The sequence below is a fragment of the Burkholderia sp. 572 genome, assembly GCF_040545135.1.
Classification (GTDB): domain Bacteria; phylum Pseudomonadota; class Gammaproteobacteria; order Burkholderiales; family Burkholderiaceae; genus Burkholderia; species Burkholderia cepacia.
The window spans coordinates 1-89,309 of record NZ_JBEPLH010000028.1 but is presented as its reverse complement, the minus strand read 5'-3'; the positions used below and the strand labels follow the sequence as shown (position 1 = coordinate 89,309).

The window sequence follows — 89,309 nt, the reverse complement described above, 5'->3', positions numbered from 1 at the left end:
CCGAGATCGATTCCTAACGTGACCGAGTTCATGGCAGCCTCCATGGGTGGTAGCGCCACTACGATAGAAGAAGCGGGTGGACCATACCATTAGTTGCAGATGCCCTGTTTGATGGGCGACGTCTTCGGACACTGACCGTCGTCGACAATTACACACAGGAATGCCTGGCCATCGAGGTCGGCCAGAGTCTGAAGGGGGGAACACGTGGTCGAAGCGCTGACGCGTATCACCGCCATGCGCGGGTACCTTGCCACGGTCAAGGTCGACAACGGCAGCGAGTTCATCTCGAAGGCAATGGATCGCTGGGCCTATGAACACGGCGTTGAACGGGGGTTCGGCCGACCGGGCACACCAACTGACAACGCCAATGTCGAAAGCTTTAACGAACACTTCCGCGCAGAAATGCCTGAACGTGCATTGGTTCTTTTCATTGGCCGACACGCGGAGCAAAATCGACGACTGGCGAACCTACTATTACGAGGTTCGTCCCCACTCCGCATTACAGTGGATGACGCCTGCCGAATTCTCCCGTCAGGCAAGGAAATCCGTCTCGCCCGATCACTCAATCAAGCCGGAAATCTCTACTTCCGAACGAGAATAATTCTGATTCTGGATTAGAGGGGGAAAATACGGAAGTAGCTTTCCATTCCTTCTTCATTGTCTGGCGTCGCGATAGCGACGCAAATAGATACTGGTTCATCAATGAAATGAACCGCTGCTGGCTCGAATCGGTCATATTCGAAAACTGAAGAATGAGATGAAGTACTTCTTGTTGAAAATTGGCTGACATAATTCTCCGCTATTCAAGATATAGAGATGGTAAGGTTGCCACAGAGCACCGTTTAGATCTATTTGACTGGTCAAAAATATAACGAATTGTCGTTTCCGTTGAAGTAATTTTCCAGATTTTCGCGCATTCGATACGAAGCGAGGCATCAGCCATAGATCGGTAGTGCCAGAAAAAACTTGATCACTATCGCATTCGCGATGTCGATGAAGAACGCGCTGACCATCGGCACAACGACGAAAGTCATGTGTGATGGCCCGAAGCGCGCGGTCACCGCCTGCATATTCGCAATCGCGCTGGGTGTCGCGCCGAGCCCGAAGCCGCAATGACCGGCCGCGAGCACGGCGGCATCGTAGTTTCTCCCCATCAAGCGGAACGTCACGAAGATTGAATAGACCACCATCAACACGACTTGCCCACCGAGCAGCGTGAGCATCGGCAGCACGAGCGACGCGAGCTCCCATAACCGCAGAGTCATCAGCGCCATCACAAGGAACAACGACAGGCTGACGTTGCCTAGCAGCGCGACGTGTTCAGAGACGCACCAGCGGATCAGCGCGAGACCGTTGCGCAACGGCACGCCGACAAACAGTACACACACGAAGGTCGGTAGCTCGAAAACCGTGCCGCGGATCAGCGATTCGAGCGCCGTGCCCCGACAGCGCGATCGCGAGCAGCGCGAGGGTGTTGATGAACGCCGACGGCGTCATCGACTGCAGTTCCTTCGGATGCTCGAAGCTACCGATGTCGCCGGCGGTGACTTGCAGCGCATGCGGTGCCGTGACGCCGGGTGTTGCCAGGTTGCGCGCCAGCAGATTCGCGATCGGGCCACCGAGCAGGCAAGCCAACACGAGTCCGAAGGTTGCGCACGCGATCGCGACTTCGGTTGCCGACTGCAGGCCATGATGTTCGCTGAATACCTTGCTACACGCGGCGCCTGTGCCATGCCCGCCCGACAGCGTGACCGACCCGGCCAGCAGCCTGAGTAGCGAGTCGAGGCCGATCGCTTTCGCGAGCTCAATGCCGATCGCATCCTGCAGGATCAGCAGGCCCGACACAACAAGCAGGAAGCGCACCAGAATCGGGCCGCTAGACTTGAGGCTCGACAGTTTCGCGTTGAGGCCGATCGATGCAAAGAACGCGAGCAACAGTGGCGTTTGCATCGCCGTGCCGAAACGAACTTCGACGCCGCTGACACCACGCAGCGCGGTGAGCACCAACGCGACGATCAGCCCGCCCGCGACAGCCTCTGGGATCGTGTAGGCACGGAGCAGGCCGATGCGTGTGACTAGCCATTGACCAAGCAGCAAATCGAGAGACGCCGCGACGAGTGTGCCGTAGGTGTCGATTTGCATGAGCGTATCCAGATCATTCAGTGATGCGATATTATCCGCGAACATTACCACCACGAAATGGCGGCATGCAATTATTCACAAGTGCTTTCTCGCTCGCTTCATGGTGCGGTGCAAAATTAGAAGCGCTGTTGTCGTACTGGAACGATGTGCTTTCGTACACGGATGGCAGTCGCAAGACGCTTTCCTGTTTACAATCGTCCGCAGATTATCCGAGAAATTTTCTTTCCTTTTCCATCGCTCTTCCGGAAGAGATAGGCGCATGCCGACACGATTCCTTGGGTGGCGGCCAGAAAGTCTAGTCCTTACCGTGTAACGGTCGGTCGTACGAGCTTTTTTCTTTAACCGGACCAACGCGCAGGTCCATTCGTGGGAATCCGCCATGCCTCACATCGTCGAAATAGTTGGCGCGGTCATCTTCGGTCTTGCGCTGCTGCATACGTTCCTCGCAAAGCGCTTCGAAGTGCTCGCGCATCGCCACCCGCGCCACGCGGGGCTGTTCCACTTCCTCGGCGAGGTCGAGGTAGTATTCGGCTTCTGGGCGCTCGTGCTGCTGATCGCGATAACTGTGTTCGCTGGCCCGAAGCTCGCGCTTGATTATGCGGAGTCGCGCGAATTCGCCGAGCCGCTGTTCGTGTTCACGATCATGGTAATCGCCGCGAGCAAGCCGATCCTCGACGCCGTCACGGATCTCGTGCTGCGGATTGCCCGCGTGATTCCTGTTGATACGACCGTGGCCGTGGTCTGGCTGTCGCTGACATTGATTCCGCTGCTCGGGTCGCTCATCACCGAGCCGGCTGCAATGACGCTCGCCGCACTGATCCTGCGCGGCCGGTTGTTCCGAACGCCGATCGCGGAACGCTGGAAGTACCTCGCGCTTGGCGTGCTGTTCGTCAATGTGTCGATCGGCGGTACGCTGACGGCTTACGCGGCGCCGCCCGTGTTGATGGTTGCATCCGCGTGGGGTTGGGACAGCACGTTCATGGCGGCGCAGTTCGGCTGGAAGGCCGTGGTGGCGGTAGTGGTCAACGCGACGGTACTGACGGCGCTGATGCGCGGCGCGCTCGCCAAGGCCCCGGCAGCCGCCGGGGACGCGGGCGGCGTGCAGGTGCCGGCCGGGGTGACGCTGATCCATCTTGGCTTCCTGGTCGGTGTCGTGCTCGGCGCACATCATCCTGTCGTGTTCATCGGCTTGCTGCTGTTCTTCCTCGGCTTCACGGCCGCGTACGAGCGTTACCAGTCGCCGCTGATGCTGCGCGAGAGTCTGCTCGTCGCGTTCTTCCTCGGCGGGCTCGTTGTGCTCGGCGGGCTACAGCAGTGGTGGCTGCAACCGATCGTCAGTTCGATGGATGCCTATGCGCTGTATGCGGGCGCGCTCGGCCTGACCGCCGTCATGGACAACGCGGCGATCACCTATCTCGGCTCGTTGATCACGGGCATGCCGGACGAGGCGAAGTACATGCTCGTAGCCGGAGCGGTGGCTGGCGGCGGGCTGACGGTGATCGCCAATGCACCGAACCCGGCCGGCCTCGCCATCGTTCGTAGCGGCTTCGAGGACGAATCGGTGAGTGTGATCGGGTTGCTTGCGGCGACCATTGTGCCGACCTGCGTCGCGTCTGCCGCGTTGTTGCTCCTCTGAAGCGCATCATCCTGATCCGAAGGCGAGCGCGGGACGGTGGCTTGAGAATCGCTTTCATCAGCGTTCAGTTTTCGTTGACTGGTGGGCGGTCACGCTTTCGCACGCGGCTCCGATCTTCTGAATGTGCGCGACAACCTGCGGCACTTGTTGATTGCGACGACGTCAATGTAGCTTCGTGGCGGCGACCTCAAGAAAGCCCGCCAGTTTTACCGAGGCCTTCGGTTTTATCAATTACTGGGTATCCGGCACAAATTTACACGGGCGTATCGTCCGCAGACCAACGGTAAGGCTGAGCGTTTCATCCAATCGGCCTTGCGCGAGTGGGCATACGCCTGGACATACCAAAGCTCCGCCCACCGCAGCGATGCCTTGGCAAGCTGGCAGCATCACTACAACTGGCATCGTGCCCACAGCGCCATCGGAGGAATTGCGCCGATGGCCAGACTTCCCGCGTCGAGAAACAACCTCTTGACGCTTCACAGCTAGTCCCGGCAGATAGGCGACGAGTATGCCTTCAGCGCGGGCGACGGCCACTGGGAGCGCGCCGATGGTGGAGGGTTGGTTGGCGATGAACAGGAGTCGGCCGTGAGTCTTGAGTTCAGCGATGAGGGCACGCGGCTTGGCTGCGTCGTTGGGTAGTGCCTTTTTGTACAGACGTTCGCCGTTTCGATCGAGTGCGACGGCGTGATGCTGGCCTATACCGATATCGACGCCGACGAAGACAGCGACTGCATCACATTGTTGTGTGTCTTGCATCGCAGTTTGCGCAGAGTGAACGGATTGGCCTGCAACAACGGTGGCAAGTCACGGCATCCACGTTCCGGACGGTGTCGGGATATCCCGGCCGGACCCCTATCAGCGATCACCAGGCACCCACCAGGCCCGGCCCCCTCCCGGGATCACGACTGCGACTGGGGGCGGGAATCATGCCGGGCTTGGCTGGCCAAAACCCCGATTATCGAGACGGGAAAATAGTAATGGGCTCTTGCCCGCAGCCTCCGCGTTACCAGCCGACAGCATCCAGCCGGCGTCATCGACATACGTTGGTTCGGCCGGCTCTCGGTCTCGGGTGTTCATCGCGCACGGTCATGACGAAGCTGACCCTACCCGAATCTCACGTACATCAGGGAGTGACGTTTCGCCAGTCGGATCGAGCCAAGCACCTCCATCAGATGTGCTTGAACGACTTGTCGTCGAAGCTCCTCGCGGCACTTCGCCATGACAAATGCCCCAAAACGTCAGACCGGAGAAATCCGACTTTGAAGGTGCAGTTCATCATGAGATTTTTGAGTTGATATTCTAAACGATATAAATTGAAATTGACATGTAAGCAAAATGTAATATATCGTCGAGTTTCCCAAATAACTGGAGACAAGTCAAATGCCAATAGCCAAGAATTCTCGCAAAACCTTTCGTTGGTCCGCTGTTGTCACAATGTCAGTATTCGCGGCTCTGATTGGATCGGCGTGGGCCAATACGCTGCCGACGCAGCAAAAGCAGGCGCTCATGCCGCGCGTGCCGCAGAATCTGCCAGTCTCGCCGGAACAGGCCGCGTACAACCTGCCGCTCAGCGAGCAGGACCGCACTGCATTGACTAAGCCGTTGCAACAATTGCAGCCGGCCAAGCGCAGCAAACGCAGCGCACCAGGTGCAGATTGTCGCGACATGTCAGTGATGACTCAGTATCGCGGCACAGCACTGGCCGACTACATCGCGAATCTTCCCGATTACGAATGCCACTACGGTCTGTTCTCAGTCGACCAAACGTTGGCCGCGCGGGTTTTTAATGCCGAAAATGTAAATGCCGTCGCGAATCGTTTCGTGCGAGAGGTATATCGATATGATGCGAGCAATTTGATATTGGCAAATTTGTTGATTTATCTGCGTTCCGCTTATTACCAATATGATGTATCAGGCATCGCCAACCCGATTCCGAATCTTGCGGTGTCGCTGCGTCCGTATATCAAGCGAAGCCTCGACGGTGATGCACTATATCGTGAGAATTCGCGTGCACCGAGCACCGCGAACGAATTGATGAAGCTCATCACGAACATGAAGGACGAGGCATACTATCTGCCGACGCTGATGAACCGCGTTGCGCTCTATACGTCGAGCGCGACGAATCCGCAGGCAGCGGCGCCGCTGCTGCAGCGGAGTGCGGCAGATGGCTTCACCGGTTTGCTGACGGTGTTCTTCTACGCGCATCAGCGCAGCGACGCGCAGCAGATGCTCGACAGCGATGCGACACTGCCGGAGACGCTCAATCGCTTCGCCGCGGCGAACCGCGCGAGCCTTTCGAACACGAGCGCCGCCTACCAGCTAGCCGACGCGACGCGCGAAGCATTTCGCTTTCTCCGCTATCCGACACAGAAGCCGCGGGTGAAGAGGATGGTCCAGGACATGCTCGCTTCGACGAGTATGACGGGCGCGGACAGCGATCAGTGGCTCACGGCGGCTGAAGCGGCCGACTATGACGATCCTGGCAACTGCGCGGACTACGGCACTTGCGACTACAAGAGGCGGCTGACCGACGCGGTACTCACGCATCGTTACGCGTGTAGCACGAGCGTGCGTATTCTCGCACAGGACATGACGGTGCCGCAGCTGCAGTCAGTATGCGCGGCGGTCGCGCAGCAGGGCGATTACTTCCATCGGATGATGAAGACCGGACGCAAGCCGGTTGTGGGCGATCGCAACGACACGATCGAGCTTGTCGTCTTCGATGACTACGCGAACTATCGCAAGTATGCTTCGGCAATTTACGGAGTCAGCACGGACAACGGCGGCATCTATCTCGAAGGTGATCCGACTGTGCCCGGCAATCAGGCGCGATTCGTCGCTCACGAGGCATCGTGGCTGCGACCAGATTTCAAGGTGTGGAATCTCGAGCACGAGTTTACACATTACCTTGACGGTCGCTACAATTTGGCGGGCGACTTCGTATCGAGCACCGCGAAGCCGACTGTCTGGTGGATCGAGGGAGCTGCCGAATATCTGTCTAGAAAGAACGGCAACCAGGAATCGATCGACGCCGCGCAGACGGGTGCATACCGGTTCTCGGATGTGCTCGAGACGCGTTACTCCTCGAGCGACTACGTCGCGCGTGCATATCGATGGAGTTACATGGCGACGCGCTTCATGTTCGAGCGCCATCGCGCCGATGTCGACACAATCGTGTCACGCTTCCGTGCTGGCGATTACGACGGTTACGAGAACTATGTCGCGTACATCGGTCGCCGCTACGACAGAGAATTCGCCGATTGGGCACGCAACGCAACGACGGCAGGTGAGCCCCCGCTGCCGACGGTGAGATAAGCAAGCGCGGTCGCGTGAATGCAAGTGTGGAGCGACATAGGCGCGTCTCACGCGGCCGGCACCGCACGCCATCGGCCTGGCGTATCAATCAATCACTTAGAAGGGCTTGGTCGGCAAGTACTTCCCGTCGAACGTGACCACAGCGCGTAAGCCGCCTTCCGGATCTTCGACCTTCTTTACGTCGAGCTTGAAGTTGATCGCGCTGATGATGCCGTCGCCGAATTTCTCGTGAACGAGCGCCTTCAGCGTCGTGCCGTAAACCTGGATCATCTCGTAGAAGCGACAGATGGTCGGGTCTGTCGGCACTCGCTCTTCAATGCAGCCACGCAGCGGGATGGCTTGCAACAGCAGCATCGCGTCCTCCTCGAGACCGAGCTTGTCGGCGACAACGCGGGCGGCGTTGGCCGGCAGCGCATGCTGGCCGAGCAGCGCGGCAGTGACGAATGCTTCGCTCAGGTTTGTGCCTTCGGCGAGTTGAGCGAACGACAGGTTCTTGCGCACCTTTGCTTCGATGAGGGTTTCGGAAAGGACTTGACGGGTGGTTTGGCTAAGTTGGGACTGAATCATTGAGATACCTCGTTAGGTTGAGAAGAAAAGATCAGGCAGTGATATGGCGCTGGCCAAGGGGCGCGCAGACTCCGGGATGGTCCGCGAGAGAAGCGAACTGTCTGGTCGCACCGTCGTACGCGTCGATACGGCCGGACTCTATGTCATAGACCCATCCGTGCAGTGCGAGGCGCCCTTCTTCGAGCGCGAGACGAACGGACGGATGAGTGCTGATGTTCGCCAGCTGCGCGATCACGTTCTCGCGGCCCATCGAGTCGAGTCGATCGTGCTCGCTCTGGTGCGTGCGTGCCCCGTTCGCGACACGCGCGGAATCGGCGTAGCGCAGCCAGTGGCCAACGGCCGGCAGGTGCTCCATGCACTGGCAGGTCGCAATCGCGGTCATCGCACCGAGATCGGAGTGTCCGCAGATCACGACGTCTGACACGCGCAAAGCGGCGACCGCATATTCGACGGATGCCGATACACCGCCCGGCTCCGGGCCATACGACGGAACGATGTTGCCGCATTCCGGACTACGAACAGATCGCCCGGTTCGCGCTGCGTGACGAGTTCGGGCACGAGCCGGCTGTCCGAACAGGAGATGAACAACGCGCGCGGATTCTGCTGGTTGGCGAGACCCTTGAACAGACCGGCGCGTTCGGGAAAGGCTTCACGCTGGAATTTGAGAAAGCCTTCGATGATGTCCTGCATGGTATGTCCTCCGTGTTGATTGGCGACTCAATGGAGCGAAGATTACGCCTCGCTTTCAATTGGATAAAGGACTGATTTTTATCGAGTCCATAAGACAGACTTATAGGAATGGACATGCTGCTGCGACACATCCGCTACTTTTTGGCCGTGGCCGAACACCGCAGCTTCACGCGCGCCGCGAATGCCCTATACGTTTCGCAGCCCGCACTGTCGCAACAGATTCGGCAACTGGAAGAGACACTCGGTGCGCAGTTATTCGACCGGACGGGACGCGTGACGCGACTGACGGATGCAGGCGCAGTGTATTCCCGCTATGCGCGGCAGGCGTTGCACGATCTGGAGGAGGGGCATCGTGCCATCCACGACGTTCACGATCTGAGCCGCGGCTCGCTGCGGATCGCGGTCACGCCGACGTTTGCAACCTATCTCGTCGGGCCGCTCGTCGAGGACTACCACAGTCGCTATCCGGAGATCGCACTCTCATTGAAGGAGATGTCGCAGGAGCGCATGGAGACGTTGCTTGTCGACGACGAACTGGACGTCGGTATCGCGTTTGAGGACGTGAGCGCCGCGGATATCGACGTGCAAAAATTGCTGGTGGAGACGCTCGCGCTGGTCGTGAACCGGGAGCACGCGTTCGCGAAAATGCACTCGGTAGGCCTGCTCACGCTGAACGATGTGTCGCTGGTACTGCTCACTGCCGAGTTTGTGACACGCGGGCAGATCGATCGCTATTGCCGGCAGCACGACGTTCGGCCACGCGTGCTAATGGAGTCGAACTCCCTGAGCACCGTGATCGAGATCGTGCGGCGCACGAACCTAGCGACGCTGCTACCGGCGAAGATTGCCGGTGACGAAGGTGATCTGGTCTCGATTGCGTTAGAACCATCGCCGCTGCGCAGAACGGCGGTTCTGCTGCAGCGCAAGGGCGCGTACCGGACAGCGGCGGCATTGGCATTTGTCGAATTGGCGCTTGTGCACGGAGCGGCGAAGGTTGTGCGTGGGGGGTGACGGGGATGCGGTTTTGTTGCATCCTCGCTCGCCTTTAGGCCTGAGCCCTACCCACAAGTTACGAACCTGAATTAGAGATGCGGAACATCTCAGTGATTTCGTGCAAGACGCGGAAGCCATCGCCAGATGGTAGTGGCGCCGGGCGGTGGATCATGGCGACAATTCAGGTAGCCGCCAAGGGTGGCAATCGGTCGTATCGTCTGGTGCAGCGACGGCACCGAGTCCGGTGGCCTGAGCCAACGAGATACGCAAGCTGGCGAGCACGTTTTTCGCCCAGGCAGAGGCCGACCACCGTTTCAAGTCCTGAAGGCTTTCATTGATCAGCATCGCGACATCTTCGGGGCGAGCTGATCAGCAAGATCTTGCGGATTGCCCCGTCGGGCTGCCGACGCTTTGCGATCCATCGAAGCGCTGTGCTCACGCAAAATGCAATGAGCTTTTGCAACCGGGGATCAGGCGTATTTCGCCGGCCAACATGCAAGGCTACGGAGTGCCGAAGGTCTGTAAACGGATGAACCGGGAAGGCATTGCAGTGGCACGCTGCTCGATCGGACGGTTGATGAACCTGCAGGGTTTGCGCGGCGCAGTTCGCGGTAGGCGAGGTCGCACAAGGATTTCCGATGCGATCGCATCATGCCTACTCGACCGAGTCAACGGCAGTTCAAGGCCGACTGGTCGAACCAGTTCTGGGTGTTGGATTTTGCGTATGTCTCGACATGGCAAGGCTGACTGTATGTGGCATTCGTGATCCACGTGTTCACGTGTCGTATCGCTGGCTGGCGCGTCAGATCGTCGATGACCGCGGACTTTGTTCTGGACGCACTCGACTGGGCGCTGTACGCGCACCAACCGGTTGAATCCGCCGAATACGTCCGCATTCGCTACAACGAGCAGCCGGCCGAGGCTGGCATCGAGCCGTTGGTCAGCAGTCGAGGCGACAGCTACGCCAGCGCGCTGGCTGAAACGATCAACAGCCTGTATAAGACGGAACTGATTCATCCGCGCGCCCCGTGGAAAACGAGGGAATCCGTCGAACTGGCGACGCTGGAATGGGTGGCCTGGTACAGCCATCATCGGCTGATGGAACCGCTCGGCTATATCCCGCCCGCTGAGGCTGAGGCAAACTCCTACAGGCAACTCAGAAATGCCGCTGACGTGCCTGCATTAACTTAAACCAACCAGCCTCCACGATTCCCGGTGCGGTTCAATCAGGTGTCGCACGAGACTATCTATCGGAGCCTCTACATCCAGGCCCGTGGTGCGCTGAAAAGAGAGCTGTTGGAACACCTGCGCCGTTCTCGGGCCATGCGTCGATCGCGTCAACACACACTGAAGACCGAGGACCGCACGAACATCCGCGATGCCATATCAATCAGTGAACGCCCGGGCACAGCCGAGGATCGAGCCATACCCGGGCACTGGGAAGGCGATCTGCTGTTCGGCAACGCCAACAGTCAGATTGCAACACTCGTCGAACGCCAGACCCGGTTCGTGATGTTGGTAAAGATTGCCAGCAAGGACTCTGAGGCTGTCGTCAATGCTCTGATAAGACACGCCGGCAAGCTTCCACAGGAATTGGATAAATCGCTGACGTGGGATCGGGGCACGGAGATGGCTGGCCACAAGCGCTTCACTGTCGCGACGGACATCAAGGTCTACTTCTGCGATCCCCTGCATCCCTGGCAACGCGGCACGAACAATAACACGAATGGGCTTCTGAGACAGTACCTCCCAAAAGGAACGGACCTCTCTGCCTACTCGCAAGCCAAGCTTAACGCCATTGCCCGGTGGCTCAACGAACGTCCACGCAAAACACTAAACTTCGATACACCGGCTGAACGATTCCATCAAGCTGTTGCATCGACCGGTTGAATCCGCCGAGCGCTTCGTACTTCCGCTGAGCGATCCCGCAGCAGGATCTGGCGGCTCCGGTCACACGTTCGAGCATCCAAGCGCTGCTCGAAGCCATCGCGTGTCAGCTTGACGATGTCGACGTCAAGATGCTCGGTCGCGTCGAGCAGCACCGCGCCGTCATCTCCAGACGTGTCAGGCGTCGGCCGCGTCGCCGCGACGACCTTGATTGCGGAATTGCCTGAACTGGGCCATCTCAATCGGCGCCAAATCTGCGCCCTTGTTGGCGTGGCACTCTATGCCAAGGATTCTGGTTCCATCAGAGGTCGTAGGCGCATCGCCGGCGGGCGCTTCGAGCCATTTAGATTCTCGCGATCAGAGGTCTTCCGTACAATTTATGATCATTCGATTCCTACCAGATCCAGGAATCGTTTCGTTGGCGCCGGCAGATACCCCTTCCGTACGGCCACGCCAAGTTCCCATTTTCGTCTGCTCGCAGGAACGAATCGCAGGCGTAATCCCTCAATTGACAGGTTGACTGCAGATGCAGGCATCAACGAAACGCCCAGCCCAGCCATAACCAACGCTTGAACCGAATAAAACTCGTTAGCCTCCTGAATCAGATGCGGGTGAATCTCGTAGCGCTCGAACAGCATCATGGCTGTCCTATGAAAGTCCGGTGCTCTGTCACGGGCGATCAAGACAAACGGTTGATCGAAAAGTGTTTTCATGGAAACCATACTGTCAGCCATCGGGAAGTCATGTGGCAAGACAAATACGGGATAATCTGTAGTCAAACAAGATTGTTGCAACGTCCTGTCCTTCGTCAGTCGCATAAACGCGATATCGAGCGATCCGTCCGTCAGCCCCTTGGCCTGATCGGCAGATGACAGATCGCTAAGTTGAACCCGGACGTCCGGATACAAGTGTCGAAAACGCAGTACTGACTTGGTGACAATGTTGATCGCCCAGAATCCAAATCCGATACGAAGCTCGCCCACTTCTCCGGTGGCTATGCGACGTCCACGCTTGAGAAGCGTATCGTGCTGGTCTACGAGTTGTCTCGATTCGACTACGAAAATCTGGCCAAGCTCGGTCAACTGAGCTCCTCTTCGCCCCCTGGTAAACAGACGCCCCCCGAGCTCCTCTTCGAGTTTGCTGATCTGCCGGCTGAGCGCCGGTTGGGAAAGGTTCAAGATAACCGCTGCCTTGCCGAAATTCGGCGTCGACGCAAGTACGAGAAATGAACGAAGTAGAGAGATTTCCATGTGTGAAACGTATCACTGCACCCACTAAATGTCATTGGACACATGATCGTCGACGGCGTTTAATTTGCTCCATTCCATTTTTCTGACGAGAGGATCTGGCAAATCGAATGAAGAACATCCTGACATCGACAGGCTGGGCGTTCGGAACGCTTGAATCCGGCGCCGACGGCACCATCACCGGAATCCACGCAGAGTCATGCGATTCCCCCGTCCCGGGACAAGGATATATCTTGCCAGGGTTCATCGACCTGCACGTTCACGGTGCTGGCGGCTTCGATTTCATGGAAGGTGAGCACGCCGCAGATGTGATCGCCACAACGCATGCAAGGACTGGTACAACCGCCTTTCTTGCAACAACAATGACTGCGCCAGAAGACAAGCTTCGCGGTGCGATGGCGGCACTCGGGGCGGTGGAAAACAAGGTCCGCCCACCCCAATGCGCAAGGTTGCTCGGGATACACCTGGAGGGACCCTTTCTCAATCCGGACAAGTTGGGCGCCCAGCCACGACACGCACGACCGGCAGTTCTGGTGGAAATCGAAGAGCTTCTCAAGCTCGCCACAGTGCGGGTGGTTACGCTCGCGCCCGAAATCGAAGGGCATCTCGAAACCATCCACACTCTCGTAAAGCGCGGAATCCGGGTCCAGCTGGGACATTCGAAGGGGACCTACGAACAAGGAGTTGCGGCCATTCAATGCGGCGCCAGCGGGTTTGCGCATCTGTTCAATGCCATGAGCTCCCTGCATCATCGCTCTCCAGGACTTGTCGGGACGGCATTGGCTCACGCCGAGTACGCTGAGCTTATTCCCGACCTGCTCCACGTCCATCCCGCAGCTGTCAGGGCAGCTTTCCGCGCTATTCCGAAGCTGTATTGCGTCACTGATTCATGCTCAGCCGTTGGCATGCCCGAAGGCGAATACTCGCTGGGAGCGCAGCGCGTATTCTTACAGCGCTGCCTCCAGGGGGTTCGGCTAGCGGATGGGACTCTGGCCGCAAGCACACTGACGATGGATGTGGCACTGAGAAATCTCGTGTCTCTTGGCATGCCTATTAATGATGCATCCAACCGCGTTTCCAGATATCCGGCGGACTTTCTGGGGCTGCAGGATCGTGGGCGGCTTACTCCTGGCGCATGGGCCGACTACGTCGTGCTCGACCAGAAACTGAATATCGAGGAAGTCTGGATCGAAGGGCGTTCGATAGATACTGGACCCCGCAATTGACGGATTGAGATTGGTTCTTGATATTCCGGACATCTGTTTGAAGCCGACGACGGGCCGCAAGCAATACCGAACGATAGCACCTCACCAAAAAACTTGGTTCATTGCAAAATTCCGGGAAACTCGGCGCGAATCTTGAGGAAGAAGTATTCCCCGTCGCAGTACCCAAAGGCCCTGCGCTTGATGACCTTGATGGTGTTATTGATGCCTTCGACGACGCTAGTATTGAGCGGATGGCGGCAGCGGTCCAGCTGACGCCGCACGCCAGCCATCGGGCATGCCAATCAAACTCTTAGAAGGGCTTGGTCGGTAAGTACTTTCCATCGAGCGTGATCACCGCCCGTGCCCCCCCTTCCCGATCGTCGACCTTCTTCACGTCCAGCTTGAAATTGATAGCGCTGATGATGCCGTCGCCGAATTTCTCGTGAACGAGCGCCTTCAGCGTCGTACCGTACACTTGGATCATCTCGTAGAAGCGATAGATGGTCGGGTCGGTCGGCACTCGGTCTTCAATGCAGCCGCGCAGCGGGATAGTCTGCAGCAGCAGCACCGCAGCGGCGTCGAGATCGAGCTTGTCGGCGACGACGCGGGCGGCGTCGGCCGGCAGCGCATGCTGGCCGAGCAGCGCGGCGGTGACGAATGCTTCGCTCAGGCTCGTGCCTTCGGCGAGCTCAGCGAACGACAGGTTCTTGCGCATCTTTGCAGCGATGACGGTTTCGGAAAGAGCTTGACGGGCAGTCTGACTGTGTTGGAACTGGATCATGGGGATACCTCGTTAGGTTGAGAGGAAAAGATCAGGCAGCGATAGGGCGCTGGCCAGGGGTCGCGCAGGCTCCAGGATGGTCCGCGAGAGAAATGAACCGTCTGGTCGCACCGTCGTACGCGTCGATACGGCCGGACTCTATGTCATAGACCCATCCGTGCAGTGCGAGGCGCCCTTCTTCGAGCGCGAGGCGCACGGACGGGTGTGTCTTGATATTCGCGAGCTGTGCGATCACGTTCTCGCGCACCATCGCGTCGATTCGGTCGACTTCGCTCTGATGCATGCGCACCTCGTTCACGACGCGCGCGGAGTCTGCGTAGCGCAGCCAGTTGCCGACGGCCGGCATTTGCTCCATGCACTTGCAGGTCGCGATCGCGGTCATCGCGCCGCAATCGGAGTGACCGCAGATCACGACGTCCGACACGCGCAGCGCGGCGACCGCGTATTCGATGGATGCCGATACACCGCCCGGCTCCGGGCCATAAGGCGGCACGATATTGCCGGCATTGCGGATCACGAAAAGGTCGCCCGGCTCGCGCTGCGTCACGAGTTCCGGTACGAGGCGGCTGTCTGAACAAGAGATAAACAACGCACGCGGGTTCTGTTGGTTGGCTAGATCCTTAAACAGTCCGGCGCGCTCAGGAAAGGCTTCACGCTGGAATTTGAGAAAGCCTTCAATGATGTCCTGCATTGCAAATCCTCCGTGCTGGTTGGTGAATCGATGGAGTGAAGGTTACGCAGGACTTTCGATAAGGTAAAAGTCTGATTTGTGATCGCATTAATAAGAGAAATTTATAGGAGAAGACATGCAACTGCGTCGCATCCGCTACTTTCTGGCCGTGGCCGAACACCGCAGCTTCACGCGTGCCGGGAACATACTGTACGTTTCGCAGCCCGCGCTATCACAACAGATGCGGCAACTGGAGGAGACGCTCGGCACACAGTTGTTCGACCGGACAGGGCGTGTGACGCGACTGACAGATGCGGGGGAGGTGTATTACCACTATGCGCGACAGGCATTACACGATTTGGATCAATCGCTACTTCCGGCAGCACAACGTGCGACCGCGTGTTCTGATGGAGTCCAACTCGCTCAGCACGGTGATCGAGATCGTGCAGCGCACGAACCTTGTGACTCTGCTACCGACGAAGATTGCCGGCGATCGGGACGCTCTGGTCTCGATTGAGCTCGAACCATCGCGGCTGCGACGAACGGCGGTTCTGCTGCAGCGCAAGGGCGCGTACCGGACGGCGGCGGCTCTGGCGTTTGTCAAATTGGCGCTCGCGTACGGGGCGGCTCATTGAATTCCGACCGACCGCAGCAGCTCTCAGCATGCATAGTGTGTCGTCCTTTCGCACCCGATCGCCGTCAACGGTGATCCATTCGATCCGGGCACCGTCGTCGGGACGCGGTCACCACGCCCAGCGCACGCCCGCATTGCCGGTAATCGTGCGCTGATGCTCGCCGCCGAGGTTCGTCAGGTAGCTGACCGTCGCATACACGCTGCCGCGCTTCGTCAACTGCGCGACCAGCCCCGCACCGATCTGCCCGGCCGTCTGCCCGACCTGCGTGCCGATCGTCGTCGAGCCGCCGAACGTGGTCTTGTCGTCGGCACCGAACGAGCGCAGCACGTTCACGCGCAGGTAAGGCTTCCAGCTCACGCCGTTCGCGTCGAACGCCCATTGCAGCCGTGCGCCGATCCGGCCGACGAACGTGTTGCCGTTGTTCCACGTCACGTCCGACACCCCGTCGTTGAACCTGCCGAGCGACAGGTACTGCCATACGAGTTGCGCCTGCGGCTCCAGCGTCAGCCCGTAGCCGAGCGCGACCGGAAAGCCGGCCTCCACCGAACCCGTGAACGCGTTGCCGTCCGTCGAGCCGTTCACGTTGTCGTTCGAGTGCGTGCGCACCGTCAGCGCACTGCCCATCACGACGGCGTCCGTGTACCAGCCGCCCGGGCCGATATGCGTCCAGTAGCCGCCGAGGTTGTACGAATTGATCTGCAGCGTGCCGACGCCCAGATCGGGCTGCGCGAGCGCGAAGCCGTTCACGTCGCCGACCGCGCGCGCGAAACCGACGAAAAAGCCGTAGTGATTGCGATGACCGCTCGGGCTGTTGTCCGCATACAGATCCTGGCCGACCTGCATCCCCCACACCGTGCCGTCGAACGACGGCGTCGCGTCGCCCTTCTGCTTGATGTTGCTGTTGCCGCCCCACACGCGCGCCCACGACGCAGGCATCGGGCCACTCTCGCTCAGCAGCCCCTGTTCGCCCTGCCGGTCATGGAACGTGTCGATCTGCAGCAGGCCGAGTTGCCGCGCGACGGCCGGTGCCTCTGCATACAGCGGCACTTCGGGGCGGAAGATCGGCTCCGGGCTGCCGCCGGTGCCGGCATCGGCGACGGCTTCGACGATCGATTCGGGCGTGCCTTCCGCCGGCGTGACCGGCGTCGCGGGCGGCGGCGCCGGCTGCCCAGGTTCAACGACCCGCGGCTGCGGCTTCGGCGGCACCGTGTTGCGCAGGTACCAGCTGTCGCCGGTGCCGGCCGCCGCGCCGCCTTTCGCGAGGAAGTATGAATACGCACCGGCGCTCACCGTGCCGCCCGACAACGTGAACGCACCCGCGCTCGACGTCGCGCCGTTGGTCGCCTGCACGACCTGGATGCCGTCGCCGGTCGTCAGTGCGCCCGCGCCGCCGACGTTCGTCACCTTCAGCATGCTCGCGCCGCTCGCCGTGCCGCCGCTGACGACCAGCTTGTCCGACGGCGCGCCGTCGCCGGCGAGCGTCGTGTTCAATGCGATCGTCGCGTTCTGGCCGACATAGTTGCCGGCCACCGTCAGCGCGTTGCCCACGCCGCTGCCGCCGAGCTGCACGAGCCCCGCGTTGGTCAGGTTGCCGTTGATCCGGAAATTGCCGGTCGCGCCGCTCGCGAGGCTTGCCAGCGCATTCGCGGCCGAGATCGTGCCGTCGCTGGTCACGTTGCCCGTCACGCTGCCGTAGCCGCCGAGCGTCGCGCCCGATGCAACCGTCACCGGCCCGCCGCCGCCCAGCGCCGCCGACGCGCTCGTACCGTCGCCGACGATCACCGTGCCGGCGTTCACGTTCGTGCCGCCCGAGTAGCTGCTCGCTCCGTTCAGCGTCAGCGTGCCGCTGCCGAGCTTCGTCAGCGAACCCGCACCGGCGATGCCCTGCGTCAACGTCGAATTGAAGCCCTGCGTATCGATCGTGCCGTTGTTCGACGTGATCGACACCGCGCGGCCCGATGCCAGATTGAACGAACTGCCGAGCTGCAGCGTGCCGCCGTTGAACGTCAGGCTTCCTGACGATGCACCAAGCGCATTGTCGGCCGCGACCGTCAACGTGCCCTGCGTGATCGTCGTGCCGCCCGAATACGTGTTGCCGCCGGCCGACGAAGGCGCGACCGTCAGCGTGCCCGCGCCGGTTTTCTCCACCGCGCCCGAGCCGCCGATCGTGCCCGTGTACGTGCCGGCGCTGTCCTGCTGGAAGCGCACGAGGCCGTTGTCGGTCACGGACAGCGGAAGGTTCGACGCATTCGCCTGCAGCGTCGCGCCCGCGTTCACGGTCGCGACGACCGACGCCGTCGTCGTGCCGAGCGTGCCGGTTAGATTCAGCGTGCCGCTCTGCACGAGCGCGGTCGAGAACGTGCCGGTGCCGGCCCATGTCCAGTCCGTGCCGGCCATCGTCAGGCTCTGGAAATTCGTGAACGCGTTCGACGCGGTGCCCGTGCCCTGCAGCGTCACGGTGTTGGCGCCGCCGCCGCCGTTCGCCGCGCCGACGATCTGCGAGCCCGTCTGCAGGATCAGCGTCACGTTGCCGCTGCCGCCCTGGATCGCGGTGCCGCCGCCGCCCTGGATCAGCCCCGCGTTGGTGATCGTCGTCGCGCCGTTGGTCGAGCGCACGCCGATGCCGTTGTTGCTGATGATCCTGCCGCCGGCCTGGTTCGTGATCGTTGCGGTGAACGAGCTGCCGAGCGTGTTCGACACGACCGCGTCGACGCTGCCGCCGCTCGTTGCGGTGCCCGTCGTCTGGATCGTGCCGCTGTTGACCAGCGTGTCGTTGTTGCCCTGCATGTAGACGGCCGGCGCATCGCGGCCGTTCGACGTCAGCGTGCCGCTGTTGGTGATCGTGCCGTTGCCGCCGAGCAGCGACGCCGCGCGCGCGTTGTTGCCGGACGTCGTCACGGTGCCGGTGTTGACGATCTGGTTGCCCGACGCGCCGGGATTACTCTGCCCCCACGCGGCCGTCATCCCGTACGCATTGTTGCCGCTGGTCGTGATCGTGCCGTTGTTGACGAGCGTGTTGTTGTTGCCGTTCGCGGCCATCCCGTCGTTGTACTGACCAGTCGTCGAAATCACGCCGGTCGCGGCATTGGTGAGCGTATTGCCGTTGTTCACGCCGAGCAGCACCGCGCCGCGGTTCGCGACGCCCGTGCCGTTGCCGGACATCGACAGGTTGCCGTTGTTGGTGATTGCACTCGACGTGTCGACGGAAAACGGCGTCGGCGTGGACGTCAGCACATAGCTGCCCGTCACGGTCGAATCGAGGTTGACCGTCACGTTGGTGCTGCCGGCCGTGGCCACGACCGACGGCGCATTGGCGCCGGAACACGTGACCGTCGTGCCGCTGCCCGGCGCGGTGGCCGAGCATGCCGCATGGGCGCCCACCGGCATCGCGCCGGTCAGGATCGCCATCCCACCCAAACCCAGGTTCCGCGCTTTTCTTTTCATCGTTCCGCTCGCATTTATTGGTGACGTTATTGCTGCAAATCGGTGCGTGGAACGGGTTATATCATTTATCTCGAAATAATCGCAAGTCTATTTACGGTTACGGCATCCATCAGCGGGCGTAGGATGAGGTCCTTTTCAGGCGGCGGCACAAGGCCTTCCGGGCGATGGTGCAGCGCGTTCAACCCAATTCGTAAACTCTCCTTGCAAACGTGCGAACATAGCGTCGTCACTACGAATCGGTCTTTCCCATCACGCTGATATGCAGGCCGCGCGACTGCGCCGACAATCGAATGCATTCCGAATTGCTGCAATGCGCAATGACTCAATGGCACAGTAGATCGCCATCGCCGGATACATGTGTGGTGCGCGACCGCACAACCACGATGACCTGAGACGGAATTTTGTGACCAATCAGGCAGTGAGTCTCGTGTCGATATTATCGGAATCCAGCCAGGCTCGACGGACCGTAGCGGGAGGTTGATGTAGCAGTTCACAATCAATGCTAGCCGTGCCCAAAGTAGTGCTAGCAATGTTCACTAATACTGCTAGCGTAGTGTTTTGCTCAGCCTAAGCGGTGGGCATCGATAACGTGATATCGCCCGCAGCGCGGCGTCGAAATTCGGAGCTCTGGCGAAAATCGATTGCGGAACAGTCTCGAGCAGGCTGTGGTGCACCCGGCAGTAGTCGGCTGACGGATCGAGCCACTCCCTCTTCCACCGTGATGCAGTGACATCGGCGTCGTTCAGAACAAGACATCTGAAGCAATACACCAAGTACTTCTGGTCGAAGACCCACTCATGCGGCGTCTGGATCATGCTCAGAATGCCATCGTTGAGCCGCGCTACGCGAGATAGACGGCTCAGAGTTGCGGATGGAACTGGGGGAAAGAGGATCCAGCCGGCCTTGGTCAGGCTAGGCATCGCTACGCCTGTGCCCGATTCCCAGATCAGGTCTACGCTCGTCTGATACCGCGCCGCGATTCGACCCAACCAGCTACCAAACGCCTCTTCCAGGAAGGGGCGAGGTGCGATGGGCCACGGCCGGTGGGTGTCAGACATACGCGCGGGCAACTCGTTCTAGGTGAGCGATATCGATGCACTCGTCACCGTTCCTGATCGCCAACTCTGCTGCTTCGTTGAGGATCGTAGATATGGCGCCAGTCAGCCCTCCGCTTATCTCGAGAACGAGCTGGACAATCTCACGTCGCGACAGATTCGATGGTTTTCGTAGCGGCAAGACTTTCTCGAACGCAGCCATGAGCCTGCGAAGACTTTCACTTTCCCTCCACCTTGGGATCTCGAATGGTCTGTAGCGGCTGATCATCTGTGAATCGGTCTGAAGCCCTAGAACGGCATCGCGCGTACCGACAAGGACCATGCTAATCTGCAGGTCGTTGGCTAGGTATTTTAGAAGGTTCAAAGAGGCGCGTTGCTCACGGTAGGTTCCGGCGAGCAGGTGATGGACCTCGTCTACGATTAGCATCTGCGGCGACATCCGCCGCAAGATGTCGCGAGCGAGCCGCTCGAGTGTGGCAAGCCCTGCAGCGGGGTTATGTGGCGCACCGAGCTCAAAGAGCAAGGCGGCGTAAAAGCGGTGCTGATCGGGGGTGGGAGGCATCTGTACGCTCACGACCGGACACCGCTCTACCCCGGTTCTCTCGTCGAACTCGCTGGGGTGCGCTCGCCTGAACTTGGCCGTTATCTTGGTTTTCCCGATGTTCGAGTCGCCGTGCAGCAGAAGACACGGCATGCGCTCACGTCTCGGCGTGTCATAGAGCCGCTGCAGTAGCTGTAAGGCTTCAGTCGCTCGGGGATAGTCGATCCACCGGTCACGTAGCAGACTCTTTATGCGATCCTCTTTTCCGAGTAGGACCTGATCTCTTGCTGCGGGTAGCAGATGCGCGAAATCATCTTGCTTCATGCTGGCCCCCTACCACTGTTCAACGTCATACGCGGTAACTGGTGCGTCGTAGTTTACCTGCTCGACCTGCCGCTGTTCAGTGAGTGAGAGATCTTCGATGCTGCTCTTCGGAACCAAACCGCCAGCTTGACGTGCCATGCGGCGTCGCGCTCGAGTAGCCCGCTGGGAAGTGACGACCAGTTGTCGCTGCTGCTCAACAGTCTCGAATATCTCCCTCTCCGATACTGCCCGTTGTCCCCTAGCCCGGATAGCTCGCAAAGCTGCTCGCTGTTCGAACAGCGAGATGGGAGGCCGACGCAAGTCCGCGTATCGCACTTCAACGAAACTGCCTCTGCCAGCGCTTACGAAGATGCGCGAGAGGTCTTCTGGGTGATAGCGGACCGTCACGGACCGGCGTGTTTCCCGCCATGCCGCGAACAAGGGATGCCAATAGCGGATCAGGAAGAGCTTGAGGCCGTCCCGCTGAATGGTCCGGGATGCGACTGGCAGGAACCGGATCAGAAACTTCAGTTCGGCATCCGGTTGAGCTGGCAAGCATCGTGAATCCGCTGCTCGCCATGTTTCCTGCCACTTTTGCGCGGGCTGAAGTCCCAACAAACCGCGGTGGGGGCCGCAGTGATAACGCCTACCGATCTCGACAGCCAGCCACTGCTCGAACTGCTTCAACGTAAGCGAAGCTGTCTTTTCGGCCTGGCGCGCCTTGCGCCCTTTGACTGACGATCCAGTCGAACCAGGGAGGCCACGTACGCGCTCCATCAAGGTCCTGTTCAGCCGCTCGATGTGGCCACCAAAGTGCGGCTTGCCCACCGGTCGGTACATCAGTTCAATGCCGTACTCGCGGCATCCACTGCGAAGGGCACGGCTTTTGAATTCGGCCGCGTTATCAAGATGCAGCGTTCGAGGGATACCGCGCATCGGCCAGTCAGCCTCAACGCCTAGTCTTTCGAGCCACGGCTCTTTGCGCAGAACTACGCGCGAGAGGAGCAAGCTTACCGTCGCAGCCCCCGGCCTCTCCATTGCGACATAAAAGCCAAGCACACATCTCGTAGCAACGTCGAGAGCCACAGACAGCCACGGTCGACCGATAATCTGTCCGTCCAGTTCGCTAACGAGCAGGATGTCCGCTTGCGTGTGATCAACCTGCACGATATCTAACGGATGTCGGACCTGGAATGTGCCAGGGGCAACTGCAGCGTTCGGGAGCGCAGCTCGTGCCAAAGCATCCTGCTCGCGATAGGAGAGCCACCGTCGAGCAATTGTTGACCTGCTTGGAGGCGATAGACCTGCAACGCTGCAGCGACGTTTCACCTCAAGTACAAGATCAGTTGCAGGATGCGCAAGGTGTCGCTGATCAGGGAGCCATTCGTGCACGGCCTCGTCGATGACGCATTCGACGGCGGCGTCCAGTCTGCCCCCGGTCGCCCTACCCGGCTGCCTTGGCTCTAATGTGCTGGCGACCGGATCTGCGAGGAAACGTCGACGCAGGCGATATACGGTGGTGCAGTGAACGCCTAATAGCTGTGCTGCTCGTTCAGCCTGCTGTCGGGAAAGCACGCCGTTGCCAAGCGGTCGAAGCACGGACGCAATCTTCGCTGCTCGAGCGGCCCGCTCTTCGATCGAAGCCATATGGATCCCTATCAATCCACGCGACACGTGCGCTAGCAGTATTAAAGAACACGTGCAACGTGCTAGCAACGTTAGTGAACATTGGCCAAGTTTCCGTTGCAGAAACGCAACGGCTAAGCAGCCGCCAGAAAGCTTCAAAAAGTCCCTGTTCGCCGAGGCTTCTTTGAGAATTTCCGCTAGCAACGTTTCTGAACACGGCTAGCGCTAATAATGAACGCCTACACCAGGTCATCGCTCTACATCGGAAGACCGGCTATTTGTATAACGCCGGGGCAGCCCACCATCGACTTCCATCGTCCCGGTGTAGCTCTCGTCCTTTGCTGACTACGCCACCGCAAACGCACCCATCAGCAGTATCGGCGGACACTGTCAGCAGAAACTTCGAACGGCAACAATCGGCCTGGCCTTGTGGTCGCTGGGGAACGGCCGCGCCGTGTCACGCATGCTGCTGCGGCAGCCGATGATAAGCGCGCCCGTGATAGACGAGGCCCGTACACGCGGAGCCGAGATGTAGCGCCTGCACGGCGCAGAAAAAGACCGTATGTGTGCCGATGTCGATGCTCCGGTCCACCGTGCAGTCGAGACTCGCGGCCGCTGTGGCCAGCACCGGCGCACCCGTGACGAGACGGATCCACTCGCCGTACGTGAAGCGCTCGGTCATCTGGACATCGCCCTTGCCCGCGAAGATCGGTGCAAGCATCTCGTGCTCATGGGAAAGAACGTTGACGCAGATGATGCCCGCCTTGCTGAAGTGTCCATATTGACGGCTGGACCGGTCTATGCAAACGAGCACCGTAGCAGGATCGTCGGTGACGGAGCACACCGCGGACACCGTCATGCCGACATCGCCGGAAGGTGTCGTGGTGGTGATGATATTCACCGCTGCGCCGATACGGGACATGGCTTCGCGGAAGGTCGTGCGGTCGGGGGAAAGTGCTATCACGGCGGTACCTCTCTCGGTGGACGGAACGGCGGTGCGGCTTCGTGGCGGCGCGCCACGGGTCCTTGCATGAAGCATGCGTGGTGAAGTACCCGTGGCGTTGCACCGTTCATCACCCACGCCGCACCGTCGACGGGTTCTCGTGGCCAATTGCGCTGCCGGCGATTCCTATTGCCGGTGAACGGACGCTGCTGTCCCTGAACCGACGAGCTGCTCCTTGATCAACTGCTCTTCGGCATCGTCGTAAAGGCCGGCAATAATGTGCGCGTAGCGTGCCATCAATGCCTTGCGGCGTTTCTTGCGCGTGGCGGTCATCACGCCGTTTTCCGGTGTGAGTTCCTCGGGGAATATCCTGAACGCCTTGATCTGCTCCGCGCGCGCCAACCTCGCATTTGCCTTTTCCACTTCTTCACGGATCAGGTCGATAACGGGCTGCGAACTGGCCAGATCGGCGTACTGCGTGACCGACGGGTCGTGCGTCCTGGCCCAGTCCATGGCGAGCGTGCCGTCGACTTCGATCAACGCCGTCAGATACTTGCGCCCTTCGCCGATCACGAGTGCCTCGGTAATGTACGGACTCTGGCGCAGTTCGTTTTCGACCTGCACCGGGCTGATCGATTTGCCGGCGGCCGTATTGATGAGCTCCTTCTTTCGATCGATCAGCTTGTACGACCCGTCCGCGCCGACGTCGACGATATCGCCGGTGTACAGCCAGCCGTCCCGCAGCGCGGCCTTCGTTTCGGCTTCCTTGTTCCAGTAGCCGATGAACAGCCCCGGCCCCCGAACGATCATTTCGCCGTCCGGCAACACGCGGGTTTCCCAGGCGGGGTCGTCGAGCGGGACGCCGGAGTTGCCGGGCCTCGACCAGTCGGTCACCTGCGCGAGGTTGCCGCCGACCATCTCCGTTTGCCCGTAATTCTCTTTCAGGTTGACGCCCCACAACTGAAACAGCGTGACGACCTCGGGCGGCACCGGAGCGGAGGCCGTGTACGGATAGCGCAAATCGTCGAAGCCGATTCTGGCCAGCAACGGCTTGAACACGTGCTCACGGCAGATGGCGTAGAGCTGTTCCTTGAACGGGTCGCCCGTGCCTGCATCCTGGCGATCGGCCAGCACTTCCCGCGCGATGCCGAGCGCGAGCGTGTAGTTTCTCCGCTCGGCTTCGCTGCTGCCGTTCACGTGGTTGATGATCTGGGTCGCGAACTTCTGATAGAAGCGCGGCGGCGCCATATAGGACGTCGGTCTGACTTCCTGAATGCACTTCGCGAAATCGGCCGACACGTCGACGAAGTAAGGTACCGTCTTCGCGATCAACGGCAGCGTCGTCGCCTGAATGCGCGCGACCGTGTGCGAAAGCGGCAGATGGATCACCATGCGCTGCGGTTCGGACAATATCGCCGGACAGAAGGTCGGCCACGTGAACGCGCCCGCGAGCATCGACACGTGCGTCAGCATCGCGCCTTTCGGCGCCCCCGTGGTTCCCGAGGTGTAACCCAGGCTCACCAGGTCCGTCGGCCGCGCAAGCTCTGACTGCTCACGCAGATAAGCGACTTCGTCGCCGTCAAAATGCGACGCGAACTCGGCGAGTGAAACGACATTCATGCCGGTTTCGTCAGGCGAGCGCTTCCAGTCCGGATCGAGCACCACGATCTTGAGGAGCCGGCTGGACGTATCGGCCGCTTTCATGACCCGAAGCTGTTCGGCACTTCCGGCAAAAGCGAGTGTCGCCCCTGAATCCTCCAGGTAGTAGCGCACCTCTTCGACCGACGCGGTGAAATAGACGCCTACCGTCACCGCGCCCGAGCAGATCGTCGCCATGTCGGCAATCAGCCACTCCTGCGATACGTCGCCCATGATGGCAATCCGATCGCCTCGTGCGACACCGGCCGCGCCGAGGGCTGCGGATACGGAACAGACTGCGTTCGCATAGCCCTTCCAGGTGGTGGGCACCCACGCTCCGGCACGCCTCTGAAAGAACGCGTTTGCGTCGGCGTCGTTCTTCACGCGCTCGATCAGCAAGGCCGGAATGGTGGTGGTCGCGAATTGATTGCCGGAAGTCCACGGTGCCGCGCTCATTTCCAGTTGTCTCCAAAGCGCTTGCGCCTTTCGGTAAACGAAGCCACCGCTTCGCGGCGCTCGGGGGAATTGAACGTGATCGTCTCCAGAGCGATCGACGTGTCGAGAAGCAGATGGGCATTCTGCTTGACGAGCTTGTTGACGCAGTACTTCGTCCAGACGATCGCGTCGCGCGGGCCGCTCGCGAGCAGTTCCGCGTAATCGATCGCCGCCTCCAGCAGCTTGTCGCTTTCGACGATCTTGTTGATCATCCCCATCGTCAGCGCTTCCTCCGCGCTGACGAAGTCGCCCGTCATCAGATAGTGCCGCGCGCGGACCGGCCCGAGCAGAAGCGGCCAGATCACCGCACCGCCGTCGCCCGCGACGACACCGGCATTGACGTGCGTATCGGCGAACCGTGCGGTCGGGCTCGCATAAATCATGTCGCAGAACAGCGCGAGCGTCGCGCCCAGGCCCACGGCCACGCCATTGACCGCCGCCACGATCGGCACCTCGACCTCCAGCATGTTTCTTATGAGGTGACGGCCACCACGCGTCGCCGACGGGATATTGCCGTTGTCGATCGACTTCTGGTCGCCGCCCGAGCAGAACCCGCGACCGGCGCCGGTCAACACGATCGCCTTGACCGCTTTGTCGTGATCCAGCTCGACGAATACCCGTTCGAGTTCGTCGTGCATGTCCCAATTGATGGCGTTCAGGATTTCCGGGCGATTCATCGTAACGATCGCGACACCGGAGGACCGTTGTTCGACATTCAGATACTGATAGCGCGAAGACGTATTCATAGGTTCATCCTTGACTTTGCTTCGGGTTGGCGGCCTGCGGACGCATGGCGCGAATCTTCTCGAGCAACTCGTCGGTCGGGCGGACGATATTGTTGCGATCGTTGAAATGCGGAATCACGTAACGGCCCACCATGTCGATCGTCGACATGATCTGCTCGTGCGGCACCGAGTCGATATGCAGCAGCACCTCGTCGATTCCGAGCTTCTCGTATTGCTCCAACTGACGGATGACGGTATCGGGGCTTCCGCACACCGTGGTGGCGGATTCGTTCAGCAGGTAGTCCCAATCTTCGGCGGCGCGCTGCATCGCGGGCACGCTTTCGGCCATGTATGCGTAGTTGTCGGCGAGTTTGGCGAGCCGCGGATACGCATCGGTCGAGATGCGCGCATAGTTCATGATCGCGCCGGCGTAAATGTCCTTCGCTTCCTGGTCGGTCTTGCCGATACCGATGAAGATCGGCATGCCGGCGCGCGGCTTGTGCAACGGCCCGGTCTCATCGCGCTTCCAGCTGTTCCAGTAGGTGTCCAGCAGCCCCTTCTGTTTCTCCCATCCCTGATAAATCGCATGGCTCATCACCGCGAGACCTTCCGAGCCGGCCCAGGCATGGCTGTTCGCACTGGTGGCTGCAACGCCGAGGACGGGATACGGTTTTTGCAACGGCTTCGGCACGAGCGACCGGGGCGGCACCTGGTAATACTTTCCCTCGAAGGTGAACACGTCCTCACGCATCGCTTTGCGCAACAGCGCCATGCCCTCTTCCATTTGCGGCAGGGTTTCCTCCGGCGATACGTTGAACGCGCGCATTGCGATCGTCGTGTTCGCGCGCCCGCAATACATCTCCATCCGGCCTTCGGAGAGGATGTCGGTGGCCGCCAGCCGTTCCGCGGTACGCAGCGCGTGATTGATGGCCTTCGGCATCAGCGCCACGGCAGGACGCAGCTTGATTCGCGAAGTGACGGCCGCGAGATAACCGAACACCACTTCAGGCGCCGAACTCGACACGCCGCCAAGCGCAAAGTGCTGCTCCGACAACGCAACAAAGTCGAAACCCATTTGCTCGGCGAAGCGCGCTTCGCGAACCAGCTCGCGAAGCCTGTTCGAGTAGCTATGCCCGACCTGCGTCTCCTGCTCGGACCAAAAACCGAATTTCAATGGCATTTTCTTTTCCTTGACAGTCGTAATTCGAAAATTCACGGCGCGCGCGAACGGCTGCCGAGGTTCGGGCAGTGTCACGCCGCCAACCAATTAACATCGTCGTTTAACTTGATTTAGAAACAGCCCATCCAGATTGGATAGCGATACTCATCCATCCGGATGCCTTTTCTGCCTTGATGTCTCTTTTGTTTCCGTGAATAAATATTGCCGCACATCCCGCAGCATTTTTTATTCTTTTCATGCCGCAACCTTGCCGATACCGGCAGATCATGCTGCCGGCTCTCCGTCTTTTTCTAGGTCGACGATTCGGCCGCAAATGCCGACGCGAGAAGCCTCGCGGTCGCACGCAAACAGGCCTCGCCGATCTCGCGTGACGATCCTCGCGCATCGCCCAGCACGCCGTTTCGGGAGATCGACGCCACGCCTTCCTTCCACATCCGGTTCAATTGCTCGGTCGTCATGGCGCCCACGTGGCCGGCCGTGAGTCGAGCGAGTCGCACACTGTCCGGATCAAGGTGGATCATCAGGGAGGTTTCGGCGATGTCTGCGTGTCCGCCCACGGATTCCGGATCGCCGCCGGCTTCCTCGACGGCCAGTCGCCATTCGCGCAGCCACGCCTGATGATCCGTATAGGCAAGCACCTGGACGTCTGGCCCGACGGCCTGTCGCAATTCCGGCAACATCGCATGAAGGGCATTGAAGTTACCGACATGCGCCGAGAACAGATAGATGCACTTGAATCCATGTGCCGCGAGGCTCACGCAGTAATCGTGGCAGAGCGCGGCATACGTGTGCTCCTGCAACGAGATCGTGCCCGGGAAGGCCATGTGGTGCTTCGAGCATCCCACTCGTATCGTCGGCGCGATCAGGGTTCGCCCCAGCAACGTGGCGATTTCCACGGCCAGCGCGTCAGCATGATCGGCATCCATGCTCAGCGGCAGATGGGGGCCGTGCTGCTCGATTGCGCCGCAAGGAATGATGACGCGATCGAACTGCGTGGCCAATGCGGCCGCCACGCCCTCATACGTCATGCGCGCAAGATGCAGCGTTTCCGGCAGTTTGAGATTGCTCACGATCAGGCCTTCTTATTGCGGTTCAGAAATCTGGATCTTGCGTCCGCGGTCCGCGCGTTGCCGAGATATCCACGCAGGTCATCGAGCGTCATCTGCAGCAGAGCTTCGTCGTTCATCCGTGGACTCTCGCGCAGCGTTCGCTTGATGGCGGCGAACAGCTGGCGATCTTTGGCGCAAAGCGCGCGGCATTTGGCCAGCGCGTCTCTCAGCGTTTCATCGTGCGCGGAGATCGCGTCCACCGCGCCTATCGCCAACGCTTCTCCGGCCGTGATCAGTTCACCGGAGAAAAGCAGCGAACGCGCGGCACGCCGACCCAGCAGGGCCGCTGCGTGGCGCATGCCTTTTGCCGCGGGCAACAGGCCGTGATTGATCTCGGGAAATCCTAGCCGGGATTCAGCGGACGCGACGACGTAGTCCGCATGCAGCGCCATTTCGAATCCGGCACCCACTGCATAGCCGTTGACCGCGCACACGAGCGGGCTCGGATACTGCTCGAGTTGCGCCAGGAACGCGTGGAACGCTTCCATGCGCGACAGGGCGAGCTCATGGTCCGCCACTTCATTGATATCGCCGCCGGCACAAAAGAACTTCTCTCCCGCCCCGGTGAACACGATGCCGGGTGGCACGTCGTGTCGAGCGAAGTCGCGGAAGACGGACATCAATGCGGTGATGAGCGGTTCGTTCAGTGCGTTCGCCGGCGGCCGGTCGATCGTCAGTTGCACGACGTCCGCGTCGATCCGTGTGCAAATCAATTCGTCGGTTTTCATACCTGATGTCTCGTGAATTTACATCGAGTCAGTGTAGGTCCGACGGGGCCAAATTTAATTTTGATTTGCCGGCGCCATCGTTGATTCGGCGGATTAAAATCGCGTCAGTCGGATGGCCCACCGTATGTTGCACCGAGGGCGGCGATACATGAATTCACCGAGGCCAGGCAGGCGCAGAAAGCGAGTGAACCGTGGAACCCAACAATCCTGAAATCGGCATGTCCGCTTCGCGAGCCATGACAGACCCGGTGAAGATCAACTATCAGCCGTTCGATCCGGACTCCGTCGATTTGCCGGTCATTTCCGTTCTCCTGGAGACGAGCGGAAAAGAGGATGAGCTGCCGATGCACGTTCATCGCAAGGGGCAATTGGTCGTCGCATTGAGCGGGTCGGTCATGTGCCGATCGCCGAGCGGATGGTGGATCGTCCCGCCCAACGGCGCGGTGTGGATTCCGGGCGGCATTCCGCACAGCAATCATGCTTCCGATTTCGCCAAGCTGTACGTCATCTTCATTCCGCCCGACGAGGCCGGCCTGCCCACCGACTGCCGCAGCTTTACGATCACGCCGCTCATCCGCGAGTTGATCCGTTCACTGGCCAGGTTTCCGCCCGACTATCCGAAGGACGGCCCGGTGGGCCGGCTCGCCAGAGTGCTGCTGGATCAGCTCGCGCTGCTGGCGCCCGACGACGTCTTTCTCCCGATCTCCGACAATCCCCGGCTTCAACAGATCGCTTCGGCGTTGCTCGACAACCCCGCCGACCGCAGCACGATCGCGGAATGGGGGCGCCGATATGCGATGAGCGAACGTACGCTCGCGCGGCTGGTACGCAGCGAAACCGGCATGACCTTCGGGCGCTGGCGCGAGCGTCTGCATATCATCATTGCGCTTCAGCGATTGTCGGCAGGCGCGTCGGTTCACGCAGTGGCGCTCGAGCTCGGCTATGAAGGTCCGAACTCGTTCATCACCATGTTCAAGAAGACCATGGGACAAAGTCCCGGCAAGTTTCGCGTGGACCAGAAGGAGGCGTCCTCGCGCTGATCGAAACGCGGCGGCTGGCGCTACGCCGCCGCCCCTTTCACAGCTGGCGCGCCCGCTCCCTCAAGTGGAACTTCTGGATCTTGCCGGTCGCTGTCTTCGGCAGCGGCGAGAACACGATGGTCTTGGGCACCTTGAAATGTGCCAGCCGCTCGCGGCAAAACGCGATGATGTCCGCTTCGGTCACCGCCGAATCGTCTTTGAGCGCGATGAAAGCACAAGGTGTCTCGCCCCACTTGTCGTCGGGACGCGCGACGATTGCCGCCTCCAGAACGGCGGGATGGGAATACAGTATGTCCTCGATCTCGATCGACGAAATGTTTTCGCCTCCCGAGATGATGATGTCCTTCGAGCGATCCTTGATTTCCAGGTAGCCATCGGGATGCCATACCGCGAGATCGCCCGTGTGAAACCACCCGCCGGAAAATGCCTCCACGGTGGCGTCCGAATTCTTCAGGTAGCCCTTCATCACGTTGTTGCCGCGCAGAAATACCTCGCCGAGCGTTTGCCCGTCTTTTGGAACAGGCTCCAGCGTATCGGGGCTGGCTACCATCACTGCCTCGAGAGCGGGGCCGCGCACTCCCTGGCGGGCCTTGAGCCGCGCTTTCGCATCGAGATCGAGTGCATTCCACGAGTCGCGCCACACGCATTGCACGACCGGCCCATAGGACTCGGTCAACCCGTAGGCGTGCGTCACGTCCCAGCCCATGCGCTCCATGCCGGCGATCACCGAAGCGGGCGGCGGCGCACCGCCGGTCATGACCTTGACTCCATGACGGATGCCGGCTTTCAGCTCCGGCGCGGCGTTATTGATCATGTTCAACACTACGGACGCCGCACAAAAATGCGTGACCGCCTCGGTGCGGATGGCGGCGAGAATCCGCTCGGCCCGCGTATGGCGCAGAAAAACACTGGTGCCGGCCACCAACGCCATGGTCCACGGAAAGCACCAGCCATTGCAGTGAAACATCGGCAAGGTCCATAGATAGGTCGTGTCCTCGTCCAGATGCCACGATAGTGCGTTCGATACTGCGTTCAGATATGCGCCGCGATGGTGATACACGACGCCCTTGGGATTGCCCGTCGTGCCGGATGTGTAGTTCAGCGATATGGCCTGCCATTCGTCTTCCGGCATCGCGACAGAAAATTCTGTGTGCGCGGCCTCCTGCAGCAACGCCTCGTAGTCTTTTTCGCCGAGCAGATCGCCTTCTCCGAACTGTGGGTCGTCGATGTCGATGACCTGAATGGCGCGGCCGAGCCGTGCCAGGGCCTTCTTCACCGTCGAGGAGAATTCGCGGTCGGTGATCAGCAGCTTCGCGTCGCCGTGGCCGAGAATGAACGCGATCGTGTCGGCATCGAGCCGTGTGTTGATGGTGTTCAGGACAGCGCCGCAAAGCGGTACACCGAAATGTGCCTCGAACAGTTCGGGCGTATTGGCCGCGATCATCGCCACCGTATCGCCGTTGCCGATGCCGCGCCCGCGCAGCGCGCCGGCGAGCATCCGGCACCGCCGGTAGGTTTCGGCCCAGTCGCGGCGTATCGTGCCGTGCACGATGGCCGTGCGCTCCGGCCAGACGGACGCGGCGCGTTCGAGAAACGTCAGCGGCGACAAGGCAATGAAGTTCGCCGGGTCGCGCTCGAGTCCGATCGTATAGGGATTTTCCGCCGTCGTTTTCATGCGGGCCGCCCCGCGGCCACGGCGCTCGCGCGCGCGCCGACGATGTCGGGGTTTTCTGCGTGTCTCATCTCTCCTCCAGTTGCTTTTATGGTCACGAAACGCCCTGCGATGAGCGTCACGACTTCATCCGGAACAACGCTCCCGCGATCGGAACGGGACGACCCGATTTCTGCATCGGCACGGCGGCGCGACCGGATGGCGTCAAACTTCCTGATCGTCGTGAATTCGCTCTATTTTTCTCTGCTCGACCATGTTCAAACCGTAGCCCTCCAGGCCCACGATCGTTCTTTCATGATTGGAGAGCAGGATCATGTTCTTCACGCCGAGTTCGGTGAGAATTTGCGCGCCTATTCCGTAATCGCGCAGTTCCGGCTCGGCAGGCTTGGGATGCATCATGGCACGCACCCGCTCGGACACGGCCGTCGGGCGGGATTCGCGGATCACCACGATGACGCCGCGATTCTCGTTCTCCAGCAAACGCGCCGCGCCGCGCAGGGACGCGAGGTGGTGACCGCCGATGACGTCGTTCATGGTATCCATCGCATGCATGCGCACGAGAACGGGGTCGGCGCCCCGTAGATCGCCCATGACGAAGGCGATATGCTCGACCTGATCGATCCGGTTCCGGTAGACCACGATCCGCCAATGCCGTCCATTCGGCTCGGTGAAGCTCCCGTGTTCAACGGCCTCGACGAGCCGTTCCGTTCGTCGGCGATACGCGATGAGATCGGCGATCGTGCCCAGCTTCAGCTGATGCCGCCGTGAAAAGGCGATGAGGTCCGGCAGCCTCGCCATGGTGCCGTCGTCGTTCATGATTTCGCAGATCGCACCGGCCGGTGCGAGCCCGGCCAGCCGGGCGATATCTACCGCCGCCTCGGTGTGGCCCGCGCGCACGAGCGTGCCGCCGTCGCGCGCCATGAGCGGAAAGACGTGTCCGGGAGAAACGAGCTCGTCTCGCCCCGTTTCCGGATTGATCGCCAGCGAAATCGTGCGGGAGCGGTCGGCCGCCGAGATGCCGGTGCTCACACCGTCACGCGCCTCGATCGACACCGTGAAGGCCGTCTCGTGCCGCGAACCGTTGATTCGGCTCATCAAATGCAAACCCAGCGATTCGCAGCGCGAGCGAGTCATCGCGAGACAGATCAAGCCGCGCGCATGCGTCGCCATGAAGTTGACGGCGTCGGGCGTGGCGAATTGCGCGGGAATGACGAGGTCGCCTTCGTTCTCACGGTCCTCGTCGTCGACCAGAATGAACATCCGCCCGGCGCGCGCTTCTTCGATAATCTCCAACGCCGTTGCGATGTCGGCGCGCGAATCTGCCGGCCGGCCGGCGGACATTGCGTTACTCATGAGAGCACCTTACGCGATGTGATCACGACGCCTGCGCCAGTCCATGAATCTGGATAGGCCGCGTCTTGTCGATGGGAAGCGTCGTCTTGTTGGCAAGCCGTTTCAGGACGACGTTCGAGCGAACGCTGGCCACACCGGGAAGCGACGTCAGCTTGTGCGTGATGATGTGTTCGAGTTCGACGAGATCTCTCGCCACCACCCGCAGCAGATAGTCGGTTTGCCCGGTCATCATGAAGCAGTCCATGACTTCGGTGATGCCTCTGACCGTGTCGGCAAAACTCTCCCGCGCCTGCATGCCCTGCCGCTCCAGACTGATCTCGACGATGGCCATGATGCCCAGGCCGAGCAGGGACGCATTGAGCACGGCGACGCGTCGGCTGATTACACCGAGACGCTCCAGATTTCTGACCCTGACGAGACAGGGAGAGGGCGACAGGTTGACTCGAGCCGCCAGTTCGAGATTCGTCAAACTTGAGTCCTCCTGAAGTTCACTCAGGATGCTAAGGTCTATCCTGTCCAGCGCAACGTTCATAGCCCGCGTCTCCTCTTTGCACAAGGCTCCGGTGCCCTGAAGTTCGAACGCTCGCTTGCGCGGCAGAACATCGATTTCCGCTCCAGCAGGCATTCGAACAACATCACCTGATGAACAAGTTTATGCCTGGCAGCTCCGCGGAAAATTCTGATAAAAAGTCGAGTTATCACCAAAAACGGTCATTGTCGCCGCACGCTCGGGAAAACCCGCAACTCGTCATACTTGCGACACGCAAGCCGAGATGGCGATCAGGCCTTTCTGGGCGGCGGCAAGTCCGTGCAGACGCCTTCATACAATTCGGCGGCCATGCCGACCGATTCGCCGAGCGTCGGGTGCGGGTGAATCGTCTTGCCGATGTCTTCGGCGTCCGCGCCCATTTCGACTGCGAGACACACTTCGCTGATCAGGTCGCCCGCGTTCAGGCCCACGATGCCGCCGCCGATCACGCGATGAGTTTCCTCGTCGAAGATCAGCTTCGTGAAGCCTTCGTCGCGGCCGTTCGCGATCGCGCGGCCCGATGCGGCCCACGGGAACACCGCCTCGCCGTACTTGATGCCTTCGGCCTTGCACTGATCTTCCGTCTTGCCGGCCCATGCCACTTCCGGATCGGTGTATGCCACCGACGGAATCTGCAGCGCGTCGAAGTACGCCTTTTCGCCGTGCGCGGCTTCGGCTGCGACGTGGCCTTCATGCACGGCCTTGTGCGCGAGCATCGGCTGGCCGACGATATCGCCGATCGCGAAGATGTGCGGCACGTTCGTGCGCATCTGCTTGTCGACGTCGATGAAGCCGCGCTCGGTGACCGCGACGCCCGCCTTGTCCGCGCCGATCTTCTTGCCGTTCGGGCTGCGGCCTACCGCGACGAGCACAAGGTCGTAGCGCTGCGCTTCCGCGGGTGCCTTCTCGCCTTCGAACTTCACGTAGATACCGTCTTCCTTCGCTTCCGCGCCGACCGTCTTGGTCTTCAGCATCACGTTGCCGAAGCGCTTCGCGTTGAACTTTTCCCAGACCTTCACGAGATCGCGGTCGGCGCCCATCATCAGGCCGTCCATCATTTCGACGACGTCGATCTCGGCGCCGAGCGTCGAGTACACCGTCGCCATTTCGAGGCCGATGATGCCGCCGCCGATCACGAGCATCCGCTTGGGCAGCTGGCGCAGCTCGAGTGCACCGGTCGAATCGACGACGCGCGGGTCTTCCGGCATGAACGGCAGCTTCACTGCTTGAGAGCCGGCGGCGATGATGGCCTGCTTGAACTTGACGATCTTCTTGCCGTTGTCGCCCTGCACTTCCATGTGGAACGGGTCGACGAATGCGCCGATGCCGGTCACGACTTCGACCTTGCGCGCCCTCGCCATGCCGGCGAGGCCGCTGGTCAGCTTCTTGACGACGCCGCCCTTGAAGTCGCGCAGCTTGTCGAGGTCGACTTGGGGCTTGCCGAACGTGATGCCGTGCGACGCGAGCGCTGCGGCTTCCTCGACGACCAGCGCCGTGTGCAGCAGCGCTTTCGACGGGATGCAGCCGACGTTCAGGCATACGCCGCCGAGTGTCGAATAGCGTTCGATGAGCACCGTCTTCATGCCGAGGTCGGCGGCGCGGAACGCGGCCGAGTAGCCGCCGGGGCCGGCGCCGAGCACGAGCATGTCGCACTCGATGTCGGCTGAGCCGCCGTAGCTGCCGGCTTGCGGCGCCGGAGCGGCAGCGGCTGCGGCTGCGGCCTGTGCCGGAGCCGCAGCCGGTGCCGCGGCCGCGACGGGCTTGGCGGGCTCTGGTGCTTTCGCCGGTGCGGTGGCGTTTGCGGACGCTTCGACGAGTGCGATCACGGTGCCTTGGGAGACTTTGTCGCCGGCTTTGACTTTGATTTCCTTGATGGTGCCTGCGATGTGGCTGGGCACTTCCATGGATGCCTTATCGGATTCGAGCGTGAGGAGCGTTTGCTCTTTTTCGATCACGTCGCCGGGTTTGATGTTGACTTCGATGACATCGATGCCGTTGAAATCGCTGATATCTGGAACTTTGACTTCGATGAGACTCATGTACGTCCCCTTCTTGTTGGCTACGGAGAGAGGGAATGGAAACTCGCGCGATGAACCGGCCACGGCCTGACAAGAGAACGCGAACCTGGGCAGAACCACCTTTGCTGTCCGCCCAAGGACGCGCCTTTCTTTTGGTTACTTTTCTTTGGAAGACAAAGAAAAGTAACCGCCGCCCCGCGCAGGGGCGACGCTAGCAGACCGTATGCAAAACAGGTTCAACGACAGTACGGGGCGCACCGACAAAAACGCACGCCCCCGCGAGCCCCTCTTCTCATCAAAGAATGATGCGACGGAAATCCGCGAGCAACGCGCCAAGATAAGCATTGAACCGCGCGGCTTCGGCGCCATCGATCACGCGATGATCGAACGCCAGGGAAAGCGGCATCGTCAACCGCGGCACGAACTGCTTGCCGTCCCACACCGGCTTCATCTGCCCGCGCGACAACCCGAGGATCGCCACTTCCGGCGCGTTGATGATCGGCGTGAAGTGCGTGCCGCCGATCCCGCCGAGCGACGAGATCGAGAAGCAGCCACCCAGCATCTGATCGGGCTTGAGCTTGCCGTCGCGCGCGGCCTTCGACAGCTCGGCCATTTCCTTCGCGATGTCGACGAGGCCCTTCTTGTCCGCATCGCGGATCACCGGCACGACCAGACCGTTCGGCGTGTCGGCCGCGAACCCGATGTGGTAGTACTGCTTGAACACCAGGTTGTCGCCGTCGAGGCTCGCGTTGAAGGTCGGGAATTTCTTCAGCGCGGCCACCACCGCCTTGATCACGAACGCGAGCATCGTGAACTTCACGCCCGCCTTTTCGTGCTCCTTGTTCAGCTGCACGCGCAGCGCTTCGAGCTCGGTGATGTCCGCTTCGTCGTTGTTCGTGACGTGCGGGATCATCACCCAGTTGCGATGCAGGTTCGCGCCCGAGATCTTCTTGATGCGCGACAGCGGCTTCGGCTCGAACGGGCCGAACTTCGCGAAGTCGACCTTCGGCCACGGCAGCAGGTTCAGCTCGCCGCCGCCTGCCGGCGCGGCTGCCGCGCCCGGCGCCGCGCGCTGGCCCGACATCACGCCCTTCACGAAGCCCGTGATGTCGTCCTTGGTGATGCGGCCCTTCGGGCCGCTGCCCGACACGCGCGCGACGTCGACGCCGAGCTCGCGCGCGAACTTGCGCACCGACGGCGATGCGTGGCTGGCGCGAGACGGCTCGCCTTCGCGCGCCGGCGCGTGATGCAATGGCGCGGATGCGGAGTTCAGTTCGGGCGCCGGCGCAAGCGCCGGCACCAGCCCTGTCGCGACATTCGCCGACGGACACGCGAGATCGCGCGCAGCCGAGGCGGCCGCAGGCACAGGCGCCGCGTCGTCCTGCCGCTCGCCGTCGCTGTCGAGCAGCGCGATCAACGTGCCTTGCGACACCGTCTCGCCGACGGCGACCTTCATCTCCTTGATCACGCCAGCGGTGGGACTGGGCACATCCATCGTCGCCTTGTCCGACTCGAGCACGACGAGCGACTGCTCCCGTTCGACGCGTTGTCCGACTCCCACCAGAACTTCGATCACGGGGATGTTCTTGTAATCGCCGATATCCGGCACTTCTATTCGTGTCACCCGCACATTCGTCTCCAACAGCAAGCATTTCAACAGTCAACGCCCCCTCTTCATCAGGTCGGACGCACTTGATTCGATCGGATTTCCCGCGATGGACCGATGGACGCGCAAGGCCTTCGAGCAGCCACTTCGCGCGCCGCTCGCACGACGCTCACCGGTCAACGGGTGCTAGACCAGCCAGGGTTCGGTCAGCCCGGTTCCGCTTCGCCCGTATCGGTCGATCGCCTGACGCACGACGTCAGGGTCCTGCCGGCCCTCGTCGACGAGTGCTTTCAGCGCGGCGATCACGATCGACGCACGGTCCACTTCGAAGAACGCACGCAACGCCGCACGTGTATCGCTGCGCCCGAAGCCGTCGGTGCCGAGCACGACGTAGCGGGACGGTACATACGCGCGGATCAGCTCGGGCACGGCGCGCACATAGTCGGTCGCGGCGATCACCGGTCCACGTGCGGCGCCCAGGGCGGCCGTCACGTAGGGCACCGCAGGCTCGCCGTGATCCAGTAGCCGCTGCGCACGCTCCGCGGACACGCCGTCGCGATGCAATTCGGTAAAGCTCGTCACGCTCCAGACGGCCGCGTCGATATTCCAGTCGTCTTTCAACATCCGTGCCGCGGCCTGGACCTCACCGAGAATCGCGCCCGAGCCGAGCAACTGCACCTGCGCGATCTCGATCTGCGCGGGCTCCAGCACGTACATCCCCTTGAGCACGCCGCTACGGACGCGATCGAGATCCGCTTCAGTCAACGAACGTTGTGCGTAGTTTTCGTTGGTGACCGTCATGTAGTAAAAGACGTCGCGCTGACGCGCGATCATCTCCTGCATGCCCTCGTCGACGATCATCGCCACTTCGTACGCGAAGGCCGGATCGTACGCGCGGCAGTTCGGTATCGTCGAGGCCGCGAGGTGGCTCGTGCCGTCTTGATGCTGCAGACCTTCACCGCCGAGCGTCGTCTTGCCGGCCGTCGCGCCGATCAGGAAACCGCGCGCGCGCTGATCGGCAGCCGCCCAGATCAGGTCGCCGATGCGCTGGAAACCGAACATCGAGTAGTAGATATAGAACGGCAGCATCGTCAGATCGTGCACGCTGTATGACGTCGCCGCGGCAATCCACGACGACACCGCGCCCGCCTCGGAGATGCCCTCTTCCAGAATCTGGCCGCCGGTATCCTCACGGTAATAAAGCATCGAACCCATGTCTTCCGGCTCGTACAGTTGACCGAGCGGAGAATAGATGCCGATTTGCCGGAACAGATTCGCCATGCCGAAGGTGCGCGCCTCGTCGGCGACGACGGGCACCACACGCGGCCCCAGCTCGGCGTCCTTCAACAGGTTGCCGAGCATGCGCACGAACGCCATCGTGGTCGACATTTCCTTGTCGTTGGTATCGAGCGCGAATCGTCCCCACGACGACATCGCGGGCACGGCCGGCGCGTGCGACGCCGCTGTGCGCCTGCGCGGAAGGTAGCCGCCCAGCGCCGCACGGCGCGCGTGCAGATACTGCATGACGGCACTGCTTTCGTCCGGCTTGTAGAACTTGAGTTGTTCGACATCGTCGTCGGAGAGCGGCAGGCGAAAGCGGTCGCGAAACGCCTTCAACTGTTCGATGTCGAGCTTCTTCTGCTGATGTGTGGTCATGCGCCCCTGGCCGATCGAGCCCATGCCGAAGCCCTTCATCGTCTTCGCGAGAATCACCGTAGGTTGCCCGCTGTGTTTCGACGCCTTGTCGTAGGCAGCGTGCAATTTGCGCACATCGTGGCCGCCGCGCCGCAGGCGGTCGATATCGTCGTTGCTCAGATGCGCGGCGAGTGCGGCCAGTTCGGCGTTCTGACCGAAAAAGCGGTCACGATTGTAGGCACCGTCGTTGGCGGAAAAAGTCTGGAACTGGCCGTCCACGGTGTGCGCGAACGCGCGCAACAGCGCCCCACTGCGATCGCGTGCGAACAGGGGATCCCAGTCCGAACCCCACAACACCTTGATGACGTTCCAGCCCGCCCCCGTAAACTGCGCCTCGAGTTCGTCGATGATGCGGCCATTGCTGCGCACCGGTCCGTCGAGCCGCTGCAAATTGCAGTTGATCACGAACACGAGATTGTCGAGCCGCTCGCGCGCGGCCAGCGACAGCGCGCCGATCGCCTCGGGTTCGTCCATTTCGCCATCGCCGAAATAGCCCCACACCTTGCGGCCTTCCGTGCGTTGCAGTCCGCGGTTCTGCAGATAGCGCATGAAGCGCGCCTGGTAGATCGAGTTGATCGGCCCAATGCCCATCGAGCCGGTCGGGAACTGCCAGAAGTCCGGCATCAGCCACGGATGCGGGTAGGAACACAGGCCCGCACCGGTGATTTCCTGTCGGTAATGCTCGAGATGCGCTTCGTCGAGAAAACCTTCGAGGTAAGCCCGCGCGTAAACGCCCGGCGCGGAATGGGGTTGAAAATAGACGAGATCGCCACCGTTGGCATCGTTCGCGCCGCGAAAGAAATGATTGAAGCCCACTTCGAACAGGTCGGCCGCCGACGCATAGCTGGCAATATGCCCGCCGAGTTCACCGTAGGCGCGATTGGCCCGCACGACCATGGCCAGCGCATTCCAGCGCAGCGCGGCGGCAAGCTTTTCTTCGATATCGAAGTCTCCCGGATACGGCGGCTGCTGAGCGACGGCGATCGTATTCACGTAGGGCGTGACATTGAGGCGCGCCGTTGCGATACCGTTGGACGACGCGTGGGCCGCGAGCCGATCGAACAGGTACTGAGCCCGTTCGGCACCGGCATGCCGAACCACGCCATCGAGCGCATCGAGCCATTCGGCGGTTTCGAGTGGGTCGTCGTCGACTTTCGTCTGGCCCAGGGAAAGGATCGAGGGTGTCCCCGTCGATAAGTCGGTCATCTTGCAACTCCGTAAAAGCAATGCGAGTTCAGTGGCGAGTGCGCAAAGATTACGGGGGATGCCGCAGAATGTGTGGTCGTATTGAAGGCCGCCAAAGCGGTATCGGCTGCAGTGTCTTCTGCGGAATGCGCGATCTACAGCATTTCTATTCGATGCGCGCGGTCTCGCATGGAGAACCCGGCGTCACGGGCGGGAAAATGGGCGAAGGCGCGGCTTCATGCATCGCCCACAACGTCCGCTGCGCCATCCGCTCGGTCGTCCATCTCGGTCGCAGCCGCCGGCGCGAGCCCGGCCTCCGATTGCGTGCGAGCCAGCGCGGCGAAATAGCGGCCTGGCGAATGCCCGAGCGCTTTCTTGAACATGGTGATGAAGGCGGTTACCGACTCATAGCCGAGCTCGTCCGACACGCGTTGCACGGAAGCGCCGCCGGCAAGCTCGCGCACCGCAACGAGCAGTTGCAACTGCTGCCGCCAGCGGCCGAAGGTCAGTCCCGTTTCACTGACGACGAGTCTTGCCAGCGAACGCTCGCTCATGGCGAGACGCTTCGCCCATTGCGCGACGGTGCTGCGATCGCCGGGATTGGCGTTCAATGCGTCCGCCATCTGCCGGATGCGCGGATGATCCGTAACCGGCAGATAGAGGCGCTCGACCGGCATCAACGTCAGCTCATGCAACAGCACGCGCGCAAGCCGGTCGGTATGGCCGCCCTGCTCGTAGTCGAGCGGCGCACCGGCCAGATGCAGAATCATTTCGCGCAGCATCGGCGAAATGGACAGCGTGCAGCACTCCGTCGGCAAGTCGACGACACCGGGCTCGGCGAACAGATAGCAAAGCCGGGCATTGGGTGTCGCATGGTTACTGTGCGGCATCTCGCCGGGAATCCAGACGCCGCATTGCGGCGGGACGATCCAGAACGCGCCCGCGACCCGGCAGGTCACGGCGCCGTGCAACGCCAGCACCAGCTGCCCCTTCTGATGCTTGTGAACCGGAATTTCGGCAGCATGCTCGTCGACGTGCATGCACATCGCTACCGCCGGCCGATCGATCGCGTCCGGATCCGCAAAATCAGGAAGGCTAACGTAACGGTTCATATCGGGCATTCTAGCGACATGTTGAAATTGTGGCGAACGATGCGAAGCATAAGCAGGCACAGCCGCATCACGTGCCACGCTGGAATGGCGCCACGACTTCATTGCGCGAGACCGCCCCTTCCCGGACGCCCGACGTCCGGGCTCGCGCGTGAGCGGTTCGACGGTGTCGATGCCCATGCAGTCCGGTTCGGCCCCGATTGTGCTTCGTACATGGGCTGTGGCGCGTCACGTGCACGCTCGACGAGCCGGGCGAACCCCACGATGGCGTCGAGCAGATCGGCGTGGACGGCACCGCGAAGTTCAGCGGGCCACCGACCGCGAATTACGCTTCGATCGACCGCTCTCACCGCACAATCTGCCGAACGGAGCACCGCCGCGGCAACACAAGAATAATAAATACTGCCTGGACTGCGGCAATATTTCTCCGTGCAATCAAGATGACTTCACGATCCCGGCGCCCCGGATTTCTTCAAACGCAATGAAATACGGAGCGACGGAATAATAAATCAAGCGAGACAGTTTTTTCACACCAATACCGAACGGACGATGGCGCCGCACCATTGTGCATGGCGCTCGCCCCGTTCGGGACGGGACGGCACGGTCGTCGATCGAATCCGCCGGGCCGCCGCATTTGCATCAACAATCAGCTTCGTAAATTTATCAAGTATTCGTCGCATTAATCGTCGATTCTTCAATCCCATTTTAATGGCACCGAATGCTCGCCCATTCGCGCCACCACCTTTAACCCGGCAAGAAAATGCAATACCCGAAGTAAAACCTTTTCTTTTAACGCGAGGAGAACGATGTGGAAATACGGAAAATCAACGTCTACGACATCATCGACAGTCGCAGAATCGGCAGGAGGCAGTATTTCATCGTCGCCTTCTGCGCGCTGCTGATGCTTTTCGACGGCTTCGACACCCAGGTCATCAGCTTCATCGTGCCCGTTCTCGCGAAAGAATGGCAACTGCCCAAGGCGGTATTCGGCGCGATTTTTTCAGCGGTGTTCTTCGGGTTGCTGATCGGCAATTTCGGCATTCCGTTCGCGACCCGACGCTTCAGCACGAAGAAGATCGCTTTCGTGGCAACCGCTGCTTTCGGCCTGTTCACCGTCCTGACCGTCTTTGCCACCAGCGTGCCGCAGCTGATCGCCTTGAGGTTCCTCACCGGCATCGGGCTCGGAGCGGCCACGCCTTGCGCGGTGGGCCTCGTTTCGGAATTCAGCCCGAAGAGAACCCGCGCGACTTTCGTCATTCTCGTCTACATGGGATATGCGCTGGGGTTCATCTTCGCGGGCATCTGCAGCAGCGCGTTGATCCCGCGGTTCGGCTGGGAAGGCCCACTGTGGCTGGGCGGGCTCGCGGCAGTCGGCTTGACGGTGTTGCTCGTCCCGCTGCTGCCGGAATCCGTGGCCTACCTGTCGGCGAACGCGCAGCCCGGTGAATTGCTTCGTGCAACCAAGCGCCTCTTTCCCGATTTCACGCTGCAAGCGGACAGCGAACTGGTCACTCACGAAGAGAAGCCGGCAGACGCAAGTGTGCTCGGGTTGTTCTCCGCACAATTCCGCGTGGGGACATTCCTGCTGTGGGCCGTATTCGCCATCAACCTGGCCGCGTTCTATTTTCTGCAGAGCTGGCTGCCGACCGTTCTCGCGTCCATCTCGTTCCCACCCGCGCTCGTGGTCTGGGCGACCATCACCGTGATCATCGGCGGCATGGTGGCCAGTCTGCTGATGGGACCCATCATGGATCGCACGAGCCCTTACAGAATTCTGTCCGCGGTCTACGTCGGCGGCGCCGTGTCGATGTACGCAATCTCCATCGCGATCGGCTCATCGCATCTCGCTTTACTCACGACGATCTTCTTTTGCGGCTTTTGCATCAGCGGCGGACAAACCTGCGCGATCGCGTTGTGCACGCTGTTCTATAGCCCGGAATTGCGCGCCCCGGGCGTCGCGTGGGCCTACGGATTCGGTCGGCTCGGCGCCGCGGGCGGCACTTACCTCGCGGGCGTCCTGTACGCGAACAACTGGAGCGTCGACGCGATGTTTCGCGTGGCAGCCGCGCCAATCCTCATTGCAGCGGCTTGCGTGGCGCTGATGGGCGCTTGCTATGGCCTGACGAAGAACGGCCTGAAGAAATCCTTTTCGGCCTGACCGGTACCGCTCGCTGAATCGATGAACGTCAAGTGAACCGTTCTTTTGTATGGCCTTTTGATTGCGGAGATCTCATGAAAACCAAAAAAATCGAAATCATTGTCGGCTCGCTCGTGGGGCTGGCCAGTTCCGTCGCGCATAGCCAGAGCAGCGTCACACTCTATGGCGAGATCGACAACGGCATTCATTACCAGACCAACGTAGGCGGCGGCAAAGCCGTCTACATGGACTCGCTGGACGGCATCGACGGCAGCCGCTGGGGGCTGACCGGCAAGGAAGACCTGGGTGGCGGTCTCAAGGCGATTTTTACGCTCGAGTCCGGCATCAACGTGAACAACGGACAGTTTGCCCAGGGCGGCACGGCGTTCGGCCGGCAGGCTTTCGTCGGACTGAGCAGCGACACTTACGGCTCTCTCACCGCCGGCCGTCAATACGACATGGTGTGGTATTTCCCCGAGTTTCTTGCCGGATCCGCGGCGGTTGGCGACCTGCCGAGCGCGCATCCGGGAGATTTCGACAACACCAGCAACAGCGTGCGATTCAACAACTCCGTGCGCTACATGAGCCCGGACTTCCGCGGCTTCTCCTTTGGCGTCGAATATAGCCTTGGCGGCGTACCCGGCGACTTCACGTCGATGTCGGGCTATTCGCTTGGAGTCGGTTACACACACGGTCCGCTTCAGATCGGCGCGGCGTTCGATTACTTCAAACACCCGACCTCGACGCCAGGCAACGGATGGTTCACCAACTATGCAAGCGGCTTCAATCTGCTGGCCTCCTCTCTGAACTCGGCCTATCAGGTCGCGCAGGCCTATCAGGACGCCGTCATCGCGGCGGCCTACACGATCGGAAACGCGACGATCAGCGCATCGTATTCGAACGTTCAATACGCCAATCTCGGTGCGGGGTTCATGAACGGTACCGCCGTCTTCAACAACTACGACATCGGGTTGAACTACCGTGTCACGCCGGTCTTTTTCGTCGGCGTCGCGTACGACTACATGAACGCGCGGAGCGTCACGACGGCACAAGGCAATGCCGTCGGCAACCAGCACTACAATCAGGTGGCGTTCACGCTGGATTATCTGCTGTCGAAGCGTACCGACGTGTACTTCTCCGGCGGCTGGCAGCGCGCTTCGGGCACATCGTCGACGGGCGCGCCAGCCGTCGCCAACATCGGCGGCTCCGGAGATTCGTCGAATAACCACCAGATGGTTTATCGGCTCGCTATACGACATAAGTTCTGAGCGTGGCTCGCCCTGGAGCCTACATGACGATGCAGCGATATTGCAGCGCCAGCATGCGGACGCCAGGGTCATTGTTCAAGGCTGCTGGTTCGACGCCTGCAAGGATGGCGTCGCCACCGCGCCTGCATCGCGGACATCCCGATTCCGGCGAGCCTGCGCCATATCGGGCGGATAGGTCCGCTGCCTGGGCGAGTGAGTCGAAATCCAGCCGTCGCGTTCTGCCTGAACGAGTTCGGCCCGCACTTCGGCGCGCGTCTTTCCGCTCGTGACCACGGCCGCGGCGCAGCCCGCATCGACTACACCGGCGCTCGCGGCAAACGGGATGCACGTGACGAACCAGAGTATCGCTGCAATTGTCGTGCGCATGAGAATCTCCTTCCTTGTGAGGCCGTGGCGCCGCGCTCAGACGAAGCCATACATGGTGAACAACATGACGTACGGGATCTGCTGTCCCGCCGAATTGCAGACCATGACGTCGGCCCTCTGAATGGCGCACGCGGACACGATTGCCTTTGCGACTTTCGAAATGACAAGTTTCATGATGATTAACTCCCCAATCTGACCCGACCTTACGGTCGATCTCTCGGCAATCCGTCGATGGTGCTGAGCAGCGCTCGAAGCGCTGCATCATGGGTTCATGACGCATCGCGGCCATCGACATCGCACAACGCTTGTTCACTACCGGGTCGAAGCACGGGAACCCGGCACGTCGGTGCTTTGAAGCGTCTGCGTGATGCGTACTTTATCGACATCCAGCCAGCATGAATTTGTGGAAGATGACAACGCATCTGCAAAAACTGCCAGAGTTTTGCTGATGCACGATGTCCTGTCGGCGGTCCATTGCCGAACCGCGCGCCGATTCGAGGCGGTCGTTCGGAGACAGCGCCAAATGCCGGACGATCGGATCGGGATCGACTTTCATCTGCTTCGCCTGATCGTCGTCGAGCCGTCGGCCAAAGCAAAGTCGTCAACGTTCGCGAAGTAAAAATGTCACTTCAGACGTCGATACGGGGCATGCAGATTGCATGGACGAGCCTGACCGAGGCCCCACACGATGCACCTCGCACGCGCGAAAGCGCGGCGACGTGCATACTGGCGTGGCTCGCTCCACCCGCCGCTTGCGGCCGTATCGCAAGAGCATCACCACGAGGAGGCTCACGCATGACGACGCCGTTCGAACCGGGCGACCATGTCCGCTGGAATTCCGAAGCCGGTTACGTGACCGGCACGATCATCGCGGTGCACACGCAGGATTTCGACTACAAGGGCCATCGTCATCGCGCGTCGCCCGACGATCCCCAATACGAAATCAAAAGCGATCGCACCGACCACATCGCCGCGCATCGCGGCCGCGTGCTCGAACGCGTCGCCGGCAAGGAGCGCACGTGACGCTCCCGTTCTACACGATCGGCCATTCGAACCGCACGCTCGACGAACTCGTCGCGATGCTGCGGGCCGTCGACATCACGCTGCTCGTCGATATCCGCAAGATGACGCGCTCGCGCACCAACCCGCAGTTCAACGAGGCAACGCTGCCCGACGCGCTGGCCGCTGCCGACATCGGCTACGAGCACATCGCCGAGCTCGGCGGGCTGCGCGGCAAGTCGCGCGACGTGCCCGACGCACTCAACGGCTTCTGGACGAACCGCAGCTTCCATCGGTACGCCGACTACGCGCTGTCGCCGGAATTCCGCGCCGGCCTCGCGCGGCTGATCGCGCTCGGGGAGCAGCAGCGCTGCGCGCTCATGTGTTCGGAGGCCGTCTGGTGGCGCTGTCACCGGCGTATCGTGTCCGACTACCTGCTCGCGCGCGGCGAGACGGTGCTGCACATCATGGGCCTGAATCGTGTGGAGCCGGCGCGCATCACGGCCGGCGCGACGGTCCGCGATGACGGTGCGATCGTCTATCCGGACGCCGACGGCGATACGCAGGAAGATGCCGCGGCGCAATCGAACGAATGACCGGGCGTCGGCGCTGCCCGCGCCGGCTGGTTGACGCCGTTGGTTGACGCCGTTGGGTGACGCCGTTGGGTGACGCGGTTGGTTGATGCGACGGGTTGACACGACCGGTTGACGCAGCCGGCCGATGCGCCGCCGCACGGCGGCCGCCCGTGCGCGTCTGAAACGGAGCGCACGCACCGCCTTTGCGCGGACGCGATCCTGCATTACCATCGGGCCACCTTCGCGCTCGCGCTCGCCGCCGGCGCGCCCTGCCACGCTACCCTTCCTGCGCACCGATGCTCGTCCTCATCATCCTCGCCGGCCTGTGGGCCGGTCTCCAGAATGCCCTCGCGGGTGGCGGTTCATTCGTCACGCTACCGGCGCTGATCGTATCGGGGATGTCGCCGCTCGCGGCCAACATCACGTCGACGGTCGCGCTGTTTCCCGGCCAGGTCACGACCGGCTGGGCAAGCCGCAAGATGGTCCGCGGCGCAGGCACGCTGTCGTTTCGCGCGCTGTTCGTGATCAGCGTGATCGGCGGCGCGCTCGGCGGGCTGCTGCTGCTCAAAACGCCGTCGTCGATCTTCTCGCAGCTGGTGCCGTGGCTCGTGCTGTTCGCAACCGTCGTGTTCGCATGGGGCAGCTTCTTCCGCAAGCCGACCGAGGCCGCGCAGCATCTCGGCCCGATGGCGGCCGGGATCTCGCAGTTCCTGATCGCGATCTACGGCGGCTATTTCGGCGGCGGCATCGGCTTCCTGATGATGGCCGCGCTCACGATGGCCGGCCTGTCGCCGCGTCACGCGATGTCGACCAAGAACGCTCTCGCGGGCGTGATGAACGCGTCGGCGGTCCTGCTGTTCGTCACCTCGCCGCAATTGCACTGGGGCGCGGCGCTTGCGCTCGGCAGCGGCGCGATCGTCGGCGGCCTGCTCGGCGCATGGGCGCTGCACCGCGTGAACGAGCGCGTGCTGCGGATCGCGATCGTCTGTATCGGCGCGGCACTGACGGTCGGGCTGTTCGTCAGGCCGATCTGACGCGCGCGCCGCGAGCGTCGTCGCTATGCGCTCGCGTCGATGCGCGGGCGAACTCGCCAGCCGCCGCGCGATCGTGCCCGCCGTCGGTCAATGCTGCCGCCGATCTGCAATGCGTCGGCCGGTAGGCCGGGCGATGCCTGCCGCTCGCGCGCCGGGCCGCGGCCGATCAGCGTGACGCGGTCGCCGAGCCTGCGTACGCGGAACGTTCAACCGAACGGCCGCACGCCGATCAACGGGTCGTGCAGGAACAGCGCAAACACCGCCCACCCGACGACGCCGGCCGCGATCGCCGACACATCGCCCGACTGTAGTGGTCTAATGAATCCGGACACTGATTTAGGCGAGAATGGTCGCCATGAAGAGGTGTCTGATGAGCAAGCAACGACGTACGTTTTCCCCGGAGTTCAAACAGCAAGCCGCCTGTCTGGTGCTCGACCAGGGTTATAGCCATATGGAAGCAAGCCGCTCGGTCGGCGTCGGCGAGACGGTGCTGCGCCGCTGGGTGCAGCAACTTCAGATGGAACGCCAGGGCGTCACGCCGCAGGGCAAGGCAATCACGCCGGATCAACAGCGTATTCAGGAACTCGAGGCGCGTATCGAACGCCTCGAGCGTGAGAAGGCCATTTTAAAAAAGGCTACCGCGCTCTTGATGTCGGAAGGCATCGAACGTACGAAGTAATTGATCAGATTGGCGCAAGCGAATCGGTCGAGCTGATCTGCGCGGTATTCGACGTGTCGCGGTCCTGCCTGTATGCACACCGAGGGCGAGCCCGACGCGTTGATACCGAGCGCATGGTACTGCGTAGCCGGGTACACGAGCTGTTCATCGAGAGTCGAAGCTCTGCTGGCAGTCGCAGCATCATGGGCATGATGCGCGAGGAAGGTACGGCGATTGGACGCTTCAAGGTCAGCCGCTTGATGGAAGAACTCGGGTTGATCTGCAAGCAGCCGGGTCGCCATGCCTACAAGCAGGCCACGGTCGAGCGGATCGATATCCCGAACCATCTCAATCGCGAATTCGAGGTTGGTACGCCGAATCAGGTGTGGTGTGGTGTGGTGACATCACGTATGTCTGGGCGCAGGGACGTTGGCATTATCTGGCCGTAGTACTCGACCTGTTCACGCGTCGGGTTGTTGGCTGGGCGTTCTCGACACGCCCTGATGCCGATCTGGTCGTGCAGGCGTTGGAGATGGCCTATGAGCAACGTGGTCGACCGCAAGGCTTGCTGTTTCACTCGGATCAAGGCGGCCAAGGCGCATTCAACCGGTCGTCGCAACACTGCATTTTTGAACAGATTTTAGGTACTCGTCCAGTGCTTCCGCAGGCGTCTTCCAGCCGAGAGTTTTCCGGGGCCTGGTGTTCAGTGTATTGGCAACTGCGTGGATCTCTTGAGCACTCCATCGGGATAGGTCAGTGCCCTTCGGGAAGTATTGTCGTAGAAGGCCATTCGTGTTTTCGTTCGTGCCACGCTGCCATGGACTATGCGGGTCGGCGAAGAAGACTTTCACGCCGGACTCAATCGTGAAGCGGGCGTGATCGGACAACTCCTTACCGCGATCCCAGGTCAATGATCGCCACAGCTGGGCAGGCAGGTCCGCCACGGTCTTCTTGAGCGCGTTGGCCATCGTGACAGCTCCGTAGCCGGCCAGCGGAGGCCCATTTTTCGTGCGCGGAATCTGCCCATAGCCTTTTTCCCGAGGCAGGTGCACGAGCATCGTGAAACGGCTTGATCTTTCCACCAGCGTCCCAATGGCTGATCGGTTCAGGCCAATGAGCAGGTCGCCTTCCCAATGGCCCGGCACCGCACGATCCTCCGCCTCTGCAGGCCGGCTGGAAATCATCACATCCTCGCTGACATGCGCCCAAGCCTTCGCACGCGCTCTCGCTCGAGGAACGCGCAACGCGCGCCCGGTGCGCAGGCAGCCCACCAACTCACGCTTGAGTGCACCGCGCCCTTGAATATAGAGCGCTTGGTAAATCGCTTCGTGAGAGATGCGCATAGATTCATCGTCCGGGAAATCTACCTGCAATCGATTGGCAATTTGCTCGGGTGACCAGCCGTTGACCCACATTCGGTCACCGCGATGCGGTTTATTTCGTCCCTTGAACGGTGCCTGCCTCGGCCCGGAAATTTCACGTCCATCAGCGCCATATACTTTACCCTCCAAGCGTTCCTGTACATATTGACGCAGCCGTGCATTAGTCGCCAGCTTCGATGGCTTTGGTCGTTTGGCGAATCGTTCCGCCTTCCACTGCGCGACCGAAGCACGATACTCGAGGTACCCGCCACGTGTCGCAGCATTGCGCGTGAGTTCTCGCGAAACGGTTGATGGACTGCGTCCGATACGGCGGGCAATTTCGCGCACTCCGAGGCCTTGGACAGAAAGCAATGCTATCTCTTCTCGTTCAGCGAACGACAAGTATCGACCCGCAATAGGTTTCGACATGAATAGTGGCATGCCGCCACGATAGCGGAACCAGCGCGAACCTACCGCTTGAGACACGCTGACCGCCTCCGCTGCTTTCTCACTTGTAATGCCAGTCGCGATCTGTTGCCAAAACCGACGCTCGATCTCATGTCCAAGTGATGGCGCGCCCGGAGAGTACATCGCCTCACGCCCAGTCAACCGATACACCTGCTTCGCACTGCGTCTCATGCAACACCTCCTCGATCAAAGGTGTTGCGACGACCGGTTGAATGCGCCCAATATGCAAGCCGGAAATTCCGTCAGCGCCTCTGGCGCTATCGGATACAGCAGAGCATGAGCCGTCGAGGAAATTGTTGGGATAACTCCCCGATGGAGAGGCTGTTCCGCAGCTTCAAGACCGAATGGCTACCGTCAGTGGGCTACATGTCGGCGCAGGAGGCACACCGGGACATCAGCCACTACCTGATGCACCGGTACAACTGGATACGGCCGCATCAGTTCAATGACGGACTGGCGCCGGCGGTTGCGGAAGAAAAACTTAACGCAGTGTCCGGGATTAGTTGACCACTACACACTACCTCGTCAATTCATCAATGTCCGGCGCAGAAATTTCCTTCCTGCTGGGTTTCGAAGATCCCAACTCCTTCGCGCGGGCATTTCAGGCATGGACCGGAAAAACCCCGCAAGCGGTGCGCTCGGCGCTCAGGCAAGACGGCCCCTGAATCCCTTCGCATGAGGTGCCTGGGTTCTGGCACTTGTCGCTGCTGGCGTCCACGTCGCTGTCACGGACTACCGAGCGGATGTCAGCGTTTCCCCTCTCGAATCAGCAGCTTAGCACCAGACTCGGCGGAATTTGCGAATCCCGAACGCCCCTCGTATATGACCGGCCCGTAACCGACCTCGCCGCCGAGCTTTTCAGAGACAGGAAGTGACGACAAAAGGGTGAACGCTTTCTAGAACGTGTGCCGAATGCCGACGGCAAAGGTGTTGCCGATGGGATGATCGCTCAGCTTGTCGATAGAGTAAATTGCGTAAATGTCCGTCCGCTTGGACAGCAGATGGTCGTAACCGAGTGCGGCAGTATTGCGAAGGCTGTTGGTCGTATGCGTAGGACCGGACCGTTGCGTACGCGCCCACTCAGCAAGCAGGAAATCGGCCGGTGTGAACGGGATCGAAAAACCCGCCTCGTACGTGTGGCTGCCTGTCGGCGTACTCACGTCACTTGTCATCGCCCACGCGCCATAAAGTGTCACGAGCTTGAAGTCATAGGCCGCGCCCGCGAGGTAGGCGTATTGTGCGCCCACTGGCCCCGCTGCGGTGTAGCGTACGCGCTGGCCGGACACCACTGCCGTGAGACCGTGACCTTGATAATTCAAATGCGCGCCGAGATTGCCGACGCCGGGCGACCCCGCAACGCCACCCAGGCCATAGATCACGGTTGCGCCGAAACCTTTGAAGTCCGGTGTTGTGTACTTGGCGGTGTTGTTCCACACCGTATCGCCAATGATCGTGCCACCATAGTTGGTCACGAACGTCTGGAGGACGAGAGGCGAAAAGACAGTCGACGAACTGAACGGGTTGATGAGGGATTCGGCCGTATAGGTCGGATTTCTTTGGCGCCCGAAGGTCAACTGACCGAAGTCGCCTTGAAAGCCCACGTACGCATTGCGTGAAAAGAACGGGTCTGTGGCATTGCGGCCCTGCGCGCCGTTTTGAGGCTGGAAGAAGCTCTCCAGAGCGAAGATGGCGCTGACACCGCCGCCCAGATCTTCCTTGCCGCGGATTCCCCAGAATGATGTGGTCAATCCGCCGCTGCCTATGAGTACCGTGGATTGAGGCGTATCGCTACGTTTGACACTGCCGACATAGGTGCCGACGATCCCATACAGCTGGACTTGCGAACCACTATCTGCGCGGGCGCCGACAGAGGTCAATGCGAGGCCGGCGCTGAGCATCGCTGCTACGCCAAGTGTGCCAGCGACTTTCCGCATCGAAGCGCGGGCCATGACCCGTTGTGCCTTTTTCATTTCCGTTGTCTCCATTCGTTTTGTTATATGCGATCTTTGCCGCACGACATCCGATAAGGACTACAAACAGAGTCGTGGAACGTTGTCGCTATCTGTGAACCTGTCGCGCTGAAATTATCGGTGTTTCGAACCAGGACGCTCCTTCCCCTTGACTCACATCAGGAGAAGGAGCGGCAAGGGATGCGAGCGGTTACGGGGAGATCTCTTCGAGAGCGCGATTGGTGGTCTCCACCATTCGCGAAGCTACAAAGAAACCCACAGCGCTGACCACCGCAAAAAGGATGAATACCGCCGCGATGCCCTTCCCTGTCAATACGACGCCCACGATCGCAGGCGCGGCAGCAGAAGCGGCCCGCAGCCAGGACGTCGCGAGGCCAGTACCAATCGCGCGCATCCGGGTCGGATAGATTTCAGGTGTGTACAGGTACAGCAGTACGGTTGTGGTTGCCATCACTGCGTATGCGGAAGATCCCAAGAACATCACTGACCAGGCACTACCTGCTCCATGAATACCCAGAGCGGCGAGCAGGATCCCGCTGATGATGAAGCAGGCCATTGCCCAGCGGCGGCGCCCGACACGATCGATCAGCAACGCGCAGGCAAGCACCCCGCACGTACTCAGGACGTTCGAGATGGACGCCATGTGAAGCGACTCTTGCAGCGGCAGATGGTAGACCGTCTTGTAGAGGCTGGGCAGCCAGTTGTTGATGCCGTTCGCGACAAAATATGAGGTCGCCCAAAGTAACCACACTACGATGGTGCGCCCGCGGTAGAACGGCGAAAAAAGTTCCTTCCACGATCCCGTCTGCTTCGACTGCAGGCCGTTCAGCAGGCCGACCACGCGCTCATCAACTTCGGCCTTCTGCGTTTTCGTATCAAGGTTTCGCTTGGGCGTGCTGGCCTCCAGTCGCTCGATGATTCCTTCCGCCTTATCGAAGCGCCCCTTTGAAATGAGCCAGCGCGGCGATTCCGGGAGTCGTGCGATCAGGAAGGCGACAATTATGCCCGGGATGCCCCCCACGAGGAACATGTACTCCCAACCGAAGCGGGGGACGATGAACGCCCCCAGTTGCGCGGCTGCGAGCAAACCCAGCGGGAAAATGAGTTCGTACAAAATAAAGAAACGTCCCCGGCCGTGCGCTTGCGACAGCTCGTTGATGTACGTGGCCGCGACGGGCACTTCTCCTCCCACGCCGATGCCTTGCAGAAAGCGCATTAGGAACAGCATATGGAAGCTGCCGGTGAATGCGCAGACGATGCTCATGGCCGACATCACGCCCACAGTCACCGTCGCACTCGGTACGCGACCGATGCGCTCAGCGAGCCAGCCGAACACCAACGCGCCTACGACCTGGCCGAGATAGCCGGCGGCGATCAGCACGCCGATCTGGCCGGCCGAGAGATGCCAGAGGCCAATCAATACGGGCAGTACGAAGGCAAGCGATAGGGCGTCGAATGCGTCAAAGAGGGTCGCGCTGCCCATGATGATACGGGCCTTGGTGTGCCACCGGCAGAACGGTACGTTCTCGATTCGGAACAGCAGGTTCGCCGCACGCAACTGCTCGCTCGTGGTGCGCGTTGCGCTCTCGGATTGACCAACACCGACGCTGTAGGCGGTCAAAGGGGTGTTCATGCTGTCTCCTGAAAAGCTGCATTTTATGGGCCCTCGGACTTCGTCTTTTTTAAGCACCGTCGCGCTTCTGTCTTGTAGTGTCGCGATGTTGGAGCTTGTTTGGTCGTTTCCCGATCCTGTTATGGGCGACGTGCGAAACGAGCGTTCGTGCGTCGCCGTGACGGCTTAACGCGGATAGCGAAGCGGGGGCAGCGCTTCGCTATCGTCATAACGGCTATGAATGCGCCGCTTCCGCGTCAGTCGACGAGGCCTGCCGAACGCAGTGCGTCGGCGATTTCAACGTCCGCGCCTTCCGCGAGCGGCAGCAGCGGCGAGCGCACCGTCGCGTGCTCGAGAATCCCGCGAGCCACGAGGCCGTGCTTGAGTGCCACGGTGCCTTCCATGTGCGAGCCACGGTGGTACACATTGCGCGTGACGGGCAGCAGACGATCGTGGATCGCGCGTGCGGCCGCGTAGTCTTTCGCCTTACCGGCCTTGATCAGCTCGATGAGCGGCTCGGGGGCCAGGCCGCCGTAGCCGACCAGTGCACCGTCAACGTCGAACATCGTGTGCAGCAGATACTCGTCGTGGCAGGTCAGGATTTGCAGTTCCGGACGCTCGCGACGGATGATGGGGATTTCAACATCCCAGCGACGCATGTTGCGCACGCCGTTTTTCATCGCGAACACGCCCGGCTGTGCGGCGATTTCGAGTTGCGTTTCGAGGTTGTACGTCGCCTTGGTGGCATCCGGGTACTGGAACAGGATCAGCGGCAGGCCGCTGCCTTCGTAGATGGCGCGGTAGCGGTCCTGCGGCGCACCCTTCTGGTAGCCGAAGCGCAACCAGCCGTGCGACGGATACACCAGACCAGCCGACGCGCCGGCCTCGACCGCGCGCTTCGCTTCGTCGACGGCGACTTGCGTACCTTCGAGCGTGATACCGGCGATGACCGGAATCTTGCCGTCGACGGACTTAACGAAGCTTTCGATGACCTGAGCCTGTTCTTTCTGCGTCATGAACGTGCCTTCGCCAGCGTGGCCGAGCACCGTCAGACCTTTCACGCCTTCAATGCTGCCGAGCCAGGAGCCCAGACGTTGAATTGCTGCATGGTCCACCGCGCCGTCGCGGGTGAAAGGGGTAACGGGTGCCGGGACCAGACCGCGCAGATCGATTGCTTTCATGACGTCTCCAAATGTGAGCTTTTCCGCTCCTCTTTCGTAGAGGAGAGCCCGCTGCTCGTTTCGCTTCAAGCTGGAACAACGGTGCATGCGTTGCAGTGTAGGGATGGACGCCTCATGCGAGAACTGCCTAGCAGCACATTTCAGATATACTGATTTGACATATCTGATTGGAGGCCGGAAAGTGGACTACGCGGCTTGGAAGCTTTTCATCGACGCGGCGGAACTCGGGAGCTTGAGCAAGGCGGCCGTTGCCTACGGAACCAGCCAGCCACATATCAGCCGCCAGATCGTTGAACTGGAGCAATACTGCGGCGGCCGCCTGTTCCAACGGACGGGGCGCGGCGTGGTATTGACCGATTTGGGGGCGCGGATTGCCCCGCGCGTCAGGACATGGCTGGCCAGCACGGAACAGTTATCCAACGACATTCGCAGTTCGGCCGGAGAGCCGATCGGCGTGGTCCGACTCGGAATCTTGCCCTCCACCGCTCATCCGCTGGTCAGCACGCTCTACCATCGCCTTCGAGAACGTTATCCCCTAGTGCAGTTACAGGTGCGCGAGGGTCAGGGGGCTTTGTTGGATACGTGGTTGGAAAACGGCAGTGTTGACCTCGCCATCCTCTTTCGAAATAGCCCGACGCCGAAAGACGGTGACGAGTATTTGGTTGAGGCGGCGACTTACCTGGTCGGCGCGGAAGGCGACCCTTTGACCAAGCACCCTACTATTGCTTTTTCAAAGCTCGACGGGATTCCGCTGGTCTTTTTCTGCCGCCCCAATAGCTGGCGCGACCGGCTCGAACAAATTGCCGGTGAACATCAGGTCTCCCTGAATTTTGCGGCAGAAGCCGACTCGTTGAGTCTGCAGGGCCACATCGTGGCCGATGGCGGCATCTATGGGTTGCTCGGACCTTACGCGATTGCCACTCTTGAAAAAGAATGCCGGTTGCAGGCGTCAATGGTGGTTGAGCCGTCCGTGCCGCGCTTCATTGCGCTGGCCATGTCGCCCCACGGCGAACTGACGCTGGCGTGCCGCACGGTGAAGCAGCTCACCAAGGAGATCGCGCGGTCGCGCGCCCTCTCCTCGGACCTGCGACTGGGCGTGTCCGCTGCCTTTCTGCGGTCCATCTGAAAGCTGTACGCGCGCAACAGTGTGCTTTTCGCAATGTAGTATTGTCAGAATAAGGGTAAATACCTAGCTTTAGGCGCATATACTTCGAGACTTCTAGCAGTACTTCAGTTGAACCGACGCCCAAAATTACGTATGTGATGAAACAGATTATCGTGACGGCTGGCCTCGCCCTGCTCGCCTCGGCTCCCCTTACGTCGTTCGCCCAGAGCGACATGCCGCTCTCGCGCGCACAAGTACGCGCCGAACTTGCGAACCTCGAACAAGCCGGCTACAACCCGCTTTCCGTTGATGTGGACTACCCGGCGGGGCTCCAAAAGGCTGAAGCGCGATTGCAGGCTGAGCAAACGTCATCGCAGCGTCAGGCCGCGATTCAATCCGGCGCACAGCAGCACTGATTTTTGCCGTTCTTTGGACGAAGAGCCGGCACGCCTCGTTTCGGCTGGCCGAATTCGGCCAGGGGCAGAATCATGATCTCTCGCACGGGGTGTCGGCCACAGATGCAGCGACGCTTCCCGGAGACGAACCGTCGTTCGAACGTCACGATGCCGGCGGCCGCGAGCGTCCCTTCCTGGCCGAACGCGGCCGGCCACCGCCCTACAACGCGCGACCGGCGCAGATCGACCCATCTCCGCCATAGGCAGCGTCAGTATCACAGTCTGCAGTTCGCTCCCCAAACAGCCACCCAACTCTCACGGACGCGTTTTCTCGAAGTCGGAAACAGCAATGAATGGGGCTGCGGCACGCCCTAATGGAGCCCTTGTCCTAGCGCAAGAGCTCAACAATCACGACATCAGTGTCGTCTCGCGCCCTCAATACGAGCCGCGCTTCATCTCGAACGGCAATGCCATCGCGTCGCGTCAGCCTGATCGGCCCTATGTCCAGTCGCCCATGATCCGCAACCAAATAAGCCGAACCGGGCATCGGCAAAACGTGCTGCATTGCCGCGCCTTCGCGCAGCGTCGCGATACGCACCCGCGCGTCGGCATGGAGGGGCAAAGCACCCGTGCGGACATCCTCCGGATCGCCGCTCGCCAGTGTGACGAATCGGCCCTCTCGACATCCTGGCGAACAGACCCGCGTCGAGCAGCGCGGCGTACCGGCCGGTGTGCGCGGACGGAGCCAGATCTGAAACTGCCGCGCGGGTATGTTTTCCTCGTTGCGCTCGGCATGATGGATCGCCGTGCCGGCACTCATCACGTGGACGCAGTTGGCAACCAGGCGCGCGCGATTGCCCGCATCGTCTTCGTGGGTGATGGCCCCCGAACGTACCCACGTGACGATCTCGACGTCGCGGTGAACACGAAGCCCGAGGCCCGCGTGCTGCGCGAATTCGATGTCGTTCCACATATGGAGCGGACCGAGCGGCGCATGGTCGGCGTGCCCGACGTCGCCCGCGCGGAAATGTTGGCGGACATCAACGCCGTCGCGCCGGATTGCGTCAAGCGAAGGAAAAGGCCGATGTTCAATCATGACGATGCTCGATTCGAGTGCGCCGGGCGTGGATCGCGATCGTCGAAGACCGCGTCCACCACACCCCGCGTGCTCAACCTGGCTCAGATCTGTTGCTGGCCGCCGTCGACGAACAATTCGATACCGTTCACGAAGCTCGCGTCGTCCGAGGCCAGGAACAGCGCCGCGCCGGCGATCTCTTCCGGTTCACCGAGGCGCCCCATCGGAATCAGGGAAGCCAGGTAATCGGCAAGCCCTTGCCGTTGCGTGGCGTCGTCACCGGCGAGGTCGAGCAGGCCCGGCGTGCGAGTCGCGCCCGGGCTGATCGTGTTCACGCGGACGCGGCGCTCCTTGAGGTCGAGAATCCAGCTGCGTGCAAAGGCACGCACCGCCGCTTTCGAAGCCGAATACACGCTGAACGCCGCGGTGCCTGCGCTACCTGCCGTCGAGCCGGTGAGAATCACCGATGCGCCCTCGGCAAGCAGCGGCAGCGCTTTTTGCACCGTGAACAGCACGCCCTTCACGTTGCGGTCGAAGGTGTCGTCGTAGTGCGCTTCGGTGATGTTGCCAAGCGGCAGCATCGAGCCGCCGCCGGCGTTCACGAACAGGACGTCGAGGCGCCCCTGTTCTTCCTTGATTTGCGCATACAGCGCGTCGAGTTCATCGAGCTGGGTGGAATCCGAACGGACGCCGGTCGCGTTGCCGCCGGCTTCGCGAATGCCTTTCACGGCGGCATCGAGTTCTACCTGTCGGCGGCCCGTGAGATAGACGTGCGCGCCTTCCGCCGCGAAACGTTGCGCGGTGGCGAGACCGATGCCGCTGGTTGCGCCGGTGACGAGTGCGATCTTGTTGTCGAGTTTGCGTGCCATGGTATTGCTCCTTTCGATGGTCGGTGGATGTTTGCGTCGCAGCGGCTTGCTGCGATGTGAGGAGAATATCGACGGCCTTATCTTTTCGAAATAGAATTGATCGCAATTTAACGTTGCATAAATGAAAAGATAAGGACATGGCTCAACTACCCGATTTCGAGGGGCTCGCGATGTTCGCGAAGGTGGCCGAGCACGGATCATTTGCAGCCGCAGCGCGCGCGACCGGCGTGTCGGTCGCCACGGTCTCGCGCGGCGTGGCCCGCCTGGAGGACCGGCTGGGTGCGCGGCTTTTCAATCGCACGTCGCGCCAGCTCTCGCTCACCGAGTTCGGCCGGACGATCAGCGAGAAAGCCGGCGAGATCTATCACCAGGCCGAGGAAGCGGAAAGCTCGGCGCGCGAAATGTCGGTGCAGCCACGCGGGCTGGTGCGGCTGGCCGTGCCGATGTCATATGGGCTGCGTTGGGTTGCGCCGCTGCTACCCGGCTTCTTTCGCGCGTATCCGGAGGTGTCAATCGACCTGCATCTATCGGATGCGTCGGTCGATCTGGTCGCCGATGGGTTCGACGCCGCCCTGCGTATCGCCGCGCTTCCGGATTCATCCCTGGTCGCGCGGCGGCTGTGCGCGGTGACGCAATTCGTGGTGGCGTCGCCAGAATATCTGAGACGTGAAGGACGACCCACGCATCCGCGCGAGCTGGTGGATCGCCCCTGTCTCTCATATGCGTACCGTGCGCGTAGCGCTGTATGGCGCTTCACGAACGACGCAGGCGAGGAGGAGCCGGTGATGCCGACGGGCCCGCTGCGCGTGACGAACTCCGATGCGCTGTTGCCCACGCTGCTCGATGGCCTTGCAATCGCCGAGCTGCCTGAATTCATCGCGGGCGAGTATTTGGCCGATGGCCGTCTTGAAGCGATCCTCACCGACTGGTCGCTGACGAAGGGTGGTCTTTACTTCGTTACGCCGTCGGCGCGCGCGCGGCCCGCGAAAGTCGCGGCGCTGTCGGATTACTTTGCCGAGCACCTTTCCGAGCCAACATGGCGGTGGCCGAAATGATCCATCGGCGCAGTTGATCAGCCGGCGTCCATCGTTGCATTCATGCAATGATGGATTTCAAACGATTCTATTTCGCAAATATTGTCCGATCCGTATTCTCCTTTCCACCGGCTGCACGACATCACGTCGCAAGCCACTGGACCAAGCAAAAGGAGAATCACGATGAATACGCAAGCCACACCGAACACGCCCGATACCGCGACGGTTACCTTCCTCGATGCGCTGAACAGTGCCACCGGCCCAGCAATCGAGACGCTCACGCCCGCCGAAGCGCGCGAAGTCTTGGCAGGCGCCCAGCGCAGCGTGCCGGTCGACGTCTCGGGCATTGACGTCACGCGCCGCACGGTCGAGCAGGACGGCCTGGTCGTGTCGCTTGTCGTCGTCAAGCCGCAGGATTCGCGCGGTGTGCTGCCCGTGTTCATGTTCTTCCACGGCGGTGGCTGGATTCTCGGCGACTACCCGACGCATGAGCGTCTCGTGCGGGATCTTGTTGTCCAGTCGGGCTCGGCGGCGGTGTTCGTCGAATACACGCCTTCGCCCGAAGCGCGCTATCCGGTCGCGATCAACGAAGCCTACGCCGCGACGAAGTGGGTTGCCGCACATGGCGCGGAGATCGGCGTCGATGGTGCGCGGCTGGCCGTCGTGGGCAACAGCGTGGGCGGCAACATGGCCGCGGTCGTCAGCCAGATGGCGAAGGACCGTCAAGGCCCGGCAATCCGCTTCCAGGGCCTCATGTGGCCGGTGGCCGACCACGCGTTCGACAATGCCTCGTACGACGCCTTTGCAAATGGCTACTTCCTGAGCCGCGACATGATGAAGTGGTTCTGGAATGCCTACACGATCGACGAAGGTGAGCGCAACGAACGCTACGCGTCGCCGCTGCGCGCGTCACTCGACGAATTGAAGGGCTTGCCGCCCGCGCTCATCCAGACGGCGCAGTTCGACGTGCTGCGCGACGAAGGCGAAGCATATGGATATCGGCTCGACCAGGCGGGCAACGACGTGACGACGATCCAGTACAAAGGCACGATCCACGACTTCGGCCTACTCAACGTGCTTGCTGCGGACGCACCGACGCGCGCAGCGATGCAGCAGATGGCGACTGCGTTGAAGACGCATCTGCAATGAATCGCATCCTTTAACGCCTTTATCGAGCCGATCATGAACGACGCTAAACAACTGCTTTCCGCTTATCTCGAATCGATTCGTGACCCACGTGCGGCCGCTGCACTGTTTGCCGACGATGGCGTGCTGGAGCTCCCTTATCTGAAGTCGCTTGGCATTGACGGGCGAGCACAGGGGCCAAAAGCGATCGAAGGCTTCATCGCCTCGCTGCTCGCGAAAGTACCGGATTTTTCGTTCAGAAATGTGCGGCTGCTGATCGAAACGCCTGAGCAGGTATTCGCCGAATATGAAGTCGAAGCGCTCGTGCCATCGACGGGGAAAATCTATCGACAGATGTACGCAGGGCGGCTGGTGGCGAACAACGGCAAAATCCTGCTCTTGCGCGAAGCACTGGATACAATGGCTGCGGCACGCGCATTCTCGACGGCGCAGGCCATTTGAAGAGATGACGATGAAAGGCCGCTTGATCAATCGAAGCGGCCTGCCGCTGTTTCATCCCGACTGGTCGCTTCTGGCCGGTTTCCGCCCAACACGGTCGGCTGTAGCCGACCCTGAAGCGACAGTCGCCGGTCCAGAGAGCGGTCATTCAACGTGCGCATCGATGAACGGGCGGATGCTTCGAACGCCTTCTTCGGCGAGGCAAGCCGATGTATCCCGGCGCATCGTCGCGCGCACAAATTTCGCCCGAGATCGAAATCCCGATGAGTCAGTTGGCGCTTAGCTACTACACCCCGGCTGTATCCGCATTCGACTCGCTATTGCTAACACCAATCTCCGTTCGTACCTTGTGCGGCGTTTTGCCAGTCCATGAGTGGAACGCGCGAGCAAAGGAATTGGAATCGTCGAATCCCAGTAGAAAGGAGATCTCGGCGCTAGACATCGTAGTGTTGCCAAGATAGTGATAGGCCAACGATTCACGCAAAGTGTCCAGCGTTTGCTGGAACGAGGTTCCCTCATCTTGAAGCCTGCGCTGCAACGTGCGGACGCTGACCGCAAGTTTTCGACTGATCACTTGCATGGACACCTCTCCTGCCGGGAGCGTCTCCAGCAGGGTACTGCGCACTCTTTCCGCCATACTGGCCGTCCTATCCAAATCCGCTAGTCTCTGACGTAGCGATGGCTCGAAGAACTGCCACATTTTGTGGTTTTCGGTCAGGAATGGCCGCTCGATATCCTCAGCAGCGAATACAACGGTGGCTAAGGGCGCATCTGTCACTGGCACGCCGAAATATGCTTGGTAGGCGGCCACGCTGTCATTCGATTCGCCCGTCGCCAACGGCCAACTCACTCGTAATGGGCGTACCGGACTTCGTGTCGCCAAGCGTGCTAGTTGCACGAAAAAGACCAGCTTGAAAGTGAGAAATACATCGGGTGGCGGCAGGGTGTGATCCAAGAAGTCGATGGAAACTGTGGTGTGCTCGATCGCTCGATCGATCCGAATGATCATGGGCGCTATCAGTCTGACGTACTTCGCGATTCGGTCGAGTGCTCCGCCCATATTTGAACTACATAGCGCGGCGAAAAGCTCGGGATCGAACCAGTCCGACGACATCACCTTTGCGATTTGCAGCGCTGCCGGTACGTCCGCGTTGATTGTCGCTGCCTCGGCCTCAATGGCCTTCCACAACATGAAGAAACTGGTCGGATCGAGGCGAACGTTCTGACGCGAAAACAGATCCCCCGGTAGCTGCGCACGGCGCAAAACCGGCGAAGCTGCAATGCCTGCATCCTGCATCAACAAGCGCCATCCGGGCCAAATGGCATAGTCCGTCGGATGGCCATGCCGACCGCTCGGGGGATAGTTACTTTTCGTATTCATCGCATGAGTCTATCCCGCAGATCGCGCCATCACAATAGCAAAACCCGCCACTTGGGACCGCGTAAATATTGGCGTGTTCGGCGAGTCTGTTGGCGTGATCGGCTAGTGTCCATGGCGCGATCGGCAGGCAGAATGGCAGCAACCGTCGAGGATCGTCAGAATTGGTTTGCACCTCGAATCGCGCGTCATGCCGTTGCCGAGCCAGCATGGCCATCCACTCTAGCCAGCCTCGCCGAGTCGTTCTTGAAGGAGGCCGGCAATGACGAACTCGGATCCATCTACATCAACAATTTTTCGCAAGCCTTCATAGGCCATTTCGAATACCGGGAGCTGGAGAGATGAAGAAGACAATTTTGATTACTGGGGCATCGTCGGGCTTTGGTTTGATGCTGGCGAACAAACTCCACAAGGACGGCTTCAACGTGATCGGCACCAGTCGTCAGCCGGAAAAATACGCGCGGAACGTGCCCTTCAAGTTGCTGCGCCTTGATATCGACGACGACACTTCTATCGAGTCGTTCACGCATGAGCTTTTCACCTATACGAAGCAACTTGACGTTCTCGTCAACAATGCGGGCTACATGGTGACGGGTATCGCTGAAGAGACACCGCTTGAAGTCGGGCGGCAGCAGTTCGAAACGAACTTCTGGGGAACGGTCAAGGTCACGAACGCCTTGCTCCCCTTCTTTCGCAAGCAAAAGAGCGGGCAGATCATCACCGTCAGTTCCATCGTTGGCTTGATCGGCCCGCCGAATCTGTCCTATTACTCGGCTTCGAAGCATGCGGTCGAAGGTTATTTCAAAGCCCTGCGTTTCGAGCTGAACCAGTTCAACATCAAAGTCAGCGTGGTCGAGCCGGTGTGGTTCAAAACCAACCTTGGACAAAATTCGGTTTCGTCTACAGGTGGCAATATCCCCGACTACGACGCTTACCGCAAACAGGTTCGTGCCGCCACGCAAAAAGGTATCGATGAGGCCGAGGCGCCTGATGCGGTTGTGCACACCATCACGAAAATGATCGGCACGAAAGAACCGAAGTTCAGCAATCCGGTTGGCAAGATGACGGGGATGATTCTTTTCCTGCATAGCTATGCGCCCAAGATGTTCGAAAGCTCGATTCTCAAGAGCGTCAGGACCGCCGGATAAGCACGCCGGAGGCGAGTAGAACGAACCGAACCGTCAAGCTAGAACGGTTATGGTTCAGAATATTCAATAAGGAGTATTGATGAAATATTACCTGTGCAAGTTCATTCCTCCGCGACCCGACTTTCTCGCGACAATGTCGGACGACGAGTTGAAGTTGATGAAGCGACATGGCGCCTTTCTCGATGAGTTGTTCGCGCAAGGCGTGATCGTGGCACACGGTCCTGTGATTGATGACACTGGTGGCTATGGTGTCTCCCTCTACCAAATTCCGGACGAGGATGACATTGCCGCTTTCACCTCACAAGATCCCATCGTGCAAAACGGCGTCGGTCACTACGAGCACTACGTCATGCTGCGTTTGACATCGCACAACTGACCCACTCTCTGTAAGGAAGTCTTCATGAAAATCCAAGGTTCTGTCGCGCTCGTTACGGGTGCCAATCGCGGACTGGGTGCAGCCTTCACCCGCGCCTTGCTTACCGCTGGCGCGGCCAAGGTCTATGCAGCAGCGCGCGAAGCGTCCACCGTCACCGCATCTGGCGTGGTGCCCGTACGGCTCGACGTGACTCGCGCCGATCAGGTCGAAGCGCTCGCCCGCGAATTGGGCGACGTCAGCTTGCTGGTGAACAACGCCGGCATCGGAGGCTCCGGCGCAGTGCTTGCACCATCATCGATCGATATGCTGCGACAGCAGTTCGAGACAAATGCCGTGGGGCCGTTACGGATGGCGCAAGCGTTCGCGCCGATCCTGGCGGCGTCTGGCAGTAGTGCCATGATCAATGTCATTTCCGCGCTCAGTTGGGCGACTCTGCCAGGCATTACCGGCAGTTACAGCGCATCGAAGGCCGCCGCTTGGGCCTTGAGTAACGCGATGCGGCAGGAATTAAGTGCCCAAGGCACAGAAGTTCTTTCGCTGCATGTCGCCTTCATGGATACCGACATGGCGCGGGGCGTACCCGGCCCCAAGGCTTCCCCAGACGAGGTTGCGCGTATGGCTCTCGCCGCATTAGAGGCCGGTCACTCAGAACTCTTGGCGGATGAGGTTACCCGCAGCGTACATGCTGGCCTGACGGCAGTGCCACCGATGTATCTAGGAATGCTTGGATGACGCCCGGTCCGAGGCGCGCCCCGAGCCACGGGAATGAGCTGCACCGGCTATCCTCTCTCTTGGGACGATGTTCGTTGTGTCCGGTGGAGGAGGCAAGTACGGTCACACTTACTCCAGCGTAGCCAATTCAACGGATTACTTCATCAGGCGGCCCGGCGCATCTGCGAAACGGCCCGCGCGCGCACCGCGAACGTCAGGATAACCGCACCGGCGAGCGCCGACGCGCCCGCAAGCACGAACGCACTTGCATACCCACCACCATACTGGACGAGCCAGCCGGTCAAGCTTGGCGACAGGATGCCTGCGAGATTCGCGAGCAGATGAACGAACCCGCCGGCCGAGCCGACGCGTTCGCGAGGCACGATTTCCTGCAGCAACGACCAGCAAGCCTGCGGTGCCATGAACGCGAAAAGGCTTGCGATCGCGATCAACGTGACGGCCGCGCCGAGCGAACTCACCCGTGACGCCAGCAGCACGCACGCCGCCGCCACCGCCAGCCCGACGACGATCACGATCTTGCGCGCGAACAGCACGTCGCCGGTGCGCCGGTAGATGCGGTCCGACACGGTGCCGCCGGCCACGAAACCGACGGTCGCGCCGAGCCAGGGCAGAATCCCGACGACGCTCATCTGCTTGATGTTTAGATGCTGGTAGTCGGTGAGATAGCTGGGCAACCATGACAGGAAGAAATAGAGCACGTAGTTGAAGCTGAAGAACGCGAGCGCGACGCCGAGCACCGGCCGCGACAGCAGATCGCGCAGCAGCGGACGCGCGGCGCGCTCGTCCGCATGCGCATCCAGTGAGACGCCGACCGTCCGGTCGGATGCGATCTCGCGCACCTCTTCCGGCGACACGCGCGGGTGGCTCGCCGGATCGTCGCGGAACAACGCCCACCACGCGGCCAGCCACACGAAGCCGAGCGTGGCGATCACGACGAACGAAACGCGCCAGCCAAACTGCAGCGCAACCAGGCCGACGATCGGCGCCGCGATCGCCGCACCGAGCGGCTGCCCGGCGTTGGTCCAGCCGACCGCGCGCCCCGCTTCGCGGCGCGGGAACCAGTTCGAGATCGCCTTGTTGGTGGTCGTCCCCATCGGCCCTTCGCCGATCCCGAACGCGACGCGCACGATCAGTAGGTGCGCGAACGACCCGGCGAGCGCGGTCGCGCCGCAGAACAGAGACCACACGCCCGCCGCGCACGCGAACACGCGACGCGGCCCGAACCGGTCCGCGGCCCAGCCGCCGACGAAGCAAAACACGCAGTAGCCGATGAAGAAGCTGCTGAACAGGATACCCATCTGCGCGTCGTCGATGCCGAGTTCGCGCTTGATGATCGGCGCGACGACGGACAGCGCCGCGCGATCGAGATAGTTCAGCATGCCGGCGCCGAACAGCAGCGCGCCGATCCACCAGCGGTAACGCGTTTTCATGTTGTCTCCTGTCGAGCCGGGCACGTGCCTGCGCATCCGCCCGGCTTCCTGATTTCCGATTGCGCCGCCACACCGGCAACGGCTTCGCGTGCGTGCGCCGAGCGCACCGTTCCTGCGTTCAACCGATCGTCGCGTGCGCGATCGTGTTGCGTGCCAGCACTGCTTCGTCCGGCAAGAAGCCAAGCCCGGGCACATCGGGCAAGCGCAGCCGCGCCCCGGGCCGCTGCCCGTCATGCAGCCGCTCGGGCCAGTCGAGATAGGGAATTTCGAGCGCTACATCGTCCGGTAGCGTCGCGACCACGTGCGCGGTCGCCAGCAGCCCCGCTCCGTAATAGAAACAGTGCGGCACAACCCGCACGCCGTGCTCCGCCGCAAGCGCGATCACTTCCGCGATGCCGGTCGGTCCACCGATCTTCGCGATGCTTGGCTGCGCGACGTCGAGCGCGCCGCGTTCAAACAGGTCGCGAAAGCCCGCGACGCCCGACGCGTTCTCGCCCGCCGCGATCGGCACGCCGGCGCCGCGCACACGCGCGATGCCGTCCGCGTCGTCGCAAGGCCACACCGGTTCCTCGATCCAGCCGAGCCGCAGGTCGGCCAGCTCGCTCACATGCCGCAGCGCGTCGCTCGCCGTCCACGGGCAGTTCACGTCGACCATCAGTTCGCTGCCGGCCGCCAGTGCCGCACGCGCGGCCGCGATGGCCGCACGTTGCGTCTCGTGCAGCTTGATGCGCCGAAACCCTTCGTCCGACGCCCGCCGCACGTGGCGCGCGACTTCATCGGGGTCGTTGTCGTAGTTGACCAGGCTCGCATACACGTCGATCTCCCCGCGATGGCCGCCGAGCCAACGATATAGCGGCACACCGGCCGCCTGCGCGGCGAGGTCGTGCAGCGCCGTGTCGATCGCGGACAATGCGTACAGCACCGGTCCGGTGCGGCCGAACGCATGCAGCGCGCGATCGGCCGCGTCACGCAATGCGGCGATCCCGTGCCGCGTCGGCTCGAATTCGGCGCCCTTGAACCAACGGCCAACCGGGCCTTCGAGCGCGGCGAACGTGACGGGATTGATCAGATGACCGAATGCTTCGCCCCAGCCAACGCGCCCTGCGTCATCGGTGAGCCTGACCAGCAGCGACTCCATGCGACGCAGCGAGCGGTCTGCGGCGTTATACGTGTCGGCGACGGTCGGTTCAACAGCGGCGACGGGACGGCGGCCCGCATCGAATGCGAGCGAGATGCGAATGACTTCGATGGTGACGATTTTCACGAACAGATTCCCGGTGCGGCGGGTCGGTGGCATGGAAGCGGCCGACGGCAGAAAGTGCGATGCAATGGCAGCTTTGCGAGGTCGTTCGATTGCGTCACGTCGGCTCCCACAATAGTCTGTCATCGTACAACTGGCACTATCCGGCGGCAACCTATATATCCTGACCTCTTCCCCTCAAAGACGGGATGATTTATACATAGGTACATCATACGACATCTTATGACTATTACAGGCGGAAAAATGGAACCGCGGGCGCCGGGCCGATGGTGAACGGGACCCGGGTCGGCATCGCCTGCGTCGATGGCCAAGCCAGCCTGGATCGGTCAGCGATTCGATCCGTCGAAGTTCACCAGTTCGACCCAGTTCGCGCCCTTGCCGACCGGATATTGGCCGAGCGTGGCAAGCCCGCCCGTTTTCGCGTCGATGCGATAGAGGCTCAACGTCGGCGACAGCTGCCCCACCGCGAGCAGATACCGTCCCGACGGATCGATGTTGAAGCCGCGAGGCTGCTTTTCGGTCGCGTACGTGCCGATCCGCACCAGCTTGCCCGTGGCCGTATTCACGCGATAGGCGCCCAGCGTGCTCGAGGTTCGTTCGGAGATGAACAGGAAGCGGCTGTCCGGTGTGAGATGCAGATCGGCTCCCCACGGCTTGTCACCCTTGAAGTCGGGCGGCAAGATCGAAATCGTCTGGACCGGCCTGATGGTGTCGTTGGCCCGATTGAAGGCAAGCACGTGCAGCTTGCCGTCGAGCTCGTCGATCAGGTAGACGAAGCGATGATCAGCGGAAAACACGAAATGGCGCGGCCCCGAATCCTTCGGCAGGGAATACGCGGGCTGCGCGTCCTCGGTGAGCGTGCCGGTGCTGGCGTCGAACTTGAGACGCAACCACGCGTCGGCGCCCAGCACCGATGCGAACGCATAGCGGTTGTCCGCCGACACGCGGATGGCATGCGCCATCGGCCCGGTCTTGACGGTCTGCTGCACATTGGCCGCCACCCCGTTCGCGCCGATGCGGTTCACCGCCAGCAGATTGCCGCCGTACGACGCCGAAATCAGGTAGCGGCCGGTCATGTCGGTCGACAGGTATGCCATGCTTTCGGCGAGTGGCGCACGGCCCAGTTCGACGAGGTCGCCGTCGAGCGGATTGATGGCGAAACTCACGACGCTGTAGGGCTTGGAGCGCAGCCCCGCATACAGACGACGATGGTCGGGCGAGAGCGCCATCGGCATAACGGTACCGTTCACGGGCACGGTTTCGACCGCGGCGAGCGTGCCGGCCCGTGCGTCGAGGCGGAACACCGAGATGTCCTGGCTGTCGGCGTTCGAAACGTAGGCGTACGTCGCCGCGTGCACGGCGAAAGATGCGGCCAGGCCCGAGAGCGCCAGCGCCACGCGGCGCAACTTCATCGTCGTTTTCATTTCGTCCTTTTGTTGGTGAAAGCCGTCAAGCTTCGCCGAGACGGAATACCGCCACGGCGTCCTTCATCGATTGCGCCTGATGCTCCAGCGCATCCGCGGCGGCGGCGGCCTGCTCGACGAGCGCCGCATTCTGCTGCGTGACTTGATCCATCTGGCTCACGGCGACGCCCACCTGCTGTATGCCGGCGCTCTGCTCGCTCGTCGCCGACGACATTTCCACCAAGATGGTCGCCACGTTGCGCACGGCGCCCACGATCTCCTCCATCGCCGCGCCCGCTTCGGCCGCGAGCGCGTTGCCGTTTCGCACCTCGTTCATCGAGGCGCCGATCAGTTCCTTGATCTCGCGCGCCGCGCTGGCGCTGCGCTGCGCGAGCGTTCGCACCTCGCCCGCGACGACCGCGAAGCCACGCCCCTGTTCGCCCGCGCGCGCCGATTCGACGGCCGCATTCAGCGCGAGAATGTTGGTCTGGAACGCAATGCTGTCGATCATGTTCGTTATCTCGGCGATCTTGAGCGCGCTTGCACTGATATCCTGCATTGTCCGGACCACGCGGCCGACCACGTCACCGCCCCGGCGCGCGAGGTCCGCCGTGCCGCTCGCGAGCGTGCTCGCCTCGGTGGCGTTCGCCGCGTTCTGCCTGACCGTCGAGGTCAGTTCCTCCATGCTCGCGGCGGTTTCCTCGAGCGACGCCGACTGCTGCTCCGTGCGGCTCGACAGGTCGAGATTGCCGGCGGCGATCTCGCGTGCAGCCGTGTGGATCGCGTCGCAGCTGTCTCGCACGCCGCTCACGGTGCGCGAGAGTCCGTCGCGCATCCGCCGCATGGCCGCAAAAAGCAGGCCGATTTCGTTGCGGCCCGCCTCGGGCACGCGCACAGTCAGATCGTTCGACGCGATGCGGTCGAGCACCGCCACCGCTTCGCCGAGCGGGCGCGTCACGATGCGCGTGAGCGCGACGTGCGTGACGACCATCAGCGCAAGCGCCAGCCCGACGCCCACCACCACGAAGCCCAGGATCCACCGGTAGCGCGCGTTGCCGTCGTTGAGCGCCTGTTCGGTCAGGGTGTTCGCGAGTGTCTGCAGCTTCTCGACGTTTTCCGAGTACACCATGCCCGCGCGGGTGACATCGCGGTCGTTGATGGTCACGTAGCCGGCAGTGTCGTTATTGCGCAGCGCGTCGGCCGCGCGCGCGATAAGGGCCGCAAGCCGGTCCGACGACGCCACGAGCTGTCGTTTGAGCTCCGAATCCATGCCGTCGAACGCACTTGCGTCGCGATATGCGCTGGTTTCGCTCGCGGAGCGTTCGAAGGTGCGATTCGCGCTCTGCAAGGCCGAATCGCGCGCCGCCGTGTCGTTGCGCTCTTTCAGCGCGCTATAGGCGCGCACCAGCGCCGAACGCGTGCGGGTGCTGTCCTTGTATGCGTCGTTGACGAGGATGGTTTGGCGCGAAATCTCATGCAGGCGCTGCGCGTTCGCATCGGCCATTTGCAGCGACACGATGCCGGCGATGCCGCCAATCACGATCACCACCCCAAACATCGTCAGTGCCGCGAGCAGGCTGGCTCGCACCGTCATGTTGCGCATCTTGGTTCCTGTCTCTGCTTGGTCATCAGCCGCGGTGACGGCACGTGGGCCGTCCCGGGCATCAGCCACGCACGTTCTGGCATTGTTGGGTGGATTGCGGGGTGCGTTACGTGGTGACCCGCGTATGGGTCGCGAAATTTGATATGTGACATCGTACTTCTTATACACGATTTTCGAGCTGTGCCACAGGAAACCTCTCCCCCTTTTGAGGTTGACCGAAATCCGCCTAAACCCCGGTGAACCTCATATGCCGCATGGAAGGCAATAATAACGCGCAATCTGACGGCTTGTTCTTAGGGTAGACACGGACGGGAGCGTTGGTGCATTCAGCGATAATATCATCGTGTCATCGTATGACAACGGCCCTGGCGACGGTATCACCTCATCGACAAGATCACAAGAAAAGGACGGAGACAGCAGTGACCGACAACGACTTCGATACACAACCCGGCGGCACCGTTCGGCATCCCTCCATACCCGGGATCACTCGACGCCATTTCCTCGGCTACGGCGGTGCCCTGATGGGCAGCGCCCTGCTCGGCGCTTGCGGTGGTACCGACAACACTCCGCCCCCCGCCAGCGTGCCTGCGGCGGATCCGATCTGGGGGCCGAGTGGCCTGGCGACCAACATCATCGCCTCGCTGAATGGCATCGCGCAGTCGTCGTTCCCTGCCCTAGATTTCCAGGTTGAGGCCTACGGCGCCCAGCCGTGTTCGGTCGTTGCGCAAACCAGCCCGTATACAGACGCCGCCAAATCGCCGCTCAGCCCCGGCGCCGGCGCCACCCCAGGTGCTGGAGCGGTGGATTCGCGTCCAGCCTTCCTGGCTGCGATCGCAGCCTGCTCGGCAGCGGGCGGCGGACGCGTGGTGGTGCCGGCCGGCGCTTGGTACTGCGCGGGGCCGATCGTGCTGCAGAGCAACGTCAACTTTCACCTGAGCGCGAACTGCACGATCTTCTTCAGCCAAAACCCGGCCGACTACGCCAAGGACGGCCCCGTCGACTGCGGCGCCAACGGCAAGCTGTTCTACAGCCGCTGGCAGGCCAACGACTGCCTGAACTTCGGCGCGCTAGTGTACGCACGCAACGCCAGCCATATCGCGCTTACCGGCGAAGGCACCACCTCGATCCTAAACGGGCAGGCGATGACGCCGTTCGCCGGCTCGGGCAACACTGCCACCTGCTGGTGGACCTACAAAGGCAACACGGGTGTCTACGGTTGCGCTGGCTCCTCCACGCCGTCGCAGGCCTATACGAACCCGAACAACGTTGACCTGAAAACGGCCGCGCCCGGTATTCCGGACGCTTTGTATTCGCTGCTGACCAATCCGGCCACGCCGTGGCAGCAGGATCAGAACTACCTGCCCGCGCTGTCCGAGGCCGGTGTGCCGGTAGCGCAGCGCATCTTCGGGCTGGGCCATTACCTGCGGCCCTGCATGGTGGAATTCATCGGGTGCACCGACGTCCTAATGGAGAACTATCACACCCAGAACACGCCGTTCTGGCAGCACCATCCGACCGACTGCACAAACGTGGTGATTCGCGGCGTGATGGCCGACAGCATCGGCCCGAACAACGACGGCTTCGATCCCGATGCCTGCACTAACGTGCTGTGCGACGGTATGATCTTCAACACAGGTGACGATTGCATCGCGATCAAGTCGGGCAAGGATCTCGATACGCAATACGGCGCGGCACGGAACCACGTGGTGCAAAACTGCACCATGAACAGCGGCCACGGCGGCATCACACTCGGCAGCGAGATGGGCGGCGGCATCGAGAACGTTTACGCGCGCAACCTGACGATGCTGAACCAGCACTGGGCGACCAATTCGCTGAACATTGCTATCCGCATCAAGACCAACATGAATCGCGGCGGTTTCGTGCGCAACTTCTATGTGAACGGCGTGACACTGCCGAACGGCGTGAGCCTGACGGGCGGCGGCTACGGCAGCAAGATGCTGGCCGGCAGCCCGATCAACAGCACCGTGCCGCTCGGCGTGGCAACCTTGGCGTCGGGCAATCCGTCGGCATCGCAGGGCGGCCTGATCACGTTCGATTGCGACTACCAACCCGCCGGCGATGCGATCCGGACGCGCCCGGCGCTCGTGCAGAACGTCAACATCACTAACGTGAAGGCCACCAACGTCACGCTCGGCAGCGCGACCGGCTCGTGTTTCCAGGCGATCGTCGCGCAAGGCCCGGTGGCGTTCGACTACAACGGTCCGGCGCCGACCCCGACGATTCCCGCCATCACCGGCGTGACCATCTCGAACTGCGACTTCGGCTCGCCCACCGCAACGGGGCCGGCCAGCACCACCACGCCGGGGCCGATCTATGCGTGGAACGTGAACGGCATTAGCCTGCAGAACGTGTCGATCGCGGGGCAACTCTACAACACCACGATCACCGACCTTCGCTGATCCCCACGGAACCGCGCACGTGGATCTCACGCGGAAGTACCCGGGGGCCGGGCCGGCCCCCGGACGACGTTCAGCAGGCAGCCTTCCAACGATTCGCCGGTCGCCTGTTGCCGCGCGCCACCAGTCAATCGGCCATGCCTGCAATGACTCAACGCGACCAAAAGTTGGACGACGAGCCCTGAGGCCAGACGCTGACGCAACCCTACGCGCTGCTGCATGACATGCTGTACGTGAAAACGAGGCAGGGTCACGGTGACTTGCTCGACTGCTTCGATCTTGAACTCATCCGTGTACCGCTTGCCGCTCATATCGACCTCCTCGGTTGCCATAAATTATGGCTCGAAGATGTCTACGAAAGGCTGGCCGGTCCAGGCGCGAGTCGCCTGTCCATATCTCATTGGTTTTTATCGGCCGGTGCGTTGGCGGCGATGTCCAACTACAGCGCAGCGAGCGGCGATCAGGTCACCGGCGCAGGATTGAAGAGAACCAGAGCGTTATGGAGCTTCAGTTTTTCAGCGCACGTCTGTTTGCGTCCGCTCGCGACGTCGAGCAGCAGCTTGAACAACTCCCAGCCCACATCTTCGATCGTTGCAGTACCGGTCGCGATCGTGCCTGCGTTCACGTCCATCAGGTCGTGCCAGCGACGTGCCAGGTCCGAACGGGTTGCGACCTTCACGACGGGCACCTCGGCGAGGCTATACGGCGTACCCCGGCCTGTTGTGAAAACGTGCAGATTGATCCCGGCTGCCACCTGCAACGTGCCGCAAATAAAATCGCTCGCGGGTGTCGCAGCGTAGATCAGCCCTTTTTGCCTGACCTTTTCGCCCGGCGCGAGTACGCCAGATATCTGCGAATTGCCGGACTTGATGATCGAGCCCATCGCCTTTTCGACAATGTTCGACAGCCCGCCCTTCTTGTTCCCCGGCGTCGTGTTGGCGCTACGATCCGCTCCGCCGCGCTTCAGATAGTTGTCGTACCAGTCCATCTCCCGAATGATCGCAGCGGCAACTTCGGGATTAGCGGCGCGCCCTGTGAGCTGACCGACACCATCGCGCACCTCGGTCACCTCCGAGAACATGACCGTGGCACCCGCGCGCACGAGAAGATCGGTGGCGAAACCAACTGCCGGGTTTGCGGTCAGGCCAGAAAAAGCATCGCTGCCACCGCACTGAACGCCCAATACCAGGTCTGAAGCCGGACAGGTTTCCCGGCGCCGGCTATTCAGCCGGATCAGGTGACCTTCAGCCATCCGAATGATCGATTCGATCATTGATTCAAAACCGACATGGGCGTCGTCCTGCAGCACCACGACGTCACCATTCACGTCCGAAGGCAGGTCACCGACGTCCGCGACGTCATCCGCTTCCGTAACAGTCGCAATAGGAATCGTCCCGGGAGGCATCAGACGCTCGGGCTGCAGTTTCTCGCAACCAAGGCTCACCATCATGACTTCGCCGCCGAAGTTCGGATTGAGCGCGATGTTGCGTACTGTACGGATCGGCACCACTGCATCGGGAGCGTCAATCGCAACCCCGCATCCATACGTGTGCCCGAGGCTGACCACGTCATCGACGTTCGGATATTTCGGCAACAGCTCGCTCTTGATCCGGGTCACGGCGTGCTGAACGACGTCTGCAACACACTGAACAGTCGTAGTAATCGCAAGAATGTTGCGTGTACCGACCGAACCGTCGCTATTGCGGTAGCCCTCGAACGTGTAACCCTCCAGAGGCGGCATAACCGGCGCCTTGATGGTCGCGATCGGAAGATCGTCGAGGCCGGGAGGGGTTGGAATCCGGATGACGTGCTCGTTCACCCAGCTTCCCTTGGGCAGCGCCTGGCTCGCATACCCGATCACAACGTTGTACCGGACGACCTCATCGCCCTCAGCGAAATCCTTCAGCGCGACCTTGTGGCCTTGCGGCACCCGTTCGCGAAGTGCCAGACCATCTGGGAAAGTCGCTCCCTCCCCCAGTCCCCCGTCATTGACAACGATCGCGACGTTGTCATTGGGGTGCACGCGAATATAAAGCGGTGTCTGTTCCATTTGCATCTTCCTCTGAGCGGCGGGGTTCGCCCAATGACCCTGCTTAGTTTTACGTCATCATACAACGTACAACCTCTTTTTGGATACCTATTTACCCTGGGAAATCTCTGAAAACCGCCATTTCCAGTTGCTCAGCCGAAAGCCCAGTTGTACGATGACATATAAGCAGCAACCGAAATCGAACCGAATTTCTTGGAACGCCCCATCATGACCACTCCGCAAGAACTCAAGCAAATCGTCTCCGACGGCCTCCTCTCCTTCCCGGTCACGGACTTTGACCAACAGGGCAATTTCCGCGCCGATACGTACGCAAGCCGCCTCGACTGGCTCGCGCCTTACGGCGCAACGGCACTGTTCGTAGCGGGCGGCACGGGCGAATTCTTCTCACTTACGCGTGATGACTACACAGCCGTCGTCCGTACGGCGACCGAAGTCTGCAAGGGCAAGGTGCCAATCCTCGCAGGGGCGGGTGGTCCGACGCGCGTTGCCATCGAGTACGCGAAAGAAGCGGAGCGCAATGGCGCGCAGGGCATCCTCCTGATGCCGCATTACCTGACGGAGGCCTCGCTCGACGGGATCGCAGCGCATGCCGAGGAAGTGTGCAAGGCAGTGCCCAATCTGGGCGTGATCATCTATAACCGGGCCAATTCGAAGCTGAACGCTGACATGCTCGAGCGCCTCGCCGATCGCTGTCCGAATCTGATCGGGTTTAAGGACGGTGTCGGCGACATCGAAAACATGGTGACGATCCGTCGCCGCCTGGGTGAGCGGTTTTCCTATCTCGGCGGCCTGCCGACGGCTGAAGTTTATGCAGCCGCGTATAAGGCCCTCGGCGTTCCGGTCTACTCGTCCGCCGTCTTCAACTTTATTCCGAAGACCGCCATGGACTTCTATCGTGCAATCGCATCGGACGATCACGCAACGATTGGAAAGCTGATTGACGACTTCTTCCTTCCTTACCTCGCAATCCGTAATCGCCGTGCGGGTTACGCAGTCAGCATCGTCAAGGCGGGCGCAAAGCTCGTTGGCCACGATGCCGGCCCGGTTCGCGCTCCGCTCACGGACCTCAACGACGAAGAACTGAGCCAGCTTGACGCTTTGATCAAAAAGCTCGGCGCGCAGTAAGCACGCCACGAGGAGACAGGCGGGGCTAGCCGCGCAGTTATGCCCAACAGCGACACAGGCACCCCGCTCGCTTTAAACAGAGGAAGATCGTCATGGAAATGAGCCGCACGGCAAATCCCGCGGACGCACTCAAGCGTACGAAGGTCCGCCACGTCATTCTGGCCCTTATTTTTGTCATCACGACATTGAACTACGCAGATCGCGCGACCTTGTCGGTCACCGGATCTGCAATGCGGGGAGAGTTCGGCTTCGATGCGGTCAAGATGGGATACATCTTTTCCGCATTTAGCTGGGCCTATGTTCTCTGTCAGATTCCAGCCGGCTGGCTGCTCGATCGCTTCGGAGCACGCCGAGTGTATGCCGCGAGCATCTTCCTCTGGTCTCTCTTTACATTGCTTCAAAGCTCGATCGGCCTGGCAGGGAGCGCCGCATCAGCGGTAACCACGCTATTCATGTTGCGCTTTGTCATGGGGGCCGCTGAGGCGCCGGCGTTCCCTGCAAATGCCAAGGTCGTAGCGAGCTGGTTTCCTACAAAGGAACGCGGTACTGCCTCCGCTATCTTCAATTCGGCGCAATATTTCGCAGCTGTCGTGTTTACTCCGCTGATGGCGTGGATTACCCACGCCTTCGGCTGGCATTACGTCTACGTCGTCATGGGCTTTGCCGGACTGCTGCTAGCAATAACGTGGCTCAAGGTCATGAAAAACCCGGTGAACCATCCGGGCGTCAATAAACCGGAGCTCGAGTATATTGACCAGGGCGGTGGCCTCATTCACGGCCGAAAACTAGCCGACGCCGGTTCGCGCAGTCATCGCGGTGGCTGGGGCGTTGTGCGGCAACTGCTGGGCAATCGCATGCTGCTCGGCGTGTATCTCGCACAATTCTGCATTAACGTGCTTACCTATTTCTTCCTGACGTGGTTTCCGATCTACCTCGTTCAGGCCCGGCACATGACTATCCTCCAGGCAGGGCTCATCGCTTCCCTGCCGGCCATCTGCGGGTTCGGTGGCGGCGTTCTCGGTGGCGTGTTGTCGGACACACTTATACGACATGGTCGCTCGCTCACCGTCGCACGAAAGACGCCGATCGTTGGCGGCATGCTGCTGTCGTGCTGCATCGTCGGATGCAACTACGTCAATACCGATTGGGTCGTCGTTGCCCTTATGTCGCTTGCCTTCTTCGGGAAGGGTCTGGGCGCACTTGGATGGGCTGTGGTCGCAGACACCTCACCCAAGGAAGCGATTGGCCTGTCTGGATCGATCTTCAACATGTTTGGCAACGTTGCCGGTATCGTCACCCCCATTGTGATCGGGTATCTCGTCGCACGGTCTGGTGGCTCGTTTAACGGCGCCCTGGCTTTTGTAGGTGCCAATGCGCTGATTACAGTGTTCTGTTATCTCGTCATCGTTAAAGAGATCAAGCGCGTAGAGCTTAGTCACGACTAGTCCAAAGTTACTGGAGCAGGAGAAGTCCATCGGCAAACAAGGCGAGATCGCCCATAAGCTAATGTACGTCGACCTGGTGATCCTCGACGAACTGGGCTACCTGCCGTTCAGCCAAACCGGTGGCGCATTGCTGTTCCACTTGCTCTCGAAGCTGTATGAACACACGAGTGTCGCGATCACCACCAACCTCAGCTTCGGTGAGTGGGCGACCGTGTTCGGGGACGCAAAGATGACGACGGCGCTGCGGGACCGCGTCACCCATCACTGCCACATCGTCGAAACAGGCAATGAATCATGGCGCTTCAAGTCCAGTTCTGCCAAGGCGAAGGCAACCAGAAAGAGAGCAGCAAAAGCAGCAGGCAGTGAGGAGTTATCCACACCGGAATAGATGTACTACGCTGTCTCGGGGTGGGTCAAGATTCAGTGGAAATCAACACGCCAGCGTCGCGGCGTTGATGGCTTCGGCCGTCATCGGACCGTTGCCGAACTGCTCGAGCAACTCGGCCGGAATCGCCGGCAGAGCCGCGGCTGGGCTTTCGGTTTGCGAGGCATAAACTCTCCTTGGGAGCATGTTATGCCTTAAACACAAAATTCCTGACAGGCCCGAGCGGCGGCATGGTTTGGCGCATCACGCGAGACCTAGGCGGAAGCCCTATCGCAACTCGACATTAGGGCATCCGTCGTCACTCCCCTGGACCTAATAAAAGCGACCCTGCTGCATGCGACCGCCTATTCGGGTATTCCGCATCGTCTCAGCGCGTTCAATGCCGCGCATGAGGTGCTGGTGGCGGAGGGGGTGTTGAAGTAACGACGCGGTTGAAGCCGGGGGTTCCGTCATCGGACACCCCGGCATGGGCAAGCGCTCGCGCCCGCCGTCATCACAGCGCGTTCGGCGCCCCCTTCCCGTCAAGCACCGCCGCGACGTTGTCGAGCGCGGTAAACCCCATCTGGTCGCGCGTCTCGACGGTCGCGCTCGCCATGTGCGGCGACAGAAACACATTGTCGAGCGCGGCAAAGCGCGGATCGATGTTGGGTTCGCTCCGGTAAACGTCGAGCCCCGCGGCGAACAGCCGATGCGACGTCAACGCATCGTAAAGCGCATCCTCGTCGACGAGACTGCCGCGCGCCGCATTCACGAACACGGCACCGTCGCGCAGCAAGCCGAATTCGCGGCGGGTCATCAATGGCGTGCCGCCGCCGGGCACGTGCAGCGTGAGGATGTCGCACTGCGGGAGCAGCGTGTCGAGATCCGCGCAATAGCGCGCGCCGGCCTCGATCTCGGGCGGTGCGGGACGTCGGTCGGTATAGACGATCTTCATCCCGAAGCCGCGCGCGCGCTGCGCGACCGCACGGCCGATCCGCCCGAAACCGACGATTCCGAGCGTCTTGCCGTTCACGCGCGTGCCGAGCATGTCGGTCATGCCGAACGACTTTCCCCACCCCGCGCGCACGATACGCTCGTACTCCGATGCACGCCGGCACGCGGCAAGCACCAGCAGCATCGTGAAATCGGCCGTGCAGTCGGTCAGCGCATCGGGGGCGTTGCTGACCGCGATTCCGCGTGCGCGTGCGGCGGCGACATCCATGTGGTCGTACCCGGCGCTCGCGTTCGCGATGATCTTCACGCTCGGTGGCAATGCTGCGATGTGCTCGGCCTGCAGCCCCGATTTCTTGCCGATCAGCACCGCCGGCGTCTCGTAGCGATTGCAGAACTCGACGACGGACGACGCGTCCATGTCGGCGTCCGTTACATACGCGTTGAATTCGGATTCTGCGCGTGCGGCGACTGCGGCGGGAACGCGTCGCGCAACCAACAGGCGGGTGCGATTGTTGTCAGGCATGGTCTCGTCCTTGGGTCGGAAAACGGAACACAGCCTACGAAGCGCAGTCGGCGCAGGTCAATATTGATTGGTTCGATCAACATGTTCGCGCGGCATTGAGCGACCGGATACTCGACCGATTCCGATCATGTCCTCTGCTATGCGCGATGCCTTGCCGGCGCGCGAACGGCGCAGTCGCGAGCTCAGGAAAACCCTGACGCCAGCCCGTCGTGACGGGGCGGTTGATGTTGATTGAAAGAATCAAGATTGCTGCGAAATCGTCGCCGCGCAATGCTTTTTGCATGTTCAACGGACTGAAGACGAGGGCGTGAAAATGCAGGCAGAGAAAAGAATCGCGGCAGTGACGGGCGCCGGCACCGGCATCGGACAGGCAGCGGCGGTAGCGCTCGCGCAAGCCGGTTTCAGCGTCGCGCTGCTCGGCCGGCGCATTGATCCACTACTCGCGACGCAGGAGATCGTCGAGCGGGCAGGCGGCGTGGCCGCGGTCATTCCGACCGACGTTTCCGACGAGGCATCGGTCGATGCGAGCTTCACGCGGATTGCGCATGACTTCGGCCGCCTCGACGTGCTGTTCAACAACGCGGGCCGCAACGCAGGCGCCGTGCCGCTCGACGATTATTCGCTTGAGTTCTGGAACGACGTGGTCGCCACCAACCTGACCGGCGTGTTCCTGTGCGCCCGCGCCGCGTGGCGCCAGATGAAGCGCCAGACGCCGCAAGGCGGCCGCATCATCAACAACGGTTCGATCTCCGCGCACACGCCGCGCCCGAACACGATCGCGTACACGGCCACGAAGCACGCGGTCCTCGGCATCACGCGTTCGCTTGCCCTCGACGGTCGACCGTTCAACATCGCCTGCGGCCAGATCGATATCGGCAACGCCGCGACCTCGCTCACGGAGCGCATGGACAGCGGCGTGCTGCAGGCCGACGGCCGCATCGCGCCCGAGCCGCGCGTCGACGTCGTGCATGTCGCGAGCGCGATCGTGCAGATGGCGAGCCTGCCGCTCGAAGCGAACATTCTGAACATGACGATCATGGCAAGCGCGATGCCCTTCGTCGGACGCGGCTGACCGGACGCGCGCCGGCACACGCGGCAGGTGCACCAGCACAACCATCACAAAACAGGAGACGACATTGAAAACCGCTGAAGAACAGGTTTCGGTCATGCGCGGGTTCGACGCGCACGCAGGCGCCGCCAGGCGATCGCGGGTGCGCTACGGCGTGCTGTCGATGCTGCTGGTGGCCACCGTCCTCAACTACGTCGATCGCTCGGCGCTCGGCATCGTCGCTCCGGCGTTGTCGAAGGATCTCGCGCTTACCCGCGTGCAGATGGGCGAGCTGTTCGCGGTGTTCGGCCTCGCATACTCTATCGCGCTGCTGCCGGCAGGCGTGCTCGCCGATATGCTGGGCTCGCGCGTCGCGTATGCGCTGTCGCTCGTCGGATGGTCGCTGGCGACGCTCACGCAAGGGCTCGCGCACGGCTATCACATGCTGCTCGGTTCGCGGCTAGCGATGGGCGCGCTCGAAGCGCCCGCGTTTCCGTCGAACGCGCGCGCCGTGACGATGTGGTTCCCGGTCCAGGAGCGTGGCTTCGCGACGAGCGTGTACGTGATGGGTCAGTACATCGGCACGCCGCTCTTCACCGGGCTGCTGCTGTGGATCTCATCCGCGTTCGGCTGGCGTACCGTGTTCTTCGCGACCGGCGCGTTCGGCATTCTGTTCAGCGTCGTCTGGTACCGGCTCTATCGCGATCCGTCGCGCCATCCACGCGTCAACGCGGCCGAGCTGCAGTACATCACCGAAGGGCAGCCGGTAGTGACCGCGCGCGACCGATTCGACTGGTGCATGGCGCTGCGCCTGCTGGGCTATCGGCAGATCCTCGCGATCTGTCTCGGCAAGTTCTGCAACAACACGCTGCTGGTGTTCTTCACGACCTGGTTCATGACCTACCTTGTCGAGGAACGGCACATGTCGATGATCAAGGTCGGTTTCTTCCAGGCGATGCCGTTCATCGGCGCGACGCTCGGTATCCTTATCGCGGGCTATTTGTCCGATCTCTGCATCCGGCGCGGCGTATCAATGTCGTCGTCGCGCAAGGCGCCCCTCGTGATCGGTACCTTCCTCGGCGCATCGATCGTGCTCGTCAATTTCGTGCAGTCGAACGCGCTGGTGATCGCGATCCTAACCGTCGCGTTCTTCGCACAGGGAATCGGCTCGATGTCGTGGGCGGCGGTGTCCGAGATCGCGCCGAAACGCTATGTCGGGCTCACCAGCAGCATCACGAGCCTCGCCGCGAATATCGCAGCCGTCACCACGCCGCTGATGATCGGCTACGTGACGCAGCACACCGGCAACTTTTTCTGGGCGCTGAACCTGATGGGTGCGATCTGCCTCCTCGGCACGCTGTCGTACTCGGTGCTGCTCGGCAAGCTGTCGCGTATCGAGCTCTGACCCGGTTCGCCCCCTTTTACGCTCCACTGCACGTACCGCACACGACCATGATCGAATTCAAATGGGATCACCTGCAACTCTGCTCGGCTGATGCCGAGGCCACCGCCGCGTGGTTCGCGCGCTGCCTGAACGCCGAAATTGTGCGGCGCCCCGGCCGCGTCGACCTGCGGATCGGGGCGATCAACCTCTTCATCACGGCGCTGCCGGACGCATGTCCGGCGATCGTGCCGGACGGCGCGCGCATGCAAGGGATCGACCACTTGGGCGTGCTTGTCGAGGATCTGGATGCGGCTTACGCGCATCTGGTCGACAACGGCGCGGAGATCGTCCAGCCCGTCACGCGGATCCGCGCCGGCGTGCGCGGCTGTTTCGTGCGCGCGCCCGGCGACATCCTCGTCGAGGTGCTGGAGCGGCGCCCGGCCGAGATGACATTCAACTGAACCCGGTCTATAGTCGGCGCAAGCGGCCGCGCACCGGCCGCATCCTCATCACGACTCCCCATGCAGAACTGGATCACCCTGACGGAAGCGGCGCGGCGGCTCGGCGTGCGGGCGCAGACCGTCTACGCGTACGCGAGCCGCGGCAGCATTGCCGTGATGCAGGATCCCGACGATCCGCGCAAGAGCCTGTATCGGGCCGAGGATGTGGTCGCGCTGTGCCGCAAGAAACAGGTCGGCCGCAAGCGAGCGGCGCTCGCGGCCAGCACGATCTTTGGCGCCGAGCCGTGCATCTACAGCGGCATCACCACGTTCTCGAAAGGACGCGCGTGGTATCGCGGGCGCGACAGCGTTCAGCTCGCAGACACCGCCACGCTCGAGGAGACGGCCGCGCTGCTCTGGCAGGCCACCACGCCCGTGTCGTTCGATCCGCCCGCGTTGGCACTACCGCCCGGCGAGCGAGACCGGCAATGCGCGTTCACCATGCTCGCGACGCTGGCCGCGCACGGGCACTCGACGCTCGGCCGTCTCGACAGCGCACTGCACATCGAGGCCGGGCAGCTCGTCGCGATCGTGTCGCGCGCGTTCGGCGCGCACGACGATGCCGGCGCAAGCCCGCTTCACACCCATCAGCGGCTCGCGGCCGGCTGGGGCCTCGACAGCCATGGCGCAGACCTGTTGCGCCGCGCGATGGTGCTGGTCGCCGATCACGAGATCACGAGTTCGGCATTTGCCGCGCGCATCACCGCATCGACCGGCGCGTCGCTGGCAGGCTGCCTGCTGACGGGGCTCGCGACGTTGTCGGGGCCGCTGCACGGCGACGCGTCGGGACGCGTACGTGCGGTGTTCGACGACGTGCAACGATTGGGTGCCGAGCGCGTCGTCGATCATCACCTGAAGTCCGCGATCCCGATTCCCGGTTTCGGCCATCATCTTTACCCCGACGGCGATCCGCGCGCGGACGCGCTGCTTGCGCGGCTCGATCCGCCGACGGAACTCGCGCACTTCGTCGACAAGGTCACGACGCTCACCGGCCAGCGGCCGACCATCGATGTCGCGCTGGCGATGCTGTCGGTGCAGCTTCAGTTGCCGCGCGATGCGGCGTTCGGGCTGTTCTCGATCGCGCGCAGCGTCGGACTGCTCGCACACTGCATCGAGCAGCTGCGCGTCGGCAAGGTGATCCGGCCGCGCAGCCGCTATACGGGGCCGACGCTCGACGATCGGCATCTGCGGCCCGCCGCTGACGACGACGGCAAACAGACGAAAGTCGGCGTGATCAACAAGAACCGCCTGTTCAAGGTGGTGGAGTAACCTGCCGGACAACCGTAAACCAGATTTAGATTATCTCCGTTTGCGAATAAAAGTTGTCACTGGCCGCGGCTGCGAAGACCGGTGTCAACTCCTCCGCGGCGCCGTCAGTGGCGGTCACGCGTTGTGCCAAACCTGAACTTGAACCGACAATCGTACCGTAGCGATAAGGTTCCCTATCCTGCTTGCGCATGCAGCCCAACGTCAGGAGCTGTACGAGACAGCGAATGGCCATTCTGGCGCGCCGCGAACGACTCTGAACGACCCTGAGCCGCCGTACTGGCTCAGATAACTGTAACGACCGCTTTCAAAGTGCAACTGCCACTGCTCCGCGGAGTGATGGGCGCTTCATCGGCCGGAGCGGTCACCCGCGTAGAGGAACTGACGAGACCGCGCTGGGCCAGTAACTGGGACGTTTGTTCTTAAATCCACTCAATCATCGGGACCGTAATGAACCACCAAATTGATCAATCTGGCTGAGCGCGATAGTGTGGGCTTCTATCACTGTGGGTAGTCGGGTCTTGATGGCTCACTTCAATGAGGGCCGTGAGGCTGAGTAGTTCCGTGCGCGTCGCCCTAATCGAGTAAGGACGCAAGTGATGGGGTTTTGACAATCCACCGAGCGTTCATCCACAGAGCAAGCAAGCCGGGACTCGGAGGGTGCTCTCCAATCGGGGGTAATGAAAGTGTCTCCAACAGATAGCCATCCAGAGCGGTTTCACTGCCCCTCTCGAAGCACGTCATCGCGATCTTCATCTCCACTCCACTTCGCCGACCAGTTTCAAACTCCGCGCGCAACAGTTTGGGTCGGAAGAAGCCGCCGACTAGCCCTGACTGCAATTTTTCTTTCGGCGCGATCACCAACACCGGATACCGCACACTTGCCCCAACGATTGAGGCGGCAGGGTTACTGCGACCTTCTTGCTGTTCGGCGCAGATATCGTGAAGGAAACGAAGAACCCTATAGTCAACATGATTCTCAGCGTCAAGTAGGCTCAGCGGTTTGGGGACTATGCAAATAATGCTGTTACCACCCGCTGTACCGTTTGACATGATGTACCCAGCCGGCAGGTTCGCCTCCAAGCCACCATCGAGCAACCGTCGGTCGCCAACTCGCAGCGATCTAAATAATCCCGGCAACGCAGCCGATGTCATCGCCGCGATACGTGCGTCCAAAGGGGGATGCTCGCCTTGCATCAGTTCTGCATGCCTGTTCCCTTTGGCGATCGAGAACGTAGCTAGTCTCCCCCAATCCCATGCCGGGGGTTGCTCGTTGACCGCCACATCCGCCATGCAGAAATAGCAATACCAGCTCGCACAGGTTTCGACACTTGGCAGCATCCGTGCTGCCCAGCGAATCGGGAAAACTCCAGGGATTCGGTCGATAAGGCGCAGCCGTGCGGTGAATCCCAAAATCGGTAGCAGCAGGAGAAGACACAAAAGCAGATGAAAATACCAGCGTCCAGCAACCGCGATCCAACCAGGGAACGCTAGCCAGCGGCTTGCTACAAGCGCAGCCGCCGTAAGAAACACCCCCCCCAAAAAGCAACTCGCGACAAGCGCAATTCGACGGGCGAACGCCAGCCAGTGGCTCAGCATGTGCGCCGCCACCTTGTCCGTGGGCGCAGTAGATGCCCATAGTGCATTAATCGCACCCGCACTGGTGCCGAACATCGCAGTAGGTTTAATCGCTCCGGACTCGATAAGCTCGGCGAGGACCCCCGCTTCCCAAGCCCCTTTCGCCCCTCCTCCCTGGATACAGATGCAGGACTGCCAGCGGTCTCCATTTATCGCCCCACGTGCCTCATGCTTCCAAAAATCACTCACTTTCTCGCACCCCGATTATTCTTTGTTGCGCAGCAAGCTACGACAGCTCTGCTGAAGCAAAGGGCAGATTGCCCGACGGTCCGGGAATTTTACATATTGCGGACGGACGTTGGCCGAAGACGCACCGGCCACCATCATGGTCGAAATGGCTGGTTGCGGGGCACAGCCGCCGGCCGAACGTCCACGCAGCCGTCCGATCAAACGTCGCTTCCTGGCCGAACGCGGCCGGCCGCCGCCCTGTGACGCACGACCGGCGCAGATCGACCCACAAGCGACCTTCGGACTTCTCCAAAGCAGCCTTTCGACGTCGCTATATGCATGCGTCCGACAAGATGCTGTGTCTCGGCCACGAAGCTTCCTTTGATAAATTCAGTCTGGCTGATCTCCGAGGATCTCAGGAACAAGCGAGTTGCTGGCAACGAATGCCGCTCACGGGATCTGCCTGCCCGGACCGTAGCGATGCGGTCAGGGAGCGGTCAGAGAGCGCGCATACCCTAAACCTCGCGTCATAGAAGGCAGGGCCAGCGTTAAGCGTGCGCAGCATCTCCGATAGAACAAAAGCAGATGACACAGCGCCGACGAACGGAACCGCGACTGACTTGCCTGCGACCAGAACGCGACCGCATTCGTCCGGCGCAAGCGCGCCGTAGCCCTGGTTCGCCTCCGCCCGGCGACGCGCCCGTTCTTCCCTTTCCCGGCGCGCCTGCGCGCTCTCAAGTGGCCACAAGTCAGCCGCAGGCCGCCGGTTCGGCCACGTATGCACAGCTACGGAATCGAAAGTTCCGACTTCGCCGCCCAAGCCCGAATCGAAGATCAACGGAAAGCCCGCTTGGGTTAACCACTGACGCGCCTCGTTGTCGTCGAATCCCGACAGCGCAATCACGGGCTCACGATCACTTCGACGATAATTCCCATCTACGAACCGCTCAATCAGCCGGGTATCGAATCCGCGCTTCATAAGCCATTCCGACACCACACGGGTCTTGGGGTGTCCGAGCGTGTCGCCATTCAATAGAGCGCCCGTTTCCAGATTCGGCGATTCGACCAGGTCGTCGTCGCATAGATAGATTCTTGAGCCTTTGGTGGTAGAAAGCGGCAGACATGCGAGTGCCCAAAGGTAGGCTTGTCCAAGGTGGCCCAACCCGAAGCAGGAAAGCTCCACCGGGGCTTCGTCAATGGCGCCCCCAATCGAGTCGGACGAATCATCCGGCAAGTCCGGTCGCCACAACGAAAATCCGATGGCGCGGCGTGCAGCCGCTACGCTAATACGCGCGAACGAAGCAAACACCTCGCCCACCGCCACGGCTGCAGCGGCAAGCGGTGCCAGCGCACACCATGGACGCTCAGGAAGCCGCGCGACCTGCGCCGCAGGCCCGACACTCACTTTCCAGCCATCAAAGGTAATGCGTAGGGAAAGCCTTCGCGGGTTCGCATCACCCAGCAGGATGTGAACCCGGTCGGGATCGACGCCTTCAAGGTGACGCTGCCCACCGAGTTCCTCCAGCGCGTTCCCCAGCGTCGACTGCAAGCTGACGCGCACGAGTGTCCGTGCCGCCCATACGCTGTCCGGCGCGATCACCTGCACCGGAGCAGCAAAGCACTTTACGGCGAGATTTACCACCGTAAGGAGCGCCACCTGCTTTGCATGGGAATTTGCAACGTCGGCGCCGACTACGATTTGCAATCGGCGAGCCGCACGTGCGATCCGGGATTCTTTCGGTGCGGTCCCGTCACGGTCAAGCCAGATTTTGTCGATACGGGACAAATTGCCTGGAAGCTCCGATATTTCGATCATTGCATCACCACAAGGAGAGACGCACGGGGGCATTCGCATTCCCTGCGTCGAAAGACTGCCACTGGCGCTTCCCGAGAAAGCGGTGAATGCCCACCCTCGAAAGCGACCACAACGACGTGTCGCCGAAGCTCGGCAGGATCAAGGCGACGTGCCCGGCGATCGGGATCATCGGGTTGGCTTTGTCTACCGAGCTCTGCCGGACATCCGGCGTCGGGTGCGTATGCACGTCAGCTAGCACATGCAGCCCGCGCCTGTTGCAGACTTCCCACAAAGAGGAGAAGCCCGTCCGATGGAACTCGACGATCCCGTGACTCAGCGCCTTGGGGTCCAGATCGTCATAGCAAATGAAATCGACGACCTGGCGCTTGGGGGCATTCTGCCGACCGAGGAGAAACGCTCCGGATTCCCGTCGGCCGCGGCTACGTGAAGCGAGCTGGCGCACCAGCCGACGCCACAGCATGAGCGGGATTTCGATCTGGTCGCTATTGGCCAAGATAGTCCTCGCAGTTGAGCCAACGATAGATGAGCGTGATGAAATCAGTCAGCTTCACGGTCGGATTCCATGCATCCTTCGTCCAGGGGTGTCCCGGAATCGCGAGCCGGTCGTAATGGTGATAGAAACCACGACCAGGCGCGGCCCATCCGGCGACCTTGAACACTGACGCAACGGTAGAACCGGATCGCCGTTCAGTTTCACCGGACTCAAGCGGACGTAATCGGCAACGCGTGAGTGCAAGATCAGCGCGCGAAAGCCACAGAGGCGCCCGTCTGGATGTGCTGTGAGTGCGCGCTCGAGCAGGCGATAAAGTTGTCGTCGGTTGACGCCCGTGCTCTGCTCGATCTCCTTGATCGGCGCGCCGCGCGCATACTGCTCGATCGCTGTCGTACGCGCCCGGATCGATTCCCGTTCGGCAGCATCGAACTCGGTCCACGCGACGGTCGGCCAGGTCGACGGATCCAGCGTTTGAAATTCCGCCTTGCGACGTGCCATCATGTCGCCTCGGTTGCGGCGAAGCGCGTCAGCAACGACAGCGGCTCGGTACGCAGGTCGACCGCGTCGACGTGCCCTGCATGCAAGAGCCCGAAAACCGCCGCACGGACCAGCGCCGGATCGCCGACCGAGAACTCGCGCTCGATCTCGAGCAAGGTATGCGGTATCGTCACGAAAATTTCGACTGCGCGTAGGAGCGAAGACGAGACCAACCCGCGCGCCGCGACCAGACAGGGCAGCATGTGCCGCCAATTATCGATCCAGGCGCGTGCGGCCGCGAGGTCGGTTGATGTCACCAAACGGATGGGTATGCCCTTGAGTTCGTCATCAGGGCGCGCAGCTGGTTGCGGCTTTTCCGCTAGCGAATCGGACAGGATGACCAACTCTTCGCGGTTGGCATAGCGGACCCAAAAATCGGCGAGGTAGCGCTGTCCGCTGAGCTGCGCGTAACCCGGCCGCTCGCAAAACGATTGGACCGCCGGATCCGCTTCGATCAGCAGCCACAGTTCAGGCGCGCCGCGTTGGAACAGCGTCAGTCGGCGATTGAGTTTGAGGCTGAAGGCGTCCAGCCGGGGTGCACCGCGCGGGCGCGGCGTCGTAACCGGCCGCATCGCGTGCCGGGAATCGTCCATAAGATCAGAGCCTTACGGTCGGGCTTCGAAGTCCATGACGGGAGTTGACAAATTTAATCCGGACATATGCGAATTGACGACATTATTTTGGTGAGACTGTCAATAAAGTCGTAAGCGTGTCCCCAGCACCGTCTCGACTGGGTGAAAAGAAGTTGCCAGAGTAGTCCCCACCAAAGTAGTGGAGACCAAATTGGCAACAGACGC

The 89,309-nt window shown here is 61.3% G+C and carries 69 protein-coding genes, 15 pseudogenes and 1 other annotated feature; of the genes and pseudogenes, 37 read left to right on the top strand and 47 right to left on the bottom strand.

From position 1 onward, the window contains the following. Positions 1-77: 77 nt before the first annotated feature. A pseudogene (locus tag ABIC51_RS35415) lies at positions 78-601 on the top strand (integrase core domain-containing protein); the annotation flags it as partial. 334 nt (positions 602-935) lie between these two features. Here ABIC51_RS35415 and gltS read toward each other — a convergent pair. Then, positions 936-2,142, bottom strand: a pseudogene (gene gltS / locus ABIC51_RS35405) (sodium/glutamate symporter). A gap of 379 nt (positions 2,143-2,521) precedes the next feature. On the opposite strand from gltS, the gene ABIC51_RS35400 reads away from it, so the two are divergent. Continuing rightward, on the top strand, positions 2,522-3,778 hold the full coding sequence (locus ABIC51_RS35400; protein WP_354006938.1) for a putative Na+/H+ antiporter: 1,257 nt from the start codon (positions 2,522-2,524) through the stop codon (positions 3,776-3,778). Positions 3,779-3,997: 219 nt separating this feature from the next. Further along, positions 3,998-4,264: pseudogene (locus ABIC51_RS35395) on the top strand (integrase core domain-containing protein); the annotation flags it as partial. On the opposite strand, the pseudogene ABIC51_RS35390 reads toward ABIC51_RS35395, so the two are convergent. Beyond that, positions 4,250-4,534: pseudogene (locus ABIC51_RS35390) on the bottom strand (IS110 family transposase); the annotation flags it as partial. The pseudogenes ABIC51_RS35395 and ABIC51_RS35390 sit on opposite strands and share 15 nt — an antisense overlap. A 624-nt stretch (positions 4,535-5,158) precedes the next feature. Between ABIC51_RS35390 and ABIC51_RS35385 the strand changes: the two are divergent. Beyond that, positions 5,159-7,093, top strand: a complete 1,935-nt coding sequence (locus tag ABIC51_RS35385) for a collagenase (RefSeq protein WP_354006937.1) — start codon at positions 5,159-5,161, stop codon at positions 7,091-7,093. A gap of 96 nt (positions 7,094-7,189) precedes the next feature. On the opposite strand, the gene cynS (ABIC51_RS35380) is transcribed toward ABIC51_RS35385, so the two are convergent. Then, positions 7,190-7,660: a cyanase gene (gene cynS / locus ABIC51_RS35380; protein WP_354006936.1), complete on the bottom strand. Its 471-nt coding sequence runs from the start codon at positions 7,658-7,660 to the stop codon at positions 7,190-7,192. 31 nt (positions 7,661-7,691) lie between these two features. Beyond that, positions 7,692-8,350: pseudogene (locus tag ABIC51_RS35375) on the bottom strand (carbonic anhydrase). 114 nt (positions 8,351-8,464) lie between these two features. Here ABIC51_RS35375 and cynR point away from each other — a divergent pair. The 4 genes and pseudogenes from cynR to ABIC51_RS40955 form a co-directional block, all read left to right on the top strand. After that, positions 8,465-9,361, top strand: a complete 897-nt coding sequence (gene cynR, locus ABIC51_RS35370; protein WP_354006935.1) for a transcriptional regulator CynR — start codon at positions 8,465-8,467, stop codon at positions 9,359-9,361. 235 nt (positions 9,362-9,596) lie between these two features. Beyond that, a pseudogene (locus tag ABIC51_RS35365) lies at positions 9,597-10,534 on the top strand (IS3 family transposase); the annotation flags it as partial. Further along, positions 9,623-9,738 (top strand) — a sequence feature (AL1L pseudoknot). It overlaps the preceding pseudogene by 116 nt. Positions 10,535-10,573: 39 nt before the next feature. Beyond that, positions 10,574-11,233, top strand: a pseudogene (locus ABIC51_RS35360) (IS30 family transposase); the annotation flags it as partial. Beyond that, a pseudogene (locus ABIC51_RS40955) lies at positions 11,214-11,569 on the top strand (transposase); the annotation flags it as partial. The pseudogenes ABIC51_RS35360 and ABIC51_RS40955, both read left to right, overlap by 20 nt. Positions 11,570-11,613: 44 nt before the next feature. Here the strand turns inward: ABIC51_RS40955 and ABIC51_RS35350 are convergent. Further along, on the bottom strand, positions 11,614-12,480 hold the full coding sequence (locus ABIC51_RS35350) for a LysR family transcriptional regulator (RefSeq protein ID WP_354006934.1): 867 nt from the start codon (positions 12,478-12,480) through the stop codon (positions 11,614-11,616). A 107-nt stretch (positions 12,481-12,587) separates the two neighbouring features. Between ABIC51_RS35350 and nagA the strand changes: the two genes are divergently transcribed. Beyond that, a complete protein-coding gene (nagA, locus tag ABIC51_RS35345) occupies positions 12,588-13,703 on the top strand; it encodes an N-acetylglucosamine-6-phosphate deacetylase (RefSeq protein WP_354006933.1) in 1,116 nt (371 codons plus the stop codon). A 98-nt stretch (positions 13,704-13,801) separates the two neighbouring features. Here nagA and ABIC51_RS35340 read toward each other — a convergent pair. From ABIC51_RS35340 to ABIC51_RS35330, 3 genes and pseudogenes are all read right to left on the bottom strand, one after another. Further along, positions 13,802-13,951 (bottom strand): annotated as a pseudogene (locus ABIC51_RS35340) (transposase); the annotation flags it as partial. A 41-nt stretch (positions 13,952-13,992) separates the two neighbouring features. Then, complete coding sequence (gene cynS, locus ABIC51_RS35335) at positions 13,993-14,463, bottom strand: cyanase (protein ID WP_354006932.1); 471 nt, start codon at positions 14,461-14,463, stop codon at positions 13,993-13,995. A 31-nt stretch (positions 14,464-14,494) separates the two neighbouring features. Further along, the gene (locus tag ABIC51_RS35330; RefSeq protein ID WP_354006931.1) at positions 14,495-15,154 is read right to left on the bottom strand and encodes a carbonic anhydrase; all 660 of its coding nucleotides are present in this window, start codon (positions 15,152-15,154) and stop codon (positions 14,495-14,497) included. Between the two features lie 115 nt (positions 15,155-15,269). Here ABIC51_RS35330 and ABIC51_RS35325 point away from each other — a divergent pair. Beyond that, positions 15,270-15,768: pseudogene (locus ABIC51_RS35325) on the top strand (LysR family transcriptional regulator). 108 nt (positions 15,769-15,876) lie between these two features. Here the strand turns inward: ABIC51_RS35325 and ABIC51_RS35320 are convergent. The 10 genes from ABIC51_RS35320 to ABIC51_RS35275 all read right to left on the bottom strand — a co-directional run bounded on the left by ABIC51_RS35320 (position 15,877) and on the right by ABIC51_RS35275 (position 29,555). Then, the gene (locus ABIC51_RS35320) at positions 15,877-19,176 is read right to left on the bottom strand and encodes an autotransporter family protein (protein ID WP_354006941.1); all 3,300 of its coding nucleotides are present in this window, start codon (positions 19,174-19,176) and stop codon (positions 15,877-15,879) included. A 581-nt stretch (positions 19,177-19,757) separates the two neighbouring features. After that, the gene (locus ABIC51_RS35315) at positions 19,758-20,270 is read right to left on the bottom strand and encodes a TniQ family protein (protein WP_011548524.1); all 513 of its coding nucleotides are present in this window, start codon (positions 20,268-20,270) and stop codon (positions 19,758-19,760) included. Then, positions 20,263-21,132 carry a TniB family NTP-binding protein gene (locus ABIC51_RS35310; RefSeq protein WP_034184986.1) on the bottom strand — a complete coding sequence of 290 codons (870 nt, stop codon included), beginning with the start codon at positions 21,130-21,132 and terminating at the stop codon, positions 20,263-20,265. The genes ABIC51_RS35315 and ABIC51_RS35310 overlap by 8 nt, the downstream gene beginning before the upstream one ends. A gap of 9 nt (positions 21,133-21,141) precedes the next feature. After that, entirely contained in the window at positions 21,142-22,758 is a 1,617-nt protein-coding gene (locus ABIC51_RS35305) for a TnsB C-terminal domain-containing protein (protein WP_027791966.1), read from the bottom strand. A 436-nt stretch (positions 22,759-23,194) separates the two neighbouring features. Continuing rightward, entirely contained in the window at positions 23,195-23,701 is a 507-nt protein-coding gene (locus tag ABIC51_RS35300) for a flavin reductase (RefSeq protein WP_226113947.1), read from the bottom strand. Positions 23,702-23,866: 165 nt separating this feature from the next. After that, positions 23,867-25,774: an AMP-dependent synthetase/ligase gene (locus ABIC51_RS35295; RefSeq protein WP_011548528.1), complete on the bottom strand. Its 1,908-nt coding sequence runs from the start codon at positions 25,772-25,774 to the stop codon at positions 23,867-23,869. Next, positions 25,771-26,559 carry an enoyl-CoA hydratase/isomerase family protein gene (locus ABIC51_RS35290; RefSeq protein ID WP_011548529.1) on the bottom strand — a complete coding sequence of 263 codons (789 nt, stop codon included), beginning with the start codon at positions 26,557-26,559 and terminating at the stop codon, positions 25,771-25,773. Before ABIC51_RS35290 ends, ABIC51_RS35295 begins: the two co-directional genes overlap by 4 nt. Positions 26,560-26,563: 4 nt before the next feature. Continuing rightward, the gene (locus tag ABIC51_RS35285; RefSeq protein WP_011548530.1) at positions 26,564-27,718 is read right to left on the bottom strand and encodes an LLM class flavin-dependent oxidoreductase; all 1,155 of its coding nucleotides are present in this window, start codon (positions 27,716-27,718) and stop codon (positions 26,564-26,566) included. Positions 27,719-28,008: 290 nt separating this feature from the next. After that, positions 28,009-28,788: a creatininase family protein gene (locus ABIC51_RS35280; RefSeq protein ID WP_011548531.1), complete on the bottom strand. Its 780-nt coding sequence runs from the start codon at positions 28,786-28,788 to the stop codon at positions 28,009-28,011. Between the two features lie 2 nt (positions 28,789-28,790). Continuing rightward, on the bottom strand, positions 28,791-29,555 hold the full coding sequence (locus tag ABIC51_RS35275) for an enoyl-CoA hydratase/isomerase family protein (RefSeq protein ID WP_011548532.1): 765 nt from the start codon (positions 29,553-29,555) through the stop codon (positions 28,791-28,793). Between the two features lie 218 nt (positions 29,556-29,773). On the opposite strand from ABIC51_RS35275, the gene ABIC51_RS35270 reads away from it, so the two are divergent. Then, positions 29,774-30,595 (top strand): AraC family transcriptional regulator, encoded by an 822-nt coding sequence (locus ABIC51_RS35270; protein ID WP_011694458.1) that lies wholly within the window; start codon positions 29,774-29,776, stop codon positions 30,593-30,595. Positions 30,596-30,632: 37 nt separating this feature from the next. Here ABIC51_RS35270 and ABIC51_RS35265 read toward each other — a convergent pair whose 3' ends face one another. The 7 genes from ABIC51_RS35265 to ABIC51_RS35235 form a co-directional block, all read right to left on the bottom strand. Continuing rightward, positions 30,633-32,270 carry an acyl-CoA synthetase gene (locus tag ABIC51_RS35265; protein ID WP_011548534.1) on the bottom strand — a complete coding sequence of 546 codons (1,638 nt, stop codon included), beginning with the start codon at positions 32,268-32,270 and terminating at the stop codon, positions 30,633-30,635. A gap of 201 nt (positions 32,271-32,471) precedes the next feature. Further along, on the bottom strand, positions 32,472-33,620 hold the full coding sequence (ribB, locus tag ABIC51_RS35260; RefSeq protein WP_011548535.1) for a 3,4-dihydroxy-2-butanone-4-phosphate synthase: 1,149 nt from the start codon (positions 33,618-33,620) through the stop codon (positions 32,472-32,474). A gap of 22 nt (positions 33,621-33,642) precedes the next feature. Beyond that, positions 33,643-34,152 (bottom strand): Lrp/AsnC family transcriptional regulator, encoded by a 510-nt coding sequence (locus ABIC51_RS35255; protein WP_011661374.1) that lies wholly within the window; start codon positions 34,150-34,152, stop codon positions 33,643-33,645. 248 nt (positions 34,153-34,400) lie between these two features. Continuing rightward, the gene (lpdA, locus tag ABIC51_RS35250; RefSeq protein ID WP_011548537.1) at positions 34,401-36,188 is read right to left on the bottom strand and encodes a dihydrolipoyl dehydrogenase; all 1,788 of its coding nucleotides are present in this window, start codon (positions 36,186-36,188) and stop codon (positions 34,401-34,403) included. A gap of 274 nt (positions 36,189-36,462) precedes the next feature. Continuing rightward, positions 36,463-37,797 (bottom strand): dihydrolipoyllysine-residue acetyltransferase, encoded by a 1,335-nt coding sequence (aceF, locus tag ABIC51_RS35245; protein WP_226113945.1) that lies wholly within the window; start codon positions 37,795-37,797, stop codon positions 36,463-36,465. Between the two features lie 162 nt (positions 37,798-37,959). Beyond that, positions 37,960-40,674, bottom strand: coding sequence for an alpha-ketoglutarate dehydrogenase (gene mdeB / locus ABIC51_RS35240; RefSeq protein ID WP_011694457.1), 2,715 nt, complete (start codon positions 40,672-40,674; stop codon positions 37,960-37,962). A gap of 215 nt (positions 40,675-40,889) precedes the next feature. Then, positions 40,890-41,867, bottom strand: a complete 978-nt coding sequence (locus tag ABIC51_RS35235; protein ID WP_011548540.1) for an AraC family transcriptional regulator — start codon at positions 41,865-41,867, stop codon at positions 40,890-40,892. Between the two features lie 703 nt (positions 41,868-42,570). Here ABIC51_RS35235 and ABIC51_RS35230 point away from each other — a divergent pair. Together ABIC51_RS35230 and ABIC51_RS35225 are read left to right on the top strand one after the other, a co-directional pair. Beyond that, positions 42,571-43,920, top strand: coding sequence for an MFS transporter (locus ABIC51_RS35230; protein WP_011694456.1), 1,350 nt, complete (start codon positions 42,571-42,573; stop codon positions 43,918-43,920). A 74-nt stretch (positions 43,921-43,994) separates the two neighbouring features. Then, positions 43,995-45,167 (top strand): porin, encoded by a 1,173-nt coding sequence (locus tag ABIC51_RS35225; protein WP_011548543.1) that lies wholly within the window; start codon positions 43,995-43,997, stop codon positions 45,165-45,167. Between the two features lie 75 nt (positions 45,168-45,242). Here the strand turns inward: ABIC51_RS35225 and ABIC51_RS35220 are convergent, their stop codons facing one another. Further along, positions 45,243-45,533: a DUF4148 domain-containing protein gene (locus tag ABIC51_RS35220; protein WP_011548544.1), complete on the bottom strand. Its 291-nt coding sequence runs from the start codon at positions 45,531-45,533 to the stop codon at positions 45,243-45,245. A 376-nt stretch (positions 45,534-45,909) separates the two neighbouring features. Further along, on the bottom strand, positions 45,910-46,089 hold the full coding sequence (locus ABIC51_RS35215; protein WP_124675975.1) for a hypothetical protein: 180 nt from the start codon (positions 46,087-46,089) through the stop codon (positions 45,910-45,912). A gap of 239 nt (positions 46,090-46,328) precedes the next feature. Between ABIC51_RS35215 and ABIC51_RS35210 the strand changes: the two genes are divergently transcribed. From ABIC51_RS35210 to ABIC51_RS35200, 3 genes are all read left to right on the top strand, one after another. Then, the gene (locus tag ABIC51_RS35210) at positions 46,329-46,556 is read left to right on the top strand and encodes a hypervirulence associated TUDOR domain-containing protein (protein ID WP_011548546.1); all 228 of its coding nucleotides are present in this window, start codon (positions 46,329-46,331) and stop codon (positions 46,554-46,556) included. After that, positions 46,553-47,128, top strand: a complete 576-nt coding sequence (locus tag ABIC51_RS35205) for a DUF488 domain-containing protein (RefSeq protein ID WP_011548547.1) — start codon at positions 46,553-46,555, stop codon at positions 47,126-47,128. The genes ABIC51_RS35210 and ABIC51_RS35205 overlap by 4 nt, the downstream gene beginning before the upstream one ends. A 275-nt stretch (positions 47,129-47,403) precedes the next feature. Beyond that, entirely contained in the window at positions 47,404-48,141 is a 738-nt protein-coding gene (locus ABIC51_RS35200; protein WP_011548548.1) for a sulfite exporter TauE/SafE family protein, read from the top strand. A 206-nt stretch (positions 48,142-48,347) separates the two neighbouring features. On the opposite strand, the pseudogene ABIC51_RS35195 reads toward ABIC51_RS35200, so the two are convergent. Continuing rightward, positions 48,348-48,446: pseudogene (locus ABIC51_RS35195) on the bottom strand (NnrU family protein); the annotation flags it as partial. Between the two features lie 65 nt (positions 48,447-48,511). On the opposite strand from ABIC51_RS35195, the pseudogene ABIC51_RS35190 reads away from it, so the two are divergent. Further along, positions 48,512-49,394 (top strand): annotated as a pseudogene (locus ABIC51_RS35190) (IS3 family transposase); the annotation flags it as partial. A 7-nt stretch (positions 49,395-49,401) separates the two neighbouring features. On the opposite strand, the gene ABIC51_RS35185 reads toward ABIC51_RS35190, so the two are convergent. Next, complete coding sequence (locus tag ABIC51_RS35185; RefSeq protein ID WP_354006930.1) at positions 49,402-50,799, bottom strand: IS30 family transposase; 1,398 nt, start codon at positions 50,797-50,799, stop codon at positions 49,402-49,404. A 45-nt stretch (positions 50,800-50,844) separates the two neighbouring features. Between ABIC51_RS35185 and ABIC51_RS35180 the strand changes: the two are divergent. After that, positions 50,845-51,135 (top strand): annotated as a pseudogene (locus tag ABIC51_RS35180) (integrase core domain-containing protein); the annotation flags it as partial. Further along, entirely contained in the window at positions 51,132-51,293 is a 162-nt protein-coding gene (locus tag ABIC51_RS35175; protein WP_200094992.1) for a helix-turn-helix domain-containing protein, read from the top strand. The pseudogene ABIC51_RS35180 and the gene ABIC51_RS35175, both read left to right, overlap by 4 nt. Before the next feature lie 231 nt (positions 51,294-51,524). On the opposite strand, the gene ABIC51_RS35170 is transcribed toward ABIC51_RS35175, so the two are convergent. From ABIC51_RS35170 to ABIC51_RS35160, 3 genes are all read right to left on the bottom strand, one after another. After that, positions 51,525-52,598: a porin gene (locus ABIC51_RS35170; RefSeq protein WP_011548551.1), complete on the bottom strand. Its 1,074-nt coding sequence runs from the start codon at positions 52,596-52,598 to the stop codon at positions 51,525-51,527. A gap of 190 nt (positions 52,599-52,788) precedes the next feature. Then, entirely contained in the window at positions 52,789-54,231 is a 1,443-nt protein-coding gene (locus tag ABIC51_RS35165) for an MFS transporter (protein WP_011548552.1), read from the bottom strand. Positions 54,232-54,467: 236 nt separating this feature from the next. Continuing rightward, positions 54,468-55,391 (bottom strand): dihydrodipicolinate synthase family protein, encoded by a 924-nt coding sequence (locus ABIC51_RS35160; protein ID WP_011548553.1) that lies wholly within the window; start codon positions 55,389-55,391, stop codon positions 54,468-54,470. A 181-nt stretch (positions 55,392-55,572) separates the two neighbouring features. On the opposite strand from ABIC51_RS35160, the gene ABIC51_RS35155 reads away from it, so the two are divergent. Together ABIC51_RS35155 and ABIC51_RS35150 are read left to right on the top strand one after the other, a co-directional pair. Next, complete coding sequence (locus tag ABIC51_RS35155) at positions 55,573-56,517, top strand: LysR family transcriptional regulator (RefSeq protein WP_011548554.1); 945 nt, start codon at positions 55,573-55,575, stop codon at positions 56,515-56,517. A gap of 137 nt (positions 56,518-56,654) precedes the next feature. Continuing rightward, positions 56,655-56,912, top strand: coding sequence for a DUF4148 domain-containing protein (locus ABIC51_RS35150; RefSeq protein WP_011548555.1), 258 nt, complete (start codon positions 56,655-56,657; stop codon positions 56,910-56,912). Between the two features lie 367 nt (positions 56,913-57,279). Here the strand turns inward: ABIC51_RS35150 and ABIC51_RS35145 are convergent, their stop codons facing one another. Both ABIC51_RS35145 and ABIC51_RS35140 read right to left on the bottom strand, forming a co-directional pair. Further along, positions 57,280-57,987 (bottom strand): pirin family protein, encoded by a 708-nt coding sequence (locus ABIC51_RS35145; protein WP_011548556.1) that lies wholly within the window; start codon positions 57,985-57,987, stop codon positions 57,280-57,282. An 83-nt stretch (positions 57,988-58,070) separates the two neighbouring features. Next, positions 58,071-58,835 (bottom strand): SDR family NAD(P)-dependent oxidoreductase, encoded by a 765-nt coding sequence (locus ABIC51_RS35140; protein WP_011548557.1) that lies wholly within the window; start codon positions 58,833-58,835, stop codon positions 58,071-58,073. Between the two features lie 137 nt (positions 58,836-58,972). On the opposite strand from ABIC51_RS35140, the gene ABIC51_RS35135 reads away from it, so the two are divergent. The 3 genes from ABIC51_RS35135 to ABIC51_RS35125 all read left to right on the top strand — a co-directional run bounded on the left by ABIC51_RS35135 (position 58,973) and on the right by ABIC51_RS35125 (position 61,456). Next, complete coding sequence (locus ABIC51_RS35135; protein ID WP_011548558.1) at positions 58,973-59,890, top strand: LysR family transcriptional regulator; 918 nt, start codon at positions 58,973-58,975, stop codon at positions 59,888-59,890. Positions 59,891-60,052: 162 nt separating this feature from the next. After that, complete coding sequence (locus ABIC51_RS35130; RefSeq protein WP_011548559.1) at positions 60,053-61,018, top strand: alpha/beta hydrolase; 966 nt, start codon at positions 60,053-60,055, stop codon at positions 61,016-61,018. A 33-nt stretch (positions 61,019-61,051) separates the two neighbouring features. Next, positions 61,052-61,456, top strand: coding sequence for a nuclear transport factor 2 family protein (locus ABIC51_RS35125; RefSeq protein ID WP_011548560.1), 405 nt, complete (start codon positions 61,052-61,054; stop codon positions 61,454-61,456). A 283-nt stretch (positions 61,457-61,739) separates the two neighbouring features. Here the strand turns inward: ABIC51_RS35125 and ABIC51_RS35120 are convergent, their stop codons facing one another. Further along, complete coding sequence (locus ABIC51_RS35120) at positions 61,740-62,834, bottom strand: AraC family transcriptional regulator (RefSeq protein ID WP_011548561.1); 1,095 nt, start codon at positions 62,832-62,834, stop codon at positions 61,740-61,742. Between the two features lie 132 nt (positions 62,835-62,966). Here ABIC51_RS35120 and ABIC51_RS35115 point away from each other — a divergent pair, with 132 nt between their 5' ends. From ABIC51_RS35115 to ABIC51_RS35100, 4 genes are all read left to right on the top strand, one after another. Next, positions 62,967-63,176 carry a hypothetical protein gene (locus ABIC51_RS35115; protein WP_124920132.1) on the top strand — a complete coding sequence of 70 codons (210 nt, stop codon included), beginning with the start codon at positions 62,967-62,969 and terminating at the stop codon, positions 63,174-63,176. Further along, a complete protein-coding gene (locus ABIC51_RS35110) occupies positions 63,173-63,979 on the top strand; it encodes an SDR family NAD(P)-dependent oxidoreductase (protein ID WP_354006929.1) in 807 nt (268 codons plus the stop codon). The genes ABIC51_RS35115 and ABIC51_RS35110 overlap by 4 nt, the downstream gene beginning before the upstream one ends. 79 nt (positions 63,980-64,058) lie before the next feature. Beyond that, on the top strand, positions 64,059-64,355 hold the full coding sequence (locus ABIC51_RS35105; protein WP_011548563.1) for a YciI family protein: 297 nt from the start codon (positions 64,059-64,061) through the stop codon (positions 64,353-64,355). Between the two features lie 24 nt (positions 64,356-64,379). After that, positions 64,380-65,087 (top strand): SDR family oxidoreductase, encoded by a 708-nt coding sequence (locus ABIC51_RS35100; protein WP_011548564.1) that lies wholly within the window; start codon positions 64,380-64,382, stop codon positions 65,085-65,087. A 143-nt stretch (positions 65,088-65,230) separates the two neighbouring features. Here the strand turns inward: ABIC51_RS35100 and ABIC51_RS35095 are convergent, their stop codons facing one another. The 4 genes from ABIC51_RS35095 to ABIC51_RS35080 form a co-directional block, all read right to left on the bottom strand. After that, positions 65,231-66,517 (bottom strand): MFS transporter, encoded by a 1,287-nt coding sequence (locus tag ABIC51_RS35095; protein ID WP_041489432.1) that lies wholly within the window; start codon positions 66,515-66,517, stop codon positions 65,231-65,233. 118 nt (positions 66,518-66,635) lie between these two features. Further along, on the bottom strand, positions 66,636-67,781 hold the full coding sequence (locus ABIC51_RS35090) for a mandelate racemase/muconate lactonizing enzyme family protein (RefSeq protein ID WP_354006928.1): 1,146 nt from the start codon (positions 67,779-67,781) through the stop codon (positions 66,636-66,638). A gap of 323 nt (positions 67,782-68,104) precedes the next feature. Then, positions 68,105-69,202, bottom strand: a complete 1,098-nt coding sequence (locus ABIC51_RS35085) for a lactonase family protein (RefSeq protein WP_027791953.1) — start codon at positions 69,200-69,202, stop codon at positions 68,105-68,107. Between the two features lie 25 nt (positions 69,203-69,227). Next, a complete protein-coding gene (locus ABIC51_RS35080) occupies positions 69,228-70,784 on the bottom strand; it encodes a methyl-accepting chemotaxis protein (protein ID WP_027791954.1) in 1,557 nt (518 codons plus the stop codon). Positions 70,785-71,305: 521 nt separating this feature from the next. Here ABIC51_RS35080 and ABIC51_RS35075 point away from each other — a divergent pair. After that, complete coding sequence (locus ABIC51_RS35075) at positions 71,306-73,204, top strand: glycoside hydrolase family 28 protein (protein WP_334054300.1); 1,899 nt, start codon at positions 71,306-71,308, stop codon at positions 73,202-73,204. A gap of 26 nt (positions 73,205-73,230) precedes the next feature. Here ABIC51_RS35075 and ABIC51_RS35070 read toward each other — a convergent pair whose 3' ends face one another. Further along, the gene (locus ABIC51_RS35070) at positions 73,231-73,533 is read right to left on the bottom strand and encodes a hypothetical protein (RefSeq protein ID WP_051363319.1); all 303 of its coding nucleotides are present in this window, start codon (positions 73,531-73,533) and stop codon (positions 73,231-73,233) included. Between the two features lie 128 nt (positions 73,534-73,661). Continuing rightward, the gene (garD, locus tag ABIC51_RS35065) at positions 73,662-75,251 is read right to left on the bottom strand and encodes a galactarate dehydratase (RefSeq protein ID WP_027791956.1); all 1,590 of its coding nucleotides are present in this window, start codon (positions 75,249-75,251) and stop codon (positions 73,662-73,664) included. 207 nt (positions 75,252-75,458) lie between these two features. On the opposite strand from garD, the gene kdgD reads away from it, so the two are divergent. The 4 genes and pseudogenes from kdgD to ABIC51_RS35045 all read left to right on the top strand — a co-directional run. Next, positions 75,459-76,376, top strand: coding sequence for a 5-dehydro-4-deoxyglucarate dehydratase (kdgD, locus tag ABIC51_RS35060; protein ID WP_027791957.1), 918 nt, complete (start codon positions 75,459-75,461; stop codon positions 76,374-76,376). Positions 76,377-76,468: 92 nt separating this feature from the next. Continuing rightward, complete coding sequence (locus ABIC51_RS35055; RefSeq protein ID WP_027791958.1) at positions 76,469-77,821, top strand: MFS transporter; 1,353 nt, start codon at positions 76,469-76,471, stop codon at positions 77,819-77,821. 10 nt (positions 77,822-77,831) lie between these two features. Further along, a pseudogene (locus ABIC51_RS35050) lies at positions 77,832-78,209 on the top strand (ATP-binding protein); the annotation flags it as partial. A 312-nt stretch (positions 78,210-78,521) separates the two neighbouring features. Then, positions 78,522-78,629, top strand: a pseudogene (locus tag ABIC51_RS35045) (carboxymuconolactone decarboxylase family protein); the annotation flags it as partial. A 70-nt stretch (positions 78,630-78,699) separates the two neighbouring features. On the opposite strand, the gene ABIC51_RS35040 reads toward ABIC51_RS35045, so the two are convergent. After that, on the bottom strand, positions 78,700-79,662 hold the full coding sequence (locus ABIC51_RS35040) for a 2-hydroxyacid dehydrogenase (RefSeq protein WP_174416004.1): 963 nt from the start codon (positions 79,660-79,662) through the stop codon (positions 78,700-78,702). A gap of 313 nt (positions 79,663-79,975) precedes the next feature. On the opposite strand from ABIC51_RS35040, the gene ABIC51_RS35035 reads away from it, so the two are divergent. The 4 genes from ABIC51_RS35035 to ABIC51_RS35020 all read left to right on the top strand — a co-directional run bounded on the left by ABIC51_RS35035 (position 79,976) and on the right by ABIC51_RS35020 (position 83,863). After that, positions 79,976-80,734: an SDR family oxidoreductase gene (locus tag ABIC51_RS35035; protein ID WP_059542991.1), complete on the top strand. Its 759-nt coding sequence runs from the start codon at positions 79,976-79,978 to the stop codon at positions 80,732-80,734. Positions 80,735-80,828: 94 nt separating this feature from the next. Beyond that, positions 80,829-82,115, top strand: coding sequence for an MFS transporter (locus tag ABIC51_RS35030; protein WP_011548569.1), 1,287 nt, complete (start codon positions 80,829-80,831; stop codon positions 82,113-82,115). A gap of 47 nt (positions 82,116-82,162) precedes the next feature. After that, positions 82,163-82,555: a VOC family protein gene (locus tag ABIC51_RS35025; protein WP_011548570.1), complete on the top strand. Its 393-nt coding sequence runs from the start codon at positions 82,163-82,165 to the stop codon at positions 82,553-82,555. A 60-nt stretch (positions 82,556-82,615) separates the two neighbouring features. Next, positions 82,616-83,863, top strand: coding sequence for a citrate synthase family protein (locus ABIC51_RS35020; protein WP_011548571.1), 1,248 nt, complete (start codon positions 82,616-82,618; stop codon positions 83,861-83,863). A gap of 573 nt (positions 83,864-84,436) precedes the next feature. Here the strand turns inward: ABIC51_RS35020 and ABIC51_RS35015 are convergent. From ABIC51_RS35015 to ABIC51_RS34995, 5 genes are all read right to left on the bottom strand, one after another. Further along, the gene (locus tag ABIC51_RS35015; RefSeq protein ID WP_080982014.1) at positions 84,437-85,687 is read right to left on the bottom strand and encodes a patatin-like phospholipase family protein; all 1,251 of its coding nucleotides are present in this window, start codon (positions 85,685-85,687) and stop codon (positions 84,437-84,439) included. A 394-nt stretch (positions 85,688-86,081) separates the two neighbouring features. Next, entirely contained in the window at positions 86,082-87,482 is a 1,401-nt protein-coding gene (locus ABIC51_RS35010) for a BilD N-terminal domain-containing protein (RefSeq protein ID WP_175804056.1), read from the bottom strand. 4 nt (positions 87,483-87,486) lie between these two features. After that, complete coding sequence (locus tag ABIC51_RS35005; protein ID WP_054928399.1) at positions 87,487-87,975, bottom strand: Mov34/MPN/PAD-1 family protein; 489 nt, start codon at positions 87,973-87,975, stop codon at positions 87,487-87,489. Further along, the gene (locus ABIC51_RS40950; protein WP_495525237.1) at positions 87,965-88,141 is read right to left on the bottom strand and encodes a DUF7665 family protein; all 177 of its coding nucleotides are present in this window, start codon (positions 88,139-88,141) and stop codon (positions 87,965-87,967) included. The genes ABIC51_RS35005 and ABIC51_RS40950 overlap by 11 nt, the downstream gene beginning before the upstream one ends. Positions 88,142-88,472: 331 nt before the next feature. Continuing rightward, positions 88,473-89,105, bottom strand: a complete 633-nt coding sequence (locus ABIC51_RS34995; RefSeq protein WP_054928400.1) for a hypothetical protein — start codon at positions 89,103-89,105, stop codon at positions 88,473-88,475. Positions 89,106-89,309 lie beyond the last annotated feature (204 nt).

Bases quoted from the DNA above. Each gene is read 5' to 3' on its own strand.
- ABIC51_RS35400 (WP_354006938.1), top strand. From the start codon at position 2,522: ATGCCTCACATCGTCGAAATAGTTGGCGCGGTCATCTTCGGTCTTGCG.
- ABIC51_RS35385 (WP_354006937.1), top strand. From the start codon at position 5,159: ATGCCAATAGCCAAGAATTCTCGCAAAACCTTTCGTTGGTCCGCTGTT.
- cynS (WP_354006936.1), bottom strand. From the start codon at position 7,660: ATGATTCAGTCCCAACTTAGCCAAACCACCCGTCAAGTCCTTTCCGAA.
- cynR (WP_354006935.1), top strand. From the start codon at position 8,465: ATGCTGCTGCGACACATCCGCTACTTTTTGGCCGTGGCCGAACACCGC.
- ABIC51_RS35350 (WP_354006934.1), bottom strand. From the start codon at position 12,480: ATGGAAATCTCTCTACTTCGTTCATTTCTCGTACTTGCGTCGACGCCG.
- nagA (WP_354006933.1), top strand. From the start codon at position 12,588: ATGAAGAACATCCTGACATCGACAGGCTGGGCGTTCGGAACGCTTGAA.
- cynS (WP_354006932.1), bottom strand. From the start codon at position 14,463: ATGATCCAGTTCCAACACAGTCAGACTGCCCGTCAAGCTCTTTCCGAA.
- ABIC51_RS35330 (WP_354006931.1), bottom strand. From the start codon at position 15,154: ATGCAGGACATCATTGAAGGCTTTCTCAAATTCCAGCGTGAAGCCTTT.
- ABIC51_RS35320 (WP_354006941.1), bottom strand. From the start codon at position 19,176: ATGGCGATCCTGACCGGCGCGATGCCGGTGGGCGCCCATGCGGCATGC.
- ABIC51_RS35315 (WP_011548524.1), bottom strand. From the start codon at position 20,270: ATGTCTGACACCCACCGGCCGTGGCCCATCGCACCTCGCCCCTTCCTG.
- ABIC51_RS35310 (WP_034184986.1), bottom strand. From the start codon at position 21,132: ATGAAGCAAGATGATTTCGCGCATCTGCTACCCGCAGCAAGAGATCAG.
- ABIC51_RS35305 (WP_027791966.1), bottom strand. From the start codon at position 22,758: ATGGCTTCGATCGAAGAGCGGGCCGCTCGAGCAGCGAAGATTGCGTCC.
- ABIC51_RS35295 (WP_011548528.1), bottom strand. From the start codon at position 25,774: ATGAGCGCGGCACCGTGGACTTCCGGCAATCAATTCGCGACCACCACC.
- ABIC51_RS35290 (WP_011548529.1), bottom strand. From the start codon at position 26,559: ATGAATACGTCTTCGCGCTATCAGTATCTGAATGTCGAACAACGGTCC.
- ABIC51_RS35285 (WP_011548530.1), bottom strand. From the start codon at position 27,718: ATGCCATTGAAATTCGGTTTTTGGTCCGAGCAGGAGACGCAGGTCGGG.
- ABIC51_RS35275 (WP_011548532.1), bottom strand. From the start codon at position 29,555: ATGAAAACCGACGAATTGATTTGCACACGGATCGACGCGGACGTCGTG.
- ABIC51_RS35270 (WP_011694458.1), top strand. From the start codon at position 29,774: ATGTCCGCTTCGCGAGCCATGACAGACCCGGTGAAGATCAACTATCAG.
- ABIC51_RS35265 (WP_011548534.1), bottom strand. From the start codon at position 32,270: ATGAAAACGACGGCGGAAAATCCCTATACGATCGGACTCGAGCGCGAC.
- ribB (WP_011548535.1), bottom strand. From the start codon at position 33,620: ATGAGTAACGCAATGTCCGCCGGCCGGCCGGCAGATTCGCGCGCCGAC.
- ABIC51_RS35255 (WP_011661374.1), bottom strand. From the start codon at position 34,152: ATGAACGTTGCGCTGGACAGGATAGACCTTAGCATCCTGAGTGAACTT.
- lpdA (WP_011548537.1), bottom strand. From the start codon at position 36,188: ATGAGTCTCATCGAAGTCAAAGTTCCAGATATCAGCGATTTCAACGGC.
- mdeB (WP_011694457.1), bottom strand. From the start codon at position 40,674: ATGACCGACTTATCGACGGGGACACCCTCGATCCTTTCCCTGGGCCAG.
- ABIC51_RS35235 (WP_011548540.1), bottom strand. From the start codon at position 41,867: ATGAAGTCGTGGCGCCATTCCAGCGTGGCACGTGATGCGGCTGTGCCT.
- ABIC51_RS35225 (WP_011548543.1), top strand. From the start codon at position 43,995: ATGAAAACCAAAAAAATCGAAATCATTGTCGGCTCGCTCGTGGGGCTG.
- ABIC51_RS35220 (WP_011548544.1), bottom strand. From the start codon at position 45,533: ATGCGCACGACAATTGCAGCGATACTCTGGTTCGTCACGTGCATCCCG.
- ABIC51_RS35215 (WP_124675975.1), bottom strand. From the start codon at position 46,089: ATGAAAGTCGATCCCGATCCGATCGTCCGGCATTTGGCGCTGTCTCCG.
- ABIC51_RS35210 (WP_011548546.1), top strand. From the start codon at position 46,329: ATGACGACGCCGTTCGAACCGGGCGACCATGTCCGCTGGAATTCCGAA.
- ABIC51_RS35200 (WP_011548548.1), top strand. From the start codon at position 47,404: ATGCTCGTCCTCATCATCCTCGCCGGCCTGTGGGCCGGTCTCCAGAAT.
- ABIC51_RS35185 (WP_354006930.1), bottom strand. From the start codon at position 50,799: ATGAGACGCAGTGCGAAGCAGGTGTATCGGTTGACTGGGCGTGAGGCG.
- ABIC51_RS35170 (WP_011548551.1), bottom strand. From the start codon at position 52,598: ATGAAAAAGGCACAACGGGTCATGGCCCGCGCTTCGATGCGGAAAGTC.
- ABIC51_RS35165 (WP_011548552.1), bottom strand. From the start codon at position 54,231: ATGAACACCCCTTTGACCGCCTACAGCGTCGGTGTTGGTCAATCCGAG.
- ABIC51_RS35160 (WP_011548553.1), bottom strand. From the start codon at position 55,391: ATGAAAGCAATCGATCTGCGCGGTCTGGTCCCGGCACCCGTTACCCCT.
- ABIC51_RS35150 (WP_011548555.1), top strand. From the start codon at position 56,655: ATGAAACAGATTATCGTGACGGCTGGCCTCGCCCTGCTCGCCTCGGCT.
- ABIC51_RS35145 (WP_011548556.1), bottom strand. From the start codon at position 57,987: ATGATTGAACATCGGCCTTTTCCTTCGCTTGACGCAATCCGGCGCGAC.
- ABIC51_RS35140 (WP_011548557.1), bottom strand. From the start codon at position 58,835: ATGGCACGCAAACTCGACAACAAGATCGCACTCGTCACCGGCGCAACC.
- ABIC51_RS35135 (WP_011548558.1), top strand. From the start codon at position 58,973: ATGGCTCAACTACCCGATTTCGAGGGGCTCGCGATGTTCGCGAAGGTG.
- ABIC51_RS35130 (WP_011548559.1), top strand. From the start codon at position 60,053: ATGAATACGCAAGCCACACCGAACACGCCCGATACCGCGACGGTTACC.
- ABIC51_RS35125 (WP_011548560.1), top strand. From the start codon at position 61,052: ATGAACGACGCTAAACAACTGCTTTCCGCTTATCTCGAATCGATTCGT.
- ABIC51_RS35120 (WP_011548561.1), bottom strand. From the start codon at position 62,834: ATGAATACGAAAAGTAACTATCCCCCGAGCGGTCGGCATGGCCATCCG.
- ABIC51_RS35115 (WP_124920132.1), top strand. From the start codon at position 62,967: ATGGCAGCAACCGTCGAGGATCGTCAGAATTGGTTTGCACCTCGAATC.
- ABIC51_RS35110 (WP_354006929.1), top strand. From the start codon at position 63,173: ATGAAGAAGACAATTTTGATTACTGGGGCATCGTCGGGCTTTGGTTTG.
- ABIC51_RS35105 (WP_011548563.1), top strand. From the start codon at position 64,059: ATGAAATATTACCTGTGCAAGTTCATTCCTCCGCGACCCGACTTTCTC.
- ABIC51_RS35100 (WP_011548564.1), top strand. From the start codon at position 64,380: ATGAAAATCCAAGGTTCTGTCGCGCTCGTTACGGGTGCCAATCGCGGA.
- ABIC51_RS35095 (WP_041489432.1), bottom strand. From the start codon at position 66,517: ATGAAAACGCGTTACCGCTGGTGGATCGGCGCGCTGCTGTTCGGCGCC.
- ABIC51_RS35085 (WP_027791953.1), bottom strand. From the start codon at position 69,202: ATGAAAACGACGATGAAGTTGCGCCGCGTGGCGCTGGCGCTCTCGGGC.
- ABIC51_RS35080 (WP_027791954.1), bottom strand. From the start codon at position 70,784: ATGCGCAACATGACGGTGCGAGCCAGCCTGCTCGCGGCACTGACGATG.
- ABIC51_RS35075 (WP_334054300.1), top strand. From the start codon at position 71,306: ATGGGCAGCGCCCTGCTCGGCGCTTGCGGTGGTACCGACAACACTCCG.
- ABIC51_RS35070 (WP_051363319.1), bottom strand. From the start codon at position 73,533: ATGGCAACCGAGGAGGTCGATATGAGCGGCAAGCGGTACACGGATGAG.
- garD (WP_027791956.1), bottom strand. From the start codon at position 75,251: ATGGAACAGACACCGCTTTATATTCGCGTGCACCCCAATGACAACGTC.
- kdgD (WP_027791957.1), top strand. From the start codon at position 75,459: ATGACCACTCCGCAAGAACTCAAGCAAATCGTCTCCGACGGCCTCCTC.
- ABIC51_RS35055 (WP_027791958.1), top strand. From the start codon at position 76,469: ATGGAAATGAGCCGCACGGCAAATCCCGCGGACGCACTCAAGCGTACG.
- ABIC51_RS35040 (WP_174416004.1), bottom strand. From the start codon at position 79,662: ATGCCTGACAACAATCGCACCCGCCTGTTGGTTGCGCGACGCGTTCCC.
- ABIC51_RS35035 (WP_059542991.1), top strand. From the start codon at position 79,976: ATGCAGGCAGAGAAAAGAATCGCGGCAGTGACGGGCGCCGGCACCGGC.
- ABIC51_RS35030 (WP_011548569.1), top strand. From the start codon at position 80,829: ATGCGCGGGTTCGACGCGCACGCAGGCGCCGCCAGGCGATCGCGGGTG.
- ABIC51_RS35025 (WP_011548570.1), top strand. From the start codon at position 82,163: ATGATCGAATTCAAATGGGATCACCTGCAACTCTGCTCGGCTGATGCC.
- ABIC51_RS35020 (WP_011548571.1), top strand. From the start codon at position 82,616: ATGCAGAACTGGATCACCCTGACGGAAGCGGCGCGGCGGCTCGGCGTG.
- ABIC51_RS35010 (WP_175804056.1), bottom strand. From the start codon at position 87,482: ATGATCGAAATATCGGAGCTTCCAGGCAATTTGTCCCGTATCGACAAA.
- ABIC51_RS34995 (WP_054928400.1), bottom strand. From the start codon at position 89,105: ATGGACGATTCCCGGCACGCGATGCGGCCGGTTACGACGCCGCGCCCG.